110 protein-coding genes and 1 other RNA gene (1 of these 111 running past the window's edge) are annotated in these 115,343 nt (G+C 54.8%); 40 read left to right on the plus strand and 71 right to left on the minus strand.

The annotated features are described in order from the left end of the window. Together F8561_RS06080 and F8561_RS06085 are read right to left on the minus strand one after the other, a co-directional pair. The coding region (locus F8561_RS06080) for a LacI family DNA-binding transcriptional regulator (RefSeq protein ID WP_151887239.1) at positions 1-999 on the minus strand (999 nt) is incomplete at its 3' end. Positions 1,000-1,077: 78 nt separating this feature from the next. Further along, positions 1,078-1,689 (minus strand): YczE/YyaS/YitT family protein, encoded by a 612-nt coding sequence (locus tag F8561_RS06085; protein ID WP_014168890.1) that lies wholly within the window; start codon positions 1,687-1,689, stop codon positions 1,078-1,080. 87 nt (positions 1,690-1,776) lie between these two features. On the opposite strand from F8561_RS06085, the gene F8561_RS06090 reads away from it, so the two are divergent. Beyond that, positions 1,777-3,198: a PLP-dependent aminotransferase family protein gene (locus F8561_RS06090; protein WP_025204848.1), complete on the plus strand. Its 1,422-nt coding sequence runs from the start codon at positions 1,777-1,779 to the stop codon at positions 3,196-3,198. 80 nt (positions 3,199-3,278) lie between these two features. On the opposite strand, the gene F8561_RS06095 is transcribed toward F8561_RS06090, so the two are convergent. The 3 genes from F8561_RS06095 to ffs all read right to left on the minus strand — a co-directional run bounded on the left by F8561_RS06095 (position 3,279) and on the right by ffs (position 4,106). Further along, entirely contained in the window at positions 3,279-3,494 is a 216-nt protein-coding gene (locus tag F8561_RS06095; RefSeq protein ID WP_014168888.1) for a hypothetical protein, read from the minus strand. Next, a complete protein-coding gene (locus F8561_RS06100) occupies positions 3,491-3,742 on the minus strand; it encodes a hypothetical protein (protein WP_020885198.1) in 252 nt (83 codons plus the stop codon). Before F8561_RS06100 ends, F8561_RS06095 begins: the two co-directional genes overlap by 4 nt. Before the next feature lie 267 nt (positions 3,743-4,009). Next, positions 4,010-4,106, minus strand: an RNA gene (gene ffs / locus F8561_RS06105) — signal recognition particle sRNA small type. 137 nt (positions 4,107-4,243) lie between these two features. On the opposite strand from ffs, the gene F8561_RS06110 reads away from it, so the two are divergent. After that, positions 4,244-4,588, plus strand: coding sequence for an MGMT family protein (locus F8561_RS06110; RefSeq protein WP_086532948.1), 345 nt, complete (start codon positions 4,244-4,246; stop codon positions 4,586-4,588). 30 nt (positions 4,589-4,618) lie between these two features. On the opposite strand, the gene F8561_RS06115 is transcribed toward F8561_RS06110, so the two are convergent. Then, positions 4,619-5,146, minus strand: coding sequence for a YbaY family lipoprotein (locus F8561_RS06115; protein WP_014168885.1), 528 nt, complete (start codon positions 5,144-5,146; stop codon positions 4,619-4,621). A gap of 203 nt (positions 5,147-5,349) precedes the next feature. On the opposite strand from F8561_RS06115, the gene tesB reads away from it, so the two are divergent. Continuing rightward, positions 5,350-6,210, plus strand: coding sequence for an acyl-CoA thioesterase II (gene tesB, locus F8561_RS06120; RefSeq protein ID WP_020885200.1), 861 nt, complete (start codon positions 5,350-5,352; stop codon positions 6,208-6,210). 75 nt (positions 6,211-6,285) lie between these two features. Here tesB and amtB read toward each other — a convergent pair whose 3' ends face one another. The 5 genes from amtB to F8561_RS06145 all read right to left on the minus strand — a co-directional run bounded on the left by amtB (position 6,286) and on the right by F8561_RS06145 (position 12,224). Beyond that, on the minus strand, positions 6,286-7,572 hold the full coding sequence (gene amtB, locus F8561_RS06125; RefSeq protein WP_020885201.1) for an ammonium transporter AmtB: 1,287 nt from the start codon (positions 7,570-7,572) through the stop codon (positions 6,286-6,288). 35 nt (positions 7,573-7,607) lie between these two features. After that, a complete protein-coding gene (gene glnK, locus F8561_RS06130) occupies positions 7,608-7,946 on the minus strand; it encodes a P-II family nitrogen regulator (protein WP_008503304.1) in 339 nt (112 codons plus the stop codon). A 222-nt stretch (positions 7,947-8,168) separates the two neighbouring features. After that, positions 8,169-9,950 carry a SmdB family multidrug efflux ABC transporter permease/ATP-binding protein gene (locus F8561_RS06135; RefSeq protein WP_020885202.1) on the minus strand — a complete coding sequence of 594 codons (1,782 nt, stop codon included), beginning with the start codon at positions 9,948-9,950 and terminating at the stop codon, positions 8,169-8,171. Then, positions 9,943-11,715, minus strand: a complete 1,773-nt coding sequence (locus F8561_RS06140) for a SmdA family multidrug ABC transporter permease/ATP-binding protein (RefSeq protein WP_020885203.1) — start codon at positions 11,713-11,715, stop codon at positions 9,943-9,945. The genes F8561_RS06135 and F8561_RS06140 overlap by 8 nt, the downstream gene beginning before the upstream one ends. Positions 11,716-11,765: 50 nt before the next feature. Next, positions 11,766-12,224 carry an Lrp/AsnC family transcriptional regulator gene (locus F8561_RS06145; protein WP_020885204.1) on the minus strand — a complete coding sequence of 153 codons (459 nt, stop codon included), beginning with the start codon at positions 12,222-12,224 and terminating at the stop codon, positions 11,766-11,768. Between the two features lie 115 nt (positions 12,225-12,339). Here F8561_RS06145 and F8561_RS06150 point away from each other — a divergent pair, with 115 nt between their 5' ends. Further along, complete coding sequence (locus F8561_RS06150) at positions 12,340-13,386, plus strand: PLP-dependent cysteine synthase family protein (RefSeq protein WP_032681555.1); 1,047 nt, start codon at positions 12,340-12,342, stop codon at positions 13,384-13,386. Positions 13,387-13,427: 41 nt separating this feature from the next. Here F8561_RS06150 and cof read toward each other — a convergent pair whose 3' ends face one another. Next, positions 13,428-14,246: an HMP-PP phosphatase gene (gene cof, locus F8561_RS06155; RefSeq protein ID WP_063925414.1), complete on the minus strand. Its 819-nt coding sequence runs from the start codon at positions 14,244-14,246 to the stop codon at positions 13,428-13,430. Positions 14,247-14,347: 101 nt separating this feature from the next. Between cof and F8561_RS06160 the strand changes: the two genes are divergently transcribed. Together F8561_RS06160 and queC are read left to right on the plus strand one after the other, a co-directional pair. Continuing rightward, on the plus strand, positions 14,348-16,048 hold the full coding sequence (locus F8561_RS06160) for an SgrR family transcriptional regulator (RefSeq protein WP_151887240.1): 1,701 nt from the start codon (positions 14,348-14,350) through the stop codon (positions 16,046-16,048). A gap of 66 nt (positions 16,049-16,114) precedes the next feature. Further along, positions 16,115-16,810, plus strand: a complete 696-nt coding sequence (gene queC / locus F8561_RS06165) for a 7-cyano-7-deazaguanine synthase QueC (protein ID WP_151887241.1) — start codon at positions 16,115-16,117, stop codon at positions 16,808-16,810. A 60-nt stretch (positions 16,811-16,870) separates the two neighbouring features. On the opposite strand, the gene F8561_RS06170 is transcribed toward queC, so the two are convergent. From F8561_RS06170 to bolA, 9 genes are all read right to left on the minus strand, one after another. Further along, positions 16,871-17,269, minus strand: coding sequence for a YbgC/FadM family acyl-CoA thioesterase (locus tag F8561_RS06170; protein WP_014168875.1), 399 nt, complete (start codon positions 17,267-17,269; stop codon positions 16,871-16,873). A gap of 99 nt (positions 17,270-17,368) precedes the next feature. Further along, positions 17,369-17,749, minus strand: coding sequence for a helix-hairpin-helix domain-containing protein (locus tag F8561_RS06175; protein ID WP_151887242.1), 381 nt, complete (start codon positions 17,747-17,749; stop codon positions 17,369-17,371). A 148-nt stretch (positions 17,750-17,897) separates the two neighbouring features. Beyond that, entirely contained in the window at positions 17,898-19,769 is a 1,872-nt protein-coding gene (gene ppiD / locus F8561_RS06180; RefSeq protein WP_151887243.1) for a peptidylprolyl isomerase, read from the minus strand. Between the two features lie 212 nt (positions 19,770-19,981). After that, positions 19,982-20,254, minus strand: coding sequence for a nucleoid-associated protein HU-beta (gene hupB / locus F8561_RS06185; RefSeq protein WP_002444653.1), 273 nt, complete (start codon positions 20,252-20,254; stop codon positions 19,982-19,984). Between the two features lie 210 nt (positions 20,255-20,464). Further along, a complete protein-coding gene (lon, locus tag F8561_RS06190) occupies positions 20,465-22,819 on the minus strand; it encodes an endopeptidase La (protein ID WP_014168872.1) in 2,355 nt (784 codons plus the stop codon). A gap of 183 nt (positions 22,820-23,002) precedes the next feature. Further along, the gene (clpX, locus tag F8561_RS06195; RefSeq protein ID WP_020885209.1) at positions 23,003-24,277 is read right to left on the minus strand and encodes an ATP-dependent protease ATP-binding subunit ClpX; all 1,275 of its coding nucleotides are present in this window, start codon (positions 24,275-24,277) and stop codon (positions 23,003-23,005) included. A gap of 126 nt (positions 24,278-24,403) precedes the next feature. Next, entirely contained in the window at positions 24,404-25,027 is a 624-nt protein-coding gene (gene clpP, locus F8561_RS06200; RefSeq protein ID WP_020885210.1) for an ATP-dependent Clp endopeptidase proteolytic subunit ClpP, read from the minus strand. A gap of 260 nt (positions 25,028-25,287) precedes the next feature. Next, positions 25,288-26,586 (minus strand): trigger factor, encoded by a 1,299-nt coding sequence (tig, locus tag F8561_RS06205; RefSeq protein ID WP_014168868.1) that lies wholly within the window; start codon positions 26,584-26,586, stop codon positions 25,288-25,290. 330 nt (positions 26,587-26,916) lie between these two features. After that, positions 26,917-27,234 (minus strand): transcriptional regulator BolA, encoded by a 318-nt coding sequence (bolA, locus tag F8561_RS06215; protein ID WP_013095855.1) that lies wholly within the window; start codon positions 27,232-27,234, stop codon positions 26,917-26,919. 304 nt (positions 27,235-27,538) lie between these two features. On the opposite strand from bolA, the gene F8561_RS06220 reads away from it, so the two are divergent. The 8 genes from F8561_RS06220 (at position 27,539) to F8561_RS06255 (ending at position 36,414) form a co-directional block, all read left to right on the plus strand. Further along, positions 27,539-28,117, plus strand: a complete 579-nt coding sequence (locus F8561_RS06220; RefSeq protein WP_014168866.1) for a lipoprotein — start codon at positions 27,539-27,541, stop codon at positions 28,115-28,117. 46 nt (positions 28,118-28,163) lie between these two features. Beyond that, positions 28,164-29,639, plus strand: a complete 1,476-nt coding sequence (ampG, locus tag F8561_RS06225) for a muropeptide MFS transporter AmpG (RefSeq protein ID WP_025204965.1) — start codon at positions 28,164-28,166, stop codon at positions 29,637-29,639. A 479-nt stretch (positions 29,640-30,118) separates the two neighbouring features. Beyond that, on the plus strand, positions 30,119-31,066 hold the full coding sequence (gene cyoA / locus F8561_RS06230; protein ID WP_008503322.1) for a cytochrome o ubiquinol oxidase subunit II: 948 nt from the start codon (positions 30,119-30,121) through the stop codon (positions 31,064-31,066). Positions 31,067-31,082: 16 nt separating this feature from the next. Further along, complete coding sequence (gene cyoB, locus F8561_RS06235) at positions 31,083-33,074, plus strand: cytochrome o ubiquinol oxidase subunit I (RefSeq protein WP_014168864.1); 1,992 nt, start codon at positions 31,083-31,085, stop codon at positions 33,072-33,074. Continuing rightward, the gene (locus F8561_RS06240; RefSeq protein ID WP_014168863.1) at positions 33,064-33,678 is read left to right on the plus strand and encodes a cytochrome o ubiquinol oxidase subunit III; all 615 of its coding nucleotides are present in this window, start codon (positions 33,064-33,066) and stop codon (positions 33,676-33,678) included. Before cyoB ends, F8561_RS06240 begins: the two co-directional genes overlap by 11 nt. Continuing rightward, positions 33,678-34,004, plus strand: a complete 327-nt coding sequence (locus tag F8561_RS06245; RefSeq protein ID WP_006176899.1) for a cytochrome o ubiquinol oxidase subunit IV — start codon at positions 33,678-33,680, stop codon at positions 34,002-34,004. Before F8561_RS06240 ends, F8561_RS06245 begins: the two co-directional genes overlap by 1 nt. Positions 34,005-34,015: 11 nt before the next feature. Beyond that, positions 34,016-34,903, plus strand: a complete 888-nt coding sequence (gene cyoE / locus F8561_RS06250; RefSeq protein WP_014168862.1) for a heme o synthase — start codon at positions 34,016-34,018, stop codon at positions 34,901-34,903. A gap of 149 nt (positions 34,904-35,052) precedes the next feature. After that, complete coding sequence (locus F8561_RS06255; protein ID WP_032681561.1) at positions 35,053-36,414, plus strand: MFS transporter; 1,362 nt, start codon at positions 35,053-35,055, stop codon at positions 36,412-36,414. Between the two features lie 32 nt (positions 36,415-36,446). On the opposite strand, the gene F8561_RS06260 is transcribed toward F8561_RS06255, so the two are convergent. Then, positions 36,447-36,938, minus strand: coding sequence for a YajQ family cyclic di-GMP-binding protein (locus F8561_RS06260; RefSeq protein WP_020885215.1), 492 nt, complete (start codon positions 36,936-36,938; stop codon positions 36,447-36,449). A gap of 203 nt (positions 36,939-37,141) precedes the next feature. Here F8561_RS06260 and panE point away from each other — a divergent pair, with 203 nt between their 5' ends. Together panE and yajL are read left to right on the plus strand one after the other, a co-directional pair. Beyond that, positions 37,142-38,053, plus strand: coding sequence for a 2-dehydropantoate 2-reductase (gene panE / locus F8561_RS06265; protein WP_014168859.1), 912 nt, complete (start codon positions 37,142-37,144; stop codon positions 38,051-38,053). After that, positions 38,016-38,609 carry a protein deglycase YajL gene (gene yajL / locus F8561_RS06270; RefSeq protein WP_020885217.1) on the plus strand — a complete coding sequence of 198 codons (594 nt, stop codon included), beginning with the start codon at positions 38,016-38,018 and terminating at the stop codon, positions 38,607-38,609. Before panE ends, yajL begins: the two co-directional genes overlap by 38 nt. Before the next feature lie 45 nt (positions 38,610-38,654). On the opposite strand, the gene thiI is transcribed toward yajL, so the two are convergent. Then, positions 38,655-40,103, minus strand: coding sequence for a tRNA uracil 4-sulfurtransferase ThiI (gene thiI / locus F8561_RS06275; protein WP_014168857.1), 1,449 nt, complete (start codon positions 40,101-40,103; stop codon positions 38,655-38,657). 312 nt (positions 40,104-40,415) lie between these two features. Between thiI and xseB the strand changes: the two genes are divergently transcribed. From xseB to F8561_RS06295, 4 genes are all read left to right on the plus strand, one after another. Continuing rightward, positions 40,416-40,658 carry an exodeoxyribonuclease VII small subunit gene (gene xseB / locus F8561_RS06280; protein WP_008503331.1) on the plus strand — a complete coding sequence of 81 codons (243 nt, stop codon included), beginning with the start codon at positions 40,416-40,418 and terminating at the stop codon, positions 40,656-40,658. Further along, on the plus strand, positions 40,659-41,558 hold the full coding sequence (ispA, locus tag F8561_RS06285) for a (2E,6E)-farnesyl diphosphate synthase (RefSeq protein ID WP_014168855.1): 900 nt from the start codon (positions 40,659-40,661) through the stop codon (positions 41,556-41,558). 24 nt (positions 41,559-41,582) lie between these two features. Continuing rightward, positions 41,583-43,445: a 1-deoxy-D-xylulose-5-phosphate synthase gene (dxs, locus tag F8561_RS06290; RefSeq protein ID WP_044865368.1), complete on the plus strand. Its 1,863-nt coding sequence runs from the start codon at positions 41,583-41,585 to the stop codon at positions 43,443-43,445. Between the two features lie 63 nt (positions 43,446-43,508). Continuing rightward, positions 43,509-44,483, plus strand: a complete 975-nt coding sequence (locus tag F8561_RS06295; RefSeq protein WP_151887244.1) for an aldo/keto reductase — start codon at positions 43,509-43,511, stop codon at positions 44,481-44,483. Between the two features lie 81 nt (positions 44,484-44,564). Here F8561_RS06295 and thiL read toward each other — a convergent pair whose 3' ends face one another. The 5 genes from thiL to nrdR all read right to left on the minus strand — a co-directional run bounded on the left by thiL (position 44,565) and on the right by nrdR (position 48,171). Then, positions 44,565-45,536: a thiamine-phosphate kinase gene (gene thiL, locus F8561_RS06300; RefSeq protein WP_032677510.1), complete on the minus strand. Its 972-nt coding sequence runs from the start codon at positions 45,534-45,536 to the stop codon at positions 44,565-44,567. Positions 45,537-45,614: 78 nt separating this feature from the next. Beyond that, positions 45,615-46,034 (minus strand): transcription antitermination factor NusB, encoded by a 420-nt coding sequence (gene nusB, locus F8561_RS06305; protein ID WP_006809908.1) that lies wholly within the window; start codon positions 46,032-46,034, stop codon positions 45,615-45,617. Between the two features lie 21 nt (positions 46,035-46,055). After that, positions 46,056-46,526, minus strand: coding sequence for a 6,7-dimethyl-8-ribityllumazine synthase (ribE, locus tag F8561_RS06310; protein WP_006176874.1), 471 nt, complete (start codon positions 46,524-46,526; stop codon positions 46,056-46,058). 87 nt (positions 46,527-46,613) lie between these two features. After that, the gene (gene ribD / locus F8561_RS06315) at positions 46,614-47,717 is read right to left on the minus strand and encodes a bifunctional diaminohydroxyphosphoribosylaminopyrimidine deaminase/5-amino-6-(5-phosphoribosylamino)uracil reductase RibD (RefSeq protein WP_134178853.1); all 1,104 of its coding nucleotides are present in this window, start codon (positions 47,715-47,717) and stop codon (positions 46,614-46,616) included. A gap of 4 nt (positions 47,718-47,721) precedes the next feature. After that, positions 47,722-48,171: a transcriptional regulator NrdR gene (gene nrdR, locus F8561_RS06320; protein ID WP_008503337.1), complete on the minus strand. Its 450-nt coding sequence runs from the start codon at positions 48,169-48,171 to the stop codon at positions 47,722-47,724. A 152-nt stretch (positions 48,172-48,323) separates the two neighbouring features. On the opposite strand from nrdR, the gene F8561_RS06325 reads away from it, so the two are divergent. Then, positions 48,324-48,863 (plus strand): DUF3251 domain-containing protein, encoded by a 540-nt coding sequence (locus tag F8561_RS06325; RefSeq protein WP_149376869.1) that lies wholly within the window; start codon positions 48,324-48,326, stop codon positions 48,861-48,863. Between the two features lie 266 nt (positions 48,864-49,129). Continuing rightward, positions 49,130-50,014, plus strand: coding sequence for a nucleoside-specific channel-forming protein Tsx (locus F8561_RS06330; protein ID WP_151887245.1), 885 nt, complete (start codon positions 49,130-49,132; stop codon positions 50,012-50,014). Between the two features lie 48 nt (positions 50,015-50,062). Here F8561_RS06330 and F8561_RS06335 read toward each other — a convergent pair whose 3' ends face one another. The 7 genes from F8561_RS06335 to queA all read right to left on the minus strand — a co-directional run bounded on the left by F8561_RS06335 (position 50,063) and on the right by queA (position 56,729). After that, on the minus strand, positions 50,063-50,743 hold the full coding sequence (locus F8561_RS06335) for a helix-turn-helix transcriptional regulator (RefSeq protein WP_014168847.1): 681 nt from the start codon (positions 50,741-50,743) through the stop codon (positions 50,063-50,065). A gap of 14 nt (positions 50,744-50,757) precedes the next feature. Continuing rightward, a complete protein-coding gene (locus F8561_RS06340; RefSeq protein WP_020885224.1) occupies positions 50,758-51,123 on the minus strand; it encodes a VOC family protein in 366 nt (121 codons plus the stop codon). A 142-nt stretch (positions 51,124-51,265) separates the two neighbouring features. Beyond that, entirely contained in the window at positions 51,266-52,237 is a 972-nt protein-coding gene (gene secF, locus F8561_RS06345) for a protein translocase subunit SecF (RefSeq protein WP_020885225.1), read from the minus strand. Between the two features lie 10 nt (positions 52,238-52,247). Next, a complete protein-coding gene (gene secD / locus F8561_RS06350) occupies positions 52,248-54,095 on the minus strand; it encodes a protein translocase subunit SecD (protein ID WP_014168844.1) in 1,848 nt (615 codons plus the stop codon). Between the two features lie 27 nt (positions 54,096-54,122). After that, on the minus strand, positions 54,123-54,455 hold the full coding sequence (yajC, locus tag F8561_RS06355; protein ID WP_000007630.1) for a preprotein translocase subunit YajC: 333 nt from the start codon (positions 54,453-54,455) through the stop codon (positions 54,123-54,125). A 22-nt stretch (positions 54,456-54,477) separates the two neighbouring features. Beyond that, positions 54,478-55,605, minus strand: a complete 1,128-nt coding sequence (gene tgt / locus F8561_RS06360; protein WP_020885227.1) for a tRNA guanosine(34) transglycosylase Tgt — start codon at positions 55,603-55,605, stop codon at positions 54,478-54,480. 53 nt (positions 55,606-55,658) lie between these two features. Then, a complete protein-coding gene (gene queA / locus F8561_RS06365; protein ID WP_032677507.1) occupies positions 55,659-56,729 on the minus strand; it encodes a tRNA preQ1(34) S-adenosylmethionine ribosyltransferase-isomerase QueA in 1,071 nt (356 codons plus the stop codon). Between the two features lie 92 nt (positions 56,730-56,821). Between queA and acpH the strand changes: the two genes are divergently transcribed. Then, positions 56,822-57,403 carry an ACP phosphodiesterase gene (gene acpH, locus F8561_RS06370; RefSeq protein WP_138013545.1) on the plus strand — a complete coding sequence of 194 codons (582 nt, stop codon included), beginning with the start codon at positions 56,822-56,824 and terminating at the stop codon, positions 57,401-57,403. Positions 57,404-57,530: 127 nt separating this feature from the next. Further along, on the plus strand, positions 57,531-58,133 hold the full coding sequence (locus F8561_RS06375) for a peroxiredoxin (protein WP_014168840.1): 603 nt from the start codon (positions 57,531-57,533) through the stop codon (positions 58,131-58,133). Between the two features lie 70 nt (positions 58,134-58,203). Here F8561_RS06375 and F8561_RS06380 read toward each other — a convergent pair whose 3' ends face one another. From F8561_RS06380 to phoB, 8 genes are all read right to left on the minus strand, one after another. Continuing rightward, entirely contained in the window at positions 58,204-60,072 is a 1,869-nt protein-coding gene (locus tag F8561_RS06380) for an amidohydrolase (RefSeq protein ID WP_104440496.1), read from the minus strand. A gap of 21 nt (positions 60,073-60,093) precedes the next feature. Beyond that, positions 60,094-60,639 carry an antibiotic biosynthesis monooxygenase gene (locus F8561_RS06385; protein WP_014168838.1) on the minus strand — a complete coding sequence of 182 codons (546 nt, stop codon included), beginning with the start codon at positions 60,637-60,639 and terminating at the stop codon, positions 60,094-60,096. A 48-nt stretch (positions 60,640-60,687) separates the two neighbouring features. Beyond that, positions 60,688-61,329 carry a hydrolase gene (locus F8561_RS06390; protein ID WP_014168837.1) on the minus strand — a complete coding sequence of 214 codons (642 nt, stop codon included), beginning with the start codon at positions 61,327-61,329 and terminating at the stop codon, positions 60,688-60,690. A 200-nt stretch (positions 61,330-61,529) separates the two neighbouring features. Beyond that, the gene (malZ, locus tag F8561_RS06395) at positions 61,530-63,347 is read right to left on the minus strand and encodes a maltodextrin glucosidase (RefSeq protein WP_032681572.1); all 1,818 of its coding nucleotides are present in this window, start codon (positions 63,345-63,347) and stop codon (positions 61,530-61,532) included. 153 nt (positions 63,348-63,500) lie between these two features. Then, entirely contained in the window at positions 63,501-64,874 is a 1,374-nt protein-coding gene (proY, locus tag F8561_RS06400) for a proline-specific permease ProY (protein WP_151887246.1), read from the minus strand. Positions 64,875-64,955: 81 nt separating this feature from the next. Continuing rightward, the gene (brnQ, locus tag F8561_RS06405; protein ID WP_014168834.1) at positions 64,956-66,275 is read right to left on the minus strand and encodes a branched-chain amino acid transporter carrier protein BrnQ; all 1,320 of its coding nucleotides are present in this window, start codon (positions 66,273-66,275) and stop codon (positions 64,956-64,958) included. Between the two features lie 409 nt (positions 66,276-66,684). Continuing rightward, positions 66,685-67,980 (minus strand): phosphate regulon sensor histidine kinase PhoR, encoded by a 1,296-nt coding sequence (phoR, locus tag F8561_RS06410; protein WP_014168833.1) that lies wholly within the window; start codon positions 67,978-67,980, stop codon positions 66,685-66,687. Between the two features lie 21 nt (positions 67,981-68,001). Further along, positions 68,002-68,691: a phosphate response regulator transcription factor PhoB gene (phoB, locus tag F8561_RS06415; RefSeq protein WP_008503265.1), complete on the minus strand. Its 690-nt coding sequence runs from the start codon at positions 68,689-68,691 to the stop codon at positions 68,002-68,004. Positions 68,692-68,878: 187 nt separating this feature from the next. Here phoB and sbcD point away from each other — a divergent pair, with 187 nt between their 5' ends. Continuing rightward, on the plus strand, positions 68,879-70,084 hold the full coding sequence (gene sbcD, locus F8561_RS06420; RefSeq protein ID WP_151887247.1) for an exonuclease subunit SbcD: 1,206 nt from the start codon (positions 68,879-68,881) through the stop codon (positions 70,082-70,084). Then, positions 70,081-73,212: an exonuclease subunit SbcC gene (gene sbcC / locus F8561_RS06425; protein WP_151887248.1), complete on the plus strand. Its 3,132-nt coding sequence runs from the start codon at positions 70,081-70,083 to the stop codon at positions 73,210-73,212. Before sbcD ends, sbcC begins: the two co-directional genes overlap by 4 nt. A 61-nt stretch (positions 73,213-73,273) precedes the next feature. Here the strand turns inward: sbcC and mak are convergent, their stop codons facing one another. Continuing rightward, positions 73,274-74,179: a fructokinase gene (gene mak, locus F8561_RS06430; RefSeq protein WP_025204991.1), complete on the minus strand. Its 906-nt coding sequence runs from the start codon at positions 74,177-74,179 to the stop codon at positions 73,274-73,276. A gap of 123 nt (positions 74,180-74,302) precedes the next feature. Between mak and rdgC the strand changes: the two genes are divergently transcribed. Continuing rightward, positions 74,303-75,217, plus strand: coding sequence for a recombination-associated protein RdgC (gene rdgC / locus F8561_RS06435; RefSeq protein ID WP_014882739.1), 915 nt, complete (start codon positions 74,303-74,305; stop codon positions 75,215-75,217). A gap of 45 nt (positions 75,218-75,262) precedes the next feature. Here the strand turns inward: rdgC and ppnP are convergent, their stop codons facing one another. The 5 genes from ppnP to F8561_RS06460 form a co-directional block, all read right to left on the minus strand. Beyond that, positions 75,263-75,550 carry a pyrimidine/purine nucleoside phosphorylase gene (gene ppnP, locus F8561_RS06440; RefSeq protein ID WP_014168827.1) on the minus strand — a complete coding sequence of 96 codons (288 nt, stop codon included), beginning with the start codon at positions 75,548-75,550 and terminating at the stop codon, positions 75,263-75,265. Positions 75,551-75,621: 71 nt separating this feature from the next. After that, positions 75,622-76,299 (minus strand): AroM family protein, encoded by a 678-nt coding sequence (locus F8561_RS06445; protein ID WP_025204994.1) that lies wholly within the window; start codon positions 76,297-76,299, stop codon positions 75,622-75,624. Between the two features lie 237 nt (positions 76,300-76,536). After that, positions 76,537-76,728 (minus strand): protein YaiA, encoded by a 192-nt coding sequence (gene yaiA, locus F8561_RS06450; protein WP_013095817.1) that lies wholly within the window; start codon positions 76,726-76,728, stop codon positions 76,537-76,539. 44 nt (positions 76,729-76,772) lie between these two features. Continuing rightward, on the minus strand, positions 76,773-77,297 hold the full coding sequence (gene aroL, locus F8561_RS06455) for a shikimate kinase AroL (protein ID WP_020885238.1): 525 nt from the start codon (positions 77,295-77,297) through the stop codon (positions 76,773-76,775). A gap of 144 nt (positions 77,298-77,441) precedes the next feature. Further along, complete coding sequence (locus F8561_RS06460) at positions 77,442-77,900, minus strand: YaiI/YqxD family protein (RefSeq protein WP_014168823.1); 459 nt, start codon at positions 77,898-77,900, stop codon at positions 77,442-77,444. A gap of 97 nt (positions 77,901-77,997) precedes the next feature. Here F8561_RS06460 and proC point away from each other — a divergent pair, with 97 nt between their 5' ends. After that, positions 77,998-78,807, plus strand: coding sequence for a pyrroline-5-carboxylate reductase (proC, locus tag F8561_RS06465; RefSeq protein WP_020885239.1), 810 nt, complete (start codon positions 77,998-78,000; stop codon positions 78,805-78,807). A 16-nt stretch (positions 78,808-78,823) separates the two neighbouring features. Here proC and adrA read toward each other — a convergent pair whose 3' ends face one another. From adrA to F8561_RS06495, 6 genes are all read right to left on the minus strand, one after another. After that, entirely contained in the window at positions 78,824-79,927 is a 1,104-nt protein-coding gene (gene adrA, locus F8561_RS06470; RefSeq protein ID WP_151887249.1) for a diguanylate cyclase AdrA, read from the minus strand. A gap of 101 nt (positions 79,928-80,028) precedes the next feature. Beyond that, complete coding sequence (psiF, locus tag F8561_RS06475) at positions 80,029-80,349, minus strand: phosphate starvation-inducible protein PsiF (RefSeq protein WP_014168820.1); 321 nt, start codon at positions 80,347-80,349, stop codon at positions 80,029-80,031. A gap of 89 nt (positions 80,350-80,438) precedes the next feature. Continuing rightward, the gene (gene phoA / locus F8561_RS06480; protein ID WP_020885241.1) at positions 80,439-81,854 is read right to left on the minus strand and encodes an alkaline phosphatase; all 1,416 of its coding nucleotides are present in this window, start codon (positions 81,852-81,854) and stop codon (positions 80,439-80,441) included. Positions 81,855-81,953: 99 nt separating this feature from the next. Then, positions 81,954-82,214, minus strand: a complete 261-nt coding sequence (gene iraP, locus F8561_RS06485; RefSeq protein ID WP_014168818.1) for an anti-adapter protein IraP — start codon at positions 82,212-82,214, stop codon at positions 81,954-81,956. Between the two features lie 209 nt (positions 82,215-82,423). Further along, the gene (locus tag F8561_RS06490) at positions 82,424-83,638 is read right to left on the minus strand and encodes a multidrug efflux MFS transporter (RefSeq protein WP_020885242.1); all 1,215 of its coding nucleotides are present in this window, start codon (positions 83,636-83,638) and stop codon (positions 82,424-82,426) included. Positions 83,639-83,807: 169 nt separating this feature from the next. Then, positions 83,808-84,491, minus strand: coding sequence for an extensin family protein (locus F8561_RS06495; RefSeq protein ID WP_151887250.1), 684 nt, complete (start codon positions 84,489-84,491; stop codon positions 83,808-83,810). A gap of 102 nt (positions 84,492-84,593) precedes the next feature. Between F8561_RS06495 and ddlA the strand changes: the two genes are divergently transcribed. Next, entirely contained in the window at positions 84,594-85,694 is a 1,101-nt protein-coding gene (gene ddlA, locus F8561_RS06500) for a D-alanine--D-alanine ligase (RefSeq protein ID WP_020885244.1), read from the plus strand. On the opposite strand, the gene F8561_RS06505 is transcribed toward ddlA, so the two are convergent. Then, positions 85,691-85,927 carry a DUF2754 family protein gene (locus F8561_RS06505; RefSeq protein WP_138013535.1) on the minus strand — a complete coding sequence of 79 codons (237 nt, stop codon included), beginning with the start codon at positions 85,925-85,927 and terminating at the stop codon, positions 85,691-85,693. The genes ddlA and F8561_RS06505 overlap by 4 nt on opposite strands. Before the next feature lie 248 nt (positions 85,928-86,175). On the opposite strand from F8561_RS06505, the gene F8561_RS06510 reads away from it, so the two are divergent. After that, positions 86,176-86,478, plus strand: coding sequence for a DUF2755 family protein (locus tag F8561_RS06510; protein WP_020885246.1), 303 nt, complete (start codon positions 86,176-86,178; stop codon positions 86,476-86,478). On the opposite strand, the gene F8561_RS06515 is transcribed toward F8561_RS06510, so the two are convergent. The 3 genes from F8561_RS06515 to F8561_RS06525 all read right to left on the minus strand — a co-directional run bounded on the left by F8561_RS06515 (position 86,475) and on the right by F8561_RS06525 (position 89,452). Then, entirely contained in the window at positions 86,475-87,572 is a 1,098-nt protein-coding gene (locus F8561_RS06515) for a DUF1615 domain-containing protein (RefSeq protein WP_151887251.1), read from the minus strand. The two genes, F8561_RS06510 and F8561_RS06515, sit on opposite strands and share 4 nt — an antisense overlap. Positions 87,573-87,586: 14 nt before the next feature. Then, positions 87,587-88,807: a peptide antibiotic transporter SbmA gene (gene sbmA, locus F8561_RS06520; protein ID WP_025205008.1), complete on the minus strand. Its 1,221-nt coding sequence runs from the start codon at positions 88,805-88,807 to the stop codon at positions 87,587-87,589. Positions 88,808-88,918: 111 nt separating this feature from the next. After that, positions 88,919-89,452, minus strand: coding sequence for an isochorismatase family protein (locus tag F8561_RS06525; protein ID WP_025205011.1), 534 nt, complete (start codon positions 89,450-89,452; stop codon positions 88,919-88,921). A gap of 204 nt (positions 89,453-89,656) precedes the next feature. On the opposite strand from F8561_RS06525, the gene ampH reads away from it, so the two are divergent. Then, positions 89,657-90,823 (plus strand): D-alanyl-D-alanine-carboxypeptidase/endopeptidase AmpH, encoded by a 1,167-nt coding sequence (gene ampH / locus F8561_RS06530; RefSeq protein ID WP_020885249.1) that lies wholly within the window; start codon positions 89,657-89,659, stop codon positions 90,821-90,823. Here ampH and F8561_RS06535 read toward each other — a convergent pair. Together F8561_RS06535 and F8561_RS06540 are read right to left on the minus strand one after the other, a co-directional pair. Continuing rightward, positions 90,820-91,443, minus strand: a complete 624-nt coding sequence (locus F8561_RS06535; protein ID WP_014168808.1) for a helix-turn-helix domain-containing protein — start codon at positions 91,441-91,443, stop codon at positions 90,820-90,822. The two genes, ampH and F8561_RS06535, sit on opposite strands and share 4 nt — an antisense overlap. Positions 91,444-91,534: 91 nt before the next feature. Then, positions 91,535-94,309, minus strand: coding sequence for an autotransporter outer membrane beta-barrel domain-containing protein (locus tag F8561_RS06540; protein ID WP_151887252.1), 2,775 nt, complete (start codon positions 94,307-94,309; stop codon positions 91,535-91,537). 449 nt (positions 94,310-94,758) lie between these two features. Here F8561_RS06540 and hemB point away from each other — a divergent pair, with 449 nt between their 5' ends. Both hemB and F8561_RS06550 read left to right on the plus strand, forming a co-directional pair. Beyond that, positions 94,759-95,733: a porphobilinogen synthase gene (hemB, locus tag F8561_RS06545; RefSeq protein WP_151887253.1), complete on the plus strand. Its 975-nt coding sequence runs from the start codon at positions 94,759-94,761 to the stop codon at positions 95,731-95,733. 132 nt (positions 95,734-95,865) lie between these two features. Further along, on the plus strand, positions 95,866-97,566 hold the full coding sequence (locus tag F8561_RS06550) for a lysophospholipid acyltransferase family protein (RefSeq protein WP_151887254.1): 1,701 nt from the start codon (positions 95,866-95,868) through the stop codon (positions 97,564-97,566). 44 nt (positions 97,567-97,610) lie between these two features. Here F8561_RS06550 and tauD read toward each other — a convergent pair whose 3' ends face one another. From tauD to mmuP, 6 genes are all read right to left on the minus strand, one after another. Then, positions 97,611-98,462, minus strand: coding sequence for a taurine dioxygenase (tauD, locus tag F8561_RS06555; RefSeq protein ID WP_014168804.1), 852 nt, complete (start codon positions 98,460-98,462; stop codon positions 97,611-97,613). Next, positions 98,459-99,286, minus strand: a complete 828-nt coding sequence (gene tauC / locus F8561_RS06560; protein ID WP_014168802.1) for a taurine ABC transporter permease TauC — start codon at positions 99,284-99,286, stop codon at positions 98,459-98,461. The genes tauD and tauC overlap by 4 nt, the downstream gene beginning before the upstream one ends. Beyond that, entirely contained in the window at positions 99,283-100,050 is a 768-nt protein-coding gene (gene tauB, locus F8561_RS06565) for a taurine ABC transporter ATP-binding subunit (RefSeq protein ID WP_014168801.1), read from the minus strand. The genes tauC and tauB overlap by 4 nt, the downstream gene beginning before the upstream one ends. A 10-nt stretch (positions 100,051-100,060) precedes the next feature. Next, positions 100,061-101,023, minus strand: a complete 963-nt coding sequence (gene tauA, locus F8561_RS06570) for a taurine ABC transporter substrate-binding protein (protein ID WP_014168800.1) — start codon at positions 101,021-101,023, stop codon at positions 100,061-100,063. A 196-nt stretch (positions 101,024-101,219) separates the two neighbouring features. Then, a complete protein-coding gene (gene mmuM, locus F8561_RS06575) occupies positions 101,220-102,152 on the minus strand; it encodes a homocysteine S-methyltransferase (RefSeq protein ID WP_047355623.1) in 933 nt (310 codons plus the stop codon). Beyond that, complete coding sequence (mmuP, locus tag F8561_RS06580; RefSeq protein ID WP_025205021.1) at positions 102,139-103,539, minus strand: S-methylmethionine permease; 1,401 nt, start codon at positions 103,537-103,539, stop codon at positions 102,139-102,141. Before mmuP ends, mmuM begins: the two co-directional genes overlap by 14 nt. A 336-nt stretch (positions 103,540-103,875) precedes the next feature. Between mmuP and F8561_RS06585 the strand changes: the two genes are divergently transcribed. Together F8561_RS06585 and F8561_RS06590 are read left to right on the plus strand one after the other, a co-directional pair. Then, on the plus strand, positions 103,876-104,985 hold the full coding sequence (locus F8561_RS06585; protein ID WP_151887255.1) for an AI-2E family transporter: 1,110 nt from the start codon (positions 103,876-103,878) through the stop codon (positions 104,983-104,985). A 120-nt stretch (positions 104,986-105,105) separates the two neighbouring features. Next, entirely contained in the window at positions 105,106-106,890 is a 1,785-nt protein-coding gene (locus F8561_RS06590) for a diguanylate cyclase (RefSeq protein ID WP_151887256.1), read from the plus strand. Positions 106,891-106,923: 33 nt separating this feature from the next. On the opposite strand, the gene F8561_RS06595 is transcribed toward F8561_RS06590, so the two are convergent. Next, on the minus strand, positions 106,924-107,433 hold the full coding sequence (locus F8561_RS06595; protein WP_020885258.1) for a hypothetical protein: 510 nt from the start codon (positions 107,431-107,433) through the stop codon (positions 106,924-106,926). A gap of 20 nt (positions 107,434-107,453) precedes the next feature. Beyond that, the gene (locus tag F8561_RS06600) at positions 107,454-108,350 is read right to left on the minus strand and encodes a LysR family transcriptional regulator (protein WP_032677486.1); all 897 of its coding nucleotides are present in this window, start codon (positions 108,348-108,350) and stop codon (positions 107,454-107,456) included. A gap of 97 nt (positions 108,351-108,447) precedes the next feature. Here F8561_RS06600 and F8561_RS06605 point away from each other — a divergent pair, with 97 nt between their 5' ends. Together F8561_RS06605 and F8561_RS06610 are read left to right on the plus strand one after the other, a co-directional pair. Beyond that, positions 108,448-109,242 (plus strand): SDR family NAD(P)-dependent oxidoreductase, encoded by a 795-nt coding sequence (locus tag F8561_RS06605; RefSeq protein WP_020885260.1) that lies wholly within the window; start codon positions 108,448-108,450, stop codon positions 109,240-109,242. Positions 109,243-109,310: 68 nt separating this feature from the next. Next, a complete protein-coding gene (locus tag F8561_RS06610; protein WP_151887257.1) occupies positions 109,311-110,525 on the plus strand; it encodes an L-dopachrome tautomerase-related protein in 1,215 nt (404 codons plus the stop codon). A 404-nt stretch (positions 110,526-110,929) separates the two neighbouring features. On the opposite strand, the gene F8561_RS06615 is transcribed toward F8561_RS06610, so the two are convergent. Continuing rightward, positions 110,930-111,289 (minus strand): LecA/PA-IL family lectin, encoded by a 360-nt coding sequence (locus F8561_RS06615; RefSeq protein ID WP_151887258.1) that lies wholly within the window; start codon positions 111,287-111,289, stop codon positions 110,930-110,932. A gap of 786 nt (positions 111,290-112,075) precedes the next feature. On the opposite strand from F8561_RS06615, the gene F8561_RS06620 reads away from it, so the two are divergent. Next, a complete protein-coding gene (locus tag F8561_RS06620; protein ID WP_014168780.1) occupies positions 112,076-112,840 on the plus strand; it encodes a LecA/PA-IL family lectin in 765 nt (254 codons plus the stop codon). Between the two features lie 87 nt (positions 112,841-112,927). Next, positions 112,928-114,316: a carbohydrate binding domain-containing protein gene (locus F8561_RS06625; protein ID WP_226778002.1), complete on the plus strand. Its 1,389-nt coding sequence runs from the start codon at positions 112,928-112,930 to the stop codon at positions 114,314-114,316. A gap of 184 nt (positions 114,317-114,500) precedes the next feature. On the opposite strand, the gene F8561_RS06630 is transcribed toward F8561_RS06625, so the two are convergent. After that, positions 114,501-115,193 (minus strand): DAPG hydrolase family protein, encoded by a 693-nt coding sequence (locus F8561_RS06630; RefSeq protein WP_063156361.1) that lies wholly within the window; start codon positions 115,191-115,193, stop codon positions 114,501-114,503. Between the two features lie 108 nt (positions 115,194-115,301). Here F8561_RS06630 and F8561_RS06635 point away from each other — a divergent pair, with 108 nt between their 5' ends. Further along, a protein-coding gene (locus F8561_RS06635; RefSeq protein WP_151887260.1) for a TetR/AcrR family transcriptional regulator crosses the window boundary here: on the plus strand, positions 115,302-115,343 show its start. 588 nt of this gene lie beyond the right edge of the window; the window shows 42 of its 630 coding nt (coding positions 1-42); it begins with the start codon at positions 115,302-115,304; its stop codon lies off the right edge, out of view.

Raw genomic sequence — 115,343 nt, forward strand, 5'->3', positions numbered from 1 at the left:
CTGCTGCGGATCGTGACGAGCGGTAGAATGGCGGGTCACCAACGTCACCGGAAGCTGAACCTGCCAGCATGCGTCACCCTCAACTGGCGCCAGCAGCCACTCCACGCTTCGCTCGCCGGCCTCGCGAAAAGCCTGGCGAATAGTGGTCAGTGGGGGAGAAAACCAGGCGCTGTCTGCCGTATCGTCGAACCCGACAACCGACATCTGGCCCGGGATCGCAGTCCCTTTTTCCGCACAGGCGCGCATCACCCCCAGCGCCATTTGGTCATTCGCGACCACTATCGCATCCGGGAGTTGCGCGGCAGATAACAGCAAATGTCCTTTCTCATATCCGCTTGCCGCACTCCAGTCGCCGTGCGCCACCGCGACAGCCTCAAGCCCGGCCTGGGCCAGCGTGGCGTTCCAGCCTGCGAGACGTGCCCGGGCGGAGACAGAGCTCTCCGGTCCGCTCAGCAGCGCTATACGCTCATGCCCCAGCGAAAGCAGATGCTCAATCCCGAGACGAGCACCCTGCTCTGCATTAAACACAAGACTGTTTACCTGAGCCGAGGGCGAGACATCCAGAAACAGCACCGGAATGGGCGATGCGAGGGCTTTTAGCGCTTCAGCATGAGGATCCTCCAGCGGCACATTCACCAGCAGAGCTTCCACACGCTGCGCCAGCAACGCCTGAAGGGCAGACTGGCACTGCTGTGGATGTTCCACCATTGAGATAAGCACGCTCGCCCCCTGCTCAACCGCCCGGGATTTTACCGCCGAAACAATCTGCGAAGGGGCGTGCAGCGCCAGATCGGTCGTAATAAGGCCAAGCGTACGGGTACGTTTACCCGCCAGCTGTTGTGCCCTGAGATTGGGGACGTAGTGCAGTTCCGCCATCGCCTGCTGCACCTTTTCCCGCGTGCGGGCAGAGACATGCTCCGCGTCGTTAATCACACGGGAAACGGTCTGATAAGAAACCCCCGCAAGGAGGGCAACATCATAAAGAGTGATTGCTTTCATGCATTCTGGCATCGCGTCATTCGAAGGCCACTATTTTGACACAGCGTCGCCATGAAAACATGTGAGCGCTTCGCAGAATTAAACAACCCGCTCCGGCTGGGGGGCCTTCTCAACGCGAGGCTTATAACGGAACAGAGGCAAGCAGATCTGGATAAGCGGGCCAATGGTCAGCGCATACGCGACGGTGCCTATCCCGAACGTTCCGCCCAGCATGCACCCAATCAGCAGCACGGACACTTCAATCGAGGTACGCACGCTGCGGATGGACCATCCCATACGGGCATGGATCCCAGTCATGAGACCGTCGCGCGGGCCCGCCCCGAAACCGGCACCGATATACATACCGGTGGCTATCGCGTTCACGACAATTCCGGCCACCAGCAGCGCGATACGCAGGGGCAGCGAGGTCACCTCGGGGATCAGGGCCATGGAGGCATCTGCCGCCAGGCCAATAATAATCACGTTACTGAGGGTTCCCAGACCAGGCATCTGACGCAGCGGGATCCACAGCAGCAGTACCGCCGCACCGGTTAAAATAATCACCATCCCAATGCTCAACCCCAGCTGGATTGCCACGCCAAGGTGGAAGACGTCCCACGGATCGAGCCCCAGATCCGAACGAATAAACATCGTGGTTGAAAGCCCATACAGCCCTAAACCGACATACAGTTGTAACAGACGACGTACCATTTTTTATCTTCTCCAGTGAACCAGGCTTTCATCTTGAGTGAAAATGGCATTATGATTAATGTCCAGTTTTCAAATAGTGGACTGCACATGTCATCTCGCCGCTTCGGAAGCCAGTCATTGGTACGCCTGTTAGGCCACTGGCAACAAACCTCGTCCCGGACCCCGCTCTGGCGTCAGCTGGCGGATGCGTTACGCCTGTTAATTCTTGATGGCCGACTGGCACTTAACACCCGTCTACCCGGCGAGCGGGAGCTGGCCACTGCGCTGGATGTGAGCCGGACCACCATCAGCAGCGCGCTCGCCCATCTGCGTGAGGAAGGTTATCTTGAAAGCCGCCACGGCAGCGGTTCACGCGTGATCCTGCCCGACACACGCGCCGTGCCAACCCTTTCAGCAGCCAGTGCCGCGCTGGATCTCTCCACCGCGGCGCTCAATGCCGGGCCTGAGATCCACCAGGCCTATACCCATGCGCTCACGGCCATTACGCAACATCTCTCGCTTACGGGTTACGATCAGCTTGGGTTGCCGGCGCTGCGGGAAGCCATCGCCGCACGCTATACCGCGCGGGGGCTTCCGACCCGGACAGACGAGGTGATGGTGGTCAATGGCGCGGTCAGCGGTTTTGCGCTGGTCCTGCGGATGATGACCGGCCCGGGGGATCGCGTCGTGGTCGATCATCCCACTTACCCGCTGGCGATCGCCGCCATTCAGGGAGCGCAGTGCCGTCCAGTGGGCGTGTCGCTGCCGGAAACGGGCTGGGATACCCATGGGTTTGCCGCAACGCTTGCCCAGACAGCGCCGCGCCTGGCGTACCTGATGCCCGATTTTCATAACCCGACCGGGCGATGCATGGATATTCCCACCCGTCAGGCAATCACCGAGATTGCCGCGCAAACCCGCACGACGCTGGTAGTAGATGAAACGATGGTGGATCTGTGGTTTGACTCGCCCCCACCGCCACCGCTGGCGTCATTCAACCCGCAGGCCACCGTGATAACGTTAGGCTCTGCCGGAAAAAGTTTCTGGGGCGGCCTTCGTCTTGGCTGGATCCGAGCCTCCTCGCGCACCATCGCTACGCTTGCCCAGACGCGGGATACCCTGGATTTAGGATCGCCCATGCTCGAACAGCTGGCGACGCTGTGGCTTATCAATAACAGCGAAACGTTTTTGCCTGCTCGCCGGAAGATGCTGGCGGAACGACGAGACCAATGCGGCGCGCTGTTGCGCGAGCACTTCCCTGAATGGACATTCCATGAAGCGGAAGGCGGGCTTTCCTACTGGATTGAACTGCCGGGGATGCTGGCAACACAGCTTGCTGCACGCGCAGAGATACTGGGAATCAACCTAGGGACCGGCACGCGGTTTGGTTTATCGGGTGCGTTTGATCGGTATTTACGTATGCCCTTTTCACTCGATCCGGCTGAGCTTGAACAGGCGTTACTGAGAATTAAACCCTTGTGGCTCGCCCTGAATAAAAACGTGCCATCAATAAAAAGAAGTCTGGTTTGATATAAAAAATTTGAAGTGGATCATAAAATAAAAACTGCTGACTGTCACAGATACAGTCAGCAGTTTTCACCATTCAGGATTTAGTGCTGAGGAGGAATAGGAAAACCTTTCAGTGAAATAACGAAATTTTCACCGTCTTTCTTTATTTTTGCGCCGGTATCACACCAGTCAGACGCAATACGAAAGAACTCATCACTTCCTACATTCCAGCCAAGACGTACATGCTTCACGTAGCCTGAACGCAATAGATCGCAGGCCTCGTTGTAGTCACTGGCAGTTGACAGTTGTTGTTTCATTTTCTCTTCTTAAGAATTTTACGTAGCGCCTTGATTTCTTTAGGAGTAAATGGAGAAACACTCTCTTCTTCCGTATGCTGGTTATCAATATCCTCTTCCGATACTCCCGCCTCTTCTACCGCTTCGAATGCCAGCAGCAGCAGTTTCTCTGTCGTCACGCTTAAATTCTCGTTATTAACTTCAGCATAGTGGCGAAGTCTTTCTTTTAGCGCTTGATCAATCTTAACGTTTAACACCGCAGTAGCCATGTTTGTCACTTCCCTTCGGAATAAGTACTTTATTTAATACACGAACTTACCAATGTTATCCAGATATATATTTTTAAGTTATGACAGAAAAAAGACATCCGATATTAAAATGACAGTCTATTATTACAGGTTTATGACAGTAATATTTCAATGCAATGAAATATATATTACATGCGTCAGTAAAGTCCTAATAACGTTGTGGATTAAAGGCTATTCGAAGCGAAGAGAAACAGGGAGAGTGTTGATGAGAGCAGAATTGGGTGGGGGCCCTGCCAGCTACATCCCGGCACACACGTCGTCTGCCCTGGCTGCTTCCTTCCGGACCTGACCTGGTGAACAGAGTAGCGTTGCGGGAGAACCAACAGAGCCCCCATTGAGAGCGTTGATAACCAACGCGCTGGCGCATTATCCCTGTGCTTACCGCCAATTGCAAGCGACCCGCAACTGGATGCTGGTTTCTTGCGCAAACTGGCGCAGCAATTGGGTTTATCTTCGTTTAACATGACTGTCCAGACATTCCCCACAGGTAGACGTATGGACGAACATGACTCCTTTCCACAACGCGTATGGCAAATTGTGGCCTCTGTGCCGGAAGGTTATGTCACCACCTATGGCGACGTAGCGCGTCTGGCCGGTTCTCCGCGTGCGGCGCGGCAGGTCGGTGGCGTACTGAAAAGGTTGCCGGAAGGAAGCACCCTGCCCTGGCATCGGGTGGTAAATCGTCATGGGGCGATCTCGTTGACCGGGCCGGATCTGCAGCGCCAGCGTCAGGCGTTACTGTCAGAAGGGGTGCAGGTGTCGGGGTCAGGACAGATTGATTTGCAAAAGTACCGCTGGGTGTATTAAACCCTCTCCCGAAGGAGAGGGTTTGAAGCGTTACATCTGGGTCGGAGGGGTTGGCAGAGACGGTTGGTTAGTCTGTGGCGCAACCGGCACTTCGGTTTGCTGTACCGGAACCAGGTTCAGGTCAACTTTTGTCCCGCCGTGGTTAATCGCTTCCTGCACCGTATCGGTGATAAACACCAGTTTATCGTTGATCGTTACTGCTGCGCTCAGGAGGATACGGGCATTAGGCTGCACGTCTGATGGGTTATACGGCAACACGAAGCTAAACGGTGCCTGCTTACCTTCCGTACGCACGGCACGCTGGGCCAATACTTTAGACGGCGCGTCTGCCAGGGAAGCATCAGACAGGGTTACCGTTAATACCGCATCTGGCGGTAACGCGACTTTCTGTTTAATCCAGATAGTCCCGGAAACGTTAGGCTGCTGAATGGACTGCTGTGAGAGTGTATTAATCCCGTTTGGATCTGCTGCTGGCACCGGCACCTGGGCGCTCTTTCCTGCACAGGCGGACAACGCCACCGCAATTGCTACACCACTTAGCATGGGCACGAGTTTCATTGAAGTCTCCTTATCATCAATGCACCAGCGGGATCGATCCCATCCGATGTCGTTTCAATCACATAACACAGGTAAGTTTGGCACAGATCACTGATTTATGCCTAAAATCGTCCAGATATTCAGATTATTCTACCCATCGGACCACTTTCATTTCTGCGTTATACTCTGCCTATCTTTCGCTACGGCGTTTATTGAGGACAACTATGAGTCAGGCACTGAACAATCTGCTGACATTACTGAATCTGGAAAAAATTGAGGAAGGACTCTTTCGCGGACAGAGCGAAGATCTCGGCTTACGCCAGGTCTTCGGCGGGCAAGTCGTAGGACAAGCGCTCTACGCAGCAAAGGAGACCGTCCCTGCAGACCGTCTGGTGCACTCATTTCACAGCTACTTCTTACGCCCTGGTGATAGCGCAAAACCCATCGTATATGACGTTGAGGTATTGCGGGATGGCAACAGCTTTAGCGCGCGTCGTGTCGCGGCGGTTCAGAATGGCAAGCCTATCTTTTATATGACCGCCTCGTTCCAGGCGCCGGAACCGGGTTATGAGCATCAGAAAACGATGCCACCCGCGCCGTCGCCAGACGATCTCAAATCCGAGACCGATATCGCCCGTGCGCTGGCGCATCTGCTTCCACCGCAGGTAAAGGAGAAGTTTCTCTGCGATAAACCGCTTGAGATCCGTCCTGTTGAATTCCATAACCCGATGAAAGGCCACACGGCCGAGCCGAAGCGCCAGGTCTGGATCCGCGCTAACGGTACCGTGCCCGCGGATTTCCGCGTTCATCAGTATCTGCTGGGTTATGCCTCAGATTTCAACTTCCTGCCGGTGGCGCTGCAGCCGCACGGCGTGGGCTTCCTTGAAAAAGGGATGCAGGTGGCCACCATCGATCACTCCATGTGGTTCCATCGTCCGTTCGACATGAACGAGTGGCTGCTCTACAGCGTGGAGAGTACTTCGGCGTCAAGCGCGCGCGGCTTTGTGCGCGGTGAGTTTTACACTCAGGATGGCGTGCTGGTCGCGTCGACGGTGCAGGAAGGGGTAATGCGTAACCGCGGGTGATGTTGTACTGCGGCCCTCTCCCGACGGGAGAGGGAACAAAACGAAAACGGCAACCCTGGGTTGCCGTTTTGCTTATCAGGCGTTGTACGCATTCTCGCCGTGGCTGTTGACGTCCAGACCTTCGCGTTCCTGCTCTTCCGGAACACGCAGACCGACGGTCATATCCGCCAGCTTATAGCCGATGAAGGCCACAACGGCAGACCACACGACGGTGATGGCAATACTTTCCAACTGCACCAGCACCTGGTGAACCATCGTGACGCCTTCTGCGTACCCCACGCCACCCAGCGATTTCGCCGCGAAGATACCGGTCATGATACAACCGACGATGCCGCAGACGCCGTGTACACCGAAGACATCGCACGGGTCATCGACGCGCAGAACACGTTTCAGCGCCGTCACACCCCACAGACCCGCCAGACCGGCGACCAGCCCGACAAGCAGCGCGCCGCCAACACCGACGTAGCCACAAGCTGGCGTGATACCAACCAGACCGGCAATTGCACCTGAACAGGCACCCAACAGTGAAGGCTTACCGCGCACCGCCCACTCACCAAACACCCATGAGAGGATCGCACCCGCCGTGGCCACAACCGTGTTCACGAAGGCCAGCGCGGCGATTTCGTTTGCTGCGCTTGCTGAACCGGCGTTGAAGCCGAACCAGCCAAAGTAAAGGATCGCTGTACCGGTAAAGACCATCGGCAGGTTGTGCGGTTTGAACGCTTCTTTACCGAAGCCCACGCGTTTGCCAATCAGGTATGCTCCTACCAGGCCCGCCACCGCGGCGTTGATGTGTACAACAGTACCGCCTGCGAAGTCCAGCGCGCCATGGCTCGCCAGCAGACCGCCACCCCAGACCATGTGCGCAATCGGCACATAGGAGAGCGTCAGCCAGACCACCACGAAGATCAGGACGGCGGAGAAGCGAATACGCTCAGCCAGCGCCCCGACGATCAGCCCGACGGTGATACAGGCGAACGAGCCCTGGAAGGCAACATGAATATATTGATAGAAACTGCCCATCAGCGCGGTCAGTTCGATGTTTTTCAGCATGACCCAGTCAAAGTTTCCGAAGAACGCATTGCCCGTGCCGAAGGCCAGAGAGTAACCGTAGACCACCCACAACACGCAAACCAGCGCGAACGTGACGGCAACCTGCGTCAGCATGGAGAGAACGTTTTTGCCACGGATCAGGCCGCCGTAGAACAGCGCAATGCCCGGAATGGACATGAACAGCACCAGCGCGGTGCTGATCATCATAAAGGCGTTATCGGCTTTGTCTGCCACCGCAGGGGCAGCCAGTGCCAGGCCCGGCAGCAGTGCCAGCGAACCCAGACCCGTTTTGATTGTTGCTATCTTCATTTTCTCGATCCCTATCACTGTGTGCCAGGAGTTACTTACAGTGCCGCTTCGTCAGATTCGCCGGTACGGATGCGAATGACGCGCTGCAATTCGGCAACGAAAATTTTGCCGTCGCCAATTTTGCCGGTGTAGGCCGCTTTGCTAATGACATCAATAACTTCATCAAGCTGGTCATCAGCAATCGCGACATCAATTTTTACTTTTGGCAGGAAGTTAACGCTGTATTCTGCCCCGCGGTAAAGCTCGGCATGACCCTTCTGACGACCAAAGCCTTTCACTTCGGTGACAGTCAGTCCCTGAATACCCATGGAAGACAATGCTTCACGCACGTCTTCGAGTTTGAATGGTTTGATTACAACCGTAACCAGCTTCATAGATCCCCTCCAGTCAGAATTCGGTAATGGCCGCCGCTAATACGCAGAAGACATTGCAAGGGGTGTGCCAGAAATGAAAACCTGAGGGAAACGCGCTGCAATGAGCATTACACGAGCATGTTTAACGAACCGGTGAAAAAAAACGCACCATGACAGTGCACGGTGCGTTTCAGTTTTGCACCAACAGTAATGACTGTTAGCGCGCTGCCTTATTTTGGTGCATCAGGCGCTGAGGGATTCGTCCTCACGCACGCTGGCGGCCAGCTCTTCACCGGCCAGCTGCAGCTGATACATCTGCCAGTAGCGCCCTTTTGCTTCGAGCAGCTCCCGGTGCGTACCGCGTTCGACGGCCTGACCACGGTGCAGCACCAGGATGGTGTCTGCGTCGACAATCGTTGAAAGACGGTGTGCGATAACCACCAGCGTCGTGTGGTCACGCACCGCGGCCAGCGCCAGCTGGATAGCCTGCTCAGTACCAGAGTCGATGCTGGCGGTTGCTTCGTCGAGTATCAGCACCTGCGGCGTTTCAATCAGCACCCGCGCCAGGGCCAGAAGCTGCTTTTGTCCTACCGAGAGGTTATTCCCCTGCTCACCGAGCCGGGTATTGATCCCATCGCTAAAACCGCGCGCCAGCTCTGCCAGCTGCACGGTTTCCAGCACATCCCACACCTGTTGCTGGGTATAATCCCGCCCCAGGGTGACGTTGGCGTAAAAGGTATCGGCCATGACTACCGGGTCTTGCTGCACCATTGCAACGCCTTTGCGCAACACATTGTGGCTCAGTGATGCGAGCGGACGACCATCAATGCGGATTTCACCCTGACTGACCGGGTAATAGCCCATCAACAGGCTGGCGAGGGTACTTTTGCCGCTGCCGGTGTGCCCCACCAGCGCCACAAAGCCGCGCGACGGCACATCAAGAGAGATGTCCTGCAACACCAGACGGTCTTCACGGTAAGCAAACGAGACCTTATCAAACGTAATCTCTCCGCTTTGCAAAGGACGCTCATCATCGCCGTAGGTCTGACGTGGCCGGTCCATCAGTTCGAACACGCGCTCCCCCGCCACCACGGCCTGTTGCAACATAGACTGCTGGGTGGTGAGTTCTATCAACGGTTCATTAAGGCGTCCCAGATAGCTGATAAAAGCGTACAGAACCCCAACTTCAATTGTTCCGTTCGCGCTCATCCCGAAAAGCATCAGCAGGCCACAGAGAACCAGCGCCGAGAAGAGGCTCAGCAGCGGACGCAGCAGGAAACCGTCCAGTCGCAGCGTTTGCATACGCGCCATATAGTGCGACCGGCTGGCTTCCCCCATGCGTTCACCAAAGCGAGCCTGCTGGCGGAACTGCTGAATGACGCTCATGCCGTTGATCACTTCGTTGAAGCCATCGTTGATATCGGCCAGATAGGCCCGCACCCGACGCACAATCGGCGTGCTGTAGCGTTGATAGATGACCATTACAATCAATACGGCCGGGAAGATGGTGATCGCCACCAGAGCCATACGCCAGTTGAGGCTGAACATCGCCACCAGCATGGCGCCAATCAGCGCCGCGCTGCGCAGCACGGTTGCCACGACGGTGACATACAGATCGCGGATCACCTCGGTATCGTTGGTCACCCGGGATATCACCTGCCCAACCGGCTGGGTATCAAACTCGCTCAACGGCTGGCGTAGCGCCGCATCCATCACATCCGTACGTAGCTTCTGCACCACGCCCACGGCCGCCCGGTTAAAGAGCAGAGACTGGGCGTAATGCAGTGACGCCGCAGTCAGCTGTAGCCCAACGTAGGCCACACCTAACCCCGCGACAAGCCCCAGCGGCAAATAGCTTTTTGCCACCATATTGTCGATAAAGTAGCTGATAAGCAGCGGACCGCTCACTTCTGCAATCGCGGCAATCCACAGCAACAGTACGGCAAGCGAAAGCGGTTTTCGCCACGGAGAACCATAGGCCAGCAGGCGTTTTAGCGTCGGCCACTGCGTCACGGTCTTACGCATTAGCGTTCTCCTCATCCTGTTCCGGGGCGTCGTCCAGCGCCGCTTCAAGCTGCTGATAACGATACATATCGCGATACCAGCCCGGTTGCTCCGCAAGCTGTTCATGCTGTCCGCGCTGGGCAATGTGCCCGTGCTGTAATACCAGAATTTCATTGGCTTCCGTCAGCGCCGACAACCGGTGTGCACTGATGATCACCGTCCTTCCATCCCCCCACTGTCGCAGGTTATGCAGGATCTGGTGCTCGGTGCGGCCATCGACGGCAGAGAGCGCATCATCAAGGATCAGGATTTCGGCATTCAGCAGCAGCGCGCGGGCAATCGAGAGACGCTGTTTTTGCCCGCCGGAAAGCATAACGCCACGCTCACCCACTTCCGTTTCATAGCCCTGTGGCAGACGCAGAATATCGTCATGGACGCTGGCCAGGCGCGCGACGTGCTCAATCTCTTCCTGAGTTGCCGCCGGGCGTCCGAGGGCAATGTTATTCGCCACGGTGTCAGAAAAGAGAAACGGCGTCTGGCTGACCACCGCCAGACGACCGCGCCAGTCATCGAGTAGCAGGTTCGTCAACGGAATATCATGGAAGCGAATATCGCCCTGCGTGACGTCAAAATGACGTTGAAGCAGGGAGAGTACGGTACTTTTCCCGGCGCCTGTCGGACCGCAGATACCGAGCATCTGACCCGGTTTGAGCGTAAAGCTGACGTTCTCCAGTACCGTATGTTCCGTTTGCGGATACACAAACTTACGGACGTCGACATTCATCACGCCGCGCCCGTCCGGTACCGATTCGCTACCGTCATTCACCACTGGCGCTTCGGCCAGCATCGCGCGAATACGGCTGTAGGCGGCGCTGCCGCGCTCTACGATGTTAAACATCCAGGCCAGTGCCAGCATCGGCCATATCATCAGCCCCAGGTACATGGCAAAGCTGGTCAATTGCCCGAGGGTTAGCGAGCCCTGCACCACCATCCAGCTCCCGCCACCAATGGCCAACAGGTTTGCCATGCCAATCGCGACATAGATTGTCGGGTCAAACCGCGCATCGATACGCGCAACGCGCATGTTCTTCGCCCCCGTGTCGGCGGCATCGGCTGCAAACAGCGCGGATTGTCGATCTTCCAGGCCAAACGCTTTGATCATGCGGATGCTGGTCATGCTCTCCTGCGTACGGTCATTCAGCGAGGAAAACGCCGCCTGCGCCAGCTTGAAGCGCTCATGAAGCTGTTCGCCATAGCGGTTGATCGCCAGCGCCATCAGCGGCATAGGCAGCAACGCCAGCAGCGTGAGCTGCCAGCTTATCTGGGTGGACATCACAATCAGAACCGCACAGCCCATCACCAGAGAGTCCACCAGCGTTAACACCCCTTCCCCGGCGGCAAACACGACGCGGTCAACGTCATTGGTGGCGCGAGCGATAAGATCCCCGGTGCGATGGCGCAGGTAGAACTCGGGATGCTGGCGGCTCAGCTGACGATAAAAATCTTCACGCAGTTCGACGGCCAGCTGATAGGACGCGCCAAACAGCAGTACCCGCCAGACGTAGCGCAGCAGATAGACAATGATGGCCGTCAGCACCAGCGTGCCGACCCACATCAACACCCGTGCGGTGGTGTAATGCTGTTCTGTAACGCCATCCACCACGTATCCCACCACTTTCGGTGGAATTAACTGCAGGATAGCAATGATAATAAGCAGGGCCACAGCGCCGAGGTAGCGTTGCCACTCCCGACGAAAGTACCAGCTTAATTGGGCAAATAATCGCACGCGGTTTGTTCCTGAAGGTATGGATCCGGCTACGCCGGGAAGTTATTCAATTAATCAATGGGTAGTGCTGTGGTGTATTTAATCTGTTCCATGGCGAAGCTCGAGGTGACGTCCGACAAGCCCGGTACGCTGTTCACCAGCCGCTTGTAAAAATCATCATAACGCTTCATGTCTGCCACCTGGACGCGCATCAGATAGTCATACTCTCCCGCCATGCGCCAGAAACCGAGCACCTCCGGCATCTCGGAGACCTGTGTTACGAAGCGGCTGTACCACTCGCTGCTGTGATGTTGGGTTTTTATCAGGACAAATGCCGTCAACCCAAGCCCCAGTTTTTCGGGATCTAAAAGCGCGACTCGCCCCAGAAGGATGCCGTCATCTTCAAGCTTCTTGAGGCGCTTCCAGCACGGCGTGGTGGTCAGATTAACGGCATCTGCCAGTGCCTGCAAAGAGAGGGTACAGTCACTTTGCAGTAAAGAAAGCAGCTTACGGTCTATTTTATCTAGCATACCCACCTCCCAGAGAAAAATTTTCTCCCTTCATTCTATTTTAAAGGCCATATAGCAACAATTTTTTCTGTGCTTTTCGCTATGCTGGGCACAAAATGACAAACGGATAAATACGATGAATAGCGCCTGGGTTAAACATGCCATCAGCGAAATCAATGCCGACTATCAGCGCTCGGCGGACACCCATCTCATTCGCCTGGCTCTGCCGGGCTTTGCTGGCATCCAGCTGTACCTGAAAGATGAAAGCACCCATCCCACCGGTAGCCTGAAGCATCGCCTGGCGCGTTCGCTCTTTTTATACGGTTTGTGTAACGGCTGGATTAAGGAGGGAACCACGATTATTGAATCCTCCTCCGGTTCAACCGCCGTATCCGAAGCCTACTTTGCCCGCCTGCTGGGCCTGCCGTTTATCGCCGTGATGCCCTCCTGCACCGCGAAACGAAAAATTGAGCAGATTGAATTTTACGGTGGACGCTGCCACTTTGTGGAAAGCGCCTGCGAAATTTACGCCGCGTCTGAAATGCTGGCCCGTGAGCTGAATGGCCACTATATGGACCAGTTCACCTTTGCCGAGCGGGCCACAGACTGGCGCGGCAATAACAACATTGCCGACAGTATTTTCCGCCAGATGACCCACGAACCTCACCCTGTTCCGTCGTACATCGTGATGAGCGCCGGTACTGGCGGCACCTCAGCCACCCTGGGGCGTTACATCCGCTGTCAGGGCTATGATACGCAGCTGATGGTGGTGGATCCGCAGAACTCGGTGTTCCTGGACTACTGGCAAAGCCGCAATGCGGATCTGCGCAGCCCGGTGGGCAGTAAGATTGAAGGAATTGGCCGCCCGCGCGTGGAGCCTTCATTCATTCCGGACGTGGTGGATGAAATGCTCCGCGTGGCGGATGCCGCCAGCGTGGCAACCGCGCACTGGCTGGAGACACAGATTGGCCGTAAAGTCGGTGCATCTACCGGCACCAACATGTGGGGAGCCCTGCAGCTTGCGGCTCGCATGCGTGAAGAGGGGCGCACCGGCTCTATCGTCACCCTACTCTGCGACAGCGGCGAGCGCTATCTTGAGACCTATTACAATGCGCAGTGGGTTCAGGCAAACATCGGCGATATTGAGCCGTGGAAAGCGCAGATTACGCAGCTGGTGAAATAAAAAAAAGCCAGACCGGGGTCTGGCTTGCTGGAAGGGTCTCACTATTCGGGGGAATATGGGAGGTTGTTGTTGTCCAGCCAATGCGTCAAAAAATGAGACACTGCTTCATTACCGCAGTGCCCGATAACCGGTAGATGGGGAAGCTCTGCCTTCAACTGCGGCATCGCATTTCCCATGATCAGACCGCGACCAACGCTGCCCAGCATTTCGCGGTCGTTCATGGCGTCGCCAAACGCCATACATTCCTGCATCGTTAAGCCCAGGTGATCGCTCAGTACCGCCAGCGCCGATCCTTTATTACACCCAACCGGCAAAACCTCGAGACAGTCCACCGCTGAAAAGGTCAGGTGCGCCTGGTCGCCTAACGCGTCATTCAGCTGAATGCGTAAGCGACAAAGATCGTCATGATCGCCGCAGAAACAGATCTTCGTCACTGCGTGAGCCGGAATACGGCGCAGATCGATAAGCTGATAGCGGAAACCACTGTAGACATGGGCGTGCAGCAATGCCGGAATGTCATGCCCGGTAAACCAGCCGTTATCGTTAAAGACATGAACGCTGGCCCGGGTGTCCCAGGTGCTGTGCAATACGATATCTGCCACTTCCGGGTTGAGATCCTGACGGTGGAGAACATCGCCTTCGACAGAGTGAATGCGCGTCCCATTGCCGGTAATAAGAAAAGCATCCAGGGAAAATGCCCCCAGCAAATGGCGCATCTCCAGCACATGACGGCCAGTGGCAAACGTCAGGGTGACATCACGTTCGTGCAGGCGCTTCAGGGTACTCAGGGTTTTCTCACCCAGACGGTGATCCGGCATTAACAACGTACCGTCCATATCAAACGCAGCGAGACGAGCCATGATTACTCCTGAAATGTGATGCGGTTAACTTGTGCATCAGTATTGCGTGAGATATACGGAAGTAATAGTGAATAGATGATAATTATTGTTCAGGGTTTCTCATGCGCCAGCTTAACCGACTCAACCAGTACCACCGTTTGTGGCAGCCTTCCGCTGGCGCGACGCAGCAGGCCACCATCAGCGAGCTGGCCGCCCGCTGTTTTTGCAGCGAACGGCATGTCCGTACATTACTGCGTCAGGCGCAGGAGGCGGGCTGGCTTAGCTGGCGAGCGCAGTCTGGCCGCGGTAAGCGTGGGGAGCTGACTTTCCACGTCACCCCGGAGTCACTGCGCAATGCGATGATGGAAGAGGCGCTGAAGCGTGGGCAGCAGCATAACGCGCTTGAGCTGGCCCAGCTGGCACCGGAGGAGCTGCGGTCACTGCTTCATCCGTTTTTAGGCGGCCAGTGGCAAAACGATACGCCGACGCTGCGCATTCCCTATTACCGCTCGCTGGATCCACTGCATCCCGGCTTTTTGCCCGGTCGGGCGGAACAGCATCTGGCAGGACAGGTCTTTTCCGGGCTGACGCGTTTTCACGGTAACAGCAGCGAACCGACGGGCGATCTTGCCCATCACTGGGACGTGTCGAAGGACGGGCTGCGCTGGCATTTTTATATTCGCTCCACGCTTCACTGGCATAACGGTGATAAAGTCGAAACGGTCCAGTTACAGGAGAGTCTGAATGCGATGTTGACGCTCCCGGCCATGCACAGGCTTTTTCAGAGCGTGCTGCGCATTGAAGTTACCCATCCGCAGTGTCTGACGTTTATTTTACACAAGCCCGACTACTGGCTGGCGCATCGGCTGGCAACCTATTGCAGCCGTGTGGCGCACCCGGCACAACCGATGACAGGCAGCGGACCTTTCAGGCTCACCGCGTATAAGCCGGACCTGGTTCGTCTGGAAAGCCATGAGCAGTATCACCTTAGCCACCCGCTACTGAAGGCCATCGAGTTCTGGATCACCCCTCAGCTATTTGATCAGGGGCTTGGAACCAGCTGCCGGCATCCGGTACAAATCGCCATCGGAGAGCCTGACGAACTGACCCGTTTGCGGCTGGTGAGTAACAGCATCAGCCTGGGATTTTGCTACCTCACGCTGAAGCGCAGCCCGCGTCTTAGCGAAATGCAGGCAAGACGCCTTATCAACATCATTCACCTCTCAACGCTTCTGCATACTCTTCCTCTGGATGAGGGGCTTATCACCCCAACGCAGGAGTTGCTGCCGGGCTGGCGTATTCCTGAGTGGCCGGATCTCACGGATGTCCCTTTGCCTGAGACGCTGACCCTGATTTACCATCTGCCCGTCGAGTTACATACCATGGCGAGTCAGCTAAAAGCGTATCTTTCCCGCCAGGGCTGCGCGTTAACGGTCATCTTTCACGATGCCAAAACGTGGGACGGATGTCAGCATCTTGCCGACGCGGACCTCATGATGGGAGACAGGCTGATTGGCGAAGCACCGGAATACACCCTTGAGCAGTGGCTTCGCTGCGATGCGCTATGGCCGCACTTGCTGAGCGCGCCGCAATATGCCCATCTGCAGGCGACACTGGATGCCGTTCAGACTCAGGCTGACGAGCATGCCCGGCATCGCGGGCTGAAAGCTATTTTCACCCAACTCATGGAGAGCGCGGTGCTGACACCGTTGTTTAACTACCAGTACCAAATCAGCGCGCCCCCGGGAGTCAACGGCATACGGCTTAACACCCGCGGCTGGTTCGATTTCACCGAAGCCTGGCTCCCGGCCCCCAAATCGTGAAGAAGCTGGTCGTCGCCGTAGTCAGACGGTAACATGATGTTTTTACCGTAACTGTCGAGATGATTTATGAAACGTGCCGTCGTCGTGTTCAGCGGAGGACAAGATTCCACTACCTGCCTGGTTCAGGCGCTTCATCAGTACGATGAAGTTCACTGTGTCACTTTCGATTATGGTCAGCGACATCGCGCTGAAATCGACGTCGCCCGTGAACTGGCGCTGAAACTGGGCGCGCGCGCGCATAAGGTGCTGGACGTTACGCTGTTAAATGAACTGGCCGTCAGTAGCCTCACCCGCGACAGTATTCCCGTTCCTGACTATGAACCTGATGCCAGCGGCATTCCGAACACCTTTGTGCCAGGCCGCAACATTCTCTTCCTGACGCTGACGGCGATCTACGCCTACCAGGTGAAAGCCGAAGCGGTGATCACGGGCGTGTGTGAAACCGACTTCTCCGGGTACCCTGACTGCCGTGACGAGTTCGTGAAGGCTCTCAACCACGCCGTGAATCTGGGGATGGCAAAAGAGACGCGCTTTGAAACGCCACTGATGTGGCTTGATAAAGCGGAAACCTGGGCACTGGCAGACTACTGGTGCAAACTGGACATGGTTCGCAGCGAAACCCTTACCTGCTACAACGGCATTAAAGGTGATGGCTGTGGCCAGTGTGCGGCCTGTAATCTGCGCGCAAACGGACTGAATCACTATCTGGCCGACAAAGCGGGCGTGATGTTGGCGATGAAGAAAAAAACCGGGCTCAAATAAGCCTCTTTGACCGTGCTGGCGAACAGAATATCGACAGCACGGGTCATGAACACAACGCGTCTAGACGATCATCAACTGCAGTTTTTCCCGCAACTCCCCTTCCAGCGGCAACGCTTTCTGGGTTTTCAGATCAATACAGACAAAGGTGATCAGCGCATCGGCAACGGCCTGGCCTTCAGGATCCAGCGTCACCGCCTGGGTTAACACGCCGCTCTTGCCGTTTAACTGTTGAAGCTGGCTGGTGATGGTCAACACATCACCCAGCACGGCCGGACGACGGTAGTTAATATTGATGTTGACGACCACGAACGCGATGTTGTGCGCGGTCATCCACTGAAAGCTTTCGCTGCTTTCCAGACCGTCCCAGCGCGCTTCTTCAAGAAACTCAAGATAACGGGCGTTGTTGACGTGCTGGTAAACATCGATGTGGTAGCCGCGTACTTTGATTTTTGTCTGCATAGCGCAATAGCCTTTACTGTTGTTATAGGATAAGAGGTCATGACTGGTATGACCTCTTTATCCTGGCAAAATTTTGCCGCCGTGCAAGTAATTATGTGATTACAACGTCAGGTGTGAGAGGTTGCGCTCAACCAGCGCTCCGCCCATACCGGGTACTTGCTTAAGATCGTCAACCGTTTTGAAAGGACCGTACTCTTCGCGATAGCTGACTATCGCCTGCGCTTTTTTTAGCCCTACGCCATTCATTACCCGGGCGAGATCCTCTGCCGATGCCGAATTGATACTGACTCGCGTACCCTCATCATCCGCGCTTTTTCCGGCATCCGTGGCTTTCGTCTGGCCAGCCGCGGGTGCCGCTGCGTCAGGCCTGCTTTGCACCGCCGGTGTTTTCGCCGCAGGTGTCGTCGCCAGCGCACCTGCGCTCATCCCGGTGGTGGCAATCGCCAGAGTAATGAACAGAGCCTTGATTCCACATTTCATGCTGTTATCTCCTTGTTTGTTGACAGCCAGGCCACAATATCCAGCGTTATAACCCGGCACAAACGGCAGATTGCAGAAATGGAAAAGGCCGCGAAAGCGGCCTTTAGTTATTGCAGAGCGTTACGAAAATATGCGAGCAAATACGTAATTATTGCTGCTGAGTCATCACGTCACCGAGCTTGATTTTGGCTTCTGTGCGCAGGTTGCTCATCATCGCTTCGAAAGCGATCTGGGCATTGTTCTGGGTAATACCCTGCACCATCGCTTTCTTCTGCTCTTCAGGCATCGTGCCTGCTTTCACGTCGTCCAGTGCGAGCAGAACGACGTTACCCTGCATATCGGTAGTGGTACCGAAGCTTGGTTTGTCCTTCGCAGGCAGGCTCAGACCGAACGCTGCCTGACTGACAGGATCCTGACCGGTACGGCTCAGCGTTTTTGGCTCACCGAAGCTCAGACCTGCCGCTTTCAGCGCATCCTGTTTACCCGCTTTCAGGTCAACCAGAATCTTCTCAGCATCCAGTTTTGCCTGCTGTTCCGCTTTGTTGTGCTTAACCTGAGCAACCACCTGATCTTTCACTTCTGCCAGCGGTTTAATCGCTTCTGGTTTGTGCTCGCTGACGCGAAGAACAAACGCACGATCGCCGTCGACGGTAATGATGTCAGAGTTGCTGCCCGGCGTGCCGTTCTCGCCAACCAGACCACCGTTGAAGATGGCATCAGCAACCGGTTTGAAATTCAGCTCTTCCGGGAGGTTGTTACGACCGAACCAGCCGGTCTCAACCGCTTTCACCCCTGCAGCCTGCTCAGCACCCGCCAGAGATTCGTTGTCGTTGCTGGCAGCATCACTGACTTTCTGTTGCAGCGCGTAGTAAGCATCCAGCGCTTTTTCCTGCTTCACTTTCGCTGCGATATCATCGCGAACGTCAGCCAGCGGCTTGGTTTTCGCGGCCTCGATATCATCCAGACGCGCCACCAGGAAACCAACGGAAGATTTAATGACACCCGAAAGCTGGCCTTTGTCTTTCAGACCGGCATTTTTCAGTTCGTCAGGCGTGGTGCTCTCTTCCAGCCAGCCCATATCACCACCGTTTTTAGCAGAGATAATATCGGTGGATTTTGCTTTCGCGAGGGAGGCGAAATCAGCGCCCTTATTCAGCTCATCCAGCACGGCTTTGGCATCTGCCTCAGTTTTGGTCTGGATCACGCTGTAGCGGTTACGCTGCGGCTGAGTGAACTGATCCTGATGCTGATCGTAATAAGACTGAATTTCCGCATCAGAGGCTGTTTCCTGCAGCGCGGCAGCATCCAGCTTGATGTAGCTCACACGGAACTGTTCTGGAGCAACGAAGTTACTCTTGTTCTGCTCGTAGTAGGCGTTAATGTCCGCGTCGCTAACCTGCTGCTTCGCCGCCAGAGCATTCACATCGATGGTCGCTTCACGTACCACGCGCTGCTGTGCAACCAGGGCTGCCAGCTCTTCCGTCTCACCTTTGAGCATGAAATCAGTGCCAACAACGGCATTGATGAGCTGTTGGGTTGTCAGTTGATTACGCAGAGCCTGAGCGTATTGATCGGCAGTCATGCCCATCTGATTAATGATGGCATTGTAACGCGCATTGTCGAATTTGCCGTTAGACTGGAATGCCTGAGTCGATAAGATGGCTTTTTTAACCTGCTCATCGCTGATGCCCAGGCCCAGTTTTTTCGCGTATTGATCCAGCAGCGCTTCGTCGATCAGACGGTTCAGGGTCTGTTGGCGCAGGGATTTCATATACCCTTCGTTTGCCGCGAGTTCAGAGAATTGGTCGCCCAGCTGTTGCTGCATACGGTTACGTTCACCGGCAAAAGCATTCTCGAACTGACCGCGGCTGATCTCCTGGCCATTCACTTTTGCGGCATAGTTCGCGCCACCGCCGATAAGGTAACTGCTCACGCCGGTCAATATGAACGACACGATAATGATACCGAAAATAATCTTGAGCACGAGACTGTTAGCAGCCGTGCGTAAGCTGTCCATCATGGTGTAACAACACTCCGCTGTAGGTGACTGGTTACCTGACGCTAACGGAAAATCCTGCCCGTCGCGCGTAAAGGCGTATTGTGACAAGAAAACGGTGCGATTGTCAGCCCACAACTCGCATAAACTCGCACAAATCAGGCCTGGACAAACAAAAAAGGCACATCAAATGATGCGCCCTTGTACTATTCGGCTTCCCTGAGATGGGAAAGCAATCAGTTTACTGCGTCTTTCAGCGCTTTACCTGCACGGAAACCCGGCACTTTAGCGGCAGCAATGGTGATCTCTTTACCGGTCTGAGGGTTGCGGCCAGTACGGGCAGCACGCTCTTTAACAGCAAAAGTACCGAAGCCTACCAGTGCAACGTCGTCCCCAGCCTGCAGAGATTCAGTAACAGAAGCAATTAATGCATCTAACGCACGTCCAGCTGCAGCTTTAGAAATATCAGCACCAGCAGCAATTTTGTCAATCAGTTGAGATTTATTCACTGTTCTCTTCCTCTCTTTATAATTTATATCGCGCCTGAATCCTTCACAACGCGACCGCGCAGCAGTTATATCAGGCCTGCCATGACCTTACAACACCCGTTGTTGATGGCTGGCCTAATCAGCAATCTAAATTAGCTATACAAAAAAAGGCTGGCAAGTGCGAAATGACTTACCAGCCTTACTTTTATTGACGCTCTTTGCGCGAGGTCACTATTTTGCGGTTACAACCTGCATTCCGGAAGGTTCATTCTGCAGGGCGAGAGTCAGAACTTCCTCAATTCGCTTCACAGGATGAATCTGCAGATCGGCAATCACGTTGTCCGGAATCTCTTCCAGGTCGCGTTTATTTTCGTAAGGGATCAATACGGTTTTGATCCCACCACGGTGTGCCGCCAGCAGTTTTTCTTTTAACCCACCGATTGGCAACACCTGGCCACGCAATGTGATCTCACCGGTCATTGCCACATCGGCACGCACCGGGTTGCCGGTAAGGCAGGAAACCAGTGCGGTACACATGGCGATACCTGCGCTTGGGCCATCTTTCGGCGTTGCCCCTTCAGGCACGTGCACGTGGATATCGCGTTTCTCGTAGAAATCAGGGTTGATGCCCAATTTCTCTGCACGCGCGCGTACCACGGTCAGCGCGGCCTGAATCGACTCCTGCATCACTTCACCCAGAGAGCCGGTGTAGGTCAGCTTGCCTTTACCCGGGACGCAGGCGGTTTCAATGGTCAGCAGATCGCCACCCACTTCCGTCCATGCCAGACCGGTAACCTGGCCCACGCGGTTTTCATTGTCCGCGCGACCATAGTCAAAGCGCTGAACGCCCAGATAGGCATGCAGGTTGTCGCCATTGATCACGATGTGTTTCAGGCTCTTATCCAGCAGCAGCTGTTTAACCGCCTTACGGCACAGTTTAGAGATTTCGCGCTCAAGGCTACGCACGCCCGCTTCACGGGTGTAGTAGCGGATGATGCCAATAATCGCGCTGTCCTCAACGGTCAGCTCGTTGGCTTTCAGCGCGTTACGCTCAATCTGCTTCGGCAGCAGGTGCCGTTTCGCAATGTTCAGTTTTTCGTCTTCGGTATAACCGGAGAGACGAATCACTTCCATACGGTCCAGCAGCGGCGCCGGAATGTTCATGGAGTTCGAGGTCGCGACAAACATGACATCGCTCAGGTCGTAATCCACTTCGAGGTAGTGATCGCTGAACGCCACGTTCTGTTCTGGATCAAGAACTTCCAGCAAAGCAGACGCCGGATCGCCACGCATGTCCGAAGACATTTTGTCGATCTCATCGAGCAGGAACAGCGGGTTTTTAACGCCCACTTTCGCCATCTTCTGGATCAGTTTACCCGGCATAGAACCGATGTAGGTACGACGGTGACCGCGGATCTCCGCTTCATCGCGTACGCCACCCAGCGCCATACGGATATACTTACGTCCGGTCGCTTTGGCGATGGACTGACCCAGAGAGGTTTTCCCTACCCCCGGTGGTCCCACCAGGCACAGAATCGGGCCTTTGATTTTGTTCACACGGCTCTGGACTGCGAGGTACTCAAGAATGCGGTCTTTCACGCGCTCAAGGCCGTAGTGGTCGGTATCCAGGATCTCCTGCGCCTGACGCAGGTCTTTTTTGACCTTGCTGCGGGCATTCCAGGGAACCTGAACCATCCATTCGATATAGCCACGCACGACGGTCGCTTCAGCCGACATTGGAGACATCATTTTCAGCTTCTGCAGTTCTGCTTCGGCTTTCTCTTTGGCCTCTTTCGGCATTTTCGCCGCGTCGATCTTACGCTTCAGCGCTTCGTTTTCGTCCGGCGCGTCATCCATCTCGCCGAGCTCTTTCTGAATGGCTTTCATTTGCTCATTCAGATAGTACTCACGCTGAGATTTCTCCATCTGCTTTTTAACGCGGTTACGAATACGCTTCTCAACCTGCAGCAGATCGATCTCAGACTCCATCATCGCCATCAGATATTCCAGACGTTCGTTAACGTCGGACATCTCCAGCACGGACTGTTTGTCAGCCAGCTTCAGCGGCATGTGTGCAGCGATGGTGTCCGCCAGACGCGCAGGATCGTCGATGCTGTTCAGCGACGTCAGCACTTCTGGTGGGATTTTCTTGTTCAGCTTGATATAGCCTTCGAACTGGCTAATCGCGGTGCGCACCAGCACTTCCTGCTCGCGCTCATCCAGCTGAGGTGATTCGAGGTACTCTGCCTTGGCAGAGAAATGCTCGCCATCGTCAGACAGGGTGGTAATACGCGCACGCTGCAAGCCTTCTACCAGCACCTTAACGGTGCCGTCAGGCAGCTTCAGCATCTGCAAAATAGAGGCCACGGTCCCGACGGTGAAAAGATCGTTTACACCCGGCTCATCCGTTGATGCTTCTTTCTGCGCCACCAGCATGATTTTTTTATCATGATCCATGGCGGCTTCGAGGCAACGGATAGATTTTTCCCGCCCTACAAATAAGGGTATGACCATGTGCGGATAAACCACCACATCGCGCAACGGCAATACGGGGATTTCAATGCGTTCAGAACGCTCAGGATTCATAGAGCTCTCTCTTAGTTTAGTGTCCGCCAGGTAAACTGGTCATGTCACTGTGCTTCACATAACCATTAACATGTATCCAGTATATGGGGATGTTTCCCACACATTCAACGCCGCGTATACGGAAAAATAAAAGGGGAGATAAAATCCCCCCTTTTTGATTAACTGCTTGTATGATTTGGTGAATTATTCGCCAGATGCCTGTTGCGCTTCCGGCTTGCCATAAATCAGCAATGGCTTGGTCTGGCCGCTAATGACCGACTCATCAATCACCACTTTCTCAACATCTTCCATCGACGGCAGATCGTACATGGTGTCAAGCAGCGCCGCTTCCACGATAGAACGCAGGCCACGCGCACCGGTTTTACGGATCATCGCTTTCTTGGCAATCGCGTCCAGCGCTTCGTCACGGAATTCCAGCTCAACGCCTTCCAGATTGAACAGCGCCTGATACTGCTTGGTCAGCGCATTTTTCGGCTCTTTCAGGATCTGGATCAGCGCGTCTTCACTCAGTTCGTTCAGCGTTGCCACAACAGGCAGACGGCCAATGAACTCAGGAATCAGACCAAACTTGATCAAGTCTTCTGGCTCAACCTGTGACAGCAGCTCGCCTTCGTTCGGCTTTTCGGACGAGGCTTTCACCGTCGCGCCAAAACCAATGCCGGAGCCGGTTTCAACACGGTGAGAGATCACTTTATCCAGACCGGCAAACGCACCACCACAGATGAACAGGATCTTGGACGTATCAACCTGCAGGAACTCCTGCTGAGGATGTTTACGGCCACCCTGCGGTGGAACGGCTGCAACCGTACCTTCGATCAGCTTCAGCAGCGCCTGCTGCACGCCCTCACCCGATACGTCACGGGTAATGGACGGGTTGTCAGATTTACGGGAGATCTTGTCGATCTCATCGATGTAAACAATCCCGCGCTGCGCTTTCTGTACATCGTAATCGCATTTCTGCAGCAGTTTCTGGATGATGTTTTCTACGTCCTCACCCACATAACCGGCTTCGGTCAGGGTGGTGGCATCGGCCATTGTGAACGGAACATCCAGCAGACGCGCCAGCGTTTCAGCCAGCAGCGTTTTACCGGAGCCGGTTGGGCCGATCAGCAGAATATTACTTTTACCCAGTTCTACGCCATTGCTGGTATCACCGTTACGCAGGCGTTTGTAGTGGTTGTATACCGCCACGGCGAGCACTTTTTTCGCCTGCTCCTGACCGATGACATAGTCGTCAAGATGATGACGAATTTCATGCGGCGTTGGCAGCGCGCTGCGCTCGCGGTGAGGTGCTACTTCTTTAATCTCTTCGCGAATAATGTCATTACATAAGTCAACACATTCGTCGCAGATATACACGGACGGCCCGGCAATCAGTTTACGCACTTCATGCTGGCTTTTGCCGCAAAAAGAGCAGTACAGCAGTTTGCCCGAACCATCTTTGCGTTTATCTGTCATGAGTCCAAACCTCTTTTTAAGTTCTTTGTGCCGCACATGACGACGCAAATGCCATTTTCAGACGCAAGCTGCTTTTAGCAACATGCCGCCCTACCTGAGTATAGCGGCACACTCGCGTCACGGGCATCAATTACGATGGGTCAAAACGGAGTCGACTAAGCCGTACTCAACAGCCTCAGAGGCAGAGAGGAAACGATCGCGCTCGGTATCGCGCTCGATCTGCTCAAGAGATTGACCCGTATGCTGCGCCATAAGTTCATTCATGCGCGCTTTTACTTTCAGAATTTCGCGGGCGTGGATTTCAATATCCGTCGCCTGCCCCTGATAACCCCCCAGCGGCTGGTGAATCATCACGCGGGAATTTGGCAGGCAGAAACGCTTACCTTTAGCCCCTGCGGTTAACAGGAACGCACCCATAGATGCAGCCTGACCCATACAGATAGTGCTGACATCTGGCTTGATGAATTGCATGGTGTCATAAATGGACATACCTGCCGTGATCACGCCGCCCGGGGAGTTAATGTACAGGTAAATGTCTTTTTCCGGGTTTTCCGCTTCCAGAAACAGCATCTGCGCCACGATCAGGTTAGCCATGTGGTCTTCCACCTGGCCGGTCAAAAAGATAACGCGCTCCTTGAGCAGACGGGAATAGATATCAAAAGAACGCTCACCACGTGAGGTCTGTTCAATAACCATTGGCACCAGAGCCATATGGGGTGCAAAGTTATCTCGTTCGCCACTGTATGACATTTCCGTCTCCTGGATCAAAATTGAAAACACCTGCTGTACTGATTGTAACCTTACGGACGGATTATCAGCCAGTCTCAATCATCGTGATTACACACTTATGGGGTTCATACTGCCCTATTTCAAGCATAACAACCTTTTGTTGTTACGCTAACACTGAAAGGGCGTTTTAGCACTCTTCCTGGGGTAAAGCCGTGATAAAAAAAACCCGTCGCCGGAAGGCAACGGGTTTTTTGTTCAAACTTTAAACCCTGGGGGCGAAATTACGCCTGCTGGTTCATCAGTTCGTTGAAAGAGGTCGCTTTTTCGGTCACTTTCGCTTTCGCCAGTACCGCTTCAACAGCCTGCTCTTCCAGTGCAACATTGCGCATGTTGTCCATCAGCTCTTTGTTCTTACCGTAGAACTCGATCACTTCTGATGGATCTTCGTATGCAGAAGCCATCTCTTCGATCAGGCCTTTCACACGCTCTTCGTCAGCTTTCAGCTCGTGGGTACGAATCACTTCGCCCAGCAGCAGGCCAACAACAACGCGGCGTTTAGCTTGCTCTTCGAACAGCTCGCGTGGCAGTTCCATCGCTTGCTGCTGGTTGCCACCGAAACGCTGTGCAGCCTGACGGCGCAGAACGTCGATTTCGCTGTCAATCAGGGCAGCCGGAACGTCGATTTCGTTCGCTTTTACCAGACCGTCAATCGCCTGAGATTTCACACGGTTACGTACAGCGCCGTTCAGCTCACGTTCCATGTTTTTACGCACTTCGGTACGCAGACCGGCTACAGAACCATCTTCCACGCCGAAACGCTTGATGAATTCTTCAGTCAGTTCAGGCAGTTCGCGCTCTTCAACTTTCTTCAGGTTGATAACGAACTTCGCTGCTTTACCTTTCAGGTTTTCAGCGTGGTACTCTTCCGGGAAGGTCACGTCGATGGTGAACTCTTCGCCCGCTTTGTGACCTTTGATACCGTCTTCGAAGCCTGGGATCATACGACCCTGGCCCATTGCCAGTACGAAGTCAGACGCTTTACCGCCTTCGAACTCTTCGCCGTCTACAGAACCGGTGAAGTCGATGGTCACACGGTCTTCCGCGTCAACAGCACCTTCTTTCTCTTTCCAGTTCGCCTGCTGCTTACGCAGAGTGTCCAGCATGCCGTCAACGTCTTCGTCAGTCACGGAAACAACAGGTTTTTCAACTTCGATAGATTCCAGACCTTTCAGCTCAACTTCCGGGTACACTTCGAACTCTACGGAGTAGGTGAAGTCTTCGCCCTGTTTGTATTCGCCTGGAACGTAATTCGGCGCACCGGCCGGATTAATTTTTTCTTTGATGATCGCATCAATAAAGTTGCGGCTCATCAGTTCACCCAGCACATCCTGACGCACGGAAGCGCCATAACGCTGAGCAACAACATTCATCGGTACTTTGCCCTTACGGAAGCCGTCAATACGTACTTTTTTTGCTACGTTGACCAGCTCGCTTTTCACAGCAGTTTCGATGCTGTCAGCAGCGATAGTAATCGTTACACGGCGGCCAAGGCCTTGAGTGGTTTCAACTGAAACTTGCATCTTGTTACCTCAAAAAAATCACAGTGCTCGGTCAACTCTGAATCTGTCAGTTATACCGGGATGCTCTCTTAGTGCAGATTCACATTCCCTGTCGCCAGAATCATCCCGAAGACATTCATTAAGACGCGGCATTATAGCGGCATCACTTAGGTGAGTCGAGAACGGTTGGGGCATGTTGCTGCGGCTTTTTTCACACTTTAAGGCTATTTTTAGCCTTAAAAACGCACCATCCGCTCAAAACTCAGACAAAACAAAACGGCCCGAAGGCCGTTTTGAGGAAATCTGTATGCAACATACTGGAAAAGCTCCAGCCGTTGCAAATCCGATTTATCAGGCGATGGTGCCTGCGCCGCGACACGGCGGCGATGCAAATACCGTATCCTGCAAGCCTTCCCATTCCTTAATGGTATAAGTGTGCAATGCCAGCGCATGTACGGTTGTGGAGAGTTCTTCCGTCAAGGTGCTGTAGATCAAGCGATGTCGGTTCAGGAAACGTTCTCCCGTGAAGCGATCGCTGACCAGAACCACTTTAAAGTGGCTTTCAGAACCTGCCGGCACGTTATGACGATAGCTTTCGTCGACGACTTCGAGGAACACAGGGTTGAACGCTGCCCTTAATTTATCTTCTATCTGTTCACGTATCATCATGAAATCACTCCTCCGACAACGCCAGGATGTCACCCATCCCTTTAAATATTAGCCGCTTTTACCGTTTCCATTACAACAAGACAACAAATATTTAGCTTTCGTCTTATTTTCTCATTCAGACGAATGAAGTTCACTGTGAGACTCATACCTTTTGACCTTCGCGCGTGGAGAAAAAGGCGGGGCTGGTCAGTTTTCGGACAAGGCGATGAATTTACATGCGTTGACCACTTCCCCTGGCCGTTAGCGATGTTATGATGGCGGCAATTTTTCTCTGTAATGCTTACGATTCGTTGAGAACCTGAAAATGTTAAAAAAACTCTTCTTTCCGTTGGTAGCACTTTTTATGCTGGCAGGCTGCGCTACCCCGCCTACAACCATTGATGTCTCCCCTAAGATTACCCTGCCTCAGCAGGATCCTAGCCTGATGGGCGTAACCGTGAGCATTAACGGTGCCGATCAGCGTCAGGATCAAGCCCTGGCTAAAGTGACCCGCGACAACCAGCAGGTGACGTTGACCGCCTCACGAGACCTGCGCTTCCTGCTGCAGGAAGTGCTCGAGAAACAGATGACTTCCCGCGGCTATATGATTGGCCCAAGCGGTGCGGTTGATCTGCAGATCATCGTGAACAACCTGTACGCTGACGTGTCCCAGGGTAATGTTCGCTACAACATCTCCACCAAAGCGGATATCGCCATCATCGCGACCGCGAAGAACGGTAACAAGATGACCAAAAACTACCGTGCGAGCTACTCTGTTGAAGGCGCGTTCCAGGCGTCCAACAAAAATATTGCTAACGCGGTTAACAGCGTGCTGACTGACACCATTTCCGATATGGCGCAGGACACCAGCATCCACGACTTCATCAAGCAAAACGCGCGTTAATCCCGCTTCCTGACCCGGTGTTTCACCGGGTCAGCTTTATATGAACATGTCGAGTCATTACTTACGCATTTTCCAGCAACCTAAATCAGCCATCCTGCTGATCCTTGGTTTCGCCTCCGGTTTACCTCTCGCCCTCACCTCCGGCACGCTGCAGGCCTGGATGACCGTCGAGAATATCGATCTCAAAACCATTGGTTTCTTCTCCCTCGTCGGCCAGGCTTACGTCTTTAAGTTCCTGTGGTCGCCGGTGATGGACCGTTATACCCCGCCGTTCCTGGGCCGTCGTCGCGGCTGGTTAGTGATGACCCAGGTCCTGTTGCTGATCGCAATCGCGGCGATGGGCTTTCTTGAACCCACGACGCAGCTTCGCTGGATGGCCGCCCTTGCGGTGGTAATCGCCTTCTGTTCTGCCTCGCAGGATATCGTTTTTGATGCCTGGAAGACGGACGTGTTGCCTGCAGAAGAGCGGGGAGCCGGCGCAGCCATTAGCGTGCTGGGCTATCGTCTGGGGATGCTGGTATCCGGAGGTCTGGCGCTGTGGGTGGCCGACCGTTATCTCGGCTGGCAGGGCATGTACTGGCTGATGGCCGCCCTGTTGATCCCCTGTATTATTGCCACCCTGCTCGCCCCCGAACCGAGCGATGTGATCCCGGTTCCACGTTCTCTGGAGCAGGCCGTTGCCGAACCTCTTCGCGACTTCTTTGGCCGCAACAACGCATGGCTTATCCTGCTGTTAATCGTCCTTTATAAGCTCGGCGATGCCTTCGCGATGAGCCTGACCACCACCTTCCTTATTCGCGGGGTCGGGTTTGATGCCGGCGAAGTCGGCGTAGTGAACAAAACGCTCGGGTTGTTTGCGACTATTGTCGGGGCCCTGTACGGCGGCGTATTAATGCAGCGTCTGACGCTCTTTCGCGCACTGCTGATCTTCGGCATCCTGCAGGGGGCATCGAACGCCGGTTACTGGCTGCTGTCGGTGACGGATAAGCATATGATCAGCATGGGCGCCGCGGTGTTTTTTGAAAACCTGTGCGGCGGTATGGGGACAGCGGCGTTTGTTGCCCTGCTGATGACCCTGTGCAACAAATCGTTTTCCGCGACGCAGTTCGCTCTGCTCTCGGCGCTTTCCGCCGTTGGTCGCGTGTATGTCGGGCCGATTGCCGGCTGGTTTGTTGAAGCCCATGGCTGGCCAACGTTCTACCTCTTCTCCGTGGTAGCGGCAGTGCCCGGGCTCTTATTGTTACTGGTCTGTCGCCAGACGCTGGAATATACCCAGCGAACAGAACACTTTATGCCACGCACGGAATATCATCGCGCTTACCGTTTTGCGTTACGACTGTTAATGGCGGGTTGCTTTGCCCTGGTGCTGTGGCTCGTGGTGCTCATTATTAATGCCACCACCTCTCTGGTACTGCCTCTCGAAGCGCTTCTGCTGGATGCCGGCGCGCTGCTGGCGGTTGCCGGGATCCTGACTGGCGGGCTGCTCGATTTCATGGCGCTGCGTAAAACGCAGTTAACCTGAAGTAAAATCCGAAAGGTTATTTCCCGTTGTAATCACGAACCGAAATTATAACGGTGAAATAGCCGCCAGCCGCTAAAAAAAATATTTGTTGTTTTGTGCGGGATAGGATTCGGAAATTATTGGAGTCAATTGCAGAACGCTATTTTTCATTAAACGATTCAGCATCAGAGAGTTTGATTTTTCGTTTTTTAGTTGTCTTTTTATTGATAATTAATTGTTAATTTTTTGTTTATTTTTCACAATGGTTATACCAATTGCCCCTTTTAGGGTATGCTTGGGGGTCCTTTCGTTATAAAGCCCATGCCATGCGGCTTACGTCTTAAAAAGCGACATAATTTGCAACACTTGTGACATGTGCGGCAGAACCCGGTAACACCTTCCTGACACAGGTCTAATGATGTTTACAGTAATGTAACCTTCCCGTAAAATGCCCCCACACTTTAAACGCCACCAGACTCCCGTGGAATTGAGGTCGTTAAATGAGACTCAGGAAATACAATAAAAGTTTGGGATGGTTGTCATTATTCGCAGGCACTGTATTACTCAGTGGCTGCGATTCTGCACTACTTGACCCCAAAGGACAGATTGGACTGGAACAACGTTCACTGATATTGACGGCTTTTGGCCTGATGTTGATTGTGGTTATTCCAGCCATTTTGATGGCTGTTGGTTTCGCCTGGAAGTATCGTGCGAGCAATAAAGATGCGAAGTATAGCCCTAACTGGTCACACTCCAATAAAGTGGAAGCTGTGGTCTGGACGGTACCTATCCTGATCATCCTGTTCCTTGCCGTACTGACATGGAAAACCACTCACGCACTTGAGCCAAGCAAGCCGCTGGTTCACGATGAAAAACCGATTACCATTGAAGTGGTCTCCATGGACTGGAAATGGTTCTTCATCTATCCGGAACAGGGCATTGCCACCGTGAATGAAATCGCCTTCCCGGCGAACACTCCGGTTCAGTTCAAAGTGACCTCCAACTCCGTAATGAACTCCTTCTTCATCCCACGTCTGGGTAGCCAGATTTACGCGATGGCCGGTATGCAGACTAACCTGCACCTGATCGCGAATGAAGCAGGCACCTACGATGGTATCTCCGCCAGCTATAGCGGCCCGGGCTTCTCAGGTATGAAGTTCAAAGCTATCGCGACGCCAGACCGTGCCGCTTTCGACCAGTGGGTTGAAAAAGCGAAGCAGTCTCCAAACACCATGTCTGACATGGCGGCGTTCGAAAAAGTGGCAGCACCTAGCGAATATAACAAGGTGGAGTACTTCTCTAACGTGAAACCAGATTTGTTCAAAGACGTTATTGGCAAATTTATGGATCACGGCAAGAGCATGGACATGACCCAGCCTGAAGGTGAGCATAGCGCACACGAAGGTATGGAAGGCATGGACATGAGCCACGCGGAAACCGCTCACTAAGGGGCCGAGGAAGAAAATGTTCGGAAAATTGACACTGGATGCAGTGCCCTACCATGAACCCATTATCGTGGTTACGGTTGCTGCAATTATCATCGGTGGCGCAGCCTTACTGGCCTTGATCACTTACTTCGGTAAGTGGAGCTACCTGTGGAACGAGTGGCTGACTTCGGTTGACCACAAAAAACTGGGTATCATGTACTGCATCGTCGGTATCGTCATGTTAATTCGTGGCTTTGCGGATGCGATCATGATGCGTAGCCAGCAGGCACTCGCGTCTGCGGGTGAAGCCGGCTTCCTGCCGCCGCATCACTACGACCAGATCTTTACCGCCCACGGCGTTATCATGATCTTCTTCGTGGCGATGCCGCTGGTTATCGGTCTGATGAACGTTGTCGTTCCGCTGCAAATCGGCGCGCGCGACGTAGCGTTCCCGTTCCTGAACAACCTGAGCTTCTGGTTCACGGTTGTCGGCGTTATCCTGGTTAACCTGTCACTGGGTGTGGGCGAATTTGCTCAGACCGGCTGGCTGGCTTACCCGCCGCTTTCGGGAATTGAGTACAGTCCGGGCGTTGGCGTCGATTACTGGATTTGGGCACTTCAGCTCTCCGGTGTCGGTACAACCCTGACCGGTATCAACTTCTTCGTGACCATTATCAAGATGCGTGCCCCTGGCATGACCATGTTCAAGATGCCGGTATTTACCTGGGCATCTCTGTGCGCCAACATCCTGATTATTGCATCATTCCCAATTCTGACCGTCACCATCGCGCTGCTGACCCTGGACCGCTACCTGGGCACCCATTTCTTTACCAACGATATGGGTGGCAACATGATGATGTACATCAACCTGATTTGGGCCTGGGGTCACCCGGAAGTGTACATCCTGGTTCTGCCGGTCTTCGGTGTGTTCTCCGAAATCGCAGCAACCTTCTCGCGTAAACGTCTGTTTGGTTACACCTCTCTGGTGTGGGCAACCGTGTGTATTACCGTTCTGTCGTTCATCGTTTGGCTGCACCACTTCTTCACCATGGGTGCTGGCGCGAACGTAAACGCCTTCTTCGGTATTACAACCATGATTATCGCAATCCCTACCGGGGTTAAGATCTTCAACTGGCTGTTCACCATGTACCAGGGCCGTATCGTGTTCCACTCAGCAATGCTGTGGACTATCGGCTTCATCGTCACCTTCTCCGTGGGTGGGATGACCGGTGTACTGCTGGCGGTACCGGGTGCTGACTTCGTTCTGCACAACAGTCTGTTCCTGATTGCGCACTTCCATAACGTTATCATCGGTGGTGTGGTCTTCGGCTGCTTCGCTGGCGTAACCTACTGGTGGCCAAAAGCGTTCGGTTTCACCCTGAACGAAAAATGGGGTAAACGCGCATTCTGGTTCTGGATCATCGGCTTCTTCGTTGCATTTATGCCGCTGTACGTGCTGGGCTTCATGGGTATGACCCGTCGTCTGAGCCAGCAGATTGATCCACAGTTCCACCCAATGCTGATGGTTGCAGCGGGCGGTGCCGTGCTGATTGCTTGTGGTATCGCGTCTCAGCTGATTCAGTTCTACGTTTCTATTCGCGACCGCGATCAGAACCGTGACCTGACCGGTGACCCATGGGGTGGCCGTACGCTGGAGTGGGCAACCTCTTCTCCACCACCGTTCTATAACTTCGCCATTGTGCCGCAGGTCCATGAACGCGACGCATTCTGGGAAATGAAAGAAAAAGGTGAAGCGTACAAGCAACCTGCTCATTACGAAGAGATCCACATGCCGAAAAACAGCGGTGCGGGCATTGTTATTGCCGCCTTCGCAACGGTATTTGGCTTCGCAATGATCTGGCACATCTGGTGGATGGCGATTGTTGGCTTCGCCGGCATCGTAATCAGCTGGATTGTGAAGAGCTTTGACGAGGACGTAGACTACTACGTACCAGTCCGTGAAGTCGAAAAACTGGAAAACCAGCATTTCGATGAGATTTCTAAAGCGGGGCTGAAAAATGGCAACTGATACTTTGGCGCACTCTACTGCCCACGCGCATGAACATGCGCACCACGATACAGGACCGACGAAAGTCTTCGGTTTCTGGATCTACCTGATGAGCGACTGCATTCTGTTCTGCTGTCTGTTCGCAACGTATGCCGTTCTGGTGAACGGCACTGCGGGCGGCCCGGCTGGCAAGGACATCTTTGAACTGCCGTTCGTTCTGGTAGAAACCGCGCTGCTGCTGTTCAGCTCCATCACCTACGGCATGGCGGCTATCGCCATGTACAAAAACAACAAGAGCCAGGTTGTCTCCTGGCTGGCGTTGACCTGGCTGTTTGGTGCTGGCTTTATCGGGATGGAAATCTATGAATTCCATCACCTGATTATGGAAGGCTTCGGGCCGGATCGTAGTGGCTTCCTGTCTGCGTTCTTCGCACTGGTAGGGACCCACGGTCTGCACGTAACGTCTGGTCTGATCTGGATGGCAGTACTGATGTTCCAGATCTCCCGTCGTGGCCTGACCAGCACTAACCGCACGCGTATCCTGTGCCTGAGCCTGTTCTGGCACTTCCTGGACGTTGTGTGGATCTGTGTGTTCTCTGTTGTATATCTGATGGGGGCGATGTAATGAGTCATTCAAACGATCATGGCGCTTCCCACGGTAGCGTAAAAACCTATATGACAGGTTTCATCCTGTCGATCATTCTGACGGTGATCCCGTTCTGGATGGTGATGAGCGGTTCTGCGTCTAAGCCGGTTATTCTGGGTGCAATCCTGGTAACCGCGGTGATTCAGATTCTGGTGCATCTGGTTTGCTTCCTGCACATGAACACCAAGTCCGATGAAGGCTGGAACATGACGGCTTTCATCTTTACCGTGATTATCATCGCTATCCTGGTAGTCGGTTCCATCTGGATTATGTGGAACCTTAACTACAACATGATGGTTCACTAAGAGCGGCGAGTATGTTTAAGCAATACCTGCAAGTCACGAAACCAGGCATCATCTTTGGCAACCTGATCTCCGTAATTGGGGGGTTCCTGCTGGCCTCTAAAGGCAGTATCGATTACACCCTCTTTATCGCTACGCTGGTCGGTGTGTCGCTGGTTGTTGCATCCGGTTGTGTATTTAACAACTACATCGACATGGATATCGACAAGAAGATGGAAAGGACTAAAAATCGGGTGCTGGTTAAAGGCCTGATCGCCCCTTCCGTCTCGCTGGTGTACGCCACCTTGCTGGGTATTGCTGGCTTTATGCTGCTGTGGTTTGGCGCTAACCCTCTGGCCTGTTGGCTGGGGGTGATGGGGTTCGTCGTCTATGTGGGCGTTTACAGCCTGTATATGAAACGCCACTCCGTCTACGGAACGCTGATTGGTTCTCTCTCCGGCGCTGCGCCGCCGGTGATTGGCTACTGCGCCGTCACGAACGAGTTCGACAGCGGTGCGCTGATTCTGCTGGCTATCTTTAGCCTGTGGCAGATGCCGCACTCCTATGCCATCGCGATATTCCGCTTTAAGGATTATCAGGCAGCGAACATCCCGGTTCTGCCGGTCGTGAAGGGCATTTCCGTGGCTAAAAACCACATCACGCTGTACATCATCGCCTTTGCCGTGGCAACGCTGATGCTCTCTCTGGGCGGTTACGCCGGGTACAAATACCTGGCGGTAGCGGCTGCGGTGAGCGTCTGGTGGCTCGGCATGGCCCTGCGCGGCTACAAAGTGGAAGATGACAAGGTCTGGGCACGTAAGCTGTTCGTGTTCTCCATTGTCGCTATCACTTCGCTGTCGGTGATGATGTCCGTGGATTTCATGGTGCCTGATTCACACAACCTGCTGACTTACGTCTGGTAAGTCACACCAGGTGAATAAAAGGGTGCTTCGGCACCCTTTTTTATTCATCGAATCCATTAATAACGCATGTAATATTTGTTAAATAACCCTTTATTTACCCCGCCCCTTCCCCGCACTACACTATGGCCTGCTTTTGAATTGAGGTGGTAATGAACGATTATAAAATGACGCCAGGCGAATTGCGCGCGACCTGGGGTTTAGGGACTGTTTTCTCGCTACGGATGCTTGGCATGTTTATGGTCCTGCCTGTTCTGACCACGTACGGCATGGCGCTACAGGGTGCCAGCGAAGCGCTGATTGGCCTGGCTATTGGCATCTACGGTCTGGCTCAGGCGGTATTTCAGATCCCGTTTGGTCTGCTCTCGGATCGGGTAGGTCGCAAACCGCTGATTGTCGGCGGCCTGCTTATTTTTGTGCTCGGCAGCGTGATAGCCGCCCTCTCCCACTCCATCTGGGGAATTATTCTTGGTCGCGCCCTGCAGGGCTCTGGTGCGATTGCCGCCGCCGTGATGGCGCTGCTGTCAGACTTAACGCGTGAGCAGAATCGCACCAAAGCGATGGCGTTTATCGGCGTGAGCTTTGGCGTCACTTTCGCGATTGCGATGGTGCTCGGGCCTATCATCACCCATAAACTCGGTCTGCATGCCCTGTTCTGGATGATTGCCGTGCTGGCGACCGTCGGTATTGCGCTGACCCTTTGGGTAGTGCCGGACAGCAAAAACCACGTCCTTAACCGTGAATCCGGGATGGTGAAAGGCTGCTTCAGCAAAGTGCTGGTGGAACCGCGCCTGCTTAAACTTAACTTCGGCATCATGTGTCTGCACATCCTGCTGATGTCGACCTTTGTCGCCCTGCCCGGTCAGCTTGCCGCCGCGGGCTTCCCTGCCGCGGAGCACTGGAAAATCTATCTGGTGACCATGCTGATTTCGTTCGTCTCGGTCGTGCCGTTCATCATCTACGCCGAAGTGAAACGCAAGATGAAGCGCGTATTCATTGGCTGCGTGGCGGTGCTGCTGATTGCCGAGATTGTGCTCTGGGGATCCGGCCCGCACTTCTGGGAACTGGTGGCCGGCGTGCAGCTCTTCTTCCTGGCCTTTAACCTGATGGAGGCCCTGCTGCCATCGCTGATTAGCAAGGAGTCCCCGGCCGGCTATAAAGGCACAGCAATGGGGATCTACTCCACCAGCCAGTTTATCGGCGTGGCTATCGGGGGCTCGCTCGGCGGCTGGGTGGACGGCCTGTTTGATTCGCAAACCGTGTTCCTCGCGGGCGCACTGCTGGCGATGGTCTGGCTGCTGGTCGCCAGCAGCATGAAAGAGCCGCGCTACGTCAGCAGTCTGCGGGTCGAAATTCCTGAGGATGTTGAGATTACCGACGCGCTAAAACAGCGTCTTGAAGCAACAGAGGGGGTAAGTGAAGTGCTTATTGCCCCACAAGAGCGCAGCGCTTACGTCAAAATAGACAGTAAAGTGACTAACCGCTTCGAAATCGAGCAGGCTCTCAAAGCCTGAAAAAATGCCCGGTAAAACCGGGCATTTTTGTCTTAATCGCGGAAGTTCTTGAACTGGAACGGCTGCCCCAGATCGCCGCCACGTACCAGCGCCATAACGGCCTGCAGGTCATCGCGGGATTTACCGGTCACACGAATTTCTTCACCCTGGATTTGCGCCTGAACCTTCAGCTTGCTGTCCTTGATGAGCTTAACGATCTTCTTCTGAACCGCGCTCTCAATACCCTGCTTCAGTTTGGCTTCGACAAACCAGTTTTTACCGCTATGCACAAACTCGTCTGGTACATCCAGTGAGGTGCCTTCAATGCCGCGTTTAAGCAGCTTGGCGCGCAGAATATCCAGCAGCTGGTTAACCTGGAAATCAGATTCGCTCAGGACCTTAATGGTCTTATTCGCATCGTTCAGCTCGAAAGTTGCCTCAACGCCACGAAAGTCGAAACGTGACTCAACTTCACGGCTTGCGTTTTCAACGCCGTTGCGGACTTCCTGGATATCAACTTCGGAAACAATATCGAAAGATGGCATCTTTTCTTCTCCCTTCATTTTTGTTGCGTTGCATAATACCCGCTACAAGGCAGATACCCCAAATAATTCGAGTTGCAGCTATCCCTGGCCGCTCACGTGAGGAAACACCGCACAGATGTCACAGGGTTTACTCAACAGAAGCTTAGCTGACGGCGCTATACTTAGGCCGTAACACCTGGCGCAGTTGCAGGTGAGGAGGAACAATGAAAATTACAGTGCTCGGATGCGGAGCCCTTGGACAGCTATGGCTGACCGCGCTTTGCAAGCACGGACATGAGGTACAGGGCTGGCTGCGCGTGCCCCAGCCCTATTGCAGTGTGAACCTGATTGACGAAGACGGAAGTATATTCAACGAATCACTCACCGCGAACGATCCGGATTTTCTGGCGCAAAGCGATCTGCTGCTGGTCACGCTCAAAGCATGGCAGGTATCAGATGCGGTAAAGACGCTGGCCGCGCAACTTCCCCCAGACTCCCCCATCCTGCTGCTGCATAACGGCATGGGAACCATTGATGAGCTGAAAAGCATCCCGCATCCCTTGTTGATGGCGACCACCACGCACGCTGCACGCCGCGATGGCAACATTATCGTGCATGTCGCCAGCGGCGTAACGCACATGGGCCCCGCCCGTACGCAGGATGGCGACTACAGCTATCTGGCGGATGTTCTGCAGAAGGTCCTGCCGGACGTGGCCTGGCATGACACTATCCGCCCGCAGCTGTGGCGCAAGCTGGCGGTTAACTGCGTGATCAATCCGCTGACGGCGCTGTGGAACTGCCCGAACGGGGAACTGAAAAATCATCCGCAGGAAATTGCCACCCTGTGCGCGGAGGTCGCCTCGGTTATCGAACGTGAAGGCCTGCATACCTCGGCGGAGGATTTACGCTATTATGTTGAGCAGGTAATTGAAAGTACTGCAGAAAACATCTCCTCGATGTTGCAGGACATTCGGGCATTACGCCACACAGAGATTGATTACATCACGGGCTATTTGCTTAAACGCGCCCGCGCCCACGGCATTGCCGTGCCGGAAAATGCCCGTCTGTATGACCTGGTTAAACGTAAGGAGAGTGAATATGAGCGCGTCAGCACTGATCTGCCTCGCCCCTGGTAGCGAAGAGACAGAAGCCGTCACCACCATTGATTTGATGGTGCGCGGCGGCATTAACGTGACCACCGCCAGCGTCGCCAGCGACGGTAATCTGACCATCACCTGTTCACGCGGCGTAAAAATCCTCGCCGATGCACCGCTTGTGCAGGTGGCCGACGGGGATTACGACATCATCGTACTGCCGGGCGGCCTGAAGGGCGCGGAGTATTTTCGCGACAGCCCGCTCCTGGTCGAAACTGTCAGGCAATTCCATCTGTCGGGGCGCATCGTTGCGGCAATTTGTGCCGCAGCCGGCACGGTTCTGGTGCCGCATAACATTTTCCCGATCGGGAATATGACCGGTTTCCCGGGACTGAAAGAGACCATTCCTGAAGAGCAATGGGTGGATAAACGTGTGGTCTGGGATCCGCGCGTCAATCTGCTCACCAGCCAGGGGCCGGGTACCGCGATCGATTTTGGACTGAAGATTATCGACCTGCTGGTCGGGCGTGAGAAAGCCTACGAGGTGGCGTCGTCGTTAGTGATGGCGGCGGGGATTTATAATTTTTACGAAGCGTAGCGTGTAAAGAAAGCCGGGTAAGCGAAGCCGCCACCCGGCAAACGGTTAAGGGCGATAGACCTTCACATTCGCAAAGCCCTGCTCGCGCAGATACAGTGCCTGCAAACGGCTCATCACCCCGCGCTCGCACCACAGCAGATACGTTTTGCTCTGGTCGAGATCGCCGAATTTGGTGCTCAGCTTGTAGAACGGCAGAGAAACCACGTCCACGCCTTCAACCTGCAGCGGTTTGTCATCCTGTTCATCAATGGAACGGATATCCAGAATCGCGTCGTTGGCACCGAAACCGCTGACGGTTTCAACTTCAACCACTTCCTGCTCGGTCTGCTGGGCAATCTCACGGATATCGATGTTAGTCGCTTCCGCCACCACCTTCTCCAGAATGCCGAAATCGAAGTTCTCTTCTTCGGCTTCGATTTTCGCCTTCACCGCTTTGACGGTCGGGCTTTTTGAGATCACGCCGCAGTATTCCGGCATGGTGCGGGCAAAATCTTCGGTACCGATTTTGCGCGCCAGATCGATGATGTGCTCTTTATCGTAGGAGATCAGCGGACGCAGGATCAGGGTATCCGATACGTTGTCGATAAGACGCAGGTTGGTCAGGGTCTGGCTGGAGACCTGGCCCAGCGCTTCACCGGTGACCAGCGCCTGCACGCCGTACCGCTCCGCCACTTTGGACGCTGCACGCACCATCATGCGTTTCAGCACCACGCCCATCTGACCGTCGTCCACTTTTTCAAGGATTTCGCCGACCACTGGCTCAAAGTTGATCGCCACAAAACGCACGCGGTGGGAGCTGCCGAAGCGGTTCCACAGATAGTGCGCAACCTGACGTACGCCGATTTCATGCGCCGCACCGCCCAGGTTAAAGAAGCAGTAGTGTACGCGGCAGCCGCGGCGCATCAGCATATAGCTGGAAACACCGGAGTCGAAACCGCCGGAGATCAGCGACAGGACATCTTCCTGCGTGCCGATTGGGAAACCGCCGATACCTTCATAACGGCCTTTCACCAGCAGCAGGCGATCGTTTTCGATCTCCAGGTTAACGGTCACGTCCGGGTTAGTCAGGCGCACGCGGGCGCTCTCAACGTGCTGATTGAGGCCGCCACCCACATAGCGCTCCACTTCAATGGAGCTAAACTCATGCTTACCACGACGCTTCACGCGCACGCAGAAGGTTTTGCCTTCAATCTGATCGCGGTACTGCACCAGCGCTTTTTCAAAAATGTCATGCAGGGAGGTGTAAGGAACGTCTTCCACTTCCAGAATATGGTGAATGCCCGGAATACGGGTCAGCGCGTCGCGAATATCCTGACGTTTGTTTTCATCTTTCGCGCGAACCTCAACGTGGTCCCAGTGACGCACCACGGCGAGCGTTTCGTCGTAGTGTTTTAATACGTTACGAATGTTCCCGGTGAGAATTTTAATAAAGCGCAAACGCACAGATTGGCTTTTGATGGTGATTTCAGGGAACAATTTAATGATAAACTTCATGGCGGCAATGTTTCTTAGGCAAGCTTAAGGCTTGTAATGGAAAATGAAATATACACAAAATCATTCAGGTGGCATCAACGCGGCGAGTCACAGCTCCCCGCCAGCTTACGCGAGTAAGTAACGGAAAGGCGCAAACGTAGCCCAAACAGAGACAACCTGAAGGATGACGTGTATAGCAGCCCACACCCGTGGCTGCATCCAGGCGCGCAAGTATATCATCTTCACGCCGCTCCTGTGCACATTGCGCGTTATTTGATAATTGCCCCGAGTCCGTTACCATGTCGGGGCTGAGAATATAAGAGTCAATTCACTATGCCGAAGAAGAACGACGCACCGGCCAGTTTTGAAACTGCGCTGAGTGAGCTGGAGCAGATTGTCACCCGCCTTGAGAGCGGCGATTTACCCCTGGAAGAGGCGCTCAATGAATTCGAGCGCGGCGTGCAGCTGGCGCGCCAGGGGCAGGTCAAACTGCAGCAGGCCGAGCAGCGCGTGCAGATCCTGCTGTCCGACAGCGAAGACGCTAAAACTACGCCATTCACACCGGACGCCGAGTAAATGGATTTCGCCAACGAGCTTCAGGCATGCGTCGCGCGTGCCAACGATGCGCTGCGCCGTTTTATTGAGCCACAGCCTTTTCAGAACACTCCACTGGTTGAAGCCATGCACTATGGCGCACTCTTGGGCGGAAAGCGCCTGCGTCCGTTTCTGGTCTACGCCACGGGCAACATGTTTGGCATCAGCGCTAACACGCTGGACGCCCCGGCTGCCGCCGTTGAGTGCATCCATGCCTACTCGCTGATCCATGATGATTTGCCGGCCATGGACGACGACGATCTGCGTCGTGGCCAGCCTACCTGCCACATCAAGTTTGGCGAAGCGAATGCCATTCTGGCGGGGGATGCCCTGCAAACCCTGGCGTTCTCGATTCTGAGCGATGCGCCGATGGCCGAAGTGGCCGACCGTGACCGTCTGTCGATGATCTCTGAACTGGCAATGGCCAGCGGCGTCGCCGGTATGTGTGGCGGTCAGGCACTGGATCTGGAAGCGGAAGGACGTCAGGTTAATCTGGAACAGCTGGAGCGTATTCATCGCCATAAAACGGGCGCATTGATTCGTGCAGCCGTTCGTCTGGGCGCCCTGAGCGCGGGTGAACAGGGGCGCAAAGCCCTGCCGATACTGGACAGATACGCAGAAAGTATCGGTCTGGCATTCCAGGTTCAGGATGACATTCTGGATGTGGTGGGCGATACTGCAACATTGGGTAAACGTCAGGGTGCGGATCAGCAGCTTGGCAAAAGTACCTACCCCGCCCTGCTGGGTCTTGAGCAAGCCCAACGTAAAGCCCGGGATCTGATAGAGGATGCCCGCCAGTCGCTGAATCAACTGGCCGCGCAATCACTGGATACTTCGGCACTGGAAGCGCTAGCGGACTATATAATCCAGCGTGATAAATAAACACACTATCTCGATGAGCCTTTGATGAGTTTTGATATTGCCAAATACCCGACACTGGCGTTAGTTGACTCCACCCAGGAGTTACGCCTGTTGCCGAAAGAGAGCCTGCCGAAGCTGTGCGATGAGCTGCGTCGCTACCTGCTCGACAGCGTAAGCCGCTCCAGCGGCCATTTCGCCTCCGGGCTTGGCACGGTAGAGCTGACCGTGGCGCTGCATTATGTCTATAACACGCCGTTCGATCAGCTCATCTGGGATGTCGGCCACCAGGCCTATCCGCATAAAATTCTGACCGGACGTCGCGATAAAATTGGCACCATTCGTCAGAAAGGCGGCCTGCATCCGTTCCCATGGCGTGGCGAGAGCGAGTACGACGTATTAAGCGTCGGACACTCCTCCACCTCGATTTCTGCGGGTATCGGTATTGCGGTGGCAGCCGAAAAAGAGAATAAACAGCGTCGTACCGTCTGCGTCATTGGCGATGGGGCGATCACTGCCGGTATGGCCTTTGAGGCCATGAACCACGCGGGCGATATCAAGCCAGACATGCTGGTTATCCTTAATGATAACGAAATGTCGATTTCCGAAAACGTGGGCGCGCTGAACAACCATCTGGCGCAGTTGCTCTCCGGCAAGCTTTACTCCTCACTGCGTGAAGGCGGAAAAAAAGTCTTCTCCGGCGTACCGCCAATCAAAGAACTGCTTAAACGCACCGAAGAACACATCAAAGGCATGGTCGTGCCGGGTACGCTGTTTGAAGAGCTGGGCTTTAATTATATTGGTCCGGTGGACGGGCATGACGTTCTGGGGCTTGTCACCACGCTGAAAAACATGCGTGACCTGAAAGGCCCACAGTTCCTGCATATCATGACCAAAAAAGGCCGTGGATACGAACCGGCGGAAAAAGATCCCATCACCTTCCACGCGGTACCGAAATTCGACCCGAGCAGCGGTTGCCTGCCCAAAAGCAGCGGCGGCATGCCGAGCTATTCAAAAATCTTTGGCGACTGGCTGTGTGAAACCGCCGCTAAAGACAATAAGCTTATGGCGATCACCCCGGCCATGCGTGAAGGTTCTGGCATGGTGGAGTTCTCCAAAAAATACCCGGACCAGTATTTTGACGTTGCCATTGCCGAGCAGCACGCGGTGACCTTTGCGGCAGGCCTGGCGATTGGCGGTTATAACCCGGTTGTCGCCATTTATTCTACCTTCCTGCAACGCGCCTACGACCAGGTGATCCATGACGTTGCCATCCAGAAGCTGCCGGTCCTGTTTGCTATCGACCGCGCAGGCATTGTGGGTGCTGACGGCCAGACGCACCAGGGGGCATTTGATCTGTCGTTCCTGCGCTGCGTCCCGGATATGGTCATCATGACGCCAAGCGATGAGAACGAATGTCGTCAGATGCTGTTTACCGGCTACCACTATCAGGATGGCCCTAGTGCGGTGCGCTACCCGCGCGGCAATGCCGTCGGCGTTGAACTGCAGCCGCTGGAAAAACTGCCGATAGGTAAAGGTCTGGTGAAGCGTCGCGGTGAGAAAGTGGCGATCCTGAACTTTGGTACGCTGATGCCGGAGGCCGCGAAAGTGGCTGAAGCGCTGAATGCGACCCTCGTGGATATGCGCTTTGTGAAGCCGCTCGACGAGGCCCTGATCCTGAGCATGGCGGAATCTCATGACGTGCTGGTCACGCTGGAAGAAAACGCCATCATGGGCGGTGCGGGCAGCGGCGTAAACGAAGTGCTGATGGCTAACCGTAAAGCCGTGCCGGTACTGAACCTTGGTCTGCCGGATCATTTCATTCCACAAGGCACCCAGGACGAAGCCCGTGCGGCGATTGGCCTGGATGCGGCCGGCATTGAGTCGAAAATCCGTTCCTGGCTTGCCTGATCCCTCCCCTTTTCCGCTCCTGCTATGCTTAAACGTATTGTTTAAAAAAGCAGGAGCGGAACCATGCAATACACGACATTAGGAAAAACAGACCTTCAGGTTTCCCGACTTTGCCTGGGATGCATGACCTTTGGCGAGCCAGACCGGGGAAATCACGCCTGGACGCTGCCGGAAGAGAGCAGCCGCCTTATCATCAAACGCGCACTCGACGGCGGGATTAACTTTTTTGATACTGCCAACAGTTACTCCGACGGCAGCAGCGAAGAGATTGTCGGCCGCGCCCTGCGCGATTTTGCCCGCCGTGACGATGTGGTCGTCGCCACCAAGGTATATCACCAGGTGGGTGATTTGCCTGAAGGCCTTTCCCGTGGGCAAATCCTGCGATCCATTGATGACAGCCTCCGGCGCCTGAATATGGATTATGTCGACCTGCTGCAGATCCACCGCTGGGATTACAACACGCCGATTGAAGAGACGCTGGAAGCCCTTAACGATGTGGTTAAGGCCGGGAAGGCACGTTACATCGGCGCATCGTCTATGCACGCTTCGCAGTTTGCCTCAGCGCTTGACCTTCAGGCGCAGCATGGCTGGGCACGGTTTGTCACCATGCAGGATCACTACAACCTTATCTATCGCGAAGAAGAGCGCGAGATGCTGCCGCTCTGCTATCAGGAAGGTGTAGCGGTGATCCCATGGAGTCCCCTGGCGCGCGGACGCCTCACCCGACCATGGGGAGAGACCACTGCCCGCTCGGTGTCGGATGCGTTCGGTAAAACCTTATACGAAGGTACGGAAGCCAGCGATGCGTTGATCGCCGAACGTTTAGCGGGGATTGCCGATGATACCGGTGCCACGCGTGCGCAGGTAGCGCTGGCGTGGTTGCTGAGCAAACGCGGAGTCGCGGCACCGATTATCGGTACATCGCGGGAAGAACAGCTGGATGAGTTGTTGAGTGCCGTTGATTTAACGCTGACGCCTGAGCAAGTCGCCGAGCTGGAAACGCCGTACCAGCAGCATCCGGTGGTAGGGTTTAAGTAAGCCCTCGCCCTGCCCGTCTCCCAAAAGGAGAGGGAACAAAACCCCTCGGCCGGGTAAGCGCAGCGCTACCCGGCAGACGAATCACGCAAAGTGGTCGTAACCCTTCCAGTCAAGCGTAACCGGCGCGCCATCACGCACAAATTTCAGCCCTTCGCTTTCCGGCATAATCTGTCCGATACAGGTAAACTTCGCCCCAAGGTGAGCTAGCGCCACGTCCAGCGTTCCCCGGTTCAGCTCCGGTACGGTAAAGCACAGCTCATAATCTTCGCCGCCGGAGAGCGCCCAGCGCAGAGCCTGCTCAGGTTCCACATGGCGAAGCAATGGCTCTGACAGTGGGAACAGATCCAGATCTACGCGCGCGCCCACACCGCTGGCCTTCAGAATATGGCCGAGATCGGAGATAAGCCCGTCAGAGAGATCGATAGCCGAGCTTGCCCGCTCGCGCAGCGCCTGGCCGTGCAAAATACGCGGCGTTGGGCGCAGATGGCGTTTCACCAGATATGCCGCATCGTCGGTATCCTTGACGCGTAAGCGGTCCTGGAGGATCGCCAGCCCTGCGGCGCTGTCGCCCGGCGTGCCGGTCACGTAGATCCAGTCACCCGGCTTTGCGCCCGAGCGTTTAAGCGCCCGGCCCAGCGGGACATAGCCGTGGATCGCAAGCGTCATCGACAGCGGCCCGGCAGTGGTGTCACCGCCGATCAGCTGCATATCGTAGTAGTTGAGCTGATCAAACAGCGCATCGCTAAAGGCTTCAAGCCAGTCTTCATCCACCTCGGGCAGCGTCAACGCCAGCGTCAGCCACGCGGGATCGGCGCCCATGGCCGCTAAATCGCTTACGTTGACCGCCAGCGCTTTATACGCCAGATCGGCGGGATCGATATCAGGTAAAAAATGACGTCCGCACACTAAGGTGTCGGTGCTGATTGCCAGCGTCTGTTTTTCGGGAATATTGAGAAGTGCGCAGTCATCGCCAATGCCGGTTTCAACATCAAGACGAGAGGTTCTGACACGGTCGAAATAACGGGCAATCAGGGAGAATTCGCCGCATGCCATACGTTATGCCTCAGCAAATTAAATAAAAAAACCGGAGCCGCACTGCCCGGCAGGCAATGCAAAACTCCGGTTTGCGGATCACTTTTTGTGGGGACGGATCGCAGGTGCGGCTTTATCCAGCACGCCGTTTACAAATTTATGGCTGTCCTCAGCGCCGAAGGTTTTCGCCAGTTCGATCGCTTCGTTGATGGCCACTTTGTACGGCACATCATCACGTTTAGACAACTCAAACAGCGCGATACGCAACACTGCTTTCTCAACCTGACCCAGCTCTTCGAGCAGACGGGACAGGTATGGCTTCATCAGACCATCGAGATACGCGCTATTAGTCGCCACTCCCGACAGCAGTTCACGGAAGTACAGAACGTCAACGTCTTTCACGTCCTGTTCTGACAGGAACTGGTATTCAACATCAGCGATGTCGTTCTGGGACAACTGCCAGGAGTAAAGTGCCTGGACGGCACATTCACGGGCGCGGCGACGAGCAGCAGGTTTCACGGAATTCCCCTTACAAAAAAATCAGGCCTTAATGGCTTTCAACACATTGATCATTTCAAGCGCGGTCAGTGCAGCTTCTGCACCTTTGTTACCGGCTTTGGTACCAGCGCGCTCAATGGCTTGTTCAATACTTTCGGTAGTCAGCACGCCAAACGCGACAGGAATTTCTGCATCCTGCGCAACGTGTGCCAGACCATTGCTTGCACCGCCTGCAACGTATTCGAAGTGTGCAGTGCCGCCACGAATAACGGTACCCAGCGCAATCACCGCGTCGTATTTACCGGTTTTCGCCAGCGCGCCCGCTGCCAGTGGCAGTTCATAAGCACCTGGAACCCAAACAACGGTAATGTTGTCATCTTTAACCTGGCCGATACGTTTCAGGGCGTCAATGGCACCTTCCAGCAGGCTGTCGTTGATGAAGTTGTTGAAACGCGCAATGGTGATGGCGACGCGAGCGTCCGGGGTAGCTACAGCAGCTTCAATAATGTTCATACTCTTCCTTTACGGGTTCATTTGGCCCCGCAGGGGGGCGGATTTTATCATAATACTTTGCGCACTGCTTCCCTATTTCAGGAGCAATTACGCTGGCGTTAAATGGAGGCAGACATCCGGGCCCACCGGACGAATCTCGCTAAATTTGAGTTGTGGTGCATCGCCAAGTTTTTCAAGACCCGGCAGCACAAACAGACCACGCGCATCGGTACCCAACAGTTTAGGTGCTACGTAGACAATCAGCTCATCCACCAGCCCGGCCTGCAGCAGCGCGCCGGCCAGCGTCGGCCCCGCTTCTACCCAGATACTGTTCACCTGTTGCTTACCAAGCAGCATCATCAGCACCACTAAGTCGAGGTGCCCGTTATGCTCTGGCACCATGATGCTGCGTACGCCTTGCGGCCATTCACGCGCATCGTCCTGCGTGCGTGCAATCCAGGTTTCGCCCGGCTGTTGCACGATGCGGTGCGCAGGCGTGATGCGATTCTGGCTATCGATGACAATACGCAGCGGCTGACGCAGGTTTTCCTGCGGGTAGCACGCCTGGGTATCGGCATTCAGTTCATCCCAGCGCACGGTCATGGCAGGATTATCAGCCAGAACCGTTTCACTGCTGGTGAGGATAGCATGGCTTTGCGCGCGCAGACGTTGCACATCGCGCCTTGCCTGCGCAGAGGTGATCCACTGGCTCTCGCCGTTCGCCATCGCCGTACGACCATCCAGTGAGGCCCCAAGCTTAAGCTGAATGTACGGGAACCCGGTGCGCATGCGCTTCAGGAAGCCTTTGTTGATCGCTTCTGCATCCTGCATCATCAGACCGTGACTGACATCAACTCCTTCCTGCTGCAGTCGATACAGGCCGCGTCCGGCAACCTGCGGATTGGGATCCTGCATCGCCGCGACAACGCGCGCGACACCCGCCGCAATGAGTGCTTCGCAGCACGGCGGGGTACGGCCGTGGTGGCTGCAGGGTTCCAGCGTCACGTAGGCCGTTGCACCGCGCGCCTTTTCGCCGGCCATGCGCAGGGCATGAACTTCGGCATGGGGCTCACCGGCACGGTAGTGAAACCCTTCGCCCACGATCTCGCCATCGTTGACAATGACGCACCCGACGTTAGGGTTGGGATGGGTGGTAAAACGACCGCGCTGCGCCAGCTTCATGGCTCGCGCCATGTAAATCTCATCCTGCATGAGCTTAATCCTGTAAGCGGGCGATCTCTTCGCCAAACTCTTTGATATCTTCGAAACTGCGGTACACAGAGGCGAAGCGGATATAGGCGACCTTATCGAGCTTTTTCAGTTGCTCCATCACCAGGTTGCCAATCATCTTGCTTGGCACCTCGCGCTCACCCAAACCACGAAGGTACGATTTTATGTGGTTTAACGCCATTTCGACGTCATCTGCACTGACAGGGCGTTTTTCCAGCGCCTTGAGCATCCCGCTGCGCAGTTTCTCTTCGTTAAACGGCTCACGCACGTCGTTACTTTTTACCACGCGCGGCATTACCAGCTCTGCAACCTCAAAGGTCGTGAAACGCTCGTTGCACACCAGACATTGCCGGCGGCGGCGTACGGAAGACCCTTCGCCCACAAGGCGAGAGTCGATAACTTTGGTATCCACAGCGGAGCAGAATGGGCAATGCATACGGTATCCCTGTTATGTGGTTAACTGATTTTCATTTTACCCTGATCTGGCCTGACAACAAAGGAAGAGCTTTTTGAGACAAAGGATCTATGCCTGTTGATGTGATGCTGGCTACCATTACGGAGATCCGTTATTTCAAGGAAATAAACGCAATGACAAGACGTTACCTGAAAATATTGCTGGTGGGGAGTCTGTTTACCCTTAGCGCCTGTGCACAGCAAACCGAAGTCCGTCAAATGAAACAAAGCGTGAATACGCTCAATACCGCGATGGACAAACTGAACAAAGAAACCGTGAAGATCACCCAGCAAAACGCGCTGAATGCCAAATCCAGCAGCGGGGTTTATCTGCTGCCCGGGTCTAACACCCCGGCGCGCCTTAGCAGCCAGATTGGCACGCTGAAAATGTCGTTGGTTAACGTGGCAGCCAATGCGGATGGTACTCGCGCAACATTACGCATTCAGGGGGAATCCAACGATCCTCTGCCAGCCTTTAGCGGCACCGTCGAGTGGGGGCAGATTCAGGGCACCACCGAGAACTATCAGGAAGTGAACGTGAAGAGCCAGCTGTTCACCGCTCCCGCCAGCGTGCTGGCCCCGAGCGATGTTGACATTCCGATCCAGCTGAACGGACTTACGCCGGATCAGTTAGGTTTCATCCGCATTCACGATATCCAGCCCGCCGCGCAGTAATCCCCTTTCAGCGGAGTGCAATGTCACTCCGCTAACATTTACAATCCGCAAAGATTGGCAACAGAAATCATTGCCGCTACAATCCCCGCCGTTTAAAGTACGCAAACGTGAACGCAATCGATTACGCGTGTGAGAGATATGTGAAACAACACATATTTTTGTGAGCAAGGATTCCTATAATAGGCTCCGCAGAAACACGAAATATTTAGAAACGCAATTCGCGCATTTTTCACTCCCGGAAGGGAATTTCAATCAGTGGCATGATTATGAAAAAAACATTACTAGCGGCTGGCGCCGTGCTGGCACTCTCCTCCACTTTCACTGTTAACGCAGCGGAAAACGATAAACCACAATACCTCTCCGACTGGTGGCACCAGAGCGTTAACGTGGTCGGCAGCTATCACACCCGTTTCGGACCACAGATCCGCAACGATACCTACCTGGAGTACGAAGCCTTCGCCAAGAAAGACTGGTTCGATTTCTACGGCTATATGGATGCGCCGGTCTTCTTCGGCGGTAACACCGATGCGAAAGGTATCTGGAACCACGGTTCCCCCCTGTTCATGGAGATCGAACCCCGCTTCTCCATTGATAAGCTGACGGGCACCAGCCTGGCGTTTGGTCCATTCAAAGAGTGGTACTTCTCGAACAACTACATCTACGACATGGGCCGTAACGCGTCCGGTCGTCAGAGCACCTGGTATATGGGTCTGGGTACCGACATCGATACCGGTCTGCCAATGAGCCTGTCCCTGAACGTCTATGCGAAATACCAGTGGCAGAACTACGGTGCCGCGAACGAAAACGAGTGGGATGGCTACCGTTTCAAAGTGAAATACTTTGTACCAATTACCCAGCTGTGGGGCGGTAACCTGAGCTATATCGGTTTCACCAACTTTGACTGGGGTTCAGACCTGGGCGACAACGACTTCCGTGATCTGAACGGTAAGAAAGCGCGTACCAACGACTCCATCGCCTCCAGCCACATCCTGGCGCTGAACTACGATCACTGGCACTACTCCGTTGTTGCGCGTTACTGGCATAACGGCGGTCAGTGGAACGATGACGCAAGCCTGAACTTCGGCAATGGCGACTTCAGCGTACGTTCTACCGGCTGGGGTGGTTACCTGGTTGTCGGTTACAACTTCTGATGTGAAAGAAGGCAAAAACGGACAAAGCCAGCTGATATGCTGGCTTTTTTATTGCTTCACCTTACGCAGAAAATCCGCCAGCGATCGCTCCGCGCTTTCGCTAAAACGCCTCTGCGTGAGCGTAATATTCAGACACCTGTCGAGCCGGAAGCAGCGGTAGTCATCACGCCGTTCACACCACGCGGCCAGCAGCCAATGCTCTCCCCAGAAGAACAGCCCCAGCGGCTGAATGTCGCGCCATGTCAGATGCCCGGCTTCATCACGATAATGCAGCGCCAGTACGCACTGGGCAGAAATAGCCTGATGAATAACATCAAAGTCGCTGCGCGAATGCGGCTGAAGCGCAATATCCGGCGCATATATTCGCGTCTGCTCCGCCTTACGTCGGCTCTCCTCGGGCAGGATCGCCAGTACCTTCTCCTGCGCCGACTCAAGCTCACGCGAGAGCGAGTCGCCCCCCCAGGTTTTCAGCAGACGGATGGCGACCATCAGCGCTTCAGATTCTTTGTTCGTCAGCATCAGCGGAGGTAAGTCAAAACCCGACATCAGCCGATAGCCGCTTCCCGCCTCCCCTTCCACCGGCACGCCGGAAAGCGACAGGTCGCGGATATCACGGTATACGGTCCGTTCCGATACGCTCAACCTGTCCGCCAGATGCGCTGCCGTTGTCAGACGCCTGCCTCTCAGGATCTGCACAATCTGAAACAAACGGTCAGCGCGTCGGGTCATATCGTATTCAGCTCTCAGGCAGGTTGATGGAGGCCGACGCGATTACCTTCGCTGTCGGTAAACAAGGCTATGGTGCCAATGCCACGCGGCAATTCCAGCGGGCCAAACACGCACTCGCCACCCGCAGACGCGATGCGATCGAGCGTTGCCGCCAGGTTGTCAGTATGCAGGTAAATAATAGCGCCCTGTACGGACGGTGTAATGCCCTCAAATTTTGCCAGCGCGCCGCCGGTGGCCGGATCGTCATGCGGGAAAACGGCTAACTCAGCCACATCCATTTTCTCTCGTCTCAGCTGTACCTGCATCACGGGCTCATAAAATTTGATAGCGCGATCCATATCGGCGACCGGAATTTCAAACCAGTTAATTACACTCTTCATACATCCTCCTGCCTGTTGTTTGGGTTCGAAAAGAGTCTACGACAGGGCTCCTGACAGCATACTGTCAGGAGTGTTTGGCAGGAGCAGATAAAAAAAATCCCGGTCAACAGACCGGGATTTCGGGAACGAACGACACGTCGTCTTACGGCAGAATAGACGGCTGATCCGCCCCTTCTTTCTCGACTTTCTGCTGGAGCAGGTGCTCGCGCTTCATGCCAAGTTTCAGTGCCAGTGCGGAGGCGACGTAGATAGACGAAGCCGTACCGATAGAGACACCGATCAGCATGGTCAGCGAGAAGCCTTCCAGTACCGGGCCACCGAAGAGGAACAGCATCAGGATCACCATCAAGGTGGTTCCGGATGTGATCAACGTACGGTGCAGCGTCTGGGTCAACGACACGTTAAAGATTTCGTACGGCGTACCGCGACGGATCTTACGGAAGTTTTCACGAATACGGTCAGATACCACGATACTGTCGTTCAGTGAGTAACCGATAACGGACATCAGGGATGCCACGATTGTCAGGTCAATCTCAATGTGGAACAGAGACAGTATGCCCATGGTGATCACCACGTCGTGCGCCAGGGCGATAACCACACCCGCCGCCAGTCGCCACTCAAAGCGGAAACCGACGTACACCAGAATGGAGATCAGAGCCACCAGCAGCGCCATCGCACCGGTTTGCGCCAGGTCAGCACCTACGCTTGGCCCGACGAACTCGATACGCTTAACCGTCGCATGCTGGTTGGTTGTTTCGTTAACCACGTTAACAACCTTGCTGCCCAGCTCCTGGCTGCCGTTCGCATCGTGCACCGGCGGCATACGCACCATGATGTCACGGCTGCTGCCGAAGTTCTGCAGCAACGGCTCTTCAAAGCCCGCTTTCTGCAGAGACTGGCGCATCTGGTCCATATCGACCGGTTTTTCCAGGGAGATCTCAATTACCGTACCACCGGTGAAATCAAGACCCCAGTTAAAGCCTTTCACGCCCATCACGATAAGGGAGAGGATCAGCAGTAAACCTGAAATGCCGAAAGCCCAGTAGTCCCAGCGCATAAAGTCCCAGACTTTACGGCCGTGGTTCAATTGTTCAACAGTATATTCCTGTGCCACAACGCACTCCTCAGATAGACAGCTTTTTGACGCGCTTGCCGCCATACAGCAGGTTCACGATGGCACGGGTGCCGACAATAGCGGTAAACATTGACGTTGCAACACCGATACCGGTGGTGATCGCAAAGCCTTTGATAGCGCCAGTCCCCACTGCATACAGGATAAGAACCTTAATCAGTGTTGTTACGTTCGCATCGAAGATGGAGCTGAATGCCCCTTTGTAGCCTTCGTCAATCGCCTGCTGAACAGAGCGACCGTTGCTTAACTCTTCTTTGATACGTTCGTTTATCAGTACGTTGGCGTCGACCGCCACCGCAAGGGTTAAGACGATACCGGCAATCCCCGGCATGGTCAGCGTCGCCCCCGGCAGCAGAGACATGATGCCGATAATCAGCACCAGGTTCGCAACCAGTGCGCTTGTCGCAATCAGACCAAACTTCTTATAGAAGAAGATCATGAAGAGGATGGAGACCACCAGACCGGCCAGACACGCTTCCAGACCCTGCTTGATGTTTTGCATCCCCAGCGTTGGACCAATGGTACGTTCTTCAACAATCTGAATTGGTGCAATCAGCGCACCGGCACGCAGCAGCAGCGAAAGCTGACGCGCTTCGTTCGGGTTGTTGATACCGGTAATGCGGAAGCTGTTACCCAGACGAGACTGGATGTTGGCGATGTTAATCACCTCTTCCTCTTTCACCAGCACCGCGCGGCCGTTTGCGTCTTTCTTACCGCTGTCTTTGTACTCCACGAACAGGGTTGCCATCGGTTTACCGATGTTGTCCTTGGTGAAGTTAGACATGATGTTACCACCCGCGCTATCCAGCGAGATGTTAACCTGCGGCTGGTTGTATTCGTCCTGGCTGGATGTGGAGTCGGTGATGTGGTCACCGGTCAGGATCACGCGTTTGTACAGCACAACTGGCTGACCTTCGCGGGTCTGTTTCACTTCCGAATCGCCCGGAATACGGCCAGCGGCGGCAGCGGACTGATCGACGTTGGAGTTAACCAGACGGAATTCCAGCGTGGCAGTTGCCCCCAGAATCTCTTTCGCACGTGCCGTGTCCTGAATCCCCGGGAGTTCCACCACGATACGGTCAGCACCCTGACGCTGTACCAGTGGCTCAGCAACACCCAGCTGGTTTACACGGTTACGCAGAATATTGATGTTCTGCTGAACGGCGTATTCACGGGCTTCTTTCAGGCGAGCATCGGTCATCACCGCGCGCAGCTGGTTGCTGCCCTGAGAGGTGATCACGAGGTCACGGTGACGTTGAGTCAGGTAATCTACAGCCTGATCGCGCGCCGCGCTGTCGCGGAACGTGATGCTCATACCGTAGTTATCTTCTTTACGAACGGTAGTGTAAGCGATGCCTTTTTCGCGCAGATCGCTGCGCAGGCTGTCGATGTTTTGTTCCTGCAGTTTGCCGAGCGCGGTATCCATATCCACTTCCATCAGGAAGTGAACACCGCCACGCAGGTCAAGACCGAGTTTCATTGGCTCTGCATTCAACGCAGCCAGCCAACGCGGGGTTGCAGGAGCAAGGTTAAGCGCCACGACGTATTTATCACCTAGCACGCCCATCAGCACTTCGCGAGCGCGGAGCTGCGTGTCGGTGGTGTCGAAGCGAGCAAGAATTGCGCCCTCTTCCAGAGCCACAGACTTAGCGGTAATTTTTTCTTCTTGTAACGATTTCTGGACCTGGATCAGCGTTTGCTCACTGGCGGCGACACCGCGCGCGCCAGTGATTTGAACAGCCGGATCCTCACCATACAGGTTGGGAAGCGCGTACAGCAGGCCGACGAGAATCACGGCGACCAGCATGATGTACTTCCACAAAGGATAACGGTTTAACACGGCAGTTCCCTTTGGGAAAAGTTGGGATTACAGCGCCTTCATGGTGCCTTTCGGCAGAACGGCAGCTACGAAGTCACGTTTGATAACCACTTCAGTGGTGTCGTTCAGGGCAATAGCAATGTAGCCACTTTCAGCCACTTTGGTTACGCGACCGACCAGACCACCGTTGGTCAGCACTTCATCACCTTTGGCAATGGAGTCCATCAGCTTTTTGTGCTCTTTGGTACGCTTCTGCTGTGGGCGCAGGATCATGAAGTAGAAGATCAGACCGAACACAACCAGCATCAGAATCAGAGACATCGGGCTGCCCTGCGCCGGAGCACCTGTTGCCGCTACCGCATCAGAAATAAAAAAGCTCATTCAAATTCCCTCATTATTAAAATTAATCAACGTTCAAAGGTGGAACGGTTCGACCCTGACGTTGGTAAAAATCGGTCACGAAGCTCTCTAATTTACCCTCTTCAATAGCCTTGCGTAAACCAGCCATTAAGCGCTGATAATAACGAAGATTATGAATGGTATTGAGACGCGCGCCCAAAATCTCATTGCAACGATCAAGATGATGCAGGTACGCGCGAGAATAATTGCGACAGGTGTAGCAATCGCACTCGGAATCGAGCGGGCTGGTGTCACTCTTATGCTTCGCGTTACGGATTTTCACCACGCCATCGGTCACAAACAGATGACCGTTACGCGCGTTGCGGGTTGGCATAACGCAGTCGAACATATCAATGCCGCGGCGCACACCTTCAACCAGGTCCTCAGGTTTACCCACACCCATCAGGTAACGGGGTTTATCTGCCGGGATTTGCGGGCAGACATGCTCCAGAATGCGATGCATGTCTTCCTTCGGTTCACCCACAGCCAAACCGCCGACAGCGTAGCCATCAAAACCTATCTCTACCAGACCTTTAACAGAGATATCGCGTAAATCTTCGTAAACGCTGCCCTGGATAATACCGAACAGCGCATTTTTGTTCTGCAGGGAGTCAAAGCGGTCACGGCTACGCTTCGCCCAGCGCAACGACATCTCCATGGAGCGTTTCGCGTAATCCCAGTCGGCCGGGTATGGCGTACATTCGTCGAAGATCATCACGATATCAGAGCCGAGATCGTACTGAATCTCCATAGACTTTTCAGGATCGAGGAAAATCGGATCGCCGTTGATCGGGTTACGGAAGTGTACGCCCTGCTCGGTGATCTTACGGATGTCGCCCAGGCTGAAGACCTGGAAACCACCGGAGTCGGTCAGGATCGGGCCTTTCCACTGCATGAAGTCATGCAAATCGCCGTGCAGCTTCATGATCTCCTGACCAGGACGCAGCCACAGGTGGAAGGTATTGCCGAGGATAATCTGTGCGCCAGTGGCTTCCACTTCTTCCGGCGTCATCCCTTTTACGGTGCCGTAGGTGCCCACAGGCATAAACGCGGGGGTTTCCACCACGCCGCGATCAAACACCAGGCGGCCGCGACGTGCGCGACCATCGGTGGTATCGAGTTCAAATTTCATTTTTTCTCCGACGTCAGAAAAACAGTCCAACGTTGTAAAACGGTGCCGCGGACTTATTCCCCGACACGCTCATTCAAAGCCTGCGGATTGTACGTGATAAACATCGCGTCCCCGTAGCTAAAAAAGCGATATTTTTGTTCTACCGCAGACTTGTACGCCGCCATAGTGTGCTGATAACCCGCAAAAGCGGACACCAGCATAATCAGCGTTGATTCAGGCAGATGGAAGTTGGTTACCAGGGCATCAATCACGTTGTACTGATAGCCCGGGTAGATAAAGATCTGCGTATCGCCAAAGAAAGGCTCAATCAGGTCATTTTTGGCGGCCTGCGCGGCGCTCTCAAGGGAGCGTACCGACGTGGTGCCCACTGCCACAACGCGGTTACCGCGTGCTTTGGCGGCCAGAACGGCATCCACCACCTCTTGCGGCACTTCGGCATATTCGGAGTGCATGATGTGGTCTTCGATGCTGTCCACGCGCACCGGCTGGAACGTACCCGCCCCGACATGCAGGGTCACGAAGGCCATCTCGATACCTTTCGCGCGCAATTTTTCCAGCAGCGGTTCATCAAAATGCAGGCCCGCCGTCGGCGCGGCGACCGCGCCAGGCTTCTGGCTGTAAACGGTCTGGTACAGCTCGCGGTCAGCCTCTTCATCCGGGCGCTCGATGTAAGGGGGCAGCGGCATATGGCCGATCGCATTCAGGATGTCGAGCACCGTGCGCTCGTCATTGAACGCCACCTCAAACAACGCATCGTGACGCGCGGTCATGGTTGCACGGATGCTCTCATCATCGCCAAGCAGCAGCTCTGCACCCGGCTTCGGCGCTTTAGAGGCGCGAATATGTGCCAGAATACGTTTATCATCAAGCATACGTTCGACCAGCACTTCAATCTTGCCGCCGCTGGCTTTACGGCCAAACAGACGCGCCGGGATCACGCGGGTATTGTTAAAGACCAGCAGATCGCCAGGGTTGAGCTTGTCGAGCAAATCGGTGAAAGTACCGTGCGTCAGCTCGCCCGTCGGCCCATCCAGTGACAGCAAACGACAGCTACTGCGCTCAGGCATTGGGTAGTGAGCAATCAGGGATTCAGGTAGTTCAAAGGAGAAATCGGCGACGCGCATGACGTATACTCGTGACTTAAAAACAGGCGGCATAGTCTAGTGCTCACACCCTTTTGCTGCAACAACTAGCCGCCCCTGGACAAATAAAACGCATGAATTTTCTCGCTCACCTGCATCTTGCTCATCTCGCTGACAGCTCTCTTTCCGGCAATCTGCTGGCCGATTTCGTGCGCGGTAATCCCGCCGACGCGTACTCCGCAGAGGTTGTCGACGGGATTTTTATGCATCGCCGTATCGACGTGCTGACCGATAACCTGCCGGAAGTCCAGGAAGCCAAAGCGTGGTTCCGCCCTGAAACGCGGCGCGTCGCGCCAATCACGCTCGATGTGATGTGGGACCATTTCCTCTCGCGGCACTGGGAAACACTCTCTCCCGAGATGCCCCTTAACGCGTTCGTGCGTTATGCCCACCAGCAGGTGTCCATTATTTTGCCGGACTCGCCGCCGCGCTTTGTGAATCTGAATAACTATCTCTGGTCAGAACGCTGGCTTGAGCGCTATCGCGAGATGGACTTTATACAGAATGTGTTAAACGGGATGGCGAGTCGCCGACCGCGACTCGACGCGCTGCGCGACTCCTGGCATGACCTGGACACCCACTACGAGGCGCTGGAGACGCGGTTCTGGCAGTTCTACCCGCGTATGATGACCCAGGCGAAAAACAAACAGCTATAACAGAAATGCCATTGATAGGTGAAAGCTTGCTGAACGATTGTTAGCGCCTCTTTGTCTTATCAATGAACACTCTCTATACTGGGCGGCGTTGCGTTCCAAATAACCTTAGTATCTACAGGAGAATCACATGGTTCTGGTAACTCGTCCGGCTCCGGATTTTACAGCTGCAGCAGTTCTGGGCAACGGTGAAATCGTTGAAAACTTCAACTTCAAACAGCACACCAACGGTAAAGCGACCGTTCTGTTCTTCTGGCCAATGGACTTCACTTTCGTTTGCCCGTCTGAGCTGATCGCATTCGACAAACGTTACGAAGAATTCCAGAAGCGTGGCGTAGAAGTTGTAGGCGTCTCCTTCGACTCTGAATTTGTACACAACGCATGGCGTAACACCCCTGTCGACAAAGGCGGCATCGGTGCGGTGAAATACGCAATGGTTGCGGACATCAAACGCGAAATCCAGCAGGCTTACGGTATCGAACATCCGGACGCTGGCGTTGCACTGCGCGGTTCTTTCCTGATCGACGCAAACGGCATCGTTCGTCACCAGGTTGTTAACGATCTGCCACTGGGTCGTAACATCGACGAAATGCTGCGCATGGTTGACGCGCTGCAGTTCCACGAAGAGCACGGTGAAGTGTGCCCGGCTCAGTGGGAAAAAGGTAAAGAAGGTATGAACGCGTCTCCGGACGGCGTTGCTAAATACCTGTCTGAGAACGTATCCAGCCTGTAATCGGCACGGTTTACGGAAAAGGCCCGCATCAGCGGGCCTTTTTGTTTTGTACGATCTCACTCTTCACACGTTAAAACGCGAAGCACGAACACCCCAGCACGCCCCAGAATGCCTGGTCATCAGATACCGGGATATCCGATTGCCGCGCAATGCCGTGCGCATGGCCATGCACTCCACAGCTACCAATACACTGGTGCATCTGCACCACCGCCCCCACTTTGCTGGCTGCAGGCGGCGCAGAGCGGTAATGCCCCGGGACTTTCACGACCGGTGACCACGACGGCACAACCGGGATCGGCGGCGGTGACAGCGGACTGAAATGACCGGCGGCATACACGACCTTGCCGTCCACAACGGTCAGCACCGATTCAATGCCCTTGATCTCCTCTTCCGTCACGCTGAAGTAATCTTTCGACAGCACCACCAGGTCCGCAAGCTGCCCTTCAACCAGACGGCCTTTTTTACCCTGTTCGCTGGAAAACCACGCACTGCCTGCGGTCCACAGCTCCAGCGCTACCTCACGCGGCAGGCGGTTATTGTCGTCATACATCGCCAGGCCGCCGACGGTTCGCCCGGAGACCAGCCAGTAGAGCGCCGTCCACGGGTTATAGCTCGCCACACGGGTTGCGTCGGTTCCTAACCCAACCGGCACGTCCAGTTCCAGCATTTTCGCCACGGGTGGCGTGTGTTTCACCGCCTCTTTGCCGTAGCGGTCGACGAAATATTCGCCCTGGAACGCCATACGGTGCTGCACCGCAATACCGCCCCCCAACGCTTTGACGCGCTCGATATTACGCTCGGTAATGGTCTCCGCATGGTCAAAGAACCACTGCAGGCCGTTAAACGGAATCTCACGGTTCACCTTCTCAAAGACATCCAGCATCCGGCTGATGGATTCGTCATAGGTGGCATGCAGCCGGAACGGCCAGCGGTTTTCCACCAGGTGGCGCACCACGCGTTCCAGCTCGTCTTCCATCCCTTGCGGCAGATCCGGGCGCGGCTGGAGGAAATCTTCAAAATCCGCCGCCGAGAAGACCAGCATCTCTCCTGCCCCGTTCGCACGATAAAAGTCTGTGCCCTGCCCCGGTTTGAGCATATCGGTCCAGCGCTCAAAATCCTCCAGCTCCTGTTTAGGGCGCTGGGTGAAGAGGTTGTAGGCAATACGCACCGTCATCTGCTCTTTGGCGTGCAATTCGGCAATCACCTCGTAATCTTCCGGGTAATTCTGGAAGCCGCCGCCGGCATCAATGGCGCTGGTCAGCCCCAGACGGTTAAGCTCACGCATAAACTGGCGCGTGGAGTTAACCTGCTGCTCAATGGGGAGTTTCGGTCCTTTTGCCAGCGTGGCGTAGAGGATCATCGCGTTAGGTTTAGCGATCAGCAGCCCGGTCGGGTTGCCGTGGTTATCACGCACAATCTCCCCGCCCGGCGGGTTTGGCGTCTCTTTGGTGTAGCCGACAGCTTTCAACGCGGCGCGGTTAAGCAGGGCGCGATCGTAGAGGTGCAGGACAAACACCGGCGTATCCGGTGCCGCCTCGTTAAGCTCTTCGATGGTCGGCATCCGGCGTTCGGCGAACTGAAACTCGCTCCAGCCGCCCACCACCCGAACCCACTGAGGTGAAGGTGTACGATCGGCCTGATCTTTCAACATCCTTAGCGCATCCGCCAGCGACGGTACGCCTTCCCAGCGCAGCTCGAGGTTGTAGTTCAGCCCGCCGCGGATCAGGTGCAGGTGCGAATCGTTAAGCCCGGGGATCACCGTACTCCCCTTCAGATCGACAATCTGCGTTCCCTGCGTCGCATAGCTCATAATGCGATCGTGGTTGCCCGTCGCCAGAATCTTGCCGTTAGCAATAGCCACCGCTTCCGTGAGCGGGTTTTCGCGATCGAGAGTATGGATCTTACCTTTGGTTAAGATCAGTGTGGCAGTTTGAGACATAACGTACTCCTTTCAGCCGAATCAGGCTTTTTTGAGCCATCCGGCAAACAGACGGGTCACGATGGGCATCCACAGCCAGACCACCAGCGCGACCACACAGGCATCGTTAATCAGATGCAGCAACAACGTACCTTTCAGGCCAGGAAGCAACGCACCGGTGACCAGCGGCACCAGGTTGGTACTGGGGAAGATAACCAGCAGGGTAATGAGAAACTGTTTCCACTGTTTAGGCTTACGCACATGAGGCTCCGGTGGGGTAAACCAGAACGCCGCCTCGGTACGCACTTCGGTTTTATCGCCTTCCGCCAGCAGCGGTTCAATCTCTTTTACCAGCGCATTACGGGTATCGGACTGGGTCCACGCAGAGAGGTGTTCGAGGGTGTCGAAACGGATTATCACCGTCCACAGATGTTGTCCGTCGGTCGGGCGGATGACGTTCGCGCCAAGATGCCCCGGAAATTCCGCCGCGATGGGCATGATCTTACCCAGCCACTGTTCGTATCGCTCAGCCTGACCCGGCAGCAAGGTGTGGGTGATCACCAGCGTGACATGCGATGTGTGCGCCATAATAGTTTCCTGGTCATTAATGGGCGGGAGAACCCCGCCCTGGAAGGTTTACGCTTTGCGTTCTGGCGCACCGTGAACGAGGGTGTAGGCATAGTCAACGCCCATGCCATAAGCGCCGCTGTGCTCACGGACCAGGTCCATGACCGCGTCGTAAGTGCCTTTGCGAGACCAGTCGCGCTGATACTCAAGCAGCACCTGCTGCCAGGTCACAGGAACCGCGCCCGCTTGAACCATACGGTCAATCGCACGTTCATGGGCATCTACGGAGGTACCGCCGGAAGTATCGGTCACTACATAAACTTCAAACCCTTCATCCAGAGCCATCAGCGCCGGGAAGGTCAGGCAAACTTCGGTCCACAGGGCTGAGATGATAAGTTTCTTGCGGCCCGTTGCTTTCACTGCCGCAACAAACGCATCGTCTTCCCAGGAGTTCATAGAGGTACGTTCAATCGGTTTAACCGCCGGGTGAACCGCCAGCAATTCTGGCCAGATGTATCCGCTAAAGCTTTTTGTTTCGACAGAGGTGTAGATAACCGGAACATCAAAAATTTTGCCTGCTTTTGCCAGAGCCACCGTATTATTCTTTAATAACTGACGGTCAATATTTGCCACGCCAAAAGACATTTGCGGTTGGTGATCGATAAAAATCAGTACGGAATTGGACGGGTCAATCAGTTCACGAATAGACATAAAAGTACCTTTTAATCAATGTGTTAAAAGCCAACGTTTTGGTGTGCTATATGAGAAAGGGCCCTGACTGATAAAGCAATTTGAGTATAGCGAGAATTGATTGAGCGGATAGTAAAGATATTTGTCCCCTCTGTTGAAATTAACCGAACAACTTAGGGGAATTTTCAGCAACCGGGAAATAAACCGGTTGCTGATGACGATTAATTTCCGAACCAGACGGAGGCGGAAATGGCCGGTAGGGAGAGAATGCCTTCCTGAATCGTGCCTTTACCCTCTTTGCGTTGCCACGCCTTCACGTGCAGCAACGGAGAGTCATCCAGCACCACTTCACAGGCTTCTCCGCGGTTGATGGCGACCAGCACGCGTTGCTGGTTGTAGACGCGGGCAAACACCACCACGTTATCGTGGGCATACACCACCTGACAGCCACCGTAACGCAGCGCCTGGTTCTGTTTACGAAGCTTAGCCAGACGCTGGTACAGGCTGAGCAGCGCCTTGTCCTGCTTCGCCGGATCCCAGGGGAAGGTTTTGCGGCAGAAGGGATCGTTGTTCCCCTCCAGCCCCACCTCATCACCGTAGTAAATGCACGGCACGCCAGGCCAGGTGAAGAGCCAGGTAACGGCCAGCGGCAGACGTGCCACATCCTTGCCAAGCAGGGATTTAAAACGTGCGGTATCGTGGCTGTCCAGCTGGTTAAACATCCGCAACTGCTGCTGATGCGACAGGCTGGCGCGGTAGTTATCCATCCATGCCATACAGGTTTCGGCGTCGATATGCTGCGGATCGTAAGAGATATCGGTGTTCGCCAGAAATCCCCATAGCGGGAAGGTAAAACCGCGGTAGTTCATGGCCGAATCTTCTGCATCGGCTTGCAACCACTGGCGTGCATCGCCAAAATGCTCGCCAAAGACAAAGGCCTCCGGCTGCGCGGCTTTCGCTGAGCGGGTGATACCTGCAACGTGCTGAAGGTTATTACGCGCTCCGCCCGCTTCACCCAGCATATGCACCACGTCAAGACGCCAGCCGTCCATGTTCCATGGTGCCTTAAGCCAGTGGCGGACAACGCTGTCTTCACCGCCGTAGATTTCGTTGACCAGAGAAGGCGACTGGAAATCCAGCTTCGGCAGGCTTGGGTAGCCCAGCCAGTCCAGCGCGTAGCCCTCTTCATTAAAGCTGTACCAGTCACGCTGCGGCGAATCCGGGTTATGGCATGCCCCGCTCATCGACTGGTTATGACGGTCAAACCACGCGTGCGAATCCCCGCTGTGGTTGAACACGCCGTCCAGAATCAGGCGCATCCCTTCGTTTTTAGTGTTCTGTCGCAGGCGCAGCAGCGCGGCATCGCCGCCAAACTGCTCATCAACATGACGATAATCTTCGGTGTCGTATTTATGCACGCTTGGGGCTTTAAACACCGGGTTAAGGTACAGCGCCGTCACGCCCAGTTTTTTCAGGTACGGGAGTTTTTCGCTGATCCCGTCGAGATCGCCACCGTAAAACGTCGAGCCACCCGCCTGCGCGGTCAGCGGTTCATCCCATGCTTTGAGGATAATGTCGTGACCTGCTGCGTGGTGGTAATAAACCTTGTCCTGGTCTGCAGTGCGCTTTTCGCTGCGGGCAAAGCGGTCCGGGAAAATCTGGTAAAACACCTGATCGTTAACCCATTGCGGGCCATTGTCCGGGTAATCGACGGCAAACTGCTCCAGCCGGGCCGGCGGAAAACGGCTAAACCCCTGCGGGGTAAACCACAGCTGGCGGTTATTCCACAGCAGTTTAAAACTGTAGCGACGACGCGGCTGTCCACGGGTTAAATCGATGTTTGCCCGCCACGCCGTGATCCCGGGCTGCGGCTGGCTGCGCTGCTTATGCATTTTCAGCGCGGTCTCTTCGTTATCAATTTCGGCGCGTAGCGTCACGCGTTCAGGCTGATTTTCCCCCGCCAGCCAGAGCGTAATCACAAGGTTGTCTTTGTTTTGCTTAACAAATGGGGCAACCGGAAGGTGCCAGGCGTTTAACATCACGAATCCCCTTTGATTAAATTGACGTCACCTTGCCACAGGGTGGTTAAGGTTAGCTCATCATGACGAGGTTTATTGAGGGAGGAGGACGGGGGAGGAGGCATCAGTGTGAGCGGATGCCTCCTTCCAGTCCCTCTGCGGGGAGAGGGAAGATTACTGTGCCTGCGCCAGCTGACGGTCTCGGCGGCATTTAAACATCCAGCCCAGCAGCAGCAGGACGATCCACGCGCAGCCCACATAAAGGGAGATACGGGTATCCGGATGATAGCCAATCAGGGCGATGATAAAGACCAGGAAGACCAGACCGACAGCGGTTGTCACCACCCCACCCGGCACTTTGAACTTCAGCGCTTTCGCCTCTTCCGGTGACAGACGGCGACGGAACGCAATCTGCGACAACAGGATCATGATCCACACCCACACTGTCGCGAAGGTCGCCAGCGACGCAATCACCAGGAACACATTCTCCGGCATGATGTAGTTCAGGTAGACCGACAGCAGCAGGGCTACGGTCATCACCATTACCGTCACCCACGGCGTGCCGCGACGAGAGGTTTTGGCAAACACCTTAGGCGCACTGCCCTGCTCCGCCATTCCGTGCAGCATGCGGCCCACGCCAAAGACGTCACTGTTGATTGCCGAAAGCGAGGCGGTCAGCACCACAAAGTTCAGGATGCTGGCGGCAAACGCGATGCCCATATGCTGGAAGGTCAGCACAAACGGGCTGCCGTTAGTGCCCACCTGGTTCCATGGGTAGATGGACATAATGACGAACAGCGTCCCCACATAGAACACCAGAATACGCATTGGCACTGAGTTGATGGCGCGCGGAATGGATTTCTCCGGGTCTTTCGCTTCCCCGGCGGTAATGCCGATAATCTCGATCCCGCCGTAGGCAAACATGACCATCTGCAGCGACATAACCATGCCGAGCCAGCCGTTGCTGAAGAAGCCGCCGTTGCTCCAGAGGTTATGGATCCCCGTTGGCTGACCGCCGTTGCCGATACCCCAGATGATGATCCCGAAGCCCGCGATAATCATGATGATAATGGTGGCAACTTTGAAGAAGGAGAACCAGAACTCCAGTTCGCCAAACACCTTCACGCTCATCAGGTTGACGGCACAGATGATCAGGACCACGCTCAGCACCCAGATCCAGTGCGGAACCGCGGGGAAGCAGACGCCCATGTAGATGCCAAAGGCGGTAACGTCGGCAATAGCCACAATCAGAATTTCGAAGCAGTAGGTCCATCCGGTGATGAAGCCCGCCAGCGGGCCTAAGTTTTCCTGCGCATAGCGCGAGAACGAACTGGCAGACGGATTGTGAACCGACATCTCCCCGAGGGCGCGCATGATAATATACGCGGCCACGCCACCGATGATGTAGGCCAGCAGAACGCTGGGACCGGCCATTTTAATGGCATCTGCCGAGCCATAAAAAAGACCGGTACCGATAGCGGATCCCAGCGCCATAAAGCGAATGTGGCGGGTACTGAGTCCACGTTTGAGTTTGTTAGTGCTTTCCATTTAAATCTTGCCATTCAACTCGAAAAAAACAAAAAACCACGGGGCCTTAAGCCCCGTGGTTAAACAGTTTGTTGCCGTTGATTAATGGGCGTTCGATGCGACCTGACGCCCTGCAGCACGATCCCAGATAATGGCCAGAACCAGTGCAACAACGGTAGGCATCAACCAGGCCAGGCCTTGCTCGGACAGCGGCAGACGCTGTGTCCAGGCTGGCAGTATTTGCGCAAAGGCGGATGCTTTAATCCCGTCAAGGATACCAAAAATCAGGCTGATAAACATGGCTGGCGCAATAATTCGCGACGAGTTGTTCCACCACGGGCGGGTGAAGCTCAGCACCACCAGCACGATACATGGCGGATAGATGGCCGTCAGCACCGGGATAGAGACCTGAATCAGGTGGCTCAGACCGAGGTTTGACACCGCCATGGAGAAGATGCCCAGGATAAAGACCAGCGTGCGGTAAGAGAGCGGCAGATACTGAGCAAAGAACTCAGCGCAGGCGCAGGTCAGCCCCACGGCGGTGACAAGGCACGCCAGGAAAATCAGTACCGCCAGCAGCAGGCTACCCGCACCACCAAAGGTGTGCTGTACGTAAGCATGGAGGATCGCCGCGCCGTTGGCATTTTGATCGACCAGTATGGCGCTATCTGAGCCCAGGCGGAACAGCGCCAGGTACAGCAGCGTCAGCCCCACACCGGCCATCAGGCCAGCCCAGATGGTGTAGCGAGTCAGCAGACGCGCTTCCGTCACGCCGCGGGAACGTGCGGCATTCACGATAACAATACCAAACACCATTGCGCCCAGCGTATCCATCGTCAGGTAGCCGTTCACAAAGCCGTTGGAGAACGCGGCGTTTTTATAGGCGTCCATCGCATCGCTAATCGGGCCTGCGGGCCAGACGATGGCCGCAACCGCCAGCACAATCAGCGCCACGATTTTCAGCGGAGCCAGGAAGTTACCCACGGTATCCAGCAGCTTGCCCGGATAGAGGGAAACCAGAATCACAATCGCGAAGTAGATCAGGCTGTAGATAAACAGCGGCATCGCACCATCGCCAGTGAGCGGGGCAATCCCCACTTCGAAGGATACGGTCGCGGTACGCGGGGTCGCAAACAGCGGGCCAACGGCCAGATAGCAGACGGTCGCCAGCAGAATGCCGGCCACTTTGCCAATCGGGGTGCTGAGGCTATCAACGCCACCACCGACTTTCGCCAGCGCGACGACGGTCAGTACCGGCAGACCCACAGCAGTAATCAGGAAACCAAACGCAGCGGTCCAGACGTGTTCACCCGCCTGTAAGCCAACCATTGGAGGGAAAATGATGTTGCCTGCGCCAACGAACAGCGCAAATGTCATAAAGCCCAGCGCGATGATGTCACGCGATTTTAAGTGATGGGTCATAAAACCTTACTGCCTGTGGATGTGGTGTTGAAAACATTGAGATTTTCGCTATCTCTGACGGGACGATACAGCGGAAAATTTGCTCAATTTCAGCGGGATATGCTCCCGTCCTGGCGTGGAGAAGAATAGTTTTTCGATTTACCACGCAAATACAGTCGGTATGACAGTATCTGGGGCGCAATTTAAACGCTTATAACGTTTAAAGGCAAGATGGGATCGTGAAACCAGAACAATATACCAGCATCAAAAATCAGACCAGCACAATACGCTAATTATAAGAAAAACCCATGGCTAATCATGCGAACAAAAAACAGCCAGCCGTATAATATTCAGCCGCGTTTCGCTTGACTGCAAAGCAAACGGGCCAGCAAAGGCTGGCCCGTGGAAAGGTAAACTGACACGCCTGTCGTCAGGCGATCTTTTTGGCAATTAATCGTTCCGGGATAACGAAACTGAAGCGGGTTCCCTTACCCAGCGTGCTTTGAATATCGAGACGGCTTTCATGGTGATTCACCGCGTGTTTCACAATAGCCAGCCCCAGACCGCTGCCGCCGGTTTGCCGTGAGCGCGCTTTATCCACCCGGTAGAATCGCTCGGTCAGACGCGGGATGTGCTCAGGCGCGATCCCCGGCCCGTTATCCTCTACGCTGAACTCGGCGCCCGTTGGCGTGTGCTGCCAGCGCACCACGATATCCGTCCCCGCTGGCGTATGATTCACCGCGTTATACACCAGATTAGAAATGGCGCTGCGCAGCTCATCTTCGCTGCCAAGCACCTTGAGCGTGTTGTCGACCTCGAAGGTCAGCTGATGCATTTTATGGCTCAACGTCTGCGCTTCGCGCTCCACCACCCGCAGCATCATCGGAACATCAATGGTGTCATTCAATGCCAGCGAGGGGGCGGCCTCAATTTTCGAGAGCGTCAGCAGCTGTTTCACCAGCCCTTCCATACGGTGCGTTTGTTCACGCATCGTATGCAACGCTTTCTCGCGCGGCGCGCCTTCCAGCGTTTGCTCCTGCATCATCTCCAGGTACCCCTGAAGCACCGTCAGCGGAGTGCGTAATTCGTGGCTGACGTTGGCAAAGAAGTTGCGTCGCGCCCCTTCCAGCTGGTGCATCTGGGTGACATCACGGGCAACCATCAGCCACTGCTGGTCGCTGTAAGGCATCACACGGATTTCCAGATGGCGCCCATTATTGAGCTTCAGGTTGTGGGGGCGGGTAAAATCACGCTTTTTCAGGTACAGCGTGAACTCGGGGTAACGCAGAAGGTTGAGGATGTTCTGGCCATTATCGTCCGGCCAGCGCAGGCCCAGCAGCTGTTGCGCGAGGCCGTTACACCAGAAGATCGTCCCTTCTTCGGTCGTCAGAATGACAGCATCCGGCAGCGACTCAGCGCCGCTACGGAAGCGTTTGATCAGGCTTCCCAGCTCCCGACGCCGCTTTTTGTTACGCATCTGCATCTGGTGCAGACCGTACAGCAGCGGCTCCCAGCTTCCGCTTCCCGGCGGAGGCGTCATACTTCGGTCAACCCACAGCCACCACGAGAGGCGCAGCAGGTTCCAGAAATGCCAGATCAGAAGCCCGGTAACCGACGCCAGCAGAAACCACGGCAAATATCCAAGAAAGGCCCCCAGAATGAAGGCCGGAATACAGCATAAGATCAGTTCAAAGACGAGCCTTTTCCATGACAGACGTTCCAGCACGCGTCACACTCCTGTCATTGTTCAGAAACGGGTTGAAAAACGATAACCCGTGCCGCGGACCGTCTGCACCATGCGATCGTGGCCGCTCAGTTCCAGCGCTTTTCGCAGGCGGCGGATATGTACGTCAACCGTCCGGTCTTCGACATACACGTTAGTTCCCCAGACGTTATTCAGCAACTGTTCGCGGCTGTATACGCGCTCCGGGTGAGTCATAAAGAAATGCAGAAGTTTAAATTCGGTAGGCCCCATATCGAGGGGATTTTCACCGGTCATGACGCGGTGTGAGGTAGGGTCAAGGCTCAGTCCCTGCATCTCAATCACCTCTTCCACCGCCATCGGTGAAATGCGGCGCATCACGGCTTTAATGCGGGCAACCAGCTCTTTCGGTGAGAACGGTTTGGTAATGTAATCGTCCGCCCCCGTTTCCAGACCGCGTACGCGATCCTCTTCTTCACCGCGCGCCGTGAGCATCACAACCGGTATGTCGCGGGTTAGCGCTTCACGTTTCAGGTGTTTGATAAACTGCAGCCCGGAGCCGCCAGGCAACATCCAGTCGAGCAGAATCAGATCGGGCCAGGGTTCATTCAGCTGGTTCACCGCGCTGTCATAATCTTCCGCCTCAACCGGCTGGAAGCCATTTTGCTCGAGCACGAAGCACACCATTTCACGAATCGGAGCTTCATCTTCTACGACCAGAATACGTCTCGCCATACTTTGCCCTGTTTTATCTTATTTAAGTTACAAGTTTGTAATGCGGCGTCATTATGCGTCAGATTTATGACAGATTTATGAAAAACAGTACCACTATAAAGGGCAAACTGTTGTTTTATTACAGCGGTTATTTTCTGTTCCCTGACAGTTTATAATCCTGCTTTCTCTTTTTCGCCACGGATCAGCAATGCGCATACTACACACCTCTGACTGGCATCTGGGTCAAAATTTTTACAGCAAAAGCCGGGCGGCTGAACACGAAGCGTTCCTGAACTGGCTGCTGGATACGGCCCGCTCTCATGAGGTGGACGCCATTATTGTGGCGGGCGACATCTTCGATACCGGCTCGCCCCCCAGCTATGCGCGCGAGTTATATAACCGTTTTGTCGTCAATCTGCAGCAAACGGGCTGTCATCTGGTGATTGTTGCCGGCAACCATGATTCCGTCGCAACATTAAATGAATCCCGCGATATTCTGGCGTTTCTCAATACTACCGTGGTGGCCAGCGCAGGACATGCGCCGCAGATCCTGAAAAAGCGCGACGGGACGCCGGGTGCGGTACTGTGTCCGATCCCATTTTTACGCCCGCGCGATATTGTCCAAAGCCAGGCGGGGCTTTCCGGCGCTGAAAAACAGCAGCATTTGCTGCAGGCCATCACCGACTATTACCACCAGCAGCATGCCCAGGCCTGTGCCCTTCGCGGCGACCAGGCGATTCCGGTGATTGCCACCGGGCACCTCACCACCGTTGGGGCCAGCAAAAGCGACGCGGTGCGTGACATTTATATTGGCACGCTGGATGCTTTCCCGGCACAAAACTTCCCGCCCGCGGATTATATTGCCCTCGGGCATATCCACCGGGCGCAGGTTATCGGCGGCTGCGAGCACATTCGCTACTGCGGCTCGCCCATCTCGCTGAGTTTTGATGAGACCGGCAAAGCCAAAAGTGTCCATCTGGTCAGCTTTAGCGGCGGCAAGCTCAGCGCCGTTGACACGCTGGAAGTGCCCGTCACCCAACCGCTGGCGGTGCTGAAAGGCGATCTGGACGCCATCACCGCCCAGCTTGAACAGTGGCGCGGCGTGGAACAAAACCCGCCGGTCTGGCTGGATATTGAGATCGCCAGCGGCGACTACCTGCATGATGTGCACCGAAAAATTCAGGTGCTCACGGAAAACCTGCCGGTAGAGGTACTGCTGGTGCGCCGCAGCCGCGAGCAGCGCGAGAAAATTCTGCTCAGCGCCCAGCGCGAAACGCTCAGCGAACTCAGGGTGGAAGAGGTCTTTGAACGCCGGCTCTCCCACGAGGAGATTGACGACGCGAAACGCGCACGGCTGAACGAGCTGTTTACGCACACCCTGCATGCCCTGAACGATGAGGAAGAAAACGCATGAAAATCCTCAGCCTGCGTCTGAAAAATCTCAACTCACTGAAGGGTGAGTGGAAAATCGATTTTAACGCGGAGCCGTTTGCCAGCAACGGACTGTTTGCGATTACCGGGGCTACCGGCGCAGGGAAAACGACCCTGCTCGACGCCATTTGTCTGGCGCTGTATCACGAAACGCCGCGTCTGCAGAAAGTCTCCCAGGCACAAAACGATTTGATGACGCGCGACACGGCCGAATGCCTTGCCGAAGTTGAGTTTGAAGTCAAAGGTATTGCCTATCGCGCTTTCTGGAGTCAGAACCGCGCGCGAAATCAGCCCGACGGTAATCTTCAGGCCCCACGCGTCGAGCTGGCACGCTGTGAGGACGGTAAAATTCTGGCCGACAAAGTGTCGGATAAACTGGAACAAACGGCCGCCCTCACCGGGCTGGATTATGGCCGTTTTACCCGCTCAATGCTGCTCTCTCAGGGACAATTTGCCGCCTTCCTCAATGCCAGACCTTCCGACCGCGCCGAACTGCTGGAAGAACTGACCGGAACCGAGATCTACGGGCAGATTTCCGCCATGGTGTTTGAGAAACACAAAGCCGCGCGTAACGCCCTTGAGGTGTATGAAGCACAGGCTGCAGGCGTCGTATTGTTGAGTGAAGAGCAACAGCAGCAGTTACAGCAAAGTTTGCAGGCACTTACTGACGAAGAAAAAACGCTGCTGGCGCAACAGCAGAATCAACAGAAAGATTTTCAGTGGCTTACGCGCAATGACGAGCTTATACGTGAGCAGCAGCGCGTTGCCACCTTGCAGCAACAGGCGCAACAGGCACTGACCGAGGCTGCGCCCGAGCTGGCAACGCTCCAGCTTGCTCACCCCGCCGCCCAGCTGCGACCACTGTGGGACAGCCAGCAAGAGCAAACCACCCGACTGGGGCAAACGAAGCAACGCATTGTTGAAGTAAATGCTCGCTTACAAGCAAAAACCGCGCTGCGCTCGCGTATCCGTAATACGGCCCAGCGTAGCCATGCACAACTGCAGACCGACCTTACGGCGCTGGCACAGTGGCTGGCAGAACACGAGCGGTTTCGTCAGTGGGGCCAGGAGATAGCAGGCTGGCGCGCCCATTTTGCACAGCTGAATCGCGATAAAAATCAGATCGCCACACTTTCCACGCGCATTGCTGAATTACGCCAGAAGCTGGCAGAGATGCCGGAAAACGCCCTGACGCTCACGGCTGACGAGGTCAGCGTGGCGATGGAGCAACAGGCTCAGTCACGGACTTTCCGCCAGCGGCTGATGTCGCTTCAGGCCCGTTATCTGCCGCTGCAACAGCGTCTGCGCCAGAACGGTGAAAGCCTGCAGAAAGCCCAGGCAGAGCAGGTAAAACTCAATGAAACGCTGACGCTGCGTCGCCAGCAGTACAAAGAGAAAAACCAACATTACCTGGATCTTGAAACGCTCTGTAGACAGGAAGAGAAGATTAAAAGTCTGGAGGCAGAGCGTGCGCAGCTGCAGGCGGGACAGCCCTGCCCGCTGTGCGGCTCAACCTCGCACCCGGCGGTCACTGCCTATCAGGCGCTGGAGCTCAGTGCCAACCAGCAGCGTCGCGACCAGTTAGCCAAAGAGGTCGCTGCACTTAAAGAGGAAGGATTGTTAGTTCTCGGTCAGGTGAATGCCCTGACCCGGCAGATCCAGCGTGAGACAGACGACGCTCAGACGCTCTCTCAGGAGGAGCAAGCGCTCACTAAAGAGTGGCAATCGGTTTGCGCGTCCCTGAATATCACTCTGAATATTCAGGAAGATATTGCCCCGTGGATGAACGAACAAGAGCAGTATGAGCGTCAGCTTTACCAGCTGAGCCAGCGTCTGACGCTGCAGCAACAGCTGAATGAACAGGACGCGCAGGCGCGTCAGTATCAACAGCAGCTGACGGCCACGCGCCAGGCGCTGGAAACGACCCTGCTCACGCTGTCACTCAACGTCCCGGAGGAAGGCACAGAGGCTGCCTGGCTGAACGAACGTGAAACCGAGTTTGCACAGTGGCAGGAAAAACAGACTCAGCATGGCGTCATGCAGGAGCGCATGACGGCTCTGATGCCGCTGCTCGACACCCTGCCCGCCACAAACGACACAGAAACCGAACCGGCCATTCCTGATAACTGGCGCGAAACGCACGACGAATGCGTTTCTCTTCAGAGCCAGCTTGCCACATTGCAACAGCAGGAAAGCCTTGAAAGCGAACGGCTGCAGCACGCCACGACGCACTTCACCGCCGCACTGACCGCAAGCTGCTTCGCCGATCGGGAGGCCTTTCTGGCTGCACTGCTTGATGAAGAGACCATCCGCCGTCTTGAACACCGTAAGCAGACCCTGGAAAACCAGCTTCAGCAGGCAACCGCGCTGTTCGCACAGGCAAACCAGCAGCTGCAGGCTCATCAGACGCAGCGACCGGAAGGGCTGGAACTCGACGCGCCAACCCTGCAGTTGCAGCTACAGCAACTCGGGCAACAGCTTCGGGAGAACACCACTCATCAGGGTGAGATCCGCCAGCAGCTTAAACAGGACAGCGATAACCGTCAGCACCAGCTGGCGCTCATGCAGCATATTGAAGAGGCCGCGCGGCTGGCCGATGACTGGAGCTATCTGAATTCGCTGATAGGTTCCAGCACCGGTGACAAGTTCCGTAAGTTTGCCCAGGGGCTCACGCTGGATAATCTAGTCTGGCTTGCCAACCAGCAGCTAAATCGCCTGCACGGGCGCTATTTGCTGCAACGTAAGGTCAGCGATGCGCTGGAACTCGAAGTGGTGGATACCTGGCAGGCGGACGCGGTGCGCGATACCCGTACCCTCTCCGGCGGCGAAAGCTTCCTTGTTAGCCTGGCACTGGCGCTGGCGCTTTCCGATCTGGTGAGCCACAAGACACGCATCGACTCGCTGTTCCTGGATGAAGGCTTCGGCACGCTCGACAGCGAAACGCTGGATACCGCCCTGGATGCGCTCGATGCGCTGAACGCCACCGGGAAAACCATTGGCGTGATTAGCCACGTCGAGGCGATGAAAGAGCGGATCCCGGTGCAGATCAAAGTGAAGAAGATTAACGGGCTGGGGTATAGCAAGCTGGATAAGGTGTTTGCGGTGGAGTGAGGGTGCCCTGCATGAGGGCACCCTCATCCCGCCCCCTCTCACGCATGGAGAGGGAGAATGGCTATAGCGGCCAGAGCCACGCGGCGCCGCGCACGCCGCTGGAGTCCCCGTGCACCGCTTTGCGGATCGGGGTTTCACACTCGCCGCCGAAGACCCACTGCTTCACCAGATTCGGTACCGTGGCATATAAACGGTCGACATTGCTCATCCCGCCGCCGAGCACAATCACGTCAGGGTCAAGGATATTCACCACGTGCGCCAGGGATTTCGCCAGCCGCATTTCATAGCGGCTGAGAGCCAGCTCAGCTACCGGATCGTGTTCCCCGACCCGGCGCATAATCTCGTTCCCCTTGAGTGGCTGGCCACTCAGGCGGTGATAATCGGTGGCAAAACCGGTGCCGGAGATAAACGTCTCAATACAGCCCTGCTTGCCGCAATAGCACGGCACCTCGGCGCGGTATTTAAGTTCATCGTCATCCATCCACGGCAGGGGGTTATGTCCCCACTCGCCCGCCGTACCGTTGCCGCCAATATGAGCGCGCCCGCCCAGGGCCACGCCTGCGCCACAGCCGGTCCCGATAATGACCGCAAAGACGGTCTGGGCCCCTGCGGCGGCACCGTCAATGGCTTCGGAGACGGCCAGACAGTTGGCGTCATTTGCCAGACGCACTTCCCGGTTCAGGCGCTGACTTAAATCTTTATCAAAAGGCTGACCGTTGAGCCAGGTGGAGTTGGCGTTTTTAACCACCCCGGTATAGGGCGAGATTGAGCCCGGGATCCCCATCCCAACGGTGCCGGTCTGCCCTGTCGCCTGCTCAGCCATGTCGACCAGCCGGGCAATCGTCTCGATAGTCTGGTGATAATCATCGCGCGGCGTAGGCAGACGGTGGCGGAACAGTTGCTCCCCCTGCTCGCTCAGTGCGATGACTTCTGTTTTGGTGCCGCCCAAATCAATCCCAATACGCACAAGACACTCCTCATTATTTTGATTATCAACAGAGTAGAAGCCCGCTTCCCGATTAGCAATGCAAGCGATGCGACAATTCGTTATCATGCCCGCTGATTTAACGACAAGGCCGTGGAAATTATCATGCTGTGGTTCAAAAATTTGATGGTTTACCGTCTCAGCCGCGACGTTTCGCTGCGTGCAGAAGAGATGGAAAAACAGTTAGCCGCTTATAGCTTTTCCCCTTGCGGTAGCCAGGATATGGCAAAAACCGGTTGGGTTCCTCCAATGGGTTCACAAAGCGATGCATTGACCCACGCCAGCAGCACGGGTCAAATCATCGTCTGCGCCCGCAAAGAAGAAAAAATTCTGCCCACGCCGGTGGTCAAGCAGGCGCTCGAAGCGAAAATTTTCAAGCTTGAAGCCGAACAGGGTCGCAAGCTGAAAAAAACCGAAAAAGATTCGCTGAAAGACGAAGTTCTTCACTCTCTGCTGCCGCGCGCCTTTAGCCGTTTCAGCCAGACAATGATGTGGATCGATACCGTTAACGGGCTGATCATGGTGGACTGCGCCAGCGCCAAAAAAGCGGAAGATACGCTGGCCCTGCTGCGCAAAAGCATCGGCTCGTTACCGGTCGTTCCGCTGGCGCTGGAAACGCCGATTGAACTGACCCTGACCGAATGGGTGCGCAGCGGTACAGCGGCCCAGGGCTTCCAGATCCTTGATGAAGCCGAGCTCAAAGCTCTGCTCGAAGATGGCGGCGTGATCCGCGCGAAAAAGCAGGATCTGGTGAGCGACGAGATCGCCGTACACATTGAAGCGGGCAAAGTGGTGACCAAACTGGCACTCGACTGGCAGCAGCGTATTCAGTTTGTGATGTGCGATGACGGCTCGGTGAAGCGTCTGAAATTCTGCGATGAGCTGCGCGATCAGAACGAAGATATCGATCGTGAAGATTACGCCCAGCGCTTTGACGCGGACTTTATCCTGATGACCGGAGAGCTGGCAGCGTTAATTCAGAATCTGGTGGAAGGCCTCGGCGGCGAAGCGCAGCGGTAATGCCTGCAGTGACCCTCTCCCGGCAGGGAGAGGGAATAAAACGTTTTATTTCAGGTAGCGGCACAGATAAGAGGTCGGTTCAGCAACCTGCAGATGGAATTCGCTGTGGCCAGGGACGTTGAACGCTTGTCCGGCAGAGTAAACTTTCCATTCTGTTTCCCCCGGCAGTAAGACGTTGAGCGCACCGCTGATCACCGTCATCTCTTCAGCTTCGGCTGTACCAAAGGTGTATTCCCCTTCAGCCATAACGCCGACACTGGCGCGGCCAGTGCTGCTGCTGGTAAAACCAATGGATTTCACTTTACCGGAAAAGTATTCGTTACTTTGAAGCATGAACTGGCCCTTATATTTTTAGATAAAAATTCACTATAGGGGCCATGATCATCACCTGTCACGCAAAATCATTAGATCAACAGCTCTGCGGCCAGCCGGGCCATCAGAACATTGGACAACAGCACCGGGACATCCAGCGCCTTTTGCAGTAAATCACGGTGGTGCTGGTGGAATCCAAGGCAGTCCAGAATCAACACATCGGCCCCTCTCTCCAGCAGTTCCCGTCCTGCCTCAATCAGCGCGGCCTCGCTGTCCCAGAAGGGATTGGCCAGCGCATACAAAGGCATTTTTTCGAGTACGTGCCATTTTGCCGTCTGGTTGTCCATAAGCTCTTCAATGGGAACAATGACCCCCACCTGATGCCCGTCAACAATGGAGGCCACCAGCGGCGGAATGATCCGCATCGGCTCCAGCAAAATCGCATTACGCGCGATGAGTCCCTTAACAGGTGCAGTACTCATCAGTAAAATGACGTCATAGCCTTGATTATCGAGCACTTCTATTACGCTCTGCAGCGAGCGCTCGATTTTCTGACGCGAAACATGCGCCAGTTTACCGTCACTTAATAACGTCGCCAGGGGATCCTCCCCCGCCTCTACAGCGTAGTCTTCCATGACCTCTTCCCGACTCATCTTCCCCAGCAGGCTTAGATGCGTTATCTGTTGTTCAGATACATGCTCGGTTAAGAGCGGTAACACTTCGCTTACAGGGACCACACCAATAGTGAGGATCGCCAACGTCGCCTTCATCTTCATCGCCTTCCATTACCGCTAAATCTTTCACACAGGTACAGGCTCACTACGCTGCACAGTTCGTTTTTTCAACAAAACAGCACCAAGCGTAGCAGGTGATCCCCATCGCGAAATGTAAAGATCGCCTGCCCGTTACGGAGTTACCTGTAATAACTAAATATTAACCCCTGCTTAACATTTGCGATGAGTAAAAAGTGTGATTCAGGCACGGTATTTAGCCCTTTAGGAATTCATTCACGACTTATCAGGATCTTCGTAGCGCCGTTTGGCATCCAGCGCTTCCTGTTCAGTTTCATGTTCACTGATCAGAGAGTCTGGTTTGGGGTGATCGGCACGCAGCTGATACCAGGTGACGGTTTGATCGCCATTGCCTTTTTCAACGGTAACGATGCGTGCTTCACGTGGATAGGGAGGTCTGGTTGGCATAGCTCATCCTTTTTTTATGTCTGAGCTATAAGTATAGACGCCGCTTAGCTGGCACAAGCCAAACGCAGGGCGGTAATAATCTGAATTACCACGTCCTCGGGTGAAGCGGAAGCATCCACAACGTGGTGTGCCGCTTCGCGGTATAACGCATCGCGTTCGGCCAGCACTTCGCTCACCTCTTCGCTGAGCGGCCGGGAGGTCAGCGCAGGACGTTGTCCCTCTTCCGGAAATGCTTCCAGCCGCCCTACCAGGGCCGAAACGGGTGCGCTGAGGTAGATGACAATCCCTTTTTCACGCATAAAGCGACGGTTACACTCGGCGAGAACAATGCCGCCACCGGTTGCGATAACAGCAGACGGCGTGGTGACCGCCTTCAGCGCGGCCGTTTCACGGGCGCGAAAGCTCTCCCACCCCTCTTGCTCAACGATTTCCGCGATGCTTTTCCCGGCTTCGGTTTGCAGCCAGTGGTCGGTATCAACAAACTGACGATCGCACGCGCGTGCCAGTTCCAGGCCAACGGTGGTTTTCCCACAGCCGCGGGGGCCAACTAAAAAGATGGGTTGGGTCATAACCAGGTGTTCCCCTTGATGCCGGATGGCCGAAGAGCGTAAAGAAATAATTGCAGAAGATGTTGCGTTTACTTTACTGCAAAGCGGTACGGGATGACAACCCTGCGGAGGCCATACTGTACCACAAAGTGACAATGGTTATCATTACGCAGTGCGACGCTTGACTTCGAGCAGCCACTTATCAAGCTCTGCGGCGAATTGCTGGCGATCGCGTTGGGACAGGCTGTCTGGCCCGCCGGTCTGCACGCCGCTGGCGCGAAGCGTATCCATAAAATCACGCATGGTGAGTCTTTCACGAATGGTCGCCGGCGAATAACGCTCCCCTCTCGGGTTCAGCGCCGCCGCTCCCTTTTCAATTACTTCCGCGGCCAGCGGGATATCCGCCGTGATCACCAGATCCTCGGGGCTACACAGACGCACAATCTCGTTATCCGCCACGTCAAAGCCAGCCGGAACCCGCAACGCGCGAATAAATCGGGAAGGCGGTACGCGAATATTCTGGTTCGCCACCAGCGTAAGCGGCATCTGCACGCGCTCGGCCGCGCGGAATAAAATCTCTTTAATCACATTCGGACACGCGTCCGCATCAACCCAAATCGCCATATTGTCTCCCCATAATGATTCTGCCGACTATTGTCGCCTGCATTTCGTTGTTAAGCTATCAATCAGAGAAAACAACGCATAATGACGGAGAATCGTGATGGATAAGAAAATCGGGTTTATCGGCTGCGGTAACATGGGCAAAGCCATCCTGGGTGGCCTGATCGCCAGCGGACAGGTGCTGCCGGGTCAGATTTGGGTCTACACCCCATCACCGGACAACGTCGCCGCGTTACGCGATCGGTACGGGATCAACGCAGCTGAAAGTGCGCAGGAAGTGGCCCAGGTAGCCGATATTGTCTTTGGCGCCGTCAAGCCGAACATCATGATCAAAGTGCTGAGCGACATCACCACCAGCCTGAACAAAGAGACACTGGTCGTATCGATTGCCGCGGGCGTCACGCTCGATCAGCTGGCGCGCGCGCTGGGTCATGACCGTAAAATCGTACGCGCTATGCCGAATACCCCGTCACTGGTCAACGCCGGCATGACCTCCGTCACGCCTAACGCGCTGGTGACGTCGGAAGACGTGGCGGATGTCCTGAACATCTTCCGCTGCTTCGGTGAAGCGGAAGTCATTGCCGAATCCATGATCCATCCGGTAGTGGGAGTGAGCGGTTCAGCGCCTGCGTATGTCTTTATGTTTTTAGAAGCGATGGCCGACGCCGCTGTGCTTGGCGGTATGCCACGAGCGCAGGCGTATAAATTCGCTGCACAGGCCGTGATGGGCTCTGCCAAAATGGTGCTGGAGACCGGTAAACATCCGGGTGAACTGAAAGATATGGTCTGCTCGCCTGGCGGAACCACTATCGAGGCGGTGCGGGTGCTGGAAGAGCGCGGCTTCCGTTCGGCCGTTATTGAAGCGATGACAAAATGCATGGAAAAATCAGAGAAACTGAGTAAATCCTGATTATCTGATCCGGACGTCAGGCGGCCACCTCGGTGCGGCCGCGTCCGGCATTTTTCGCCTTATACAGCGCCACATCGGCCGCTTTTAACCACTCCCGATAGTGCCCGAACTGCGGTCCCCAGGGCGCGACACCGACGCTAATACGCAGAGATTCCTTGGGCGCACACGGTAACGACAGCGTTTCCAGCCGCTCATGTACGCGTGACATCACGGCGATGGCACTGTCAGCCGCCGTCCGGGACATGATCACCGCAAACTCATCCCCGCCAAAACGGCCTATCGCATCCCCGGAACGCACCGTTAGCTGCAGTTGCCGCGTCAGGGCGATGATCGCCTCATCACCCACATCGTGGCCCCAGGTGTCATTGATATTCTTAAAATGATCGATATCGATAAGCAAAATCGTGGCGGTGCAGTGGTTGCGGCGACAGTGTTCAAATTCATTTCTCAGCAGCACTTCCCAGTGCCGGCGATTAAAGACGCCGGTCATGCCGTCGTGGGTACTCATCAGCTCCAGCCGCCGTTTATGCTCTGCAAGCCTGATGGCAGTACGATGGCTGAGCCAGGCAAAAAGCATCGGATATAACACCAGCACGGGAAGCGTTAAGCCCCATGCCAGAGGCTCCGGGTTGAAGACAGCCACCCGGCCCACAACGGGGAGCGTCACCAGGGAAGACAGAAGGGTTAACATCATGCCGGTAAAAAACAGCCGACAACCGCCGGACCCCATCATGTTCATTCCCACCATCATCAGCAGCGCTGCCGTAGGTAGCGCATTGATCCCCATCATGCCGATCCAAAGCCCGGCAATAATGGCATCAATCTTCAGATTAAAGCGTTCCTGCTGATGAGGCGAAGCAGCACGGCAGGACCACTGCCAGGCGAAATGGGGCCAGACAAATGCCCACCCCACCAGGAACAACCACCAGACGCCGGATACAGAAAAGGTGACCAGCACGCCAGAGAGGGGGAAGAACATCGCTGCCAGTCCGACAACACGCGCCAGCCGGGCTCGCCGGGCAAACGGGATCCCGGTACGGTGGGGGTCATCCTGAGAAAGGGTCATATTCCACTCTTCCCGAATGCGCTTTATATTGTAATAAGATTCATCATTCATCATTTTTGGGAATATTCTGAAACATTTCCCAAATTATAGAGAGGGGGCTTACGGGGAAAGTATGAAATTTCGGGTGAGCCGCCGGGGCCACTCACCCGATAGGACTACACGTTTTTCTTCAGACAGGCACTCATGAACTTGCTGCGATCGTCGCCTTTCAGGGACTGTTCGGTCGCTTTCGCATTACACTCGCGCATTTTTTGCTGCTGCGGCGTCAGGCTTTTCTCACCCGGTTTCGCGGCACCGTTTTTGAGGCAACCGCTCATGTAGGTCTTACGGGCATCACCCTTCAGGCTCTGCGCGGTCGCCTGTTGATTACAGGTGGTCATGCGTTGCTGCTGCGGCGTTAATGTTTTCTCTTCCGCGTTCGCCGATGAGATCAGAAACAGACCCGAGAGCAGAGTAACCAGTAATGTTGTTTTCATTGCACCATCCTTTTGTGAACATTCACTGTAAGTCTGGTTCGTGACAGGAAAAAAACCACCCGGCAGATGTGATTTCCGCCGGGCTTTTATTATTTCAGCCCCAAAGCCGCTTTCATGGTGTAGAACAGATCCGTTTGATCGGTCAGCCCTACCACGTTTGCCGCATGCGGACCGTATGCTGCGATGCGCAGCTGGGTTCCGGTATGCTCCATGGACTCTTCTTCAGAGTTGCCATAGCTCAACACCATCACCGCGCCGTCTTTGGTGTTCAGCGCCTGCGTCAGGCCCGGTGCTTTGGTATCCGCAGGGATGATCTGGCTGGCGTGCGCATGGTCTGCGGTAACAACCACCAGGGTGTTGCCGTCTTTCTTCGCAAACTCAAGTGCCTTCTGCACTGCTTCGTCCAGATCGACCGTCTCCCCAATCTGACCGCACGGGTTAGCCGCATGATCCTGTTTATCGATCGACGCGCCTTCCACCTGCAGGAAGAAGCCCTTTTCACTCTTGCTCAGCAGTGAGATCGCTTTATCGGTCATCGCCGCCAGCGTCGGGATGCTGTCGGTACGTTTTGGGTTTGGCGTACAGGTTACGGCAGGCTTATCAATGTTGCCGTGGTAGGACGCTTTTGGCCCTTCCCAGCGCACCGGCATATTGCCATCGGAGAAAAGACCCAGCAGCGGTTTATCCTGGCTTGCTTCGGTAATCGCCGCCAGAGAAGATGCATCGCTCACCAGCTGATAGCCGCGAGCCTGCGCCTGCTCACGCAGCGTTTTGCCCTGCCATTCGCCCGCCGTGGCGGTTTCCGCGAAGGTTTTCGCCCCGCCGCCCAGCGTCACGTCAGGACGTGCGTTCAACAGTTGTTCCGTAATCGAGCCTTTGCCGCCCTTTTCCAGCGCGTTAGTCGGGCATTTTTCGCTGGTCACCGACGGGCCGTAGCATTTACGCGAGGTGACATGCGCCACCAGCGCCGCTGGCGTTGCATCCTGAAGTTCAGCCGTAGAGACGTTGCCGGTAGCCAGTCCCGCCGCTTTAGCCATCTCCAGAATGGTCTGGTGATCTTTTTCGTGAATATCTACACCCAGCGCACCATTATAGGTTTTCACACCGGTGGACCACGCCGTGGCAGAGGCAGCAGAATCCGTCACGTAATCGGGTTTACCGGTTTTTTTATCCAGCGCGTAATGGGTATATTGTCCGGTGAGAGGCAGTGCGTCGATACCTTTAAAAAAGCCGCCCGCGCCTTCGGCATAATTTCGTGCTGCCGTTATTTCGGAATCGCCCATCCCGTCGCCAATCAGCAGAATAATGTTTTTAGCGGGTTTCTCATTCAGCGAAGCGCGAATGGCGGCGGTTTGATCTTCAGTCAACCGGCGCGCGCCGCCAGGCTGGGTGATATCCCCTTTGGCCGCACGATTATCCAGCACGCTGGTATTGTGATTGTCGGCATAAATAGCGGGTGACATTAACAGGGGAAGTAATGCGATGAAAAGTGCGCTCTGTTTCAATTTATTTTCTCCATGTACAAATACATAAAAAATAAAACAGAGCGACTATAGGCATCCTGCATGACAATTCTATGACACGCCGTCAGGTTCCGTGATGGTTTAGTTGCGAGGATGCCTTAACAGCTTTTTTACGTACTGGCGGAGCATTTCAGCATCCTCAACCGGCACCTGGGAATCGGGTCTGACGCTTTCCAGCGCGCCTTCAACGTTCTCAATCAACGTCTGTTGTTCGTTTTTCGCCATTTGTCGCAGCAGCGCGGTGACCACAATTTCCAGCGCTTCAACCTGGGCGACCAACTCTTTTGACTCTTCTTCCTTTTGTGCAAGCTTGACCAACAACTCAGCAATGAGATTTTTCATGGTGCTATTTCCTTATCCGTTTTGTCTGAACTTAGCATTCTGAATCCATTATGCAAAGAGAAGAAATTTATTATGTTATGCAAAAGTGATGCGGCAGGAAAAATAGATTCCTCGCGGCTTTCAGCGAAACGTTTTTCTATAAAAAACGCCGCATTTAGTTATATAAAAATGCGGCGACCATAAGAATATATAATACATCTACGAAACGGTTATCGCGCCGACTTCGCCTCCGCCATTTGTCTGCGACGACGCAGTGCAATAGCCAGTTGAATAATATTTATCAGCACCACAATAGCGGTAGCAGCAAATACCCAACGGAAACCGGCCATTGCCGAAACAGCGGCTCCCATAAGCGGACCGGCAACGTTACCTAAATACATAAACGACTGGTTATAGCCAAAAATACGGCCCGTTACCTGGTCACTGGAATATTTCACCAGCAATGTTTGCACCGCGGGTAACATCGCACCATCGGCAAAGCCCAGCAGAAACCGCAGCACGCCAAGCTGAAACGGAGAAGTGACAAACGACATTGCGAAAAAGAGCACCACCGCAAAAATCAGCGTGGCCATCAGGATACGCGCCGTGCCGATCCTGTCGCCCAGTTTTCCAAGGCGTGGCGCCGAAATGAGGGCTGATACGCCCGGGACGGCGGCAATCATCCCGCTGAGGAAAGCAATATTATTGCTGTCTGGCTCCATCGACTTAATAAACAGCGCCAGAATCGGGCCGACCGAACCGTTGCAAAGCTGGATCACCATGGTGGTCACAAACAGGCTGATCATCAGGCCCGGATAGGGCAGCGAGGCGAAAACGGCCTTGCCGCTCAGGCGTTCAGCTTTGCTGATGACGGGGCGTCCTCCCTCTTTAATGAGGAAGAGCGTGACCAGAAAACTGACCACCAGCAGGATGGCCGTAATGATAAACACCGCGCGCAGCCCCACATGATCGGCGAGGAAGCCCCCTAGCAGCGGGCCGCCAATGACCCCGCTTATCTGAGCAGTAGAGAGCGTACTCAGCGCCCAGCCGCTGCGTTCACGGGGCACCTGCGAGGCCACCAGCGCCATGGCATTCGGAATATACCCGGACGTCAGCCCCATCACCGCTCGCAGGAAAAAGAGCTGCCATACGTTAGTGGCAAAGGCCTGCAGCAGAATGGCTATCGCCATCCCCAGCGATGCGCGCAGCAGCATCAGCTTGCGCCCTTTGCGGTCGGCCAGACTGCCCCACATCGGCGAGACAATGGCAGAGACCAGAAACGTGACGCTGAACGTCAGACCTGACCACATGGAGAGCGCTTCATGGGAGGTAACGCCCAGCTGCGACACGTACAGCGGCAGGAAGGGCAATATCTGGCTGATGGCCAGCCCGGTAAAGAAGCACCCGAACCAGACCGAGATGAGATTTACTTTCCAGGATTCCATAAAAGAAATAGTCTTCATTTTTAGGCGAATTCGCCGACAGATTAGCAAGTTACGCGTTATGACGTCGCACCAGAGATGCGCCCTTGCCGACTTTGGTGTTTTATCTTCCCAGTCATCATATTTGTGAAATAAGTCACAAATCATCCATTTTCTGACGGAATATTATGCTTCAGCGGCAGAGACCAAAACCGCGCATCCCCAGGTGAAAGTGGCTGGCATGGGCGGCGTTATACTCTGGCCCCAGGCTGTTACCGTAATAGCTGCAGCTCGCCGCCAGCATGCCTTTCAGCCATGGCTGCGTTTTTGTCGCCTTCCAGCCGTTTTGTACCGTGACCTTCTCACCGTTTGCCAGCCCAAACGCCGTGATATCCAGCGCCTCTGCCGTAGCATGTTCACTGCGTCGCGCGTCGGGGCGATGGTAAATGTTGCGGCAGGCAAAGCTGCCGAGATGCTCAATACGCGTCAGCTCACTTCCCGTATAGCTTCTGGTGAGTGGCCGGGCCTGCTGGCTGATAAACAAGGCAGAACTGAGCGCCAGCGGGCAGCTCGCAAGGAAACTGCTGTTCAGGCTGACCGGACCGAAGTTACGTACCCGGACGACGTTACGGAGTGGACACTCCCCACCGCTGTCTGCGACCGGTTGTGTGCGGATAAGCGCGCGTTGATTGGCCTGCGATAACAGGCTCGCGCACGCCTGGGGCGTTAAGTTCCGAAGCTTATACTGGGTAATGCGGCCTGGCGGGTCGTCGAGATCTAGCGGCGTGAAAGGGTTGTAGTAAGACGGCAACCAGCGATACCCCACCGTTGCGACAGCCGCAATAATGAAAACGGTCAGCAGAGTTTTTCCTTTCACGCTCCCCCCTTAACATCCCCAAAACATTATGGCAGAAGGCCGCGAAACCCGCTGGGCATCGTGGTATGTTATTGGTTTTTCGTCAGACTGGAAGAGAGTGAGATGGCAAAGCAGCGCGTAGGTATTGTCTTTGGGGGAAAATCAGCGGAGCACGAGGTTTCATTGCAATCGGCCAAAAATATCGTCGATGCAATCGATAAAAGCCGTTTCGACGTGGTGCTGCTGGGCATAGATAAACAGGGGCAGTGGCATGTCAACGATGCCAGCCAGTATCTATTAAATGCTGACGATCCGGCGCATATCGCTCTGAATCCTTCTGCAATCAGCGTCGCTACCGTACCCGGCGTGGTGCAAGGGCAGCTCATCGACGCCGGTAATGCGCAGTCTCTCGCCCAGATTGACGTGGTCTTCCCTATCGTTCATGGCACCCTTGGCGAAGATGGTTCGCTGCAGGGGATGCTGCGCATGGCCAACCTGCCGTTTGTCGGTTCTGATGTGCTGGGTTCCGCTGCCTGCATGGATAAAGACGTCACCAAGCGCCTGCTGCGTGATGCGGGGCTGAATATTGCGCCGTTTGTCACCCTCACCCGCGCCAACCGTGACCAACACAGCTTCGCTCAGATTTCCGGTCAGCTGGGCCTGCCGCTGTTTGTGAAACCCGCAAACCAGGGCTCTTCCGTCGGGGTCAGCAAGGTGACAAGCGAAGCACAGTTCACACAAGCGGTCAGCCTGGCGTTTGAGTTTGACCATAAAGTGGTGGTTGAGCAGGGCATCAAAGGCCGCGAAATTGAGTGCGCCGTGTTGGGCAACGATTTCCCACAGGCAAGCACCTGCGGAGAAGTGGTGTTAAACAGTGATTTTTACTCTTACGACACCAAATACATTGATGATAAAGGCGCCCAGGTTGTTGTGCCTGCGAATATCGATCCGGCAATCAACGATAAGATCCGCGCGATCGCGATTAACGCTTATCAGACGCTCGGCTGCAGCGGCATGGCGCGCGTGGATGTGTTCCTGACGCCTGAAAACGAGGTGGTGATTAATGAAATCAACACCCTGCCGGGCTTCACCAACATCAGCATGTATCCCAAGCTGTGGCAGGCCAGCGGGCTTAGCTACTCAGCACTCATCACCCGCCTGATTGAACTGGCGCTGGAGCGTCATGCTGCGGACAGCGCCCTGAAAAGCTCCGTAAACGGTTAATCGGGACTCTTCGCCGTTTCCGTCTCATTCGCTGTCGTCTCTTCAGGACGACGGCGGATAATCATCCCCGCCAGCCAGAAGCTGATAACCCAGGTCACCAGACCCACGGCATACGTTTGCCACCCTTTTGCTTCAAATCCCAACAGCCCCACGACACCGTTAAGAATAAAGATCAGCCCGATAGCAAAGGCGTAGTAATGCCAGTCACGGCGTAGTTTGGAAGTGAGCTTCATGACAACTCCGGCAGGAAAAAAAGATATCCTCTCACAGATTTATGACGAGGTCTGTGGCTGATGCGGAAATTCTGAAACACGCTGTTGTTTCAATTAAGTTAAGAAATTGTGATGCGCTGCAGAATTCGACAATCCAGGAGAATTCCTTAGGGTAAATTAACACGATTCTGATATTGACAAATGCTATGACCTGTCAAACTCACCTTGTAAGACGCATATAAAACAGAGTGATTTATCGGGAGGTCGTGATGGCTGACTTTACATTGTCGAAACCGATTTTTGGCGGTAAACAACCAAAAACCTCCACGGCGGGTAATATCGCTTATGCCCTGTTTGTCTTGTTCTGTTTCTGGGCGGGTTCGCAGCTACTCAATATGCTGGTTCATGCACCAGGAGTCTATGAACACCTGATGCAGGTGCAGGATAACGGACGCCCGCGAGTGGAAATTGGTTTTGGCGTAAGCACCCTGTTTGGCCTCATTCCTTTCCTCGCAGGGTGTATGATTTTAGGCGTTGTGGCATTAGTACTGCGTTTTCGCCGTCGCTTTTAAAGCCCCATACAGCGAGCCCGGCGGTCATCCACGCGTTTTGCGAACCAGGCGGTTGTCAGGTTACGCGTGATCTTCGGGCTTTCCAGCTGAATACCCGGCAGGATTGCCCTCGGTAATGTTTTCCCACTTTTCTGTTCTGCAAGCGTAAAGACTTTATTGTAGAGATCGGTTTTCTCAAACGCCAGACTATCGCCTTTCTCAAGCTGATGGCGAATGTCGCTCTCACTCATGCCAAGCCTGTTCGATAATTTCCGCACCGCCCGCTCCGTGGTGCCAGCCTCGCTGCTGCCGTAGGCAATAAGATCGCCATCCAGTGCCAGCTTCACGCCGCTCGCGCGGCTGACCGCATTCTGAAACGCCGCGTTACGACTGGCATACCAGCCCGCGTTAAAGTCCGCAAAGCGGTACAGCGGCTCACTGTAATTCGCCGGATAGTTCAGCAGATGATAAGTGCCGAACCACAGGCCGCCACGCAGGGAGAAGACCTCCTGACGCACCGTACCGTCGATTTTCCACGGGTAGCCGTCGGTATGCTTTTCCGCAAAGGCAATGCTGACCTGCATCGACCCGCCGGTGTGTACCGGGTTAAGTGAACCAAACAGTGTCTGCCCCATCGGCACCATGCTGATGAAATCATCAAAGATGGCGCTGAGCTGTTTCTCGGTTTTTACCGTGTCCAGCCGTTCGCTGTAGCTTTTTCCATTTGGCGAGGTGATTTTAAACGCGGTATGCACGAGAAATACCGGGATATGCATTGATTCCGCACGGCGGTCGATCTCTTTCCAGGCTATTTTGTTCAGACCCGGCACGACCGGGTCTGACTGGTACATTGACTCCTGCTGCGCCACCGCCAGTACCGAGCAGATGTTCTCCTCGGTAGGGGCAATCTTCTGGCTTTCAAAGGTTTTTGCCAGCGCATCCGCCCATGCATTGCGATCTTTCACGCTGGCGGGCATTTTTTGCCGCACAACGCTTGCCACATCAACAGGCTTCTCCCCTTCTTTAAGCGGGGCAGCCCCTTTTTCGGCACACCCTACCAGCACCAGAGCGGCCAGTAAGGACAACGGTAACGCACGCGGTACGGCAAAGGTCATAGCAACTCCCTGTATTAGCTAAATGTATTGGTGACTTCCTGCAGTTCCTGGCCGTCCAGCTCACGCTCAAAGCTGCGTAAACGTTTATAGATGGACATCAGTTCCACCAGCGTGGTCCAGGAGCTGATCAGATACTGGAATGAGCCACGCACCTGACCAAAAACGTTTGTTATCTGGGTCATCAGACCGAGCGTAATCGTACCCGCAACGATGGACGGGAACAGCAGGAACAAACCGAAAACGTTATCGACCTGCAGATACAAAATGCGCGCAATATTGAAATACATATAGTGGAAGTAGAGACGGAAGTAGTTGCGACGCACGGCACCAAACAGCTCGCGTACGGTTGGTGGTGAGGCGCGGTTAGCATCATCTTCACCGTAGACCAGCTCTTTACGATAAGCCGCTTCCACGCGTTGATTTTTAAACTCCAGCCCCGGCAGCTTAATCCCGACCACCGCCAGCAGCCCCGTCCCCATCAGAGACCAGACAATCGCCGCAATCACCAGCCCATACGGCAGATGACCGACAACAGGCAGATCCGGCACGTGAGCCGAGAGCGTCACCAGCACCGGCAGGAAGGCAATCAGCGTCATGATGGCGTTGATAAAGCTGACGCCCATGTCTTCAAGGGTGGAGGCAAAACGCATGGTGTCTTCCTGCACACGCTGTGCTGCACCTTCGATATGACGCAGGTGTTGCCAGTGCGCCATATAGTGTTCGTTCATCGCGGTACGCCAGCGGAAAACGTAGTGGCTGACGAAGAAGTTGTTCATCACCCCGATCACCACCGCAATCAATGCGATACCGAGGAAAATGCCCACCTCATGGTAAAACTGGTTAATGGTTACCTTATGCGGCGAACTCAGCGCGGTCTGGATAAGGTCGTAGAACGGGGCATACCAGGCGTTTACTGCCACCCCCACTTCCACCAGGAACCAGGTCACAAAGATAATCAGCGAGGTTCCCAGAATCGACCAGTATTGCCAGCGGTGCGGCGCATAGACAAACCAGAACAGGGCGAACAGGCCAACGCATACCATGTAGTAGGCGTAAAACAGCAAATAGCTAAGCGACCAGAAGCGGGCGGCGCTGATCGGGACGTCACCCGTTGCACCCGTAATGCGGGCCAGCCACGCCCCGCCGCCAGCCTGCCAGAAAATGACAGCGATCAGTGCCCAAATAAATGCCGACAGGAAAAAAGGCCCCGGCTTTGGGAAAAAAGACTTAAACATAATGCATCCTTCTTGTTGTTATGGCTGTTGCTGTGCTCAACACATCACCACACGAAAATCTCGCCTGAGCCAGACGGCGCAGGCAAAAAGGTCAGACCCGAGGGTTAATTATTAGTTCGCTTTCCAGTTTTCGAGAATTGTTTCGGTGCGTTTCACCGCGAGAGGATTGGCCGGCGCAATAAAGTCACGCCAGACGTCGTTGTAATGGTTAATCAGAATGGGCGCGTCGGCTGCCGGACGATTAGCCGTGGTATGGGCATCTTCCGCCACGGTAATGTGATAGCCACGGCTGACCCCGTTCTTGATGGTCGCGTCGACACAGTAATCGGTGGCACAGCCGCAGATGACAAACTCGCGAATACCTTGCTCGCGCAACACCGCTTCAAGTGCGGTGTTATAAAATGCATCGCAGGCAGTCTTGGTGACGTAAAGCGCGTCAGCGGGCTGATGGAGTTCAGGCAGCAGCGCAAACCCTTCGCTCCCCTCTTCCAGACCGCCTTCACCGGTATGCTGAATAAAAATCACCCGTTCGGCGGCCTGCGTGAGCTGATTGATAAGCGAAACACATTTTTCGCGCTGGTAACGCGGCGTTGCAAACACCCCTTGCTGCATATCGACAACCATAACCACACGCTTCACTGACATATCGTTCTCCGCAAGATTGAGTGACACTGGCCTCTATCATACGGCCGATGTCACAAAATGGGAGACTGGTCGCCAGGAAATTATGCTTATTTACCCATGGTTACGTTTTTCTCGCTATCGTTATGCAATTCGGGGCATTGCACGGTGCGCTTTAGTAGTATAAATACCCATTACTTTTCTCATTCAATTCATGGATGCTTTTCGTTGAAACGTTGTCTGCTCTCTTTTGCCGCGCTGTGTGCGGTGAGCTTCTCCACCGCCCAGGCAGCTCAGCCGCTGACGGCCCCCGTTTTGGCTTCAGATATTGCCGATCGCTACGCGAACCTTATCTATTACGGCAGTGGCGCGACCGGGATGGCGATGGTGGTCATCGACGGCAACCAGCGCGTATTTCGCAGCTTTGGCGAAACGCGACCGGGAAATAACGTTCACCCGCAGCTGGATTCCGTGATCCGCATTGCGTCCTTAACCAAGCTGATGACCAGCGAAATGCTGGTGAAATTACTCGATCAGGGCGTGGTCAAGCTCGACGATCCGCTCAGCAAATATGCGCCGCCAGGCGCACGCGTTCCAACCTATCAGGGCACGCCCATCACGCTGGTAAACCTTGCCACCCATACCAGCGCGCTGCCTCGCGAACAACCCGGCGGCGCGGCGCACCGTGACGTTTTTGTCTGGCCAACGCGCGAACAGCGCTGGAACTACCTGAGCACCGCCACGCTGAAATCGGCCCCGGGTTCACAGGCATCTTACTCAAACCTGGCGTTTGACCTGCTGGCAGATGCGCTCTCGACGGCAGCAGGCAAACCTTACCCGCAACTCTTTGAAGAGCAGATAACACGCCCGCTCGGCATGAAGGACACCACCTTTACCCCTTCTCCGGATCAGTGCCGACGCCTGATGGTGGCAGAGAAAGGCGCAAGCCCGTGTAATAACACCCTGGCAGCCATCGGCAGTGGTGGGGTCTATTCAACGCCAGGCGACATGATGCGCTGGATGCAGCAGTTCCTCTCATCAGATTTCTATGCGCGCAGTCACCAGGCCGATCGCATGCAGACCCTGATTTACCAGCGTAGCCAGTTGCACCGCGTGATCGGCATGGACGTACCGGGTAAAGCCGACGCGCTGGGCATGGGCTGGGTCTATATGGCACCCAAAAATGGCCGACCGGGCATTATTCAGAAAACCGGTGGCGGCGGTGGATTCATCACCTATATGGCGATGATCCCGCAGTCCAACGTGGGCGCGTTTGTGGTCGTCACCCGCTCTCCAAATACGCGTTTCGTCAATATGAGCGATGGCATCAATAACCTGGTGGCTGAGCTGAGCGCCAATAAAGCCCAGGTGCTCACCGCCTCCATCCAGCCTTAATATTCCGTGGGCAAACGGTTGATGCTGACCAGTTTGCCCCGGCTCATATTGATGTAGTTGCCTTGTCGCAAAGCAGCGAGCACTTCGGCAACGACAGAGCGTGAAATACGCGTGCTTTGCTGTATATGATTCATCACACCAATTTTTGAACGCAGCGTTTCATCCCACTCGGCCATATTCAGCAGCATTGCGCGGATCTGGTGATAGGAGTTATTTCCCACCAGTTGCCTGTCGCGTTTGCCCAGAATGTAATTTATCCAGGATAACCAGCAAAACGCGTCTTTCCAGAGCGAATGCTGTTGAATGAGTTGACGGGTGGTCGCCGCGGGCAAATAAAAACCGGTACAGGCCGTTTTGGCAGTGACTCTGTATTCCTGACTGTGGTTAATCACTACGGCAGACAGGCCAAAAATAAAAGGGGCTGACGCAATGCCAACCAGCAGATCGTCTGAATGACGATAAACTTCAATAACGCCGGTCTGGAATACGTAGGTACAAGGCTCACTCCCCTTGCCCGAGGTAATTAATTGCTGTGGAGCAGATTTAAACGGGGTACTGGCTGCTATCAAACATGCTTCGAGCCGGCTTAATTCAGAAAGTGGTTTCGCATTAACGTTCATGCAGACCTCAAGACATCCGTATTTGTCGGTTCACTATTATTTTTTATTGCCATCTATAAAAAAGCGGGGGCTTATCCCCCGCTTTTATTTATTACCAGGTATATTTCACACCCAGATTTGCGCCCCAGTTCTGGTCAACGTCACCGCCGCCCAGATAAGTGGCATCAGTGTAAGCACTGAAGTTCTTCGTAAAGCTAAACTGGGTACCCAGACCAACCCGCACTGCGGAGCCTTTCACGCCATTATCAATGCTGTCACCGTTAACATCGGCATCGTTACCAGCGTCGTCATAGACATAAGCGAGTTTGAAGTAAGGCGTAAGCGCCTGGTCACCGCCGTAGTTAAAGGTGTAACCGGCATCCACACCCGCTTCGTAACGCAGGCTGTCATAGGATTGACTATCCATGCGCATGTCGTTGCTGAGGCGATAGTCATCACCGGACTGGAACAGACCCGACACGGCCGCGTATGGCGTCACATAACCAGAGAGGTTTGGTTTCCAGTCATAGCCCAGTTTCAAGCCAAAACCAACGGCGTCGGTGGTGGTGTTACCGTCAACATACTGACCATTGCTCATAGTCGCGGAGAGATCGTTGTTGAATCGGGTGTAGCTCAGGGAACTGTCGATGAACAGATCGTTCGCAAACTTCGCGGACGCGTACATCATTGCCGTCTGGCTGTCCTGATCCACCTGACCGGTGCGATCGCTGATATCGCCTTTGGCGAAACCTGCCGCACCACCGACGATCCACTTCGCATTATTACCGTCAATGAGGGTGTCCAGACCAACCATGATACCGCTCACGTCCTGATCGTAGCTGATAACGCCATTATCGCCGTCGAAGTTGCCACCAACGTAGCTTACCCATGCGCCGCCGTTATCCGCCAGGCCATGACGGCTGTTGGTCAGACGCGCGCTAACTGCATCCTGCTGCAGATTCCAGATGTTGGTGTTGGCAGACGGGATGCTCAGCGCCATGTTGGCATAATCGGTCAGCGCTTGCTGTTGCAGAACAACAGTGTCGCCTTTCTGCTGCGCCTGATAAGTATATGCCCCTAAATCGGCTTTATTTGCCGCAGTGAAGCTGGCGCGGGTCTCCGTGTTGTTGTCATAAACACGGATAATCTCCTGGCCTTTATAGTCAGCAACAGAGCCGGCGCCGGTGGCGTTGTCGATACGCACGGCGTAATTCCCTGTCACGTCACCATTCACGGCCAGATGGCCGTCAGCGTTAAGTGCCACAACGCCGTAGTCGTAATCGGCTTTGCTCATATCATTGGTGATATAGCGGGCGTTGTTCAGATCGCTGTTCAACACGTAATCACGGCTGGCCACGTTCAGCACGCCGCCATCCGTTAACACCATATTGTGCGTATCCACCTGGCCGAGGCCGAGAGACAGCTCCGCACCGTTGTCCACGGTAATAGTATTGGCATACAGCTCCGCGGTTTCCTCTGTCAGGGCCGCACGGCTGTCGCTGTCCAGATAGAGGCTGTCGGTTGCCACGGCACCATTGTCACCGATGTTCAGAGATGAAGCGTTGGACAGGGTGATGGAATCAGCCAGCAGGCCCGAGTTTTCAACATTGACCTGCGAATGATTATTCACCGTCAGCGTGTCGATGTTAGAGAGCTTACGGGTATCCCACTCAGAGCCGTTATCCAGCGTGACGTTGAACAGACCGCTCTGATAGACCGCTTCACCCGCGACATGTCCATTATTGTCGAACGTGGAATCCGGCCAGATGCTATCTGGAGAGAGGGTGCGCCAGTCAACGTCACTGTAGCCCAGGCCATACATCTGCGCGGTGCCGATGGCCTCAACGCTGGACTGCGCTGCGCCGACCCATTTGCTGCCATTGGTCAGCGTGACGTCCAGCTTATCGGTGTCATCCCAGCCGTTGGTGGTTGGGTTGTATATACCGTCAGCCGTCGTATCGGTTGCCGGATCGCCGTTCGGGTAGAAGTTGTTATCGAAGGTACTGGAGAACAGGATATCGCCGGTGATCGTGGAGTGATCGAACGTGGCGGTGGTCTGCATCGCGTTGTCAGACGCACTGGCAGCAACAATCAGTGCCGCGTCGTCAGCCGCAGTGGCATTGGTTTCACCGTAATCGCTCGGCTTCGCGGTCTGACCATAGAACCCGCTGGTGCCCAGGTCACTGTATGCGCCAGAGGTCAGCACCGAGTCTTTCACCAGCAGCGTGTCGGTAAAGACATTGCTGCTGTTCGCCACACCTTCCACACCGTCATACGGGGTATTATCCTGTTCCTGATACCCCTGAGTCAGGGTAATGCCGGCGATGTGAGAGTTATTCTGAATAACAATATCCGATTCCACATCCAGGGTAATTGCATTGCCCAGCGCATAGGTGTCCAGATAGTGCGTTTCCGTATTTTCCCCGTTCACAACGTCATACGCATAATGCTCGTAAGTATCGTTGATCGTGGAGTTATCGACGGTCAGGCTAAAACGGTCGTATTGAGAATGGGTTGTGCCGTCCGTATCCACGCCATCAGCACATGACGCGGTCATGCATTCTGAGGTGATCATGCCATTAATGGTGCTGTTGGAAATGCTCAGCGCATTCGCCCGACCATTGATACCATCATCCAAATAATAGGTTGATATAACACCATTCACGGTGGATTTATTAATCACCGGATAAATATCACCATCATGCGTCGCATCAGAGTAATCCCAGTCAGCGTAACCATAATACCAGGGTGCTGCTGCCGTATTATCATATCCGAAGGTATTATATGTCGTACCAGAAATATCCTTCGCATTGGCCTGAGAAGCGATAGCCAGGGTGCAGGCTAATGCAAGTTGTGATACAACCAGTTTCTTTTTCCATGTTTGCATTGGGTCATCCCTCCTCAGGGACGTAAGCAAGTTTGTCCATCTAACGATTTTGCAATACTTAATTGCGGAGGGAATTATGCATTTTCAATCTGAAAAGGTTCAATGAATCATTCCATTAAGTCCGCATTCAGACAAACAACATGAAAATAATGCAGAAGCTATGCAATGCCATCAATAATCATTATAAAACAGGCAGTTAAAACACCCTCTTATAAAGATAAAAAATATAATAAAAATAAATAGATCATTTTCAATGATATATTTACTTCATCATAGAAATAAAACCAATATTTCGAGAACAATTAACGCCAGTCGAAGGAAGAATATTATTGATCGCGTGACGCGTTGGCATCGGGATTCCCCCTCGACAAAATGCCCACTTTGGTAAAACACCTTCTTTCACTTTGAGGTACACTAACCCTCTTTGTTCCACAAACCTCAGGCATACCATGACCGATTTAATTGCTCGTCCCCGTCGCCTGCGCAAGTCACCCGCACTACGCGCTATGTTTGAAGAGACAACACTGACCTTAAACGATCTGGTGTTGCCGATTTTTGTTGAAGAAGAGATTGACGACTACAAGGCCATCGAAGCCATGCCTGGCGTGATGCGCATTCCTGAAAAACATCTGGCGCGTGAAATTGAACGTATCGCCAATGCAGGGATCCGCTCGGTGATGACCTTCGGCATCTCCCATCATACCGACGCCACCGGCAGCGATGCCTGGAAAGAGGACGGTCTGGTCGCCCGTATGTCGCACATTTGCAAAGAGACCGTGCCGGAAATGGTCGTGATGTCCGACACCTGTTTCTGCGAATACACCTCTCACGGCCACTGCGGCGTGCTGTGCGATCACGGTGTGGATAACGATGCTACCCTGCTGAATCTTGGTAAGCAGGCGGTGGTTGCTGCCGCTGCGGGTGCTGATTTCATCGCGCCATCGGCTGCGATGGACGGGCAGGTGCAGGCTATCCGCCAGGCGCTGGATGCTGCCGGTTTTACCGACACGGCCATCATGTCCTACTCCACCAAATTTGCCTCCTCTTTCTACGGCCCGTTCCGTGAAGCAGCCGGTACGGCGCTGAAAGGCGATCGTAAAACGTATCAGATGAACCCGCTCAACCGTCGGGAAGCTATCCGTGAATCCCTGCTCGATGAAGCCCAGGGCGCAGACGCCCTGATGGTGAAACCGGCGGGAGCCTATCTCGACATCCTGCGTGATATTCGCGAACGCACCTCGCTGCCGCTGGGCGCGTACCAGGTCAGCGGCGAGTACGCGATGATCAAATTCGCCGCCATGGCGGGTGCGATCGATGAAGAGAAAGTGATCCTGGAAAGCCTGGGTGCGATCAAACGCGCGGGTGCGGATCTGATCTTCAGCTACTTTGCGCTGGATCTGGCTGAGAAGAAAATTCTGCGCTAAGGCGCAACGGTGCCGGGGGGCGGTTTCGCCTGACCCGGCCTGCTCTCCCTGCCTCACGAAACTTCACCAAACTGCAATACAACCGACATCTCCGCCTTCTACTGTCATCGCAAGACGGCAGGAGGAGTGATCATGTTTAGTCTCGATAGCGTTCTCGATGACCTTTGGCCTCAGGCGAGGCCGGCACCCTGGCAAAAAAGTCTGTTAAAAAGGCTGTTTTACGAAGAAGAATTCCAGCAATTTGCCGCAGCACACCGCCACCTGAAAGGACTGGATATGGTGGAGCAAGTTCTGGAGCACCTTGATATTCTCTGCACCGTTTCCGCCCGCGATCTCGAACAAATCCCCGAACATGGCCCTCTGGTTATCATTGCCAACCACCCGACAGGTACTCTGGACGGGCTGGCGCTGATGTACGCCGTCTCGCGCGTGCGACGCGATGTCAAAGTCGTGACCAACCGGATGCTGACCCACCTGGAGCCGCTAAGCTCGCTGTTTATCCCGGTCGATAATATGGGCGGCAGAACGGCAAAAACGTCGCTGGTACAGATGGAACAACATCTGCAAAACGCGGGCGTGCTGATCTTCTTCCCGGCGGGTGAAGTTTCCCGGCCGACGCGAAAAGGCATTCGCGATAAAAAATGGCACTCGGGATTTATCAAACTCGCCACTAAACTGCGCGCCCCGCTGCTGCCGGTACATATTCAGGCGCACAACAGCCTTCTCTTTTATGCCAGCACGCTGGTGTCGCCGACGTTATCCATGCTGCTGCTGATGCAGCAGATGTTCCGCCGTCGCCATAGCCAGCTGCCGATTACAATCGGTCAGCAGATTGCCTGGAGTGACTGGTATAGCGCCACCCTTTCGTCGCGTGAGATGGCCGAAAAGTGCCGTCAGCACGTGATACGTCTTGGCAAGGGAGTGCCTGGCGTCTTTAAAACCCAGTGCGCCATTGCCCGTCCGGAAGACCGGGCTACGCTAAAACGCGAGCTGGCGCAGGCTGAATATCTGGGCAAAACCGGCGATGGAAAATCCATCTATCTCTGGCAGCGTAACGGCCAGGAAGAGGCGCCATTGCTACGCGAACTGGGCCGCCTGCGTGAGATTGCGTTTCGCGCGGTGGAAGAAGGGAGCGGTAAGCGCCGGGACACTGACAGCTACGATGATGATTATCTGCATCTGATCTTATGGGACGATGAGGATCTGGAGATTGTCGGTGCGTATCGCTTTATGCCCACCGCCAGACAAGTGGAGCGTCGGGGGCCGGAAGGACTGTACAGCTACAGCCTGTTCCACTACGACGACAAAATGCAGGATGTGCTGGAGCACGGCATTGAGCTCGGGCGCAGCTTTATTCAGCCGCGCTACTGGGGACGCCGAGGTCTGGACTATCTGTGGTCAGGCATTGGTGCCTATCTGGCGCGTTATCCCCACTACCGCTATCTGTTTGGTCCGGTCTCGATATCCGGCGGCTTACCGCCTGCCGCGCGGGATCTGCTGGTGGCGTTTTACCGCCTCTGGTTCCCGGCAAGCCATCCGCTCGCGGCGTCACGCCAGCCCTACCCGGCATCGCTTCCGGATGTGCTGGCGCAGTTTGGCGGCGTGGATTATGTCGACGATCTGACGAAGCTGAAATCCCTGCTCGGCAATCTGGGCTGCGGCATTCCGCCGCTCTACAAGCAGTATTCCGAGCTGTGCGAACCGGGTGGCGTACAGTTTATTGATTTCGGGAGCGACCCGGCATTCAACAACTGCGTTGATGGCCTGGTGCTGGTGGATTTGTGTTATCTGAAGGCGAATCGCTATCAGCGCTATATTGAGGCGCATTTGTAACCCTGCTTTCCCCTCTCCCGTCGGGAGAGGGTCAGGTGAAGGCATCAGCCCGCACGGTAAAACGGTTTATCCCCTAAAATCGTCGCCCGCTGCATAATCCGACGCTGCGGCAGATAATCCGCGTTCGCATAGTGTTGCGTCACGCGATTGTCCCAGATCGCCAGATCGTTCTCCTGCCAGCGCCAGCGCACCTGAAATTCCGGCCTGGTGATATGGGCAAACAGGAAGCTTAACAGCGCATCGCTCTCTTTTTCCGTCACGTCTACGATCCGCGTCGTAAAGCCTTCGTTCACAAATAACGCCTGCTTACCGGTCACCGGGTGCGTACGCACCACCGGATGCAGCAGCGGCGGATGTTTCGCGACCGCGTCCTGCCAGCGCAGATGTTCCTCTTCGCTTTTCCGGTACTTGTACTCCTGGAAGGATTTTTTGAAGTCATGTTCGGCCCGCAACCCGCTCAGCAGCGTCCGGAACGGCACGGACAGCGCCTCGAAGGCGGCGATACCGCTGGCCCACAGCGTATCTCCACCGGTGTCCGGCAACAGTTTCGCCGCCAGTATCGCCCCGGCAGGTGGCGTTTCGATAAACGTCACGTCGGTGTGCCAGTTGTCATTGTCCGGCGGATTATCGTTATGGGTATCCAGCACGATGATCTCCTCCACGCCTTCCGCATGGGGATAGACCGGGTGGATATGCAGATCGCCGAAGCGCAGAGCCAGCGCGCGCTGCTGCTGCGGGGTGATCGCCTGTTCGCGCAGGAACACCACCTGATGGCGCAGCACCGCGTGGTACAACTGCTCGAACTGGTTATCGCTCAGTGGACGGGTCACGTCCAGGCCGGAGACCTGCGCACCAATATATGGCCCCAGCGGGGTGATGGTCAGACGTTCACTCATTGTATTTCTCCATGCCAGGGCGTCAGACGTCGCTGTAGCGCGCGCAGCCCCAGTTCTAATCCAAAGGCGATCACGGCGATCACCGCGATCCCTGCCAGCACGACGTCAGTCGCCAGAAACTCTCCCGCCGACTGCACCATAAACCCTAATCCGCGCGTGGCGGCGATCAGCTCAGCCGCCACCAGCGTTGACCAGCCCACCCCGAGGCCAATGCGCAACCCGGTTAAAATCTCCGGCAGTGCGCCCGGTAAAATCACAAACAGCAGCACCTGAAGACGGCTGGCACCAAGCGACTGCGCCGCGCGGATACGCACCTGCTGTGCACTCTTCACCCCAGCCAATGCCGACATAGCAACCGGGGCAAAAATCGCCAGATAAATCAGCAAGATTTTCGAGGTTTCCCCGATGCCAAACCAGATAACCATCAGCGGCAGATAGGCCAGCGGTGGGACCGGACGGTATAGCTCAATCAGCGGATCGAGAATGCCGCGCACCGTCGGGCTCAGCCCCATCGCGATACCCACCGGGATGCCAATCACTACCGCCGCCAGCAGCGCCACCAGAATACGCGCCAGACTGGCACCTAAATGCTGCCAGAGCGTGGCATCCATAAAACCCTGCGGCCCGGCGATGGTGATGAGTTTCGCCAGCACCTGTCCCGGTGGCGGAAGGAACAACGGGCTTACCCACTGTTGCGCTGCCACCGCCCACCAGACCGCGAGCAATACCAGTAACGTGCCCGCACTCAGCGTGATCTGGCGAGAGAACGGCCAGCGTAACGCGAGACGAGGACGGCGCGTTTTTTCACTGAAGACAATGCTCATGAGAATGCCTCCCGTTGTTCAAATACGCGGCTTAAAACATATTCGCGCTGTTCAATAAACAGCGGATCGGATTTGATACTGCGGACCGGTTCACCGGCCACATAGCGACGGGCAAAGCTGAGCGGCAACCGCTCCAGCACACGACCCGGCCCCGGCGAAAGCAACACCAGTTCGGTCGCCATAAACACCGCCTCTTCGATATCGTGGGTAATCAGCAGTACCTGCTTGCCCGTTTCGTGCCACAGGCGCAAAAGCAGCGTTTGCATCTGCTCACGGGTGAAGGCGTCCAGCGCACCAAACGGCTCATCCAGCAGCAACAGCTGTGGGTTTGCCGCCAGCGCGCGGGCAATCCCGACCCGTTGACGCTGGCCACCGGAAAGCTGCCAGATAAAACGTTTTTCAGCGCCCTCCAGCCCCACCTTTTTTAGCATCTCACGCGCGGTCGCCAGCCGTTGTTCACGGTGAATCCCCGCAAGCTGCAGGCCGAAGGCGACGTTTTCCTGCACGTTGCGCCACGGAAGCAGACCTTCACTCTGAAAGACCACGCCGCGCTCTGCACCCGGACCCTCGACCCGTTTCCCTTCCAGCTGGATGGAGCCATGCTGATACGGTACAAACCCGGCGATCAGATTCAGCAGCGTGGTTTTGCCGCACCCGGACGGACCCAGCACGACCAGCAATTCACCGCTGTCCAGCGTCAGGTTGATCTCCTCCAGCACGGGTTTACCGCCGTAATCAGCAGACAGATTTGTAATATTCAGCATCGTTTCCCCCTTATTTCACAAAGCGATCGGTCACGTACTGGCTGTAATCTGTCGCCACCGCAGGCACTTTGCCCTGCTCTTTCAGAAACGTAGCGGTATCGACAATCGCTTTATTGACCGGCCCATTGAGCTGCTGGACCTGTTGTGCAGGCGTGAGATAGGTATTGCCTTTCACCAGCCCCGGCACGTCCGCTTCCGGAACGCCGCTCAGGCGCGACAGTTTTTCCAGATTGCCCGTCTCTTTCAGCCACGCATCGGGATTGCTGAGATAAGGCTGTTGGGCGTCAATGGCGCTTTTAGCAAACGCCTTCACCACGTCAGGGTGTTTCTCCGCGAAGTCTTTACGCACGACCCACACGTCGAGCGTCGGCGCGCCCCACTGCCCCACCTGTTCGGAATCGGTCAGCACGGTGCCGTCTTTTTCCAGCTCATTCACGGCAGGTGCCCAGACGTAAGCGCCGTCGATATCCCCACGCTGCCAGGCGGCAATAATTGCGGGTGGCTGCAGGTTGATGATCTGCACCTGGCCCGGCTTGATGCCCCAGTGTTTGAGCGCCGCCAGCAGGCTGTAATGGGTGGTGGAGATAAACGGCACGGCGATGCGCTTGCCAATCAGATCTTCCGGCCGGGTGATGTTTTTCTTCACGACCAGGGCTTCAGAATTCCCGAGCTGTGACGCCAGCAGGAAAACCTCAACAGGCACCTGCTGGCTGGCAGCCACCGCCAGCGGGCTGGAACCGATATTGCCAATCTGCACATCGCCGGACGCTAATGCGCGCACGACGGCCGCCCCGCTGTCGAATTTACGCCAGTCCACCTTCGCGCCGCTTTCTTTGGCGAAAGTGTTATCCGCCTGCGCAACTTTTGCCGGTTCCGCAGAGGTTTGATACGCGACGGTAACGTCTACCGCCTGTGCCTGAAATGCCCACAGCGCCAGCGCGCCGAGAAGTGTAATTCGCGATGAAATTGCCATTGTGACTGCTCCCCTTGTTGTTATGAGGGCAGTATTTCCGGCGCAGGAATTTTGATAAAGGAATAAAAAAGAATCGTTAATTCCGATTCGTTTTTAGAAAAAAAGTGGCAAAGGATAGTGAATTTTGTGGGGTTTATTCTGGCTCCCTCTCCCGACGGGAGAGGGATGAAGTGAATGCATCAGACGACACATGGCATCAGCGCTGCGCCTTTAGCTCCGCAATGTCTTTCGGCGTGGTCCGGCAACATCCTCCAATCAACTTCGCCCCGGCCGCCAGCCACTGGGGTAAATAGCCCGCCAGCGTTTCGCAGGCTTCGCCATGATGATGCCAGGTTTTGGTCACGGCGTCATAATGCTCCCCCGAATTCGGGTAGACCACCAGCGGCAGTGCGGTGAGGCTGTGAAGATGTTTCAGCGCCGCGGTGGTATTTTCCAGCGCGATACAGTTGATCCCCAGCGCCACAATTTGCGGATAGCGTTCCAGCGCAGAAATCACATCGCGCAGCGGCGTGCCGTCGCTGAGGTGCTCGCTGTCACGCAGGGTAAACGAGAACCATCCCCGGGCCCGGGGATACTCGGCAAGAAGCGCCGCCAGCGCCTTGATTTCAGCAAAGGATGGCAGCGTTTCGCAGGCCAGCAGATCTGCCCCGGCATCCAGCAGCGCTTCCACGCGCGGGCGATGGAAATCGGTAAACGCTTCTGCGCTTCGCACGTAGTCACCGCGATACTCAGAACCATCCGCCAGGTATGCACCATACGGCCCAACCGATCCCGCGACCAGCAGCGTGCCTGCATGAGGGTTTTCCGCGAGATACGCTTCGCGCGCCTTACGCGCCAGCTCAACGCTTTTGCCAATCAGCGCACGGGATTGCGCCTCATCCAGGCCTCGTGCGGCAAACCCCGCAGGCGTGGCCTGATAGCTGGCGGTGATTGCCACCTGCGCTCCCGCCCGGTAGTAGTCCAGATGAACGTCGCGGATAAGATCCGGGTTTTCAACCAGCACTTTGGCAGACCACAGGCTGTCTGCAAGATTACAACCGCGCGCTTCCAGTTCCGTCGCCATCGCGCCATCCAGCACCACAAATGGCTGTTTTTCAAGGATGGCGGTAAGCGGATTATTCTGCGACATGTTCAGGCTCCTGCGATGTCATGTTTCGGGTCAGGTAGTAGGCACCATAACACAGGGCAACAAACGGAAGCCCGCAATAAAGGGCAATACGCTGACTCGGGTCAAATGCCAGACCAACACAGGCCACCACGCAGAGGATAAAGCCAAGCACCGGCACCAGCGGATACCACGGCGCGCGATACTGCAGAGCGGAAAGCGGCTGACCAGACTGAAGATGGCGACGACGGAAGACAAAATGCGACGCGCAGATGCTGATCCAGACCGCCACCACAGCAAAGCCTGAGATGGCGGACAGTGCGACAAACACCGTGTCCGGTGCCACCACGCTTGAGAACAGCGCCAGTACGCCGCCAAGCATTGAAACAGAAATCGCCGTCATGGGTACGCCGTTTTTATTAACGCGCGCAAAGCAACGCGGCAGCGTTTTTTCATTCGAGAGTGACCAGAGCATGCGGCCAGAAGCGTACAGGCCCGAGTTCGCCGCCGACAGGATGGCTGTCAGGATCACGAAGTTAAAAATATCAGCCGCGTACGGAATACCGACCTTTTCGAACACCAGTACAAACGGACTTTTTTCCACGCCCGCCTGATGCATCGGGATCAGCGCGGCCAGCACAAATACGGTACCAATAAAGAAGATGATCAGCCGGGCAATGGTGGTGCGAATGGCAACCGGAATCACCTTGTGCGGGTTTTCCGTCTCACCCGCCGCGATACCGATAAGCTCTGTCCCGGAGAAGGCGAAGTTCACCGCGACCATGGTCATCAGGATGGGCAGGCCGCCGTGCGGGAACCAGCCTTCGGCGGTAAGGTTGGTTAAGCCCGGCGCGGGAGAACCGTCCTGCATCGGGATAAAGCCAAACACCGCAGCACCGCCAAGAATAATAAAGGCAATAATGGTGATGACTTTCACCAGCGAGAACCAGAACTCGCCTTCGGCAAAGAAGCGCGTGGAGATGACGTTAAGGCCGAAGATCACCACGCAGAACACCACGCACCACGTCCAGACGGGCACCTGCGGGAACCAGTACTGCATACAGAACCCGGCGGCGGTAAAGCTCGACCCGAGCGCCACCGTCCAGGTAAGCCAGTAAAGCCACGCCACGGTATAGCCTGTAGCCGGGCCAAGATAGCGGGCGGCATAGACGTGAAACGCGCCGGTTTCCGGCATCGCAACGGAAAGTTCGCCCAGACACTGCATCACCAGCCAGACCACCAGCGCGCCAATCAGGTACGCCAGCAGCGTTCCCGCGGCCCCGGTCGTTGAAATGATATAACCAGTATTGAAGAATAGCCCTGTCCCAATGACCCCACCCAGCGAGAGCATAATCAGGTGGCGTGTTTTCATGGTGCGCTTAAGCTGCCCATTTTCTTGTTGTGTTTGCATATTACCTTCTATACGTATGGACATCTAAACATCCAAAGAAGGTGTGTTATACCGCGATTGTTAAGAAAAAGCTAGATGACCAGACGTAATCGGGCGCGCCGCGCGCTGAGTCTGGGGTGGGTTGTGAGGATCACATACAGGAACGGACGCCAGGCCATAAGCACCTCCGCAAGCAGATACTTTCAGCATGGCGCGGACCCTGGCGTTCTTCGGTCAGTCGAAAGTGGTATCCGTAAGGAGCGGGTTCATACGCGGGATTTTACAGCGGCGCAATTCTTGGTAAATCCCTCAATCAGTTCTATAGTCGACACAGTTTCATCGTTACAGGATCAACTGATGCGCTTTAACGGACTGACCAAAGGTTTCTTTATCTTCATACTCGCCCTTGTCACCTGGGCTTTCTTCGACGTGCTCTCCCCCTACTTCTCTGCGATTTTATGGGCCGCCATTCTTACCGTTATCTTTAACCCGGTAAAAAACAAGCTGCGCGCGGCGATGGGCGATCGCAACGGACTGGCTTCGCTGTTAACCATCGGCATTATCTGCCTCATCGTCTTTATCCCGTTGATGGTGATCTTTTCATCGCTCGCCATTGAACTGAACGTGGTGTACACCAAGCTGCAAGAGAACAATACCCAATTCCCGGAAGTGGTGGCGAGCATCTTTAACCACCTGCCAGGCTGGGCCAGCGGCTTCCTTGCGGACCACAACCTGACGAACGCGGCGCAAATCCAGAAAAAACTCTCCGATGTAGCACTGCAGGGCGGACAGTATCTGGCCGGCAGCGCGTTTCTGATTGGTAAAGGGACGTTTGGCTTTGCGATCAGCTTTGGCATCATGCTTTATCTGCTGTTCTTCCTGCTAAAAGATGGCCCGTATCTGGTACGCCAGATCCTTGATTCGCTTCCTCTGTCTGATTTTGCCAAACAGCATCTGTTCGCCAAATTCGTCGGCGTCTCGCGGGCAACGGTAAAAGGTACGGCGGTAGTGGCGGTGGTTCAGGGCACGCTCGGCGGGATTGCATTTGCCATTGCTGGCATTGACGGTAGCGTACTCTGGGGCGCGCTGATGGCGTTCCTTTCGCTGGTTCCGGCCGTCGGCTCGGCCATTGTCTGGGTGCCGGCCGCCATCTTCCTGTTCGCCACGCATCAGCTCTGGCAGGGTCTCTTTATCGTTGGCTTCTTCGTCATCATTGTCGGGCTGGTGGACAATATCCTGCGTCCATTGCTGGTGGGGAAAGACACCAAAATGCCGGACTACCTGATCCTCATCTCAACCCTTGGCGGGATGGAGCTGTACGGCATTAATGGCTTTGTGATTGGGCCGCTGATCGCCGCGCTGTTCATCGCCTGCTGGAACCTGTTCTCCGGTCGCGATCACGCGGGTAACGCCGAAGAGCTGGATGCGGATTTCATCGAGGAAGGAAAAAACCCTCCAGATTTGTGATGATATGACGATAAAGACCACACCAGGCGGCACTGTGCCGCCTTTTTTTTCGCCTTAAATCAAACGTTTTCTATAATTTGAAAGAACGCCATCCTTCTCATGTCGTAAAAGGATCCACAGGTGCGAATCGCAACGATAACTAACTGGGCCTATGGTGCCACGGTCTGCCTGACCCTTGTCTCAGGCATCATCATGCTGATGGCATCCAATGCCGACACCGTGGAACGTCACGCCGTTGAACAGCGGCAGCGCTTTGATGAGCTGACGGAGGATATTGAAACCGACGCCTGGACGCAGTCCGATTTAGCCCGCCTGTACGTGATAAAAAAAGATCCGCAAACCCTCAGACAATACAGCCAGTCAGAGAACAACCTGAAAAATGTCGAGCTGAGGCTGGATAAACTGCGCGATAACGGCGCGTCTGATGAGGAGCTGGCCCTGCTGCGGGAAGGTCTCAAGATTATCGATGCGCTACAGGATGAACAGCAGACGGCCCTGACCAGTACAGAGCGGGGAGAAGATGCTCAGGCCATTGCCCTGCTTTATGGTGCCCCCTATGAGCAGGCGCTGGAACGCGCACAAAACCAGATTGATCACTTTCGCCAGATCCTCGACAAGCGGGTGATTGCGTCCGTGCAGGATGCCACCAAAAAATCGAAAGCGCTGCGTACGGCCTCTGAACTGATGGTTGGCCTGACCGCCCTGCTGTTTCTGTTTGTCCTGGGCTTTATCCTGAAACGTCGCGTGCTGCGCCCCGTGGTGCGTCTGAGCGACGTGGTACACCGTCTGGCGTCGCAGGATTACGCCGTCGAAACGCCGAATTTTAATCAGATTGATGAAATTGGCGATATGGCGCAGGCGATCCGTATTTTTCGTGAAAACGGTCTTGCCCGGCAACGGCTGGAAAAAGAGCGCGACGCCGACTGGGCTGTCCGCGAACTGCTGGCCCGCATGACGCAGCGGCTGCAAGGGTGTGAGAACTTTACCGATGTTATCAACGTGGCGGAGATGTTTGCCCCCAATATCGCCCCGGGGGTCCCTGGCCGGCTCTATGTCCTTGACCGCGATCCCTGGCAGATGCGCTGCGTTGCCCAGTGGCTCTCCCCCACGGGAGAGGAGATGATGTTTCATCCTGACGAATGCTGGGCAGTAAGGCGTGGTCAGAGCCATCCCCCATTCAGCGGTAAGCCGGATATCGCCTGCTATCATCTGCCGGAATCACTGGCGTATCGTTCGCTGTGCGTGCCGCTCATTGCCCAGGGCGAGGCCATTGGTCTGCTCTCATTCCAGAATATCACCGCGGAAAATGCCCCTGCCCGTGCTTATCTCGAACTGATGGCCGAAGCACTCGGTCTGGCGCTGGCAAACCAGCGGCTACGCGATGCGTTGCTTGAAAAAGCATTGTTCGACCCGCTGACCGGCTTGCGTAATCGCCATCATCTGGAAGATACGCTTCATACCCAAATGACACAGGCCATTCGTAACGGCGAACCGCTGAGTTGCATGATGATCGATATCGATCACTTCAAGAGCATTAATGACCGGTTTGGCCATGAAGCGGGTGATCAGGTTATTAAAAGCGTAGCGACGATTGTTCAGCGGGCTACCCATGACAACGGAATGGCTTTCCGCTACGGCGGGGAGGAGTTTTTAGTACTGCTTTCCGGTGCTGATGAAGAAGAAGCGCATGACTGTGCTCAACAGATTTACAACGGCGTACAAGGGTTGTCGCTACGTTATGGACTCACGGAGATTGGGCCAGTCGATGTTTCGATTGGTATCGCCAGCTATCCGCAGCACGCCCAGAGTGACAACCTGCTGCGTGCAGCCGATGTGGCTTTGTACCGGGCTAAAGAACTGGGTCGATCGCGGATTGTAAGTTTTGGGATGCTGGAGGCGGGCTAGACGTCTTGTTGCGCCACTGATGCTTTCCCCTGTTCATGAGCGCGTGATAGCCCAAAGCACCACGATACCCAGCGCATTACTGCGTTTTTCAACATATAAGGTGTTATCGAGTTGATAGTCGCCCATCGGGTGACAAATACGTATCTTCTCTTTCAGTTCAGGTTCATATACTTCAGCCCCTTCACAATTATATCTGCCTACAGATTTATATTTGTAAGGAGCACTCCAGGACGACACTTTCCCATCCAGTAAATAAACCGCCGTAAAGACGACGAAAATGGCGAGAGGCATGCTGATAATAAAGGTGCCAATGAACACTTTTAGACGCTCAGAAAACGGCCAACCTTTCAATCGTCCCTTCCAGATAAAAATGACCATCAAAGCCAGCGACAAGAGCAATGAGCCGGTCGCGATGTATTGCATTGCGAGAGCGTTAATAAATGTCACACGGTAAATTTCTACGCGCCAGGTAATAAAACAAATTACCAGCGTCAATACCCCAACAATCGCTGGAATCAAAAACGAATAAGACGTTTTTTTCATATTGCACCCTTCCCTTGTCGTTATTGCGTGGTCAGGAGATCAATCATCGCGCGGGTGGCAGCGGACTGGCGCCGGTGTGGCGCGAAGATCACCGAGAACGGCCGCGAGCGCCCGCGAAGGTGAGGAAGCACCTCCACCAGCTGACCGCGCTGTATCCTGTCCCGAACGATAAATTCATAGCTCTGGCAAATCCCCATACCGTGTTCAGCCAGGGAGACGACGCCCAGCACATCATCCGATGTTTCGATAGTTGAAGCGGGTAGCCAGTCCACATCGCGTTCGTCTTCCCGAAACACCCACGGAGCGATGCGACCGGTGCGCGGCAAAATAAACGGCAGACACATGTGTCGGTGCAAATCATCCAGCGTTTGCGGAGTCCCCATCCTGTGAAGGTACGCGGGTGATGCGACCAGCAGCAAAGCGGCATCCTCCAGTTTACGCGCGACTAAACCACTGTCGGGCATCTGACCCAAACGAATCGCCAGATCGAACCCTTCAGCAATCAGGTCGACGTTGCGGTTGGTGATGTTCAGATCCACCTGAACGCGCGGGTAGTGTTGGGAGAATCGCGCCAGCAAGGGCGGCAGACGATAGTGCCCGTAGGTAGTCGGTACACTCATGCGCACGCGTCCGGTCAGGTCGCCTTCCTGGCCCTGCCCATCACGTTCGGCTTCATCCAGCAGGGAAAAAGCAGAGCGCGCCTGCTCCAGATAGACTCGCCCTGCCTCGGTCAGGCCTACCCGACGGGTGGTTCGCTGTAAAAGCTGTCGTCCCAGACGCGTCTCAAGGCGAGAAACCGCACGACTCAACACCGAGGGCGTGGTGGACAGGGCAACGGCAGCAGCAGTAAATGAGCCGTGTTCAACGACAGCGATGAAGACCTCAACATCGCCAAGATAATCGAATTTTCTGCTCATTATGCTCTTTCAGGAACAAATGTTTTTCAATTCCGCTAATTTATCTCCAGTTGGGCGATGAGTAAAGTGTGCGCATTCATCACCAGAGGGTAAAATCATGGATCTTCAACTCACCGGTAAGACAGCACTCGTTACTGGCGCAACCGCGGGGATTGGTCTGGCCATCGCCCGCACGCTGGCGCGCGAAGGCGTGGCCGTCACCATTACTGGTCGTGACCACGCGAAATTGCAAAACGCCGTGGCAGACATTACCGCCGCTCAGCCTCAGGCGCAGGTCACCGCCATCGTTGCCGACCTGGCAAGCGCTGAGGGGGCAAAAGCCCTGATCGCGGCCTGCCCTGACACCGATATTCTCATCAACAACCTGGGCTTTTACGAAGCCCGAGACTTCGCCGACATCACCGATGATGAGTGGCTGAACATGTTCAACATCAATGTCATGTCCGGCGTTCGCCTGTCACGGCATTACTTCCCGCGCATGCTGGAACGCAACTGGGGCCGGGTGATATTTATGTCGAGCGAAGTCGGCGCGTTCACGCCGCCAGACATGGTGCATTACGGCGTCAGTAAGTCGGCGCAACTCGCCGTTTCGCGCGGTATGGCCGAACTCACGAAGGGGACGGGCGTTACGGTCAACAGCGTACTGCCTTCAGCGACCCGCTCCGACGGCATTATCGAATACCTGCGCCAGACCGCACCTGCACCGGGTATGACCGACCAGGAGATCGAAGCGAATTTCTTCCAGACCTACCGTCCCAGCTCTCTTATCGCGCGAATGATCGATGCTGATGAGATAGCCGCGATGGTCGCGCTGCTGGCGAGCCCGCTGGGCGCTGCCTCTAACGGTGCCGCGGTGCGCGTCGAAGGCGGCACTTTCCGCTCCATTCTTTAATGCAGCAGCCGTCATGACCTGAGGGGAACCAGTGTCCCCTGCTTTCCCCTATTTACCGGAGCATAGAAATGTTCAAACGTACCCGTAATATGTCCGCCATCGCGATGGCAATGTTGTTCTCTTTTGCGAGCGTAGCCAGCGCAGCGAACCAGGCCCCTCTTGAGCGCTGGCGCAGCTATACCGGCGTAACCTGGAATACGCCTGAGAAGGGGGAAACGCCGACGCCGTTTTCCGGCTCGGTTAACGCGCCCATCGCAGGCATCCACTTTGATGCAAAGGGAAGAGCCTTTGTCAGTACCCCTCGACTGGTTTCAGCCGGTGCACCCGCGACGTTAAGTATTCTTGATACGACCGTGCAGACCGGACCGGCGCGCCTCACGGCATTTCCGTCCCGCGAGGGTAATGCGGTGGAAACCGCTCCCGATCAGAACCTGCGTAACGTGCTTGGCTTCTATATTGACCGTAAGAATGGCTGGCTGTGGGCTCTGGATATGGGGTTCGTCGCGGGAGAAGCGGAATCCCCCGTGGGTTCGCAGAAACTGATGGTGCTGGATCTGAATACCGGCCGCACGATCAAACGCATTCCACTGGATGGCGTGGCAGACCGCAAGGCGAGCTTCCTCAATGATGTGGTTGTTGATGAGACGCGCCGTGTCGCCTACATCTCCGACAGCGGCTCGCGCAGTGCGCCTGAGAACCGCGTCGGTCTTATCATCGCCGATTTCGCAACCGGCACTGCCCGACGCGTGCTCGACCGTCATCCAGACCTGCAGATTGAGCCGGGTGTGAAAGTCGTCTCGCACGGGGCTGAAGTCTGGCCAGGTCATCCATTACTGATTGGCATCAACGGTATTGCGCTGTCTCCGGATACCGGCACGCTCTACTGGACGGTGACGACAGGGACCCATGCGTTTGCGGTACCGACTGACATTCTGCGAAAGCCTGGTGCTGACGATACGCAGATTGCGGCGCAGATCCGGGATCTTGGATCGGTGGGAGGCAATACCGACGGTATCGTGACCGATGCCAAAGGCAACCTCTATATCACCGATGTGACACACAACGGTATTGTCAGGTATGAACCGAAGAGCGGCTCAATGACTCTGATGGCGTCAAACGACGGCGTACACTGGCCGGACACGCCGGCCATCAATCCGGACGGGGATCTGATCTTTACCTCCAGCAGCCTGAACGACCATTTTGCTGGCGCGGTCAAACCTGGCCAGGAGCGCTATGACGTATGGCGTTTACCCCTGAAGGCGTTGCAGGATAAGCGCCAGTAACGCGACTGCGCATGCTCAGCACTGGAAACACTACACGCTCACAGGGACTCTCCTTGTGGGCGTGTACATTACTGACGCCGGTGTATGCGAGATAACCGGTGCAGCCAGAAGCAAACGGGCAATGACAGCAACAGAAAAAGGCAAAATGCGGCCAGGAATGCATCCGTTGTAGTAAAATGCAGGACTGAAGCCGCCAGTCCCCCTGCGATTCCACTGAGCACTATCAGGCCAAAAAACACCCACCCGGTAGAGTACCAGAGAATATTGTTGATTAGTCTTCTTATCATCTGCTGAGTTCTGCGAATAATATTGGAATGAATAAGATATCGGTTTGAGAACGCCGGACATAATCCCTGCCGCCATATCAATGGGGCTGAAATCGCTGTATCCGAAACGACCCGTTCTTACCGGTATACATTGACGCTGAAATTGCCGGTATTATCAGAGTATCCAACCTCTGTATCGGCAATATACAGATGCAGGATACCGCTTTGGGGAGCCGCCCATTTATAAACTCCACCGCCTATATTATAACCTTTGCTAGAAGTATCAAATCTCGCCTTGAGCACCTTATCATTGCAGGTAATGAGTCCTTCTTTCACCCTGCCATCCGGCACCGCCAGCGCAAATTCTTCTTTACCGTATTTAATCCAGCCAGAGGCCATTATCGTTATCTCATCACCGGCATTCAGTTGCAGGCCTGTATTAATACCGGCAGGAATGTTTGCAGGAACTTCTCCGGACCATTCTGGCTTAGCCGTCATGCTATTCTCCTTTATCAAACTTCATTAACATTACATTTGATGCGTGCTTTTCATCAATCAAAGACAAAACTCCCCTGCATGTGACAGACATCACATTTAGTATTCATAACATTTCATCATGGATGCATATGAATATATTTATCCTTCCCAGACTTATGTCGAAAGAATAATGCTATTTCTTTTTTTACGCTGCGATTTATATAAATCCACCAACACAACCAAACACTAAGTAACTGATTTGAAATTGATTTTAATGTTAACTATAGGAGTAATCGCACTTTTAATCATGACTGTAATTATACCTTTAGTAAATTAATTACCATACTCGAATGGCGGTAATAATAGGTACGCAAAGCAGTGAGAAGGTGCATTGCGGCACCGCCTGCCACGATATCCGCCCAATAAAAAACCTCAACCTTTCCACTTAATTTCTCGCCTCTCAGACGGAAAACGAATGGGTTAACAAATATCCACTTAGTTACCCTGTGTATTACTTTTTTGGTTTCAACATATACCTCTCACGCGCACACATTACCGCTCTGGAGTAACAAAACACAGCATGAGATTAATCCTAATATTTAATTCGCAGAACTGCAGCAGACGGGAGACGAGCGGAAATCATCAGCATCACTTCCAGAATATTATTTGCTGAGCGGCGTATCTGTTTATATTCTGATTGTGAATGCCGTACCCCTGAGTAACAAAAAACATTATCTATAGGCTATTTATTACCTCATACCACTGACAAGCTGGACGCTCTACGCTGTCACGATTACGGAGAATTATATGACTGTTTCACCTGCATGGTCGGGCAATATTGACGCAACTGCTGACACGGGCATTAATACCGGACTTAAACTAAAAGCCGGGCAAAAAATCAGTATTATTGCGGAAGGATGGATTAAATACGGTAAGGAAGACTACGCCCTGGCATCGCCATACGGCAGGCTAAAAGAGGGCTTTGTCTTACGGAACGATAAGGTGCTGAAAGCCCGATTCAGTGCATCCGGAAAAAGCTATGACATTGGCAGTGGTGTTTACCAGTGGTCAGTACCGGAAGACGGTGAGCTGATTCTCGTGGTCAGCGACTCTTCACATCGCGACAACAGCGGCGCTTTCAGCGCGGTTGTGTATATCGCTGAAGACGAAAAGAAAGCGGCGGCTCAAAAGGCGGACTGGAAAGGTCATGTTCCCGCAACGCGCAGTGACTGGACCCACACCGGCGTATCCGTGAGCAAAGGGGACAAGGTGATGCTGATTGCTGCCGGTACCGCTCAGTACGACAGCCGCGGTCGCAGCTTTGGACCTGACGGCGACAGCCAGCATCCGTCAGCACAAAAACCGGATCCCACTTTTGTCCTGCCAGAAGCACTGGCGGGGAAATTACTGATCAAAGCGGGTGAGCATATTTACGGTATCGGAAGCGGCGGTAGCGACTGGGAAGTCCCTGCTGATGGCGAAATTTCATTCATTTTTAACGATACAAATGTTGCGTCTGAATACGCCAATAATACGGGAGGTTATGACGTCAGGTTTGTTGTGCTCGGTTGAAATGCCCGCAGGGAGGCAACGTGCCATTCACGGCCTTCCCTGCCGGTTCACTGGAAAACAAAAATGAACGTTAATGGAGCCCCTGATATGAGCATTATGGACAATAAAAAAGTTGATTTGGTTTTCATCATCGACAGCAGTCTTTCAATGAAGGATGAAGCGGAAGCGCTCTGTGCAAAACTTGAGAGCGCCATTGAGGAGGCCAGAAAAGCCTGCCCTTCGGATTTACGAACGGATTTTCTGGGTATCGAAGGCGTTTTTGCCGGCACCAAATTTAATAAAACGGTCCGTCAGTTCCTGACGAGCGAGGCCGGTGCTAACCCGTCCGCCCTGAAAGGCAGAGAGTATGTCAAAGAGGGGAACCCCGCTCAGGAAGATGTGGCGCCTGCTGCGGAGGACGTTATCCGTCATTACAACTGGCGTGACGGCACTGAAAAGAATGTTTTTGTGCTGGGAGACGAAAGTCTGAAAGGCGGAGAGATGACCCTGGATGCGGGCCGCATCAAAGCCTGCGATGATGCCATTGCCATCGCCCTGGAGTACGGCGTCAAAATCCACTCCTATCTGGGCACGCCTCATGCCTCATTACCTTATCCCACCCCGGATGATGAGAAAGCCATGGTTCGGGAATACAAGCGCCTGGCGCTTCGTACGGGTGGTGAGCATTATATCTACACCTCCGGCATTGCCGATTTTGCCTCGGTTTTAAAAAGCACCATTTGCGCCAGTAAGGCCACGCAACAGGACAGCGTGGCGAACAAAAAAGAAGAAGCAGATGCGCTGGAAGGCAAAACGCCAGCGAAGACGCCTGGTAATGGCAGCGATCTGTGCGCACAGGCCCCTGAGATTGTCCGGGCGGTGAATACGCTTGCTGATGTGCTTAAGAACCTGATTGACGCTTGCGCCAGCGACTGTCGTTGCAAAGAGAATACACCCCCTTGCCCGTGTCAGAAACATCACAACAAACCGGTGTCCCCCTCCTCACCCCCCGCTGCGCCGGACACTCCCCCTGTCAGTCCCGAGCCGCCAGCAAAACCATTCCTGGATGAGAGTAAGTTTACGAATAATCATCTGAATCACTGGCAGTTTGGACCGGCAACGCCTGAGCATGAGTTTTACTCAGAAGGTGGCGCGACCATGATTCGTTTTCCGACCACCAATGTTAAAGGCCGGACACACAATGGTGTGCTGCTTTATAAACATTATTCGGAACTCCAGCCGGGGAAACGCTATCGCTTCAGCCTTCAGGCTCGCAGGGACAATGACTATAAGGTGATACCCGAACTGTCACTGCGGGTGGCAGGCCAGGATATTACCTCGGTTACAGCACTTTCCGTGAAAGGCGAGTGGGTCACGCTGTCAGGTGAGTTTACGGCGGCGCAGGGCGATAATGTGCTGGAAATTTTCAGCCATAAAGCCAGCGGCGATGGTAACGATTTCAGCATAACTGGAATCACAGTAAAATCCGTCGATTGATTTTATTACGCTGAATTCATTTCAGATATGAAGTGATGCCGGTTTGGCTACGCGTTGGTTAAACCAGGCATCACTGCTTAGCCAGTGTGCGTCACGCTTGAGATAACGTTGGTCTGGCCCGGTAATACACGGTGGGCATGATTACCCCCGTCGACATGTTTACTTGAGCAGTTAAACCCGCGTGTTACCAGGGAAGCGCAATTTTCTCATCATTCGCTTTCTCGCCGTAATACAGAGAAGGCAGGAAACGAGACAAGAACGTGAACTCTGTATAACAGTGTCGCATAAGCGCTAATCCAACGTCATCGGCAGGTTCAGCGTGGTCGTTATTACTCATACCCAGAATAAACCGGCTACGCAGCACACACCCAAAAGGCGTATCCCGGACAACATGTAGCATTTGTCCGTCCAGCGGGTCGCCCTGACTATCCAGTTCAGTTTTTTCACCGAAGCCTATCCTTGCGGCAATGATTGCCGAGACACTCCCATCCGCCATTGCCTTGTCGACAGCCATTTCGCCAAATACCGATGCAGGGTGATGGAATTTAAGGCGCGCGGGAATGGGAGGGATTTCAGCTAATGATTCAACTGCATGGATGCTTGCGCCGTAAAAACTTTCCCCACGCTTCCAGTTGGCATCCCATCCACGATGCTCAACATGATCAACGGGATGCCACCATTTTATATGCTGCGTCGTTTCAAAGAAGGTAAACCACCAGTTAATCATACGTCCTTTGCAGCCATGTAAATCGGTGCGTACGGCGACCAGCAAACTCCCGTCATCCAGACGTTTAATACCTGTCTCCAGCGGCATGGGAGAAGGATCAAGCAATGCCGAATAATCCAGCCAGGGCCTGGCAATATCGTGTTGTCGCATTTTTTTCTCCATTAGCATTGGGAAGTTCGAACCATTTAGGAAACTAAGTGCGTTTCCTAAACATTACCGATAGAATGGTCGTATGACAAGCGAAAAGGAATCTCAAGGATGACCCAACCAACCAAACCACGCGGACGCCCCTCAGTCCCT

Source organism: Enterobacter sp. 198 (genome assembly GCF_009025585.1).
Classification (GTDB): domain Bacteria; phylum Pseudomonadota; class Gammaproteobacteria; order Enterobacterales; family Enterobacteriaceae; genus Enterobacter; species Enterobacter ludwigii.

Coding starts and splice junctions, on each gene's coding strand:
- thiL (WP_032677510.1), bottom strand. CDS start 45,536: ATGGCATGCGGCGAATTCTCCCTGATTGCCCGTTATTTCGACCGTGTC.
- F8561_RS06595 (WP_020885258.1), bottom strand. CDS start 107,433: ATGAAAAAAACGTCTTATTCGTTTTTGATTCCAGCGATTGTTGGGGTA.
- proC (WP_020885239.1), top strand. CDS start 77,998: ATGGATAAGAAAATCGGGTTTATCGGCTGCGGTAACATGGGCAAAGCC.
- tgt (WP_020885227.1), bottom strand. CDS start 55,605: ATGAAATTTGAACTCGATACCACCGATGGTCGCGCACGTCGCGGCCGC.
- F8561_RS06240 (WP_014168863.1), top strand. CDS start 33,064: ATGGCAACTGATACTTTGGCGCACTCTACTGCCCACGCGCATGAACAT.
- F8561_RS06100 (WP_020885198.1), bottom strand. CDS start 3,742: ATGGCTACTGCGGTGTTAAACGTTAAGATTGATCAAGCGCTAAAAGAA.
- F8561_RS06245 (WP_006176899.1), top strand. CDS start 33,678: ATGAGTCATTCAAACGATCATGGCGCTTCCCACGGTAGCGTAAAAACC.
- aroL (WP_020885238.1), bottom strand. CDS start 77,297: ATGACCCAACCCATCTTTTTAGTTGGCCCCCGCGGCTGTGGGAAAACC.
- F8561_RS06325 (WP_149376869.1), top strand. CDS start 48,324: ATGACAAGACGTTACCTGAAAATATTGCTGGTGGGGAGTCTGTTTACC.
- F8561_RS06600 (WP_032677486.1), bottom strand. CDS start 108,350: ATGAGCAGAAAATTCGATTATCTTGGCGATGTTGAGGTCTTCATCGCT.
- F8561_RS06510 (WP_020885246.1), top strand. CDS start 86,176: ATGGCTGACTTTACATTGTCGAAACCGATTTTTGGCGGTAAACAACCA.
- F8561_RS06380 (WP_104440496.1), bottom strand. CDS start 60,072: ATGTCTCAAACTGCCACACTGATCTTAACCAAAGGTAAGATCCATACT.
- lon (WP_014168872.1), bottom strand. CDS start 22,819: ATGAATCCTGAGCGTTCTGAACGCATTGAAATCCCCGTATTGCCGTTG.
- ribE (WP_006176874.1), bottom strand. CDS start 46,526: ATGAACATTATTGAAGCTGCTGTAGCTACCCCGGACGCTCGCGTCGCC.
- F8561_RS06255 (WP_032681561.1), top strand. CDS start 35,053: ATGAACGATTATAAAATGACGCCAGGCGAATTGCGCGCGACCTGGGGT.
- F8561_RS06160 (WP_151887240.1), top strand. CDS start 14,348: ATGCGCCAGCTTAACCGACTCAACCAGTACCACCGTTTGTGGCAGCCT.
- tauC (WP_014168802.1), bottom strand. CDS start 99,286: ATGAGCATTGTCTTCAGTGAAAAAACGCGCCGTCCTCGTCTCGCGTTA.
- amtB (WP_020885201.1), bottom strand. CDS start 7,572: ATGAAGATAGCAACAATCAAAACGGGTCTGGGTTCGCTGGCACTGCTG.
- mmuM (WP_047355623.1), bottom strand. CDS start 102,152: ATGTCGCAGAATAATCCGCTTACCGCCATCCTTGAAAAACAGCCATTT.
- cof (WP_063925414.1), bottom strand. CDS start 14,246: ATGGCTCGTCTCGCTGCGTTTGATATGGACGGTACGTTGTTAATGCCG.
- F8561_RS06610 (WP_151887257.1), top strand. CDS start 109,311: ATGTTCAAACGTACCCGTAATATGTCCGCCATCGCGATGGCAATGTTG.
- F8561_RS06490 (WP_020885242.1), bottom strand. CDS start 83,638: ATGGAATCCTGGAAAGTAAATCTCATCTCGGTCTGGTTCGGGTGCTTC.
- F8561_RS06115 (WP_014168885.1), bottom strand. CDS start 5,146: ATGAAACTCGTGCCCATGCTAAGTGGTGTAGCAATTGCGGTGGCGTTG.
- bolA (WP_013095855.1), bottom strand. CDS start 27,234: ATGATGATACGTGAACAGATAGAAGATAAATTAAGGGCAGCGTTCAAC.
- tesB (WP_020885200.1), top strand. CDS start 5,350: ATGAGTCAGGCACTGAACAATCTGCTGACATTACTGAATCTGGAAAAA.
- clpX (WP_020885209.1), bottom strand. CDS start 24,277: ATGACAGATAAACGCAAAGATGGTTCGGGCAAACTGCTGTACTGCTCT.
- ddlA (WP_020885244.1), top strand. CDS start 84,594: ATGGCAAAGCAGCGCGTAGGTATTGTCTTTGGGGGAAAATCAGCGGAG.
- F8561_RS06110 (WP_086532948.1), top strand. CDS start 4,244: ATGACTGTCCAGACATTCCCCACAGGTAGACGTATGGACGAACATGAC.
- F8561_RS06260 (WP_020885215.1), bottom strand. CDS start 36,938: ATGCCATCTTTCGATATTGTTTCCGAAGTTGATATCCAGGAAGTCCGC.
- tauA (WP_014168800.1), bottom strand. CDS start 101,023: ATGGCAATTTCATCGCGAATTACACTTCTCGGCGCGCTGGCGCTGTGG.
- F8561_RS06175 (WP_151887242.1), bottom strand. CDS start 17,749: ATGAAATGTGGAATCAAGGCTCTGTTCATTACTCTGGCGATTGCCACC.
- nrdR (WP_008503337.1), bottom strand. CDS start 48,171: ATGCATTGCCCATTCTGCTCCGCTGTGGATACCAAAGTTATCGACTCT.
- F8561_RS06445 (WP_025204994.1), bottom strand. CDS start 76,299: ATGAAGGCGACGTTGGCGATCCTCACTATTGGTGTGGTCCCTGTAAGC.
- F8561_RS06525 (WP_025205011.1), bottom strand. CDS start 89,452: ATGTCAGTGAAGCGTGTGGTTATGGTTGTCGATATGCAGCAAGGGGTG.
- F8561_RS06170 (WP_014168875.1), bottom strand. CDS start 17,269: ATGCAGACAAAAATCAAAGTACGCGGCTACCACATCGATGTTTACCAG.
- F8561_RS06535 (WP_014168808.1), bottom strand. CDS start 91,443: ATGAACGTTAATGCGAAACCACTTTCTGAATTAAGCCGGCTCGAAGCA.
- yajL (WP_020885217.1), top strand. CDS start 38,016: ATGAGCGCGTCAGCACTGATCTGCCTCGCCCCTGGTAGCGAAGAGACA.
- F8561_RS06375 (WP_014168840.1), top strand. CDS start 57,531: ATGGTTCTGGTAACTCGTCCGGCTCCGGATTTTACAGCTGCAGCAGTT.
- F8561_RS06625 (WP_226778002.1), top strand. CDS start 112,928: ATGAGCATTATGGACAATAAAAAAGTTGATTTGGTTTTCATCATCGAC.
- malZ (WP_032681572.1), bottom strand. CDS start 63,347: ATGTTAAACGCCTGGCACCTTCCGGTTGCCCCATTTGTTAAGCAAAAC.
- sbcC (WP_151887248.1), top strand. CDS start 70,081: ATGAAAATCCTCAGCCTGCGTCTGAAAAATCTCAACTCACTGAAGGGT.
- F8561_RS06340 (WP_020885224.1), bottom strand. CDS start 51,123: ATGAAGAGTGTAATTAACTGGTTTGAAATTCCGGTCGCCGATATGGAT.
- dxs (WP_044865368.1), top strand. CDS start 41,583: ATGAGTTTTGATATTGCCAAATACCCGACACTGGCGTTAGTTGACTCC.
- rdgC (WP_014882739.1), top strand. CDS start 74,303: ATGCTGTGGTTCAAAAATTTGATGGTTTACCGTCTCAGCCGCGACGTT.
- sbmA (WP_025205008.1), bottom strand. CDS start 88,807: ATGTTTAAGTCTTTTTTCCCAAAGCCGGGGCCTTTTTTCCTGTCGGCA.
- panE (WP_014168859.1), top strand. CDS start 37,142: ATGAAAATTACAGTGCTCGGATGCGGAGCCCTTGGACAGCTATGGCTG.
- F8561_RS06390 (WP_014168837.1), bottom strand. CDS start 61,329: ATGTCTATTCGTGAACTGATTGACCCGTCCAATTCCGTACTGATTTTT.
- ispA (WP_014168855.1), top strand. CDS start 40,659: ATGGATTTCGCCAACGAGCTTCAGGCATGCGTCGCGCGTGCCAACGAT.
- F8561_RS06335 (WP_014168847.1), bottom strand. CDS start 50,743: ATGACCCGACGCGCTGACCGTTTGTTTCAGATTGTGCAGATCCTGAGA.
- F8561_RS06515 (WP_151887251.1), bottom strand. CDS start 87,572: ATGACCTTTGCCGTACCGCGTGCGTTACCGTTGTCCTTACTGGCCGCT.
- cyoA (WP_008503322.1), top strand. CDS start 30,119: ATGAGACTCAGGAAATACAATAAAAGTTTGGGATGGTTGTCATTATTC.
- clpP (WP_020885210.1), bottom strand. CDS start 25,027: ATGTCATACAGTGGCGAACGAGATAACTTTGCACCCCATATGGCTCTG.
- F8561_RS06090 (WP_025204848.1), top strand. CDS start 1,777: ATGTCATCTCGCCGCTTCGGAAGCCAGTCATTGGTACGCCTGTTAGGC.
- thiI (WP_014168857.1), bottom strand. CDS start 40,103: ATGAAGTTTATCATTAAATTGTTCCCTGAAATCACCATCAAAAGCCAA.
- glnK (WP_008503304.1), bottom strand. CDS start 7,946: ATGAAGCTGGTTACGGTTGTAATCAAACCATTCAAACTCGAAGACGTG.
- adrA (WP_151887249.1), bottom strand. CDS start 79,927: ATGATGAATGATGAATCTTATTACAATATAAAGCGCATTCGGGAAGAG.
- tig (WP_014168868.1), bottom strand. CDS start 26,586: ATGCAAGTTTCAGTTGAAACCACTCAAGGCCTTGGCCGCCGTGTAACG.
- ribD (WP_134178853.1), bottom strand. CDS start 47,717: ATGCAGGATGAGATTTACATGGCGCGAGCCATGAAGCTGGCGCAGCGC.
- iraP (WP_014168818.1), bottom strand. CDS start 82,214: ATGAAAAATCTCATTGCTGAGTTGTTGGTCAAGCTTGCACAAAAGGAA.
- hemB (WP_151887253.1), top strand. CDS start 94,759: ATGACCGATTTAATTGCTCGTCCCCGTCGCCTGCGCAAGTCACCCGCA.
- F8561_RS06630 (WP_063156361.1), bottom strand. CDS start 115,193: ATGCGACAACACGATATTGCCAGGCCCTGGCTGGATTATTCGGCATTG.
- F8561_RS06220 (WP_014168866.1), top strand. CDS start 27,539: ATGTTAAAAAAACTCTTCTTTCCGTTGGTAGCACTTTTTATGCTGGCA.
- brnQ (WP_014168834.1), bottom strand. CDS start 66,275: ATGACCCATCACTTAAAATCGCGTGACATCATCGCGCTGGGCTTTATG.
- mmuP (WP_025205021.1), bottom strand. CDS start 103,539: ATGCAAACACAACAAGAAAATGGGCAGCTTAAGCGCACCATGAAAACA.
- ppiD (WP_151887243.1), bottom strand. CDS start 19,769: ATGATGGACAGCTTACGCACGGCTGCTAACAGTCTCGTGCTCAAGATT.
- acpH (WP_138013545.1), top strand. CDS start 56,822: ATGAATTTTCTCGCTCACCTGCATCTTGCTCATCTCGCTGACAGCTCT.
- cyoB (WP_014168864.1), top strand. CDS start 31,083: ATGTTCGGAAAATTGACACTGGATGCAGTGCCCTACCATGAACCCATT.
- F8561_RS06085 (WP_014168890.1), bottom strand. CDS start 1,689: ATGGTACGTCGTCTGTTACAACTGTATGTCGGTTTAGGGCTGTATGGG.
- F8561_RS06620 (WP_014168780.1), top strand. CDS start 112,076: ATGACTGTTTCACCTGCATGGTCGGGCAATATTGACGCAACTGCTGAC.
- ppnP (WP_014168827.1), bottom strand. CDS start 75,550: ATGCTTCAAAGTAACGAATACTTTTCCGGTAAAGTGAAATCCATTGGT.
- F8561_RS06295 (WP_151887244.1), top strand. CDS start 43,509: ATGCAATACACGACATTAGGAAAAACAGACCTTCAGGTTTCCCGACTT.
- psiF (WP_014168820.1), bottom strand. CDS start 80,349: ATGAAAACAACATTACTGGTTACTCTGCTCTCGGGTCTGTTTCTGATC.
- F8561_RS06145 (WP_020885204.1), bottom strand. CDS start 12,224: ATGCTAGATAAAATAGACCGTAAGCTGCTTTCTTTACTGCAAAGTGAC.
- proY (WP_151887246.1), bottom strand. CDS start 64,874: ATGGAAAGCACTAACAAACTCAAACGTGGACTCAGTACCCGCCACATT.
- ampG (WP_025204965.1), top strand. CDS start 28,164: ATGTCGAGTCATTACTTACGCATTTTCCAGCAACCTAAATCAGCCATC.
- F8561_RS06540 (WP_151887252.1), bottom strand. CDS start 94,309: ATGCAAACATGGAAAAAGAAACTGGTTGTATCACAACTTGCATTAGCC.
- F8561_RS06150 (WP_032681555.1), top strand. CDS start 12,340: ATGAATAGCGCCTGGGTTAAACATGCCATCAGCGAAATCAATGCCGAC.
- tauD (WP_014168804.1), bottom strand. CDS start 98,462: ATGAGTGAACGTCTGACCATCACCCCGCTGGGGCCATATATTGGTGCG.
- F8561_RS06385 (WP_014168838.1), bottom strand. CDS start 60,639: ATGGCGCACACATCGCATGTCACGCTGGTGATCACCCACACCTTGCTG.
- F8561_RS06605 (WP_020885260.1), top strand. CDS start 108,448: ATGGATCTTCAACTCACCGGTAAGACAGCACTCGTTACTGGCGCAACC.
- yajC (WP_000007630.1), bottom strand. CDS start 54,455: ATGAGCTTTTTTATTTCTGATGCGGTAGCGGCAACAGGTGCTCCGGCG.
- queC (WP_151887241.1), top strand. CDS start 16,115: ATGAAACGTGCCGTCGTCGTGTTCAGCGGAGGACAAGATTCCACTACC.
- F8561_RS06460 (WP_014168823.1), bottom strand. CDS start 77,900: ATGGCGATTTGGGTTGATGCGGACGCGTGTCCGAATGTGATTAAAGAG.
- F8561_RS06585 (WP_151887255.1), top strand. CDS start 103,876: ATGCGCTTTAACGGACTGACCAAAGGTTTCTTTATCTTCATACTCGCC.
- cyoE (WP_014168862.1), top strand. CDS start 34,016: ATGTTTAAGCAATACCTGCAAGTCACGAAACCAGGCATCATCTTTGGC.
- F8561_RS06505 (WP_138013535.1), bottom strand. CDS start 85,927: ATGAAGCTCACTTCCAAACTACGCCGTGACTGGCATTACTACGCCTTT.
- F8561_RS06330 (WP_151887245.1), top strand. CDS start 49,130: ATGAAAAAAACATTACTAGCGGCTGGCGCCGTGCTGGCACTCTCCTCC.
- F8561_RS06550 (WP_151887254.1), top strand. CDS start 95,866: ATGTTTAGTCTCGATAGCGTTCTCGATGACCTTTGGCCTCAGGCGAGG.
- F8561_RS06615 (WP_151887258.1), bottom strand. CDS start 111,289: ATGACGGCTAAGCCAGAATGGTCCGGAGAAGTTCCTGCAAACATTCCT.
- xseB (WP_008503331.1), top strand. CDS start 40,416: ATGCCGAAGAAGAACGACGCACCGGCCAGTTTTGAAACTGCGCTGAGT.
- phoB (WP_008503265.1), bottom strand. CDS start 68,691: ATGGCGAGACGTATTCTGGTCGTAGAAGATGAAGCTCCGATTCGTGAA.
- yaiA (WP_013095817.1), bottom strand. CDS start 76,728: ATGCCAACCAGACCTCCCTATCCACGTGAAGCACGCATCGTTACCGTT.
- F8561_RS06095 (WP_014168888.1), bottom strand. CDS start 3,494: ATGAAACAACAACTGTCAACTGCCAGTGACTACAACGAGGCCTGCGAT.
- tauB (WP_014168801.1), bottom strand. CDS start 100,050: ATGCTGAATATTACAAATCTGTCTGCTGATTACGGCGGTAAACCCGTG.
- queA (WP_032677507.1), bottom strand. CDS start 56,729: ATGCGCGTCGCCGATTTCTCCTTTGAACTACCTGAATCCCTGATTGCT.
- F8561_RS06135 (WP_020885202.1), bottom strand. CDS start 9,950: ATGCGTAAGACCGTGACGCAGTGGCCGACGCTAAAACGCCTGCTGGCC.
- sbcD (WP_151887247.1), top strand. CDS start 68,879: ATGCGCATACTACACACCTCTGACTGGCATCTGGGTCAAAATTTTTAC.